Source organism: Pseudoalteromonas sp. Ps84H-4 (assembly GCF_024124645.1).
Classification (GTDB): domain Bacteria; phylum Pseudomonadota; class Gammaproteobacteria; order Enterobacterales; family Alteromonadaceae; genus Pseudoalteromonas; species Pseudoalteromonas lipolytica_C.
Map to the genome: position 1 here is coordinate 1 of NZ_JAMXSK010000013.1, position 115343 is coordinate 115343.

General features: G+C 40.7%; 82 protein-coding genes (1 of these 82 running past the window's edge). 41 read left to right on the forward strand and 41 right to left on the reverse strand.

Annotated elements, in window-relative coordinates:
* Positions 1-85: 85 nt before the first annotated feature.
* Positions 86-526 carry a hypothetical protein gene (locus tag NH454_RS12435; protein ID WP_253039216.1) on the reverse strand — a complete coding sequence of 147 codons (441 nt, stop codon included), beginning with the start codon at positions 524-526 and terminating at the stop codon, positions 86-88.
* Between the two features lie 357 nt (positions 527-883).
* Between NH454_RS12435 and NH454_RS12440 the strand changes: the two genes are divergently transcribed.
* Positions 884-2380 carry an arylsulfatase gene (locus tag NH454_RS12440; protein WP_135926884.1) on the forward strand — a complete coding sequence of 499 codons (1497 nt, stop codon included), beginning with the start codon at positions 884-886 and terminating at the stop codon, positions 2378-2380.
* Positions 2381-2433: 53 nt separating this feature from the next.
* Here NH454_RS12440 and NH454_RS12445 read toward each other — a convergent pair whose 3' ends face one another.
* The 4 genes from NH454_RS12445 to NH454_RS12460 all read right to left on the reverse strand — a co-directional run bounded on the left by NH454_RS12445 (position 2434) and on the right by NH454_RS12460 (position 8401).
* Positions 2434-4677, reverse strand: coding sequence for a tetratricopeptide repeat protein (locus NH454_RS12445; protein WP_249930222.1), 2244 nt, complete (start codon positions 4675-4677; stop codon positions 2434-2436).
* 123 nt (positions 4678-4800) lie between these two features.
* Complete coding sequence (locus NH454_RS12450; RefSeq protein WP_138557799.1) at positions 4801-6027, reverse strand: threonine/serine exporter family protein; 1227 nt, start codon at positions 6025-6027, stop codon at positions 4801-4803.
* Between the two features lie 149 nt (positions 6028-6176).
* A complete protein-coding gene (locus NH454_RS12455) occupies positions 6177-7397 on the reverse strand; it encodes a glycosyltransferase (protein ID WP_253039218.1) in 1221 nt (406 codons plus the stop codon).
* On the reverse strand, positions 7394-8401 hold the full coding sequence (locus NH454_RS12460; protein ID WP_138557797.1) for a LacI family DNA-binding transcriptional regulator: 1008 nt from the start codon (positions 8399-8401) through the stop codon (positions 7394-7396). The genes NH454_RS12455 and NH454_RS12460 overlap by 4 nt, the downstream gene beginning before the upstream one ends.
* 161 nt (positions 8402-8562) lie before the next feature.
* Here NH454_RS12460 and NH454_RS12465 point away from each other — a divergent pair, with 161 nt between their 5' ends.
* The 3 genes from NH454_RS12465 to NH454_RS12475 all read left to right on the forward strand — a co-directional run bounded on the left by NH454_RS12465 (position 8563) and on the right by NH454_RS12475 (position 12206).
* Positions 8563-11016 (forward strand): prolyl oligopeptidase family serine peptidase, encoded by a 2454-nt coding sequence (locus NH454_RS12465; protein ID WP_253039220.1) that lies wholly within the window; start codon positions 8563-8565, stop codon positions 11014-11016.
* A gap of 339 nt (positions 11017-11355) precedes the next feature.
* Positions 11356-11748: a DUF4345 domain-containing protein gene (locus NH454_RS12470; protein ID WP_253039222.1), complete on the forward strand. Its 393-nt coding sequence runs from the start codon at positions 11356-11358 to the stop codon at positions 11746-11748.
* Between the two features lie 161 nt (positions 11749-11909).
* Positions 11910-12206, forward strand: a complete 297-nt coding sequence (locus NH454_RS12475) for a hypothetical protein (RefSeq protein ID WP_253039224.1) — start codon at positions 11910-11912, stop codon at positions 12204-12206.
* Here NH454_RS12475 and NH454_RS12480 read toward each other — a convergent pair.
* Positions 12186-13088 (reverse strand): LysR family transcriptional regulator, encoded by a 903-nt coding sequence (locus NH454_RS12480; RefSeq protein ID WP_253039226.1) that lies wholly within the window; start codon positions 13086-13088, stop codon positions 12186-12188. The two genes, NH454_RS12475 and NH454_RS12480, sit on opposite strands and share 21 nt — an antisense overlap.
* Before the next feature lie 107 nt (positions 13089-13195).
* Here NH454_RS12480 and NH454_RS12485 point away from each other — a divergent pair, with 107 nt between their 5' ends.
* Together NH454_RS12485 and NH454_RS12490 are read left to right on the forward strand one after the other, a co-directional pair.
* Positions 13196-13957, forward strand: a complete 762-nt coding sequence (locus tag NH454_RS12485; RefSeq protein WP_205994335.1) for an SDR family oxidoreductase — start codon at positions 13196-13198, stop codon at positions 13955-13957.
* Positions 13958-14048: 91 nt separating this feature from the next.
* Positions 14049-14666 carry a LysE family translocator gene (locus NH454_RS12490; protein WP_054562642.1) on the forward strand — a complete coding sequence of 206 codons (618 nt, stop codon included), beginning with the start codon at positions 14049-14051 and terminating at the stop codon, positions 14664-14666.
* Between the two features lie 51 nt (positions 14667-14717).
* On the opposite strand, the gene NH454_RS12495 is transcribed toward NH454_RS12490, so the two are convergent.
* Positions 14718-15626, reverse strand: a complete 909-nt coding sequence (locus tag NH454_RS12495) for a LysR family transcriptional regulator (RefSeq protein ID WP_253039228.1) — start codon at positions 15624-15626, stop codon at positions 14718-14720.
* 118 nt (positions 15627-15744) lie between these two features.
* Here NH454_RS12495 and NH454_RS12500 point away from each other — a divergent pair, with 118 nt between their 5' ends.
* Both NH454_RS12500 and NH454_RS12505 read left to right on the forward strand, forming a co-directional pair.
* Entirely contained in the window at positions 15745-17721 is a 1977-nt protein-coding gene (locus NH454_RS12500; protein WP_253039230.1) for a ligand-gated channel protein, read from the forward strand.
* A gap of 221 nt (positions 17722-17942) precedes the next feature.
* Positions 17943-20123 (forward strand): PHB depolymerase family esterase, encoded by a 2181-nt coding sequence (locus NH454_RS12505; RefSeq protein ID WP_253039232.1) that lies wholly within the window; start codon positions 17943-17945, stop codon positions 20121-20123.
* Between the two features lie 46 nt (positions 20124-20169).
* Here the strand turns inward: NH454_RS12505 and NH454_RS12510 are convergent, their stop codons facing one another.
* The 4 genes from NH454_RS12510 to NH454_RS12525 form a co-directional block, all read right to left on the reverse strand.
* Positions 20170-22248: a TonB-dependent siderophore receptor gene (locus tag NH454_RS12510; protein WP_253039234.1), complete on the reverse strand. Its 2079-nt coding sequence runs from the start codon at positions 22246-22248 to the stop codon at positions 20170-20172.
* Between the two features lie 441 nt (positions 22249-22689).
* Positions 22690-24336, reverse strand: coding sequence for a hypothetical protein (locus NH454_RS12515; RefSeq protein WP_253039236.1), 1647 nt, complete (start codon positions 24334-24336; stop codon positions 22690-22692).
* A 167-nt stretch (positions 24337-24503) separates the two neighbouring features.
* Entirely contained in the window at positions 24504-25388 is an 885-nt protein-coding gene (locus NH454_RS12520; protein WP_253039237.1) for a DMT family transporter, read from the reverse strand.
* Positions 25389-25600: 212 nt separating this feature from the next.
* A complete protein-coding gene (locus NH454_RS12525; protein WP_253039238.1) occupies positions 25601-27172 on the reverse strand; it encodes a methyl-accepting chemotaxis protein in 1572 nt (523 codons plus the stop codon).
* A 289-nt stretch (positions 27173-27461) separates the two neighbouring features.
* Here NH454_RS12525 and NH454_RS12530 point away from each other — a divergent pair, with 289 nt between their 5' ends.
* Positions 27462-28817 carry a flagellin gene (locus tag NH454_RS12530; protein WP_171040421.1) on the forward strand — a complete coding sequence of 452 codons (1356 nt, stop codon included), beginning with the start codon at positions 27462-27464 and terminating at the stop codon, positions 28815-28817.
* 13 nt (positions 28818-28830) lie between these two features.
* Here NH454_RS12530 and NH454_RS12535 read toward each other — a convergent pair whose 3' ends face one another.
* The 7 genes from NH454_RS12535 to NH454_RS12565 form a co-directional block, all read right to left on the reverse strand.
* Positions 28831-29823, reverse strand: a complete 993-nt coding sequence (locus NH454_RS12535) for a Gfo/Idh/MocA family oxidoreductase (protein ID WP_253039239.1) — start codon at positions 29821-29823, stop codon at positions 28831-28833.
* Positions 29824-29825: 2 nt separating this feature from the next.
* Complete coding sequence (locus NH454_RS12540; RefSeq protein ID WP_253039240.1) at positions 29826-30626, reverse strand: class I SAM-dependent methyltransferase; 801 nt, start codon at positions 30624-30626, stop codon at positions 29826-29828.
* Positions 30627-30630: 4 nt separating this feature from the next.
* Positions 30631-31002 carry a hypothetical protein gene (locus NH454_RS12545; protein WP_253039241.1) on the reverse strand — a complete coding sequence of 124 codons (372 nt, stop codon included), beginning with the start codon at positions 31000-31002 and terminating at the stop codon, positions 30631-30633.
* A 54-nt stretch (positions 31003-31056) separates the two neighbouring features.
* Positions 31057-31476, reverse strand: coding sequence for a DUF3429 domain-containing protein (locus tag NH454_RS12550; RefSeq protein ID WP_253039242.1), 420 nt, complete (start codon positions 31474-31476; stop codon positions 31057-31059).
* Positions 31477-31557: 81 nt separating this feature from the next.
* A complete protein-coding gene (locus NH454_RS12555; protein ID WP_253039243.1) occupies positions 31558-33093 on the reverse strand; it encodes an AMP-binding protein in 1536 nt (511 codons plus the stop codon).
* A gap of 9 nt (positions 33094-33102) precedes the next feature.
* On the reverse strand, positions 33103-33783 hold the full coding sequence (locus NH454_RS12560; protein WP_253039245.1) for a hypothetical protein: 681 nt from the start codon (positions 33781-33783) through the stop codon (positions 33103-33105).
* Positions 33784-33886: 103 nt separating this feature from the next.
* The gene (locus NH454_RS12565; RefSeq protein WP_138557781.1) at positions 33887-34900 is read right to left on the reverse strand and encodes an AraC family transcriptional regulator; all 1014 of its coding nucleotides are present in this window, start codon (positions 34898-34900) and stop codon (positions 33887-33889) included.
* Positions 34901-35048: 148 nt separating this feature from the next.
* On the opposite strand from NH454_RS12565, the gene NH454_RS12570 reads away from it, so the two are divergent.
* The 4 genes from NH454_RS12570 (at position 35049) to ahpF (ending at position 39116) form a co-directional block, all read left to right on the forward strand.
* Complete coding sequence (locus tag NH454_RS12570; protein ID WP_253039247.1) at positions 35049-36050, forward strand: NAD(P)-dependent oxidoreductase; 1002 nt, start codon at positions 35049-35051, stop codon at positions 36048-36050.
* 47 nt (positions 36051-36097) lie between these two features.
* Positions 36098-36601, forward strand: a complete 504-nt coding sequence (locus NH454_RS12575; RefSeq protein ID WP_138557779.1) for a 2,4'-dihydroxyacetophenone dioxygenase family protein — start codon at positions 36098-36100, stop codon at positions 36599-36601.
* A gap of 209 nt (positions 36602-36810) precedes the next feature.
* Positions 36811-37380 carry an alkyl hydroperoxide reductase subunit C gene (gene ahpC, locus NH454_RS12580; RefSeq protein WP_253039249.1) on the forward strand — a complete coding sequence of 190 codons (570 nt, stop codon included), beginning with the start codon at positions 36811-36813 and terminating at the stop codon, positions 37378-37380.
* A gap of 155 nt (positions 37381-37535) precedes the next feature.
* On the forward strand, positions 37536-39116 hold the full coding sequence (ahpF, locus tag NH454_RS12585; protein WP_138557778.1) for an alkyl hydroperoxide reductase subunit F: 1581 nt from the start codon (positions 37536-37538) through the stop codon (positions 39114-39116).
* Positions 39117-39204: 88 nt separating this feature from the next.
* On the opposite strand, the gene NH454_RS12590 is transcribed toward ahpF, so the two are convergent.
* From NH454_RS12590 to NH454_RS12635, 10 genes are all read right to left on the reverse strand, one after another.
* Positions 39205-39675 (reverse strand): DM13 domain-containing protein, encoded by a 471-nt coding sequence (locus NH454_RS12590; protein WP_253039251.1) that lies wholly within the window; start codon positions 39673-39675, stop codon positions 39205-39207.
* A 2-nt stretch (positions 39676-39677) separates the two neighbouring features.
* Positions 39678-40484 carry a transporter substrate-binding domain-containing protein gene (locus NH454_RS12595; RefSeq protein ID WP_253039252.1) on the reverse strand — a complete coding sequence of 269 codons (807 nt, stop codon included), beginning with the start codon at positions 40482-40484 and terminating at the stop codon, positions 39678-39680.
* Positions 40485-40502: 18 nt separating this feature from the next.
* Positions 40503-42134 (reverse strand): methyl-accepting chemotaxis protein, encoded by a 1632-nt coding sequence (locus NH454_RS12600; RefSeq protein ID WP_348649180.1) that lies wholly within the window; start codon positions 42132-42134, stop codon positions 40503-40505.
* A 114-nt stretch (positions 42135-42248) separates the two neighbouring features.
* Positions 42249-43085: a patatin family protein gene (locus NH454_RS12605; protein WP_253039255.1), complete on the reverse strand. Its 837-nt coding sequence runs from the start codon at positions 43083-43085 to the stop codon at positions 42249-42251.
* 86 nt (positions 43086-43171) lie between these two features.
* Positions 43172-43624 carry an NfeD family protein gene (locus NH454_RS12610; RefSeq protein ID WP_135926915.1) on the reverse strand — a complete coding sequence of 151 codons (453 nt, stop codon included), beginning with the start codon at positions 43622-43624 and terminating at the stop codon, positions 43172-43174.
* Between the two features lie 8 nt (positions 43625-43632).
* Entirely contained in the window at positions 43633-44586 is a 954-nt protein-coding gene (locus tag NH454_RS12615; protein ID WP_253039256.1) for an SPFH domain-containing protein, read from the reverse strand.
* Positions 44587-44939: 353 nt separating this feature from the next.
* The gene (locus tag NH454_RS12620) at positions 44940-45857 is read right to left on the reverse strand and encodes a GGDEF domain-containing protein (RefSeq protein ID WP_135926917.1); all 918 of its coding nucleotides are present in this window, start codon (positions 45855-45857) and stop codon (positions 44940-44942) included.
* A 150-nt stretch (positions 45858-46007) separates the two neighbouring features.
* Positions 46008-46901 (reverse strand): bile acid:sodium symporter family protein, encoded by an 894-nt coding sequence (locus tag NH454_RS12625; protein WP_135926918.1) that lies wholly within the window; start codon positions 46899-46901, stop codon positions 46008-46010.
* A gap of 9 nt (positions 46902-46910) precedes the next feature.
* Positions 46911-47660, reverse strand: a complete 750-nt coding sequence (locus NH454_RS12630; RefSeq protein WP_253039257.1) for a class II aldolase/adducin family protein — start codon at positions 47658-47660, stop codon at positions 46911-46913.
* Positions 47661-47669: 9 nt separating this feature from the next.
* Positions 47670-47990 (reverse strand): Mpo1-like protein, encoded by a 321-nt coding sequence (locus tag NH454_RS12635; protein ID WP_135926920.1) that lies wholly within the window; start codon positions 47988-47990, stop codon positions 47670-47672.
* Positions 47991-48087: 97 nt separating this feature from the next.
* Between NH454_RS12635 and NH454_RS12640 the strand changes: the two genes are divergently transcribed.
* The 4 genes from NH454_RS12640 (at position 48088) to NH454_RS12655 (ending at position 55171) form a co-directional block, all read left to right on the forward strand.
* Positions 48088-49053, forward strand: a complete 966-nt coding sequence (locus tag NH454_RS12640; protein ID WP_138557771.1) for an AraC family transcriptional regulator — start codon at positions 48088-48090, stop codon at positions 49051-49053.
* A 232-nt stretch (positions 49054-49285) separates the two neighbouring features.
* Entirely contained in the window at positions 49286-51220 is a 1935-nt protein-coding gene (locus NH454_RS12645) for a methyl-accepting chemotaxis protein (RefSeq protein WP_253039258.1), read from the forward strand.
* 205 nt (positions 51221-51425) lie between these two features.
* Positions 51426-52319, forward strand: coding sequence for a cation diffusion facilitator family transporter (locus NH454_RS12650; RefSeq protein WP_135926923.1), 894 nt, complete (start codon positions 51426-51428; stop codon positions 52317-52319).
* Positions 52320-52381: 62 nt separating this feature from the next.
* Positions 52382-55171 carry an ATP-binding protein gene (locus NH454_RS12655; protein ID WP_253039259.1) on the forward strand — a complete coding sequence of 930 codons (2790 nt, stop codon included), beginning with the start codon at positions 52382-52384 and terminating at the stop codon, positions 55169-55171.
* Here NH454_RS12655 and NH454_RS12660 read toward each other — a convergent pair.
* On the reverse strand, positions 55143-59675 hold the full coding sequence (locus NH454_RS12660; RefSeq protein ID WP_253039261.1) for an EAL domain-containing protein: 4533 nt from the start codon (positions 59673-59675) through the stop codon (positions 55143-55145). The genes NH454_RS12655 and NH454_RS12660 overlap by 29 nt on opposite strands.
* Before the next feature lie 168 nt (positions 59676-59843).
* Here NH454_RS12660 and NH454_RS12665 point away from each other — a divergent pair, with 168 nt between their 5' ends.
* The 3 genes from NH454_RS12665 (at position 59844) to NH454_RS12675 (ending at position 62440) form a co-directional block, all read left to right on the forward strand.
* Positions 59844-60398, forward strand: a complete 555-nt coding sequence (locus tag NH454_RS12665) for an isochorismatase family protein (protein ID WP_235383700.1) — start codon at positions 59844-59846, stop codon at positions 60396-60398.
* 76 nt (positions 60399-60474) lie between these two features.
* Complete coding sequence (locus NH454_RS12670; protein ID WP_253039263.1) at positions 60475-61941, forward strand: methyl-accepting chemotaxis protein; 1467 nt, start codon at positions 60475-60477, stop codon at positions 61939-61941.
* A gap of 13 nt (positions 61942-61954) precedes the next feature.
* The gene (locus tag NH454_RS12675) at positions 61955-62440 is read left to right on the forward strand and encodes a DUF6436 domain-containing protein (protein ID WP_253039265.1); all 486 of its coding nucleotides are present in this window, start codon (positions 61955-61957) and stop codon (positions 62438-62440) included.
* A gap of 121 nt (positions 62441-62561) precedes the next feature.
* On the opposite strand, the gene NH454_RS12680 is transcribed toward NH454_RS12675, so the two are convergent.
* Entirely contained in the window at positions 62562-64835 is a 2274-nt protein-coding gene (locus tag NH454_RS12680) for a CHRD domain-containing protein (RefSeq protein ID WP_199527793.1), read from the reverse strand.
* Between the two features lie 301 nt (positions 64836-65136).
* Between NH454_RS12680 and NH454_RS12685 the strand changes: the two genes are divergently transcribed.
* The 6 genes from NH454_RS12685 to NH454_RS12710 all read left to right on the forward strand — a co-directional run bounded on the left by NH454_RS12685 (position 65137) and on the right by NH454_RS12710 (position 72399).
* Complete coding sequence (locus NH454_RS12685; protein ID WP_253039267.1) at positions 65137-65547, forward strand: hypothetical protein; 411 nt, start codon at positions 65137-65139, stop codon at positions 65545-65547.
* A gap of 397 nt (positions 65548-65944) precedes the next feature.
* Positions 65945-66139 carry a (2Fe-2S)-binding protein gene (locus NH454_RS12690; protein ID WP_135926929.1) on the forward strand — a complete coding sequence of 65 codons (195 nt, stop codon included), beginning with the start codon at positions 65945-65947 and terminating at the stop codon, positions 66137-66139.
* Between the two features lie 155 nt (positions 66140-66294).
* Positions 66295-67824 carry a phospholipase D family protein gene (locus NH454_RS12695; protein WP_199527791.1) on the forward strand — a complete coding sequence of 510 codons (1530 nt, stop codon included), beginning with the start codon at positions 66295-66297 and terminating at the stop codon, positions 67822-67824.
* Between the two features lie 253 nt (positions 67825-68077).
* Positions 68078-70333 (forward strand): acyl-CoA dehydrogenase, encoded by a 2256-nt coding sequence (locus tag NH454_RS12700; protein WP_135926931.1) that lies wholly within the window; start codon positions 68078-68080, stop codon positions 70331-70333.
* 144 nt (positions 70334-70477) lie between these two features.
* Positions 70478-71425, forward strand: coding sequence for a phosphotransferase (locus tag NH454_RS12705; RefSeq protein WP_253039269.1), 948 nt, complete (start codon positions 70478-70480; stop codon positions 71423-71425).
* Positions 71426-71427: 2 nt separating this feature from the next.
* The gene (locus NH454_RS12710; RefSeq protein ID WP_253039270.1) at positions 71428-72399 is read left to right on the forward strand and encodes a Gfo/Idh/MocA family oxidoreductase; all 972 of its coding nucleotides are present in this window, start codon (positions 71428-71430) and stop codon (positions 72397-72399) included.
* Here the strand turns inward: NH454_RS12710 and NH454_RS12715 are convergent.
* The gene (locus tag NH454_RS12715) at positions 72396-73214 is read right to left on the reverse strand and encodes a hypothetical protein (protein ID WP_253039271.1); all 819 of its coding nucleotides are present in this window, start codon (positions 73212-73214) and stop codon (positions 72396-72398) included. The two genes, NH454_RS12710 and NH454_RS12715, sit on opposite strands and share 4 nt — an antisense overlap.
* Positions 73215-73408: 194 nt before the next feature.
* On the opposite strand from NH454_RS12715, the gene upp reads away from it, so the two are divergent.
* From upp to NH454_RS12755, 8 genes are all read left to right on the forward strand, one after another.
* Positions 73409-74038: a uracil phosphoribosyltransferase gene (gene upp / locus NH454_RS12720; protein WP_135926935.1), complete on the forward strand. Its 630-nt coding sequence runs from the start codon at positions 73409-73411 to the stop codon at positions 74036-74038.
* Positions 74039-74047: 9 nt separating this feature from the next.
* A complete protein-coding gene (locus NH454_RS12725) occupies positions 74048-75286 on the forward strand; it encodes a uracil-xanthine permease family protein (protein ID WP_135926936.1) in 1239 nt (412 codons plus the stop codon).
* Positions 75287-75424: 138 nt separating this feature from the next.
* Positions 75425-77167 carry an HAD-IIB family hydrolase gene (locus NH454_RS12730; RefSeq protein ID WP_253039272.1) on the forward strand — a complete coding sequence of 581 codons (1743 nt, stop codon included), beginning with the start codon at positions 75425-75427 and terminating at the stop codon, positions 77165-77167.
* On the forward strand, positions 77160-78380 hold the full coding sequence (locus NH454_RS12735; protein WP_138557748.1) for a glycosyl transferase: 1221 nt from the start codon (positions 77160-77162) through the stop codon (positions 78378-78380). The genes NH454_RS12730 and NH454_RS12735 overlap by 8 nt, the downstream gene beginning before the upstream one ends.
* A 12-nt stretch (positions 78381-78392) precedes the next feature.
* Positions 78393-80162 carry a sugar phosphorylase gene (locus NH454_RS12740; RefSeq protein ID WP_135926323.1) on the forward strand — a complete coding sequence of 590 codons (1770 nt, stop codon included), beginning with the start codon at positions 78393-78395 and terminating at the stop codon, positions 80160-80162.
* Between the two features lie 269 nt (positions 80163-80431).
* Positions 80432-81835, forward strand: a complete 1404-nt coding sequence (locus NH454_RS12745; RefSeq protein WP_253039273.1) for a hypothetical protein — start codon at positions 80432-80434, stop codon at positions 81833-81835.
* Positions 81836-81847: 12 nt separating this feature from the next.
* Positions 81848-82999, forward strand: a complete 1152-nt coding sequence (locus tag NH454_RS12750; protein ID WP_253039274.1) for an imelysin family protein — start codon at positions 81848-81850, stop codon at positions 82997-82999.
* 43 nt (positions 83000-83042) lie between these two features.
* The gene (locus NH454_RS12755; RefSeq protein ID WP_253039275.1) at positions 83043-84668 is read left to right on the forward strand and encodes a di-heme oxidoredictase family protein; all 1626 of its coding nucleotides are present in this window, start codon (positions 83043-83045) and stop codon (positions 84666-84668) included.
* 36 nt (positions 84669-84704) lie between these two features.
* On the opposite strand, the gene NH454_RS12760 is transcribed toward NH454_RS12755, so the two are convergent.
* Together NH454_RS12760 and NH454_RS12765 are read right to left on the reverse strand one after the other, a co-directional pair.
* Positions 84705-85748: an ABC transporter substrate-binding protein gene (locus NH454_RS12760; RefSeq protein ID WP_253039276.1), complete on the reverse strand. Its 1044-nt coding sequence runs from the start codon at positions 85746-85748 to the stop codon at positions 84705-84707.
* A 150-nt stretch (positions 85749-85898) separates the two neighbouring features.
* Entirely contained in the window at positions 85899-88742 is a 2844-nt protein-coding gene (locus tag NH454_RS12765) for a TonB-dependent receptor (protein ID WP_253039277.1), read from the reverse strand.
* Positions 88743-89089: 347 nt separating this feature from the next.
* Between NH454_RS12765 and NH454_RS12770 the strand changes: the two genes are divergently transcribed.
* Complete coding sequence (locus NH454_RS12770; RefSeq protein WP_253039279.1) at positions 89090-89476, forward strand: cytochrome b562; 387 nt, start codon at positions 89090-89092, stop codon at positions 89474-89476.
* 51 nt (positions 89477-89527) lie between these two features.
* Here NH454_RS12770 and ykgO read toward each other — a convergent pair whose 3' ends face one another.
* On the reverse strand, positions 89528-89665 hold the full coding sequence (ykgO, locus tag NH454_RS12775; RefSeq protein ID WP_135926330.1) for a type B 50S ribosomal protein L36: 138 nt from the start codon (positions 89663-89665) through the stop codon (positions 89528-89530).
* A 19-nt stretch (positions 89666-89684) separates the two neighbouring features.
* Positions 89685-89936: a type B 50S ribosomal protein L31 gene (locus NH454_RS12780; protein ID WP_135926331.1), complete on the reverse strand. Its 252-nt coding sequence runs from the start codon at positions 89934-89936 to the stop codon at positions 89685-89687.
* Between the two features lie 203 nt (positions 89937-90139).
* Here NH454_RS12780 and NH454_RS12785 point away from each other — a divergent pair, with 203 nt between their 5' ends.
* Positions 90140-90412, forward strand: coding sequence for a hypothetical protein (locus tag NH454_RS12785; protein ID WP_135926332.1), 273 nt, complete (start codon positions 90140-90142; stop codon positions 90410-90412).
* A 98-nt stretch (positions 90413-90510) separates the two neighbouring features.
* Here the strand turns inward: NH454_RS12785 and NH454_RS12790 are convergent, their stop codons facing one another.
* Both NH454_RS12790 and NH454_RS12795 read right to left on the reverse strand, forming a co-directional pair.
* Positions 90511-94290, reverse strand: a complete 3780-nt coding sequence (locus tag NH454_RS12790; protein WP_253039281.1) for a S8 family serine peptidase — start codon at positions 94288-94290, stop codon at positions 90511-90513.
* Between the two features lie 240 nt (positions 94291-94530).
* Complete coding sequence (locus NH454_RS12795; protein WP_135926334.1) at positions 94531-95184, reverse strand: DUF6058 family natural product biosynthesis protein; 654 nt, start codon at positions 95182-95184, stop codon at positions 94531-94533.
* Positions 95185-95344: 160 nt separating this feature from the next.
* Here NH454_RS12795 and dapA point away from each other — a divergent pair, with 160 nt between their 5' ends.
* From dapA to NH454_RS12810, 3 genes are all read left to right on the forward strand, one after another.
* Positions 95345-96259: a 4-hydroxy-tetrahydrodipicolinate synthase gene (gene dapA, locus NH454_RS12800; RefSeq protein ID WP_253039294.1), complete on the forward strand. Its 915-nt coding sequence runs from the start codon at positions 95345-95347 to the stop codon at positions 96257-96259.
* A gap of 109 nt (positions 96260-96368) precedes the next feature.
* Entirely contained in the window at positions 96369-97670 is a 1302-nt protein-coding gene (locus NH454_RS12805; RefSeq protein ID WP_199527777.1) for a DEAD/DEAH box helicase, read from the forward strand.
* Positions 97671-97936: 266 nt separating this feature from the next.
* Positions 97937-100117: a DUF5916 domain-containing protein gene (locus tag NH454_RS12810; protein WP_235383841.1), complete on the forward strand. Its 2181-nt coding sequence runs from the start codon at positions 97937-97939 to the stop codon at positions 100115-100117.
* A 20-nt stretch (positions 100118-100137) separates the two neighbouring features.
* Here the strand turns inward: NH454_RS12810 and NH454_RS12815 are convergent, their stop codons facing one another.
* The 3 genes from NH454_RS12815 to NH454_RS12825 form a co-directional block, all read right to left on the reverse strand.
* A complete protein-coding gene (locus tag NH454_RS12815; protein ID WP_235383836.1) occupies positions 100138-100659 on the reverse strand; it encodes a protein tyrosine phosphatase family protein in 522 nt (173 codons plus the stop codon).
* 12 nt (positions 100660-100671) lie between these two features.
* Entirely contained in the window at positions 100672-102408 is a 1737-nt protein-coding gene (locus NH454_RS12820) for an amidohydrolase (RefSeq protein ID WP_253039282.1), read from the reverse strand.
* An 89-nt stretch (positions 102409-102497) separates the two neighbouring features.
* Positions 102498-103493, reverse strand: a complete 996-nt coding sequence (locus NH454_RS12825; RefSeq protein ID WP_253039283.1) for a Solitary outer membrane autotransporter beta-barrel domain — start codon at positions 103491-103493, stop codon at positions 102498-102500.
* A 254-nt stretch (positions 103494-103747) separates the two neighbouring features.
* Between NH454_RS12825 and NH454_RS12830 the strand changes: the two genes are divergently transcribed.
* Positions 103748-104422 (forward strand): outer membrane beta-barrel protein, encoded by a 675-nt coding sequence (locus NH454_RS12830; RefSeq protein WP_253039284.1) that lies wholly within the window; start codon positions 103748-103750, stop codon positions 104420-104422.
* A gap of 123 nt (positions 104423-104545) precedes the next feature.
* A complete protein-coding gene (locus NH454_RS12835) occupies positions 104546-113842 on the forward strand; it encodes an Ig-like domain-containing protein (RefSeq protein ID WP_253039285.1) in 9297 nt (3098 codons plus the stop codon).
* A 51-nt stretch (positions 113843-113893) separates the two neighbouring features.
* Here NH454_RS12835 and NH454_RS12840 read toward each other — a convergent pair whose 3' ends face one another.
* Positions 113894-115343: the 3' portion of an AbgT family transporter gene (locus NH454_RS12840; RefSeq protein ID WP_135926342.1), read on the reverse strand. The gene runs 146 nt beyond the window's last position; only the last 1450 of its 1596 coding nucleotides appear in the window; the start codon falls outside the window, past its right edge — the gene reads right to left on this strand; the stop codon is at positions 113894-113896.

Here is a 115343-nt window from a genome sequence, read left to right on the forward strand (position 1 = left end):
TACAATCGCCAACTGGTTGAAGCGATGATCAAAGTGAAGGCGCTAAATAAGATCAACACCCTTGGTCTGCCTAAATATCAGTAAGTTAAGTGAGTTTATTAGAGAGCTGCATTTGATCAACAAGGCCGTAGCTATACGAAATATCCATGCTTTCATCTGCAACCAAATTCGCATTTAGGTTGTAGGAAGCATCAAGTTGTTTAGCGCTCATCGAAGTTAAATCAACCGAAAAGTTACGAAAGCGAAAAGAATCAATGGAATCAGTGGTTTTGTTATCACTCTCCCAGCCTAGCGCATCACCGTAAATCCCTTTCACTTCGATAACATTCATGCCAGCAGTTGTTGTTATACCGGTGTCATAGGCTTGTCCTACTTTAAGGTTAATCCCCTTGTTAGTTGAGCCTGCGCCTATTTGGGTATATACCGCAAGTGGGTCCGACATATCTTGTACTTCTTTTTCATTAGCTGACAAATTTGATAGTTGAAACGCAAGTGAAAATAAGAACGAAATTCGTAGAAAAGGCATGTGTTTTCCTTACACAAGTAATAAAAAGTTGCTTACTAATTCTTTAGGTACTTATAGTCTATTTATTTATTGAATTCAATCATCAAGCCGCTAAATAATTTGGAGTAGTTTAAATGAATATAGCGGTTTAGAATCTACCCGCTGCAATATAATAAAGTGGGTTTGGGTTTAATTATGATAATGGCTAACCTAGTAAAAACAGTAGAGAGTATACTTTAATAAAAAAGTTTTGATTTTATGAATAATTGATTTAAATCGTTTTTTACTAGATTAGAAACTAGACGTATTTTGTTTTCATCTTATACTAAACTGAGCTCTTTAGGAGTAAATAGTACTATTAATAAAAAGGGATAATTTATGAAAAAACTAATAGCGGCGGCTATTTGCAGCTTGGTTTCAACAGTAAGCCTAGCGTCAGATAAGCCAAACGTATTGGCCATAATGGTTGATGACGTTGCGCCAATTTCACTCAGTGCCTACTCACATGGTATGACCTACCCAACCCCTAATATTGATCGCATTGCTAACGAAGGTGCGTTGTTTACAGATCACTATGCTCAGCCTAGTTGTACAGCGGGTCGTGCCGCATTTTTAATGGGGCAATTACCTATTCGAACTGGCTTAACAACGGTAGGCCAACCGGGAAATCCTCTTGGTATTAAAGAAGCCGATCCCACCTTAGCTGAATTTTTAAAAGATCGCGGTTATATGACGGCGCAATACGGTAAAAACCACTTAGGTGATTTAGATGAACACTTACCAACAAAGCATGGCTTTGATGAATTTTACGGTAATTTGTATCACTTAAATGTATCTGAAGAGCCAGAGCAAGCGGATTACCCAAAAGATCCTAAGTTTGTGAAAAAATTTGGCCCACGTGGTGTTATCGAATCTTACGCCAATGGCAAAATCATTGATACGGGTCCACTTACTCGCAAACGTATGGAAACCTTTGACGAAGAAGTGTTAGAGCGTTCACTTAACTTTATGGAGCGTGCAGTTAAAGCGAAAAAGCCATTCTTTATTTGGCACGCTACAAGCCGAATGCATGTATACACTCACTTAAAACCTGAAAGTCGTAATTTAGCGACGGGCATTAGCTCTGAAGAAGATATTTTTGGTAGTGGTTTGATGGAACACGATGGTCATGTTGGTAAGCTACTGGATAAACTGGATGAGCTAAAAATTGCCGATAACACCATTGTTATTTACACCAGCGATAATGGCCCTGAACAATCAAGTTGGCCAGATGCTGGAACAACATCGTTCCGCGGCGAAAAAATGACAACATGGGAAGGGGGCGTGCGTGTGCCTTTCTTAGTTCGTTGGCCAAACAAAATACCAAAAGGCTTAAAGCTAAATGGTATTTCATCGCATGAAGATGTTTTCCCAACGATTGCCGCAGCACTTGGCGAGAACAACTTACGTGAAAAGCTTAAAAAGTCAGATAAAGTTTATATTGATGGTGAAAATAACTTAGCGTACTGGACTGGTAAGGCGGATAAATCAGCGCGGAACTTCTTCTTTTACTACTATGAATCACAGCTAACAGCTGTTCGTTTTGGCCCGTGGAAAATGCATTTTGCAACCAAACCAACAGGGTTATATTACGATGATATGGTAACGCACAGTATGCCTAAGCTATTTAACTTACGTAAAGATCCATTAGAGCACTACGACGGTATCACTGGCTTTCACCAAATTATGCGTAAGAGTTGGTTGCTACAGCCGATCATTGCTAAGTTAAATGAACATGTACAAACTTTTGTTGAGTTTCCACCGCGTCAGGAAGCGGCGTCACTTAACGTGAATGAAGCAATCGAAAAAGCAAAATCACTGAACTATGGACATTAATAGTTCTCCTTAAAGTTCAATAGAAAAGGGCCTACTTGGCCCTTTTCTAATGCTTATTTATTAATACTCTTCATCATTTCGAGCTGTTTCACAAACTGCTGAACTTGCTGGTTACCGGGCACTAACCTCGCTAAGTTTCTGGCATAAAACAACGCTTGATTGTAGTTTTCTTGTGCCACATACCACTGTGCCAGACTGTAGCTAATATCCGGGTTATTCGGAGTCAGATTAAAGGCGCGTTCAAGGGCAGATATAGCTGCTGGCATATTACCTAAATCTTGTAACAGTAATGCGTAGGTAAACTGATAGTTTGCATTTTCTTGTGCATACAGTGCAGCTTTTTGTAAATGATTAAGCGCGGTGTTCTTTTGTTTAGAGCGAATAAGGCTCATTGCCAGGGCATAATGAATATCGCCGCTTTCTGCGTTCACTGCTAAGCCTTGTTTTAAGATAGCTTGCGCAGCTTTTTCATCGCCTTGATTGCGATATAAATCAGCTAAATTCACATAAGCGGGAGCAAAAATAGGTTCAATACTGATGGCTTGTAAATAATATGCTTTGGCTTGTTCTGGCTTTTGTAATGTGAGCGCCAGATTCCCTAAATTAGTATGTGAGTAGCCGCGCTCTGCTTGGTATTGTTGAATATCTTTGTACTCATCGAGCGCTGAATTTAAGCGCTTAGTGTCTTGCTCATTGAGGCCAGCTGGGAACGGCTGAGTTAACATGGCCGCCAGAGCTCTTGCAGCTTCGGCTCTGATTGGTAAATGCTCATCATCTAAAAGCGGGTTTAATAAACGCCAGCGTTGGTTGATATCAAAAGGCATTGCCGCTTCAATGGCTGCTTGGCGTTTTAATGGCTCGTTGTCTTTTATTGAGCGAGCAATCGCAACGATAGCATTGTTATCGGGGCTTGCGGCTAAGCGGCTGAGCGCTGATGCGCGAATAATCTCAGGAAAGCCCTTATCTTGCACAATTTTAGTCAGCATGGTCGATGCATTAGGTAGGCGGTTATCGGCGGCATAAAACGCCTCAGAAAAATGCGCAGTACCAAGATATTTTGAATTTGGGTGCCAGTCTTTTATTTTGGCGACCGCCCATTGCGGCGTTTTATCTTCATGGCAGCTATTACAGGCATTGGGAGCATTGGTTTTTAACGTTAAATCAGGGCGAGGTACTCGAAAGCTGTGGTCGCGCCTTGCATCTACTTGCATATAGGTAGTGGTGGGCATATGACAATCGACACATTGGCTACCTGTACTTGCCACTTTATGGCCGTGATGCTTAGGTGTATCGAACACCTCTTGGCTATGACATTGCGTACAAGTTTGATTCCCAGGCAGTTTTAATTTACCCGAATGAGGGTTATGGCAGTTAGTACAGGTAACCCCTGCATTGAACATTTTACTTTGTAAAAACGAGCCCCATACATAGTCTTCATCCCATACTTGACCATCAACGTGATAAAGCTCAGGAGTGAGTAACGAGCCTTGAAAGTTTTGTAAAAAGCTATGTGGGTCTTTGCGGTCATCAAGCTGTGAACGGCGAGCATGACAGGTTGCACACACTTGCACTTGCTCGCTTTTTACCAGTGGCTGTACGCTTTGCATACTGCCATCAGCTTGTTGAGTAAACAGTGGGGTTTGCTTTTTAATGTTATGGGTAAAGCCCTTATCGGCAATACTGCTATCGCCATCAGCCCATTTTAAATGAGCTTGGCTATCGCCATGACACGCTTTACAGCTCACGTTAATGCTTGAATAACTTGAGTTAAAGCTATTCGTTTTAAGGTCAAATTGCTTTTTGAAATCAGTTGAGTGGCAATCAGCACACATATGATTCCAGTTTTGGCCTTTTTGCGCCCAATGAAATAGGTCGTGCTGTTTCTGCTCAGGATGCAATACAAACCAGCGCTGACCGCCTTGCGCTTTGCTGCGTGAGTCCCACGCAAACGGAAATAGCTGTATGTGGCCTTGGCCCATATCAAACATGTATTGCTGCAGTGGCTCATAGCCAAATGTGTATAAAACAGGGTAGTCAGTCAGCTTGCCATCAAGGTTTGGCATGCTTATAAAAAGTTGTTGGCCTTGTTGATAGAAGCGCGCTGGTTGGCCTTGGTAGTCTAGAGTTTGATCATTGAAATTACCAAGCACCGAAGCGGGAGTGGCTTTTTCCATAGCATGAAAATGATGGGATGTTTGCCAGTCTTCAACTTGGCTCTGATGACAGTTAACACACTGGGATTCTGCAAACACACTAAATGCGAACAAGCTGCATAGCAGCCAAGCCAATCTTATCACTAAATAAATCCTTTTTATTTTTACCACATGCACTTATGAGTTATATCAGTTTGTTACTGATAAGCAAAGTCGGCTTATTAAAACGAGGGTGTAAAAAAGCCCGATAAACTCGGGCTCAGTAGATTATAGACTTTTCTTTGGTGGAAGCGCGACGTTAGCAAAAATAAGCCCCGCCACTAATGACATAAATATCAAGAAGGTTTGTTGGCCAATATGCTCTGCATAGACGAAATCTTGACCTTCAATTAATGAGTTCAAACCAATATAGGTTTTACTCCCCGGTACTAATACGATTAAACCTTGCATAGCAACAATGGAGGCAGGTGCATTAGCAACACGGTTAAACAAGTTACTAAAAACCCCTACAGATAAAGCGCCAACAAATGTGCCAAGTGTGTAGTCTAGATACATGGCAGATCCAATGCTTGTGCCATAGGCGATAAAGCCAGACGCAATAGACCAACCCGCATGCTTTAGTTTGGTTCTAAAAATCACGATTAGGCTGCTACATAGCATGAATATAGCAAGCCATGCTGTCCATTTTGGTAAAGGCTCTGGTTGCACGTAGTCTGCTTGACCAAACATAGCGAAACCAATGCCAATACCAATAAAAGCACCAAAATACAGCTTAAACAGCAGCATGAATGAGTCCATCACCCGTGCTGTACCAGACACCAAGTGCCGTGCTGCAAGCTCAGCTAACCCTAAAGCTAATGCTAAGCCGGGTATAAACACAATGATGGCTGATAGCACCACCAATCGTATGTTTATTTCGGCGTCTAGGTAAACACTGACCGCACACGCGATAATTGCAGAAACAATGGCCACTAAAGGCTCAAGCATATGCGCGACGCGTTTTGAGCGTGTTGACCAAAGCACAAATAAGTACACCACTAAGGTGATCAGTGCTGACCAAAACACATCATTCCAACCGGTACCCATTAACATGGCAAATGCACCGCCAGAGGTTGCAAAAGCAACGCCGGTCATAAATTTATTATACGGGTTTGGCAGGTTGTAAATGATGTCGAGTTGTTTATCGACCTCTTGTAGCGTTAGCTCACCGTTAAGCATTTTGTTTACTAAATCATCGGTATCTGCCAGCGAGCCTAAGTCGTGATCGCCCGGATCAACACGCGCAACATGGGTGTACTCTTCTTCGTGACCATCTGTCCAAATAACAAAGGTCACTGATGTTGGCGACATAACAAAAGATGATTTTAAGCCGAGGTAAGTCGCAACTTCCATTAAGTGCGCTTCTAGTCGGTAAGCAGGTGTACCGTATTTATGAAGCATTTTGCCAAGCTTCACGATAAATTTTCGTTTTTCAGTAAACGTTGCGGTTTTCAAAGGCGTTTTGAACCAAAGGTTAAATTGTTCAGTTAAGGATAGACCAAAATTCAATAAGATATAGTCTAGTCGTAAGACAATATCGCTTAAATTGACCAGCGCGATTTTAGCGACAAAAGCCGCTATGTCTAGTGTTATTTACAGCAAAATTACTTATTTTTAGCTTCAATCCATTGCGCCATATATTGGGTAGATCGCATGGTGTGATGTTTGAGCATTTGGCCGGTAAAGTTTTGCTGTCTATGCTGTGCTAATGACTCACTAATGGCGGTGATTTTAGCGATTAACTGCGACTGAAGTTTTGATTTATCATAATATTTTTGCAATAACAGCTGGCCATTTTGCTGTGCCTGAATAAATAACGCTTCATCTTGATAAAGTGCCACTGCTGCATCAGCAAATTGCTGTGCATCTTCACATATTGCACCTGACCACGGCTCGTTTTGATGCATGCCTTCACTGCCAATCGGAGTTGTTACGCTTGGTGTTTGCATGATCATTGCTTCGAGTAACTTGCCTTTAATACCTGCACCAAAACGCAGTGGAGACAAACACACGCGTGCATCTTCCATGACTTTGTAGGCATCATCAGCCCAGCCTTTTATTAAGAAACCGGTTTTTGGATTGTTCAGCGCTGTCGCCTTTGGTGGCGGGTAAGAGCCGTAAATGTGTAGTTCGGCATCGGGCAATTGTTTGCGGATCAGCGGCCAAATTTGTTGTAAGTACAAAACAGCATCCCAGTTTGGCGCATGACGAAAATTACCTATGGTCATAAAGTGTTTACGCTCTGCAAATGCTTTGGTGCTGGTAGGAATATGCTGCAAATCAACCAAAAATGGTAAGTGGTGAAGTAGGGCGCTATCAACTTTGAAAACGTCATTGAGTAGCTGCATCTCGTAGTGCGAGATAATTAAGCTGATGTCTGAGCGTAAAATAGCGGCGATTTCTCGCTTTGCAATATCACTGTGTAAATCGCTATGGCTGAATTCTCGGCCTGCTTTGTGAGCTTCGTGGCGTGCATTTCTGAGGCACTGTAAATCTTCGGTATCAAGAATTTTAAGTGCGTTAGGGCAGTATTTATCGACTCGCCAGCCAAACTGCTCTTCCATCATAAAGCGATCAAACATCACAATATCAGGATTATACCTTTGCACGTACTCATCAAAGCTTGAGCAGTTTAATGCAATTACCTGCGTGGTGATGCCATCTTCGCTGAGATCTACCATATGTTCGGTTTTTTGCGCTGGGCTTGCAAATTCAACTTGCCAATTTTCTGCACGAAAGGCGCGCAGGAGTGACATCATGTGGGTGCCGGCTGCAGACGAATTAGGCTCAGGCCAAACATAGCCGATCACTAACACTTTTTTCATTGACTTGAGTCTCGTATTTTTAAGTTAACATCCACCAAGGTGCGAACTGGGGGTGTTGATTTATCTAATAGTTCTTTTAACACCTGACAGGTGCGTTTACCGATCTCGTCGGCATTAATAGCGATGGTCGAAAGAGAAGGCAGCATTAAGCGCGAATCTTCTAAGTCATCAAAGCCAATAACTTTGATATCTTTACCCGGCTCGAGACCGTGTTGACGCATTGCTTCAATCGCGCCGTAGGCAATAACATCATTAAAACAGACAATGGCTTTGGTATTTGGCGCTTGCTTTATAAGGGTATTAAAGGCTTCTCGACCACCTTGGCGATTGGTCGGCGCTTGAATAACAGGTTTTTCGTCAGTGATATTAAATTGCTCCAGCGCAGATAAAAAACCACTTAAACGTTCATGGTAATCAGATATTTCTGCGGTGCCACCTAAAAAGGCTATATCTTCAATACCTTGCGATAAAATATGGCTGGTTGAAATGTGTGTGCCTTTCTTGTTATCAGGCAAAATACACGGCGCTGCTGAAAATGGAATTTCGCGCATGATATTAATAACCGGAAAGCCGCTATTTATTAAATCATCTTGCCACTGCTGCTGTGTGCCCGGAGCCGGACACATAATAAATGCTGCTACATTGTATTCTTTTAAGGTTTTCACCACTTGGGTTTGTCTTTCTACGCACTCTGCAATATTTACCAGCATCGGCAACATACCAAGCTCAAAAATGTGTTTTTCGAGGCCAACAGCAAGTTGAGCTGAGTAGGGGTTGGTTAAATCATTTATAACCAACGCGACTAGGTTTGATCGTTTACTGCGAAGCGCTGCTGCATCACGGTTATACACATAGCCTAGCTTATCAATGGCTGCCAGCACTTTTTCTTTACTCTTTTTACTGACCTTATCACTGTTGGTAAGGACCAAAGACACGGTTGATTTTGAAACCTGTGCCTGTTCAGCAACATCCCAGATAGTGACTTTGCCTGTCGATTTTTTCATTTTTATTAGCAAAAGTGGTGAATAGCGTGTGTCTATTTTAGCTTAAAGTAGGTGTTTAAGTCACTGATTGGCTGCTAAAAGAGCCGAAACTCTTTATGAAATGCTGCAAACATGTTCTACTTGTTTACATAATCGAAAATAAAAACGAAAAAGGAACGAACATGAAAGCATTTAAATTGCTTTTTGCGCTAGTCATTGGCGCAGCTGTTTGCATACCAAGTTTTGCTAATCAAGGTTATCAAACTCCATCGCCAGCGCTAGCTGCTGTGGTTGACGCTAAGCTTGCGCCTAGTAGTTATTTATCAAATGATGGTCAGTGGCTGGCGTTATTTGATAGAAAACGCATTGATACACTACAAGACTTGGCTAAAGAAGAGTTAAAACTTGCGGGTATTAAGCTTAACCCTGCTAATTTTTCGCGCTCACGAGTGCGTAATAAGTTTACATCTTTAGTGCTTAAGCATGTTGAAACCGGCTCTGAAATTGTTGTATCGGGTTTGCCAAATGGCATTTTACGCTCACCAAGTTGGTCAAGTGACAGTCAGTACTTAGCGTTTGTGGTTGAGCAAGCATCCAGTGCTAATTTATGGGTTTATAATGTTAGTACTAAACAAGCCCGTCAGTTAAGTGACACCTCGCTTAATTCGGTTTTAACCAGCACACCTTATACTTGGCTACCAGATAGCAGCGCCATTGTTGCTAATGCAGCGGTTAATATTGGTAAAGCTCGCTTAACAAACGATAGCACGCAAGTGATGCCTGTTATTCAACAAAGTAGTGGTGAGAAAGCACCAGCGAGAACTTATCAAAACTTATTAACCAGCCCATTTGATGAAGCCCTATTTAAGTTTTACGCACAAAGCCAATTAACTTATATTCCGCTCAGTGGTCAGGGCCAACCGATTGGTCAACCTGGGTTAATTAAAGCGTTTTCGGTGTCGCCTGATTCAACCAACATTTTGGTTAGTATGATTGATGAGCCTTTTTCATATCAAGTACCTTTCAGTCGTTTTGCTGCTACATGGCAAATTTGGGGGATGCGTGGTTATACTTTAGCTGAGCTCGCAAAACAGCCTTTAGCTGATAACATTCCACAAGGCTATGACAGTGTTAGAACCGGTCGCCGTGATTTTCAATGGCGAGCAGATCAAGGGGCTGAGGTTATTTGGGCTGAGGCCCAAGACGGCGGCGATATGAAAAACGACGTGCCTTATCACGATCACCTTTATAGCCTAAAAGCCCCCTTTAAACGCGATGCTAAGTTATTTGCCAAAGTTGAACGCCGTTTTGACTCAATTGCTTGGGGCAATGGCAATGTAGCCTTATTATCTGAGTGGCGCTTTAGCGACCGACAAAAACGAGTTTTTGTTATTCAACCGCGTAATGCAGATAAAAACCGCGTGCTATTTTCTGAGCGTAGCTATAACGATGCCTACAAAGATCCCGGCTATCCAATTTATGAAAAGAATGACTTAGGTGCTGATGTATTAAAAGTTGTTGGCGGTCGTTACCTTTTCTTACGCGGTAACGGTGCATCTGAACAAGGCAATATTCCGTTTTTAGACCGTTATGATGTAAAAACGAATACCACAACACGCGTTTGGCAGTCAGAAGCGCCATACTATGAGCGTGTGCGTGCAATGCTTGATGACGAAGGCGAACGTTTAATTACCATTCGTGAATCTAAAACTGAGCAGCCTAACTTCTTTATTCGCGACTTAGACGATAAAACCCTCACTCAACTTACGACCTTTGAGCACCCTTACCCAGAATTTAAAGGAGTGACTAAAGAGTTAATTCGATACAAACGTGACGATGGCGTTGAGCTAAGTGGTACGCTTTATTTGCCGCCGGGTTATGATTCAACACAAGGCCCGTTACCAGTTCTAATGTGGGCTTATCCACTTGAATATAAAGATAAAGCTGTTGCGTCACAAATGCGCGAATCGCCGTATGAATTTACCTATATCGGTTATTGGGGACCAATGCCTTATCTTGCAAAAGGTATTGCCGTATTTGACGACCCGAAAATGCCAATTGTGGGTGTTGACGGTAAAGAGCCAAACGACTTATTCCGTAAGCAGCTGGTGGCAAGTGCTAAGGCAGCGGTAGATGTACTTGTAGAAAAAGGTGTGGCAGATAAAGACAAAATTGCCATTGCCGGTCACTCTTATGGTGCCTTTATGGTGGCGAATTTACTAGCACACAGCGACTTATTTAAAACGGGTATTGCCCGCAGTGGTGCTTACAACCGCACCCTAACGCCATTTGGTTTTCAAGGTGAAGAACGTGATTTTTGGCAAGCACAAGATGTGTACGCGGCGATGTCACCGTTTTTCCACGCTGAGAAAATCAATGAGCCTATGCTGATGATCCACGGTCAAGAAGATCCAAATTCGGGTACCTTCCCAATGCAAAGCGAGCGTATGTATGCTGCATTAAAAGGCCTAGGAAAAGAGGCTCGTTTAGTTATGTTACCTTATGAGGCGCATGGCTATCGCGCTCGAAAGAGCCTGCTGCATGTACTTTGGGAGCAAGAGCAGTGGTTAGATAAATACTTATTAAGTGACGAAAAACCCGAAGAGCCAGTTGCCGTTGAAGGTGACACTCAGTAATTATTTAGTTACTTATATTAAAAATCCCCGCTTAATAGCGGGGATTTTTGTATTGGCTACTTGCATATTCTTTTATCGATTTATATTTAAAAACTGGCAAATGATCATAAGCATGAGAATGTAAGATTTTTCTGATTTAACCAATATTAATTAAAATATTCTTACTAAGTCCGTCAAGTGGTAGTAGATTTAGACTGAATGGTGAAACAAGCAGTTTACCAACTCTAGGATAAATGATGTTCTAGTTATCAGTCATGTATATGGTTTTTGATGCTGGTTGTGGGGTGAGTATCGGCCGGAACTAAATTTTTATACTAAGAGATTTGACCAATGGTAAAGATGAAAATAGATAAAAGTTGTGCCTTACTTCTTATTGCGTCTTTTGGCTTAATTCCTATAGCTCTTTCTTATGGAGTAAATCCTGAGCTAAGTCTAAATTACCTGTTTGAGCTAGATATAAACAATGTTAATGGCAATCATATTTTTAGAGCTGTCATGTTTTTGTATATATTTAATTTGTCTTTCTGGCTTTTAGGGGTTGTAAGAGCATCGTATCGTCGCATTGCATTAATCGCGTTATCTATATTTATGCTTGGTTTAGCAATGGGTAGGTTATTAAGCTTCATGTTAGACGGGTTGCCCCACTGGCTATTAATTTTATATTTTATACTGGAATTTTCTATAGGTTTCAGTGCTTTGTTTCTTATAACACAAAAGCAGAATGAAGAGTGAAAAACACTCATTGGATTGGTTGAATTGAGTCAATAATAAACCGCCATTTTTACACGAACGTGGTTTTAGCTTCTAATTTTATTTTTTAATTTTCAGCGTTTATTTAAAATTGCTACAGCAATTTGAAAGTGAGTTCACTAATACATTAAAGGAATAATGAAATGTTTATAATTCAACTAACGTTTTCTGATAATAAATCTCAAGCTAAAGATTTCATGGAAGGCCATAAAAAGTGGCTTCAGACAGGCTTTGATAAAGGTATTTTTGTATTATCAGGAAGCTTGCAGCCTAACGCAGGCGGCGGCATTATTGCAGTCGATGTTTCAAAACAGGAGATCGAAGAAATTATCGCTGAAGATCCTTTTGTAATCGAAAATGTAGTTAAATCTGAAATCATTGAGTTAACGCCATCTGAAGCTGATGAACGCTTATCATTTTTACTTGATAATCGGTTTTAATTGCTCGCTTAACCAATCAATAAACACTCGGGTACGTCTTGGTAAGTGACGTCGATTTGGGTAGACGATGTTCATAGGCATGGGCGGCAAATTATAGTCAGGTAAAACTTGGATAAGTTCACCACGGCTGAGCTCGTCGAGAACCCCATGACGAGGCACTTGAATAAGGCCAAGCCCTGCTAAACACGCTGCTTTATAAGCATCAGTATTGTTGACTGTGAGCTGCGATTTCATGGTGAGGGTTTGCCAATCGCCTTGTGTATCTTGGTATTCGAAGCCGGGGTCAAGTTGACCGAGTGTTTGGCTATAGCGAACAATGTAGTGCTCGGCTAAATCGCTAAGTTTTGTGATGTTGCCATAGTTTTTAATATAACCTGGGCTTACACAGTTAATCATCGGGCAGTGGCCAATTCTTTTCGCAATCAGCGATGAGTCTTCTAATTGACCGACTCGCACTACGCAATCAAAGCCTTCTTCAATTAGGTTAACTCGTCTGTCTGAACTACTCAGTTCAATCTCTAATTGCGGGTGTGCAGATAAAAAGCTGTCTAGATTCGGCAGCACTAAACGCCGGCTAATTGGCTGTGGCATATCTACTCTAAGACGCCCTGATAACGCTTCGTCTTTTTTATGAAATAGGGTTTGTAGTTCGTCTATATCAGCAAGCATATCTTTGCAGCGCTGATAAAAAACCGTGCCTTCGTTGGTCAGCGTAACTCGCCTTGTTGTGCGGTTTAGAAGCCGAGCACCTAACGTATCTTCGAGTTGTTTGACCAACTGCGAGACGGATGATTTAGGCATGCTCAACGCAAGTGCTGCAGCCGAAAAGCTTTTTAGCTCTGCAACCTGAACAAAGGTTTTCATGGCATTCAGTTCATTCATGATTGTTTGTTATTTACGAACAGTTAATTCAATTTTACATGGTTTATCTGGTTTTGCAGTGTAAATATACTGGTTGCTCACAATTACTTCAAAGCAAAAGGGTAAGCATGATGAGCAACAAAATTGCAGTGATCACAGGTGGTAATCGCGGTTTAGGTAAAAATACAGTTTTAAGTTTGGCACGTAAGAACATTGATTGTGTATTTACTTACAGAAGCCATAAAGATGAAGCGCAGCAAGTTGTAGAGGAAGTAGCTGCACTGGGGGCAAAAGCCGTCGCCATTCAACTTGATGTGAGCGATATTTTAGGTTTTGCTGAATTCAAACAAACACTTGAAAGTACCTTAGCAACACAATGGCAAACATCTCGATTTGATTATTTAATCAATAATGCAGGTCATGGCAGTGACAGTGCATTTGCTGATACCAGCGAAGCTATGTTTGATAATTTGATGAATGTTCATGTAAAAGGTGTGTTTTTCTTAACGCAAACATTGCATGAGATGATCAATGATGGCGGGCGTATTATTAACTTATCTTCAGGGCTGACACGTTTTGCATTACCGGGAAAAGCGGCCTACGCCACCATGAAAGGAGCCGTTGAGGTATTAACTAAATACCTGGCAAAGGAACTTGCTGGTCGCAATATTGCCGTGAATGTCGTCGCACCAGGCGCAATTGCCACTGATTTTGGTGGCGGTGCTGTCCGTGATAATGAGCATGTTGCTCAATTAGTCAGTTCATTTACAGCTATGGGACGCGTTGGCCAAGCTGATGATATTGGTCCTATGATTGCGCAATTACTCGGTGATGAAAACCGTTGGGTGACCGGGCAACGCATTGAAGCATCGGGCGGTATGTTTTTATGACCCTGTTAGCAATCGCGTGTTTGTTTGCTTATTTAAGTGAATGTGTTTTAATCGCTTTCTCTTTTTAAGTAATAATCATGTGATTGCATATATGCTCGATTTAGCAGTACTCGCGGTTTTTATTCCGACCTTTTTCTTTGTTTCTATTACACCCGGTATGTGTATGACGCTCGCTATGACGTTGGGGATGAGTGTGGGCGTTAGACGTACGCTTTGGATGATGGTAGGCGAGGTGTTAGGCGTTGCCACGGTAGCCATTGCTGCGGTGATAGGGGTTGCCAGTATTATGCTTAATTACCCTGAGTTATTTGCCTTTTTAAAATACCTAGGTGGCGCGTACTTAATATACTTAGGTGTTAATATGTGGCGCGCTAAAACCAGCTTTAAACCTAACGATGATACACAGCAACAAATTGGTCGTGGGCAATTATTTTCGCAGGGTTATATCACTGCCATTGCAAACCCAAAAGGGTGGGCATTTATGATTTCTTTACTCCCTCCGTTTATTAATGTTGATTTAGCGGTTGCCCCTCAGCTTGCGGTATTAGTGAGCATTATTATGCTGAGCGAATTTATCTGTATGTTGATTTACGCAACAGGCGGAAAGAGCTTAAGGCTGTTTTTAGATAAAGGCGATAATGTGAAGTGGTTAAACCGTATTGCTGGCGCGCTAATGATGTGTGTGGGCGTTTGGCTGGCGCTGGGTTAACGCTAATTTGGATAATACCCATCCGCATATGGGTATTATCCTTATTGAGTCTTAATCAACTAATTCAACTTGCTTTGATACATGGTTAAAGCACAGTTTTAAAGTATCAATGGCGGTTTTTGTTTTTGCCGCTAAGCTGTCTCTCGCTGGAGTCACTGCGTAAACAGTGTAATTAGGCATTGCCCACTCGGGTGCAATTTCAACCAGCTCTTTCGATTTTAGTAAATGTCTTACTTCTGGCTCTGGTAGCACGCCATAGCCAACACCATCACACACTAATTTAATTAAGCTTTGCATATTATTTACGGTGATCTTTGCTTTTGGTAATGGCTTGCTTGCCAGCGTTAATGGGTTAAACGCGTTGCTGTCGGCATTGCTGTGTGCAATACGGGCAAAGTTACCAAGGTCATCCCAACTTGCTTTATCGAGTTTGCTAATTGCATGGTCTTTATGAGCACATAACTTTAACGGCCAAGTTGCTAATTTACGAGCAACGAGGTTAGAGTCAGTTAATGGGCCAATCGCAATCGCTAGGTCAGCGCCGCATTTGATCATATCAATTGGCTCATCAGTCAAAATTAACTGAATACGTAAATCATCAAACTCGTTAATTAAGCGATCTAGTGGTTCGCTTAGCAATCCACCACCAAAACCTACAGGCGCAACTAATTTGAGCTCACCACTTGGCTTATTTTGTAGATTTTGTAACTGCGTACTGGCTTGATCTGCCAGTGCTAGCATTTTTAAACAGCTTTGATAATACAGGTGGCCAGCTTCGGTCAAAGTGAGTTCGCGAGGGCTGCGGTTAAATAGGCTCAATCCGATTTCTTGCTCTAATTGCTTAATGTGTTGACTGACAGCCGATGTGGTCATCGATAACTCTGTCGCTGCACTGCTCATATTGCCCGTTTCAACAGTACGAGAAAATACACGCAATGTTTTGATCAGCTTGGAATTCATGGTTCAGGCCTTCTTAATTCAGTTTTAAGAAATCGTAAATTGTGAAAATCGGGACTTCTCATTAGTATGCAAACGCTAATTATTATCATTTATAAACAAAAAGTCACGGAGTATTATTATGACGAGGGTTGTTTCTTCTGTTTTACCACTCACCGCTGCTGTGTTAGCAGGTCTTTCCCATTTTGCATACGCTGATGACAAAAAACAAGACATGGAGGTCATCGTTGTATCGGCTTCCGGTTACGAGCAAATGCTAAAAGAGGCGCCAGCCAGTATCAGTGTTATTGATCGTGAGCAGCTTGAAAAGCGTTTTTATCGTGATCTAACCGATGCGATGACTGACGTACCCGGTGTGGTTGTTACAGGTGGTGGCGACAGAAAAGATATCAGCCTTCGCGGTATGGCAAGTCAATATACTTTGATTTTAATTGATGGTCAGCGTCAAACCTCACGTGAAACACGACCAAATAGTGATGGCCCAGGTGTTGAAGGGGCATGGACTCCGCCTATTTCAGCGATTGATCGAATTGAAGTTATTCGCGGTCCTATGTCGTCGTTATATGGCTCAGATGCCATTGGTGGGGTTATCAATATTATAACTCGTAAAACACCTGAAAAATGGTACGGTGAATTACGCTTAGACAGCACGATTCAAGAATCAAGTGAATCGGGTAATATCAACCAAGGCAGTTTCTTTACTGCGGGTAGCTTAATTCCTGAGTTATTAGGTATGCAGTTATCTGGTCAATTTTCAAAGCGTGATGAAGACGATTTTGAAGCCGGTTTTCGTGGTAAAGAGCAAAGTAATATCAAAGCGAAGTTTATATTAACGCCATCTGATAACCACGAAATCATGCTTGAAGTGGGCTCTGCAAAACAAAAACTCGACGAAACATTAGGCAAAACGGTTGCACCTTTAGCTGAAGGCGAAAGTTGTGGTCGAAATGGTTGCCCTGAGTCATCAACCACAGAATATGACCAAGAAAGCTACTCACTAAGCCATAATGGCTTTTATGATTTTGGCTCATCACGCAGCTACTTAAAGTACGATAAATTCGATAATACCTCTCGTGAAATGTACGTCGAAAATACCGATGCACAAACAAGCTGGACTTTACCATTTACCAATCATAATGCTGCATTTGGTGCGTCATATTTAAAAGAAGAGCTAGACGATTACACCAGTAACCGCATTAGTGACTTAACGCATGTTGAGAACGAGCAATGGTCAGTATTTGCCGAAGATGAATGGGCTGCAACCAAGCAGTTTAAACTCACTACCGGTCTTCGTTATGATCATGATGGTAATTTTTCAGGCCATTTCAGCCCGCGTTTATATGGTGTGTATACAGCAACTAAGTCGTTGACGGTGAAAGGCGGTATCTCAACAGGCTTTAGAGCGCCGAATATTCGTCAATCTACCGCAGCTTGGGGGCAAGTGAGCCGAGGTGGTAATATTTACGGTAACCCAGATTTAAGCCCTGAAAAATCAATAAACTACGAAATGGGTATCTACTATGATGCCAGCCGTGATTTATCGCTTTCAAGCACGGTATTTTACAACGAGTTTGAAGATAAAATTACCCGTATTTCGTGCCCAGTTACACAGTGTACTGATGGACCAAACCAGTTTGGTTCAATGCCAACGACCTATGTCAATGTGGATGAAGCCGTTACGCAAGGCTTTGAGTTATCAGTATCTTACGACATAACCAGTGAGCTTGATGTCAGTGCCAACTACACCTACACCGATTCTGAGCAAAAAACCGGTGAATACAAAGGCAGCCCACTTAACCAATTACCTAAGCATATTTTACAAACTTCAGTTAATTGGCGCCCAGTTGATAAGCTAGGTACCTGGCTACGTGTTCATTACCGTGGTGAAGAAAGCCAGCCGACAACAGGCCCGTCGCAAGACAGCTTAATTGCGCCAGATTACACCTTGGCTGATATTGGTGGTAACTACGATTTAAGCCGCAGCATTAAGTTAGGATTTGGTGTTTATAACTTGTTTGATAAAGAAATCACCGAAGCTGAATACGGATATATTGAAGATGGTCGTCGTTATTGGCTATCAGTAGGGTTTAATTTTTAAGCCCATACCTTAGTAAAAGCAAAGCCAACGAGTTACGTTGGCTTTGTTAATATAATTGGTTTTAATTTCAAAAATAACAACAAAGCAAGCCGTGCTGCTTTTGGGTTGTTTCTTAATAGTCGTATAGCACTATAGTTATAGTTCTCTTTTTTAATAGTTCTACTACATTGGGTTAGTCATCAACTGACAGACAACAATGATAACAACTATAAAGGCGATATATGCAAAAAGTAACACAATTATGTAAACGAAAATCAGCGTCGTTTACTCCGCTCGCAGTGCTCTGTGCTGCTATTTTCTCACAGCCAAGTTTTGCAGGGAGTTGGCAGCAAAATGTCAGCATTGGTGGTTTTAATAATGTTCATATTTACACTCCTGATACGCAATCAAGCATAGGCAATGGCCATTCTTTGATGCTGGTATTACATGGCTGCGTACAACCCATTAATAACTACTTAACTGCGAATCTTGAAGATGCAGCCGAAGCCCATGGCATGGTAATAGCCGTTCCTGATGCTATGAATAAAGCAGGCTATAGCTGCTGGTCATATTGGCAAGGAGCAATCAATCGTAGCTCTGGCGATTATAAAAATCTGATTAATTTAGCCAATACATTAAGTGGTGATGCGGCGCGAAATATTGACCCTAAACAAGTGTACATTGCAGGTTTATCATCTGGGGCGGCAATGGCTGCACAAACGGCTTGTGTAGCGCCTGATGTATTTGCCGGGGTTGCACCAAGCGCCGGGCCGACCATCGGCACAAGTTCAAGTGGGGCAATTTCGACTTGTGAAACAGTGTCTGAAAACACCTTTGTATCCCGCTGTGAAAGCTATGCTGGCAGTTATAAAGATCATTTTGCCACCCAAATAGCGGCAATAGGTCACGGCACTGCCGATACCACAGTCAATACCTGTTATAACCAGCAAAACGCAGATGGCTTTGCTGCGCTTTATGGGGTTAATCAACTTTCAGGCACGACGACAATAAGTGATGATGCAACGCGTACCGCTGAGCTGTCACTTTGGCAAGACAATCGGGTTGCTATGCTGTGGTTTAATAATTTGGATCATTCGTGGTCGGGCGGGCAAGGTGCGTCTGGGGATTATGTGGCGGCAAACAGCATTAATTTTGCAACCTATCTCGGTGAGTACTTTGCGGCTAATAATAAACGAGTTGATCGTAATGCAGGCCCTGAAATTAGTAATTTAACTGCCACAGACAGTAATAACCAGCTCACCATTACTGGCAGTGCAATCGACCCAGAAGGCAGTGTAACGAATGTTGATATTAACGTGTATAACCTAGCCGGTGGCGCGGCAAGCTTAATTGAGTCACTGAACGTGCAAGTCGATGCGAATAATACATTTAGCGGGGTGACAAGTGCACTCAACGATGGTCTTTATGAAGTGCGTGTAAGTGCCACAGATAACGAAGCGAAACAAGGTGATGAAGCTAATCTTACGGTACGTGTAGGGCCAGAACCAGCAGCTACAGCACCGGTACTGAGTGATACTGCGGCAAGTGTAAACGGGCAGTGCGCTACAGTAACGGGCACGGTGATTGATGATAATCAAAACTTAAGTAGCGTTGTGGTAAGTTTTAGCAATGGTGATGTGACGGCTACAGTAAATGGGCTTGAGTACTTTGCTGAGCAATGCAATTTGGCTGGTGGCAATAATACCGCAGTGATCACCGCGAGCGATGATACTTTGCTGACATCAACAGATAGCATTAGTTTTGTCATCGATGCTGGCGTGACAGGCGATTACAATCTTCATATCAACGAAGGCCATATTAGCTGGGGCGAAGGTTATTCTGCCTGTTATTTAGCGTTTGGAACCGCTGCATTTACTATGCGCGAGTATTCAGCGGGTACCAATCAATGTCAGTGGATTGCTGATGATGACTCAAGTTGTGCAGGGCCATTACAAGCATGCAAAACCACCACAGAACCGACTAATGACGCAGACAACGATGGTGTGCTCGACGGCGCAGATAATTGCCCGAATGTAGCAAATGCTGATCAAGCTGATAACGATAATGACGGGATTGGTAATGTGTGTGACAGCACTCCAGATGGTGAAACGAGTGACTCTGACAGCGATGGTGTCAGTGATAGCCTAGATAACTGTCCGCTGGTGGCCAATAGTGATCAGATAGATAGTGATGCAGATGGTGTGGGTGATGCGTGTGACTCAACACCGAATGGTGATTACCAATGCAGCGAAACCACTTCAAGCAACTATGCACATGTGCAAGCAAACCGCGCAACCACCAATGGTTCTTACGCCTATGCGGTGGGCTCAGGTGATAATTTAGGTCTTTATAATACCTTTTATACCAGTACTTTAGCGCAAACTAGTGCTGGGTATTATGAATTAGGCAATTGCCCTAATTAATAGATGTGTGTCGCCCAGCCGGGCGACACTTCTTTCTAAACAGCGTTTAAAGCTTATACGTAAGAGTGAGGCTACCGTTTGTTGGCGCGCCATAATAACCCACGGTTTGTAAGCTATTAATGTACTGCTCATCAGTAATATTATTAACGTTTGCCTGTACTGCAACTTGGTCATTAATATTCCAACGCGCGAAGGCGTTTAGCAGGGCGTAACTATCTTGCTTAACATTGTAATCAGTGCTTTCGATTTTAGATTGCCAACGACCATTTAAACCAACAACCACTGCATCTGTTAACGTATAATCTACTGTTACACCGACAACATCGCGAGGTGCCCATTTATTAGTGTCATCACCATTTTCATCAGTTACATCAATATGTGTATAAGATGCGACGATATTCATAGCGTCGGTGATTTTACCTGTGACTTCAAATTCATAGCCTTCTGACTCAATAGACACGCCTTCATAGTAATAAATACCATCTTCAGTGAGGCCCGCATATTGCGCAAAGTTATCTTGCTCTGCAGTAAAATAAGCAAATGTTGTCATTAAGGCATCATCAAACCAAGAAGCCTTAACACCGGTTTCAAAGTTAGTGCCTTTGGTAGGTGCTAAATATTGGCCGTTGTAATCAGCTTGTTCTTGTGGCTGATAAATATCTGAGTAACTGGCATATAAGTTTAAATCGTCGTTTAACTTATAGGTAAAACCGATATATGGGCTTGTCTCGCTCTCATCATTATCGATAGATGCACTGGCATTCATGCCTGAACGTTCAAACTCAATAGCGTTAAAACCAACCACGGTAAATAATTTATCAGTAATATTTAACTGAGCCGAGCCAAAGTAACGGGTTAGCTTTTGTTCAATATCTGAATACAGAACCGGTGTTAACCAATCAGGTTCTGGGATCGCATCTAAATCGTATGGGAACGCAGGCGTTGGTCCGTAAGCCGGTGTATTTGCAAAATCAAACGGGTGTTGATACATCACATCATCACTTTTTGCATGGCTTACTCCAAAGCTTGCTTGGTGCTCTTTACCAAACAATTCAAAGGCACCAAATGCTTTGATTTCAAATAAGTCAGCATCCACTTCGCTATCATAACGACCCGGCCAACCACTTAGGCCAAGATTGGTGTCTTTATCAATGCTGCCACTGGCATAAAATAGTTTGTCTTGCTCTTCAAAACCACGGAAGTTGTAGCTCGCTTGAAGCTGCCATGCGTTTGCAAAAACATAGTTGTATTCAACAAACGCTGAGGTGTTAATGGTGTCCCACATTGTCCACTCTTGGGTGGTTGTGTCGCTGACATCCCATTTAGCTTGCGTACCATCTGTGTAGTTATAAACAAGGCCGCCCCAAGTATTGCCATCGGTATCAGCGTCTTGATATGAGTAACCCATAGTAACCGTTGAGTTATCAGTAAGCTGACCATCTACCACCGCAGAGAAAAACTCGCGATTGTTCTCAAGGCCATCTAGGTATGATTCTTTATCTTCTGCGGCAGCCACAAAACGAGCAGCCCAACTACCTGATTCGGTTAATAATAATGAGTAGTCAGCTTGTAAACGTTTAAAATCCCATGAGCCAACAGAGACACCGATTTCGCCGCCGTTTTCGTTTTTAGGGCGTTTGCGTACATAGTTAAGCGTACCCGATGCATTACCTACACCAGTGAGTAAGCCATTGGCACCACGAATAACTTCAATTTTTTCGTAGCCATATGCTTCCATTGCGCCGGTAACGATCCCCCAGTCATTCGGTAAGCCAACTCCATCGATTTGTGTATTCTTAATTTCAAAACCACGCGATGTATAGTTGGTACGGTTCGTTTCCCATTCTTCAACATTGATACCCGGGGCTAAGCGTAAAGCATCATTAATGTTAAAAGCGGAATAATTTTTTAGCTGCTCAGCAGAGATCACACTGATTGATTGCGGCGTTTCATCAATTTCTAATGCTAAACCTGTTGCGCCTTCACTAATACGGTTTTGACGTATGCCAACAATTTCGATTTTTTCGAGATTAGCTTCTACGTCAGCTGTTTGCTCCGCAAAACTGATTTGAGGGTAAAGTGCACAAAGAATAGCGGTTGCAACAGGCAACTGAGTGAATTTCATTTTTATCTCCGCGTGTTATTTAGCTGGTTTTTAGGGTTTTTGTGTTTGATAAGGAAACAATTTGCGGGTAAGTTATCACAAATGATAATAACTATCATCATCATTTATCGCAAATGGTGATATGTTAATATAAATAAGTTTAAAAAATTAGTTTTTGAAATGCTCTTGAGGTGCTTATATTAATTCGGCTAATTAAGAGAAGTGTTTTTAGGTAATAAAACCTGAGTGATATTAGGCAAAAATTTGTTGCTAAGTTGTTCTCAGAAATTGAACCTCGATTGCTTTAGCTGGTGCGCCTATAAAGCTATAAATAAGCTAATTTTAAAGCTAGTAGTGAAAGGTGTTATTTTTAAAAATAATTAAGCTTTATTGCCATTTAATGAAATTCAAATGAAGTAAACACAAAAAAGGCGCCAGTTGGCGCCTTAAATTCGGGGTATTTTATTTTCTTCGCAGAGAATACGTATCATGACCTATTAGCGTTACAGTTTGGGCAAGACTTACCTCTTCAATATCCATTACAACCACACGCTCTCTAGAGTGAAGGACTTCTGAATCAAGAGATTGCTCTTCTTGAAGCATATAGAAGTGATTACCAATCTGGCCACCACTATGATCGATATTAGCTTCGTGAAGACTGTATTCTTTGTAGCCAGCAACAGTCTCTAGCGTTCCAGATGTACCAGAGCCAGGTAAAATAGCAAGGTACGAAACACGCTCAGCAAAGTGTCCTTCATTCAAGCTTTCTTGCTCGTAAAATGCTGCATCAAATCCAGTGCTCGTTAGGTTAGCAGCGCGCGTATAGACGGTGTGGCTTCCATTGAAAGTCTGTACTTGTAAAAACAAATATGGCTGTTTTTCAAATGAGTCTTTGAACTCAACAGCTTTATATTCTCTCGTGCCACTTAACATAAAGCTGCCAACCTCAACAATAGTGCCATCATTCATAGTGTAACGGCCTTCATCCATTGCTAGAAAGTCAAACGACTCAACATCTTTATGAGCATCTTTGATGTATTGCCATTTTTGAAATGAGACAGCATAGCTATTGTCGCTTACATTGGTTAATCTTAGCGCTCCACCATTAGGATCATTATTAGTAGGCGCCGATGTGAAGATAGCCGGTGCTGTAAAATATTGGTCAGCAAAGTCGAATGACTTCCATTTGGCACCCAGTTGGTCCATCACTTTTTCTGAATAATAAGCGATACCTTCGTTCTCGATTAAACAAGGCGCTTGCGTGTAACATTCCGTCGTATTTTGCGTATTAGTCGTTAAATCATTGATACGTACAGGCAAGCTTGCAACAAAACATGATTTACCCGTGTATGGGCTTAATTTATAAAGTTTTGATTCGTTTTTGTCACCATGGTCATTGATAACTGAGCGACTGATGATAATGTCACCTTTTTGACTCAGTGTTGCACCACCAACATTTACTAAGTTGTGTTCAGCAAGCTTTGTGTATTGATAATTGCTTTGATCAACACTGTAAACCGATGTCGCAGTGATCAGGAAAAGTTCGCCATTTTTGATAACTAAATCAGCTCGGCTTAAGCCTTCAACATCACTAAAGTCTGCAAGCTCAGTTGTACTACCTGTATTTTTATCAATTTTTAGTAGCTTAGAATAACTAACTGCAATTAATGAGTCAGTTTGAGGATCATAGGTTAAACCAATAACAGAACTCGTTCTGCCAACAGAAACATGCTCACCTGTAGCATGGTCTAAATACGCTAAACGACTATATTTAAACTTTTCGCCTTGGATTGGCAACTGTGATGATTGCTCTTCACTAATATTAAGGTGAGAGGTATCAACTTTGTACTCTAGTGGAATAGGTGATGAAACATAATAAGTTCGGTTTGTTGTTTCATCATAAGCAATAGCCGATGAGCTAAATTTAGCGATTGAATCGGCTTTAGCTGTTTTATTTTGTTCGTCTAGGCTAAACATAATGCCAAGTTCGCCTCGGCCTGAATTCATCGCAAACAACTCGCCCTGACAGCTATTTGCAGTTGCATTGCTTGCTGTCATAACACCAGCAACAGCAAGGGTCGATAATAACAAGTTATTTTTCTTAGACATACGTATATTCCACTAGTTAGTACATTAGGATACAAAGCAAAAAGGTGAGCCTTGTATTAATAATGAGCATTATAGTGAGAACAGTAACTTTACGAATGCCGAGAAAAGCTGTTTTTAAGTCTTTAAATTAATCCTTTACTATTAAAAATTGACTCTTTTAGAGTCAATCAATCACATTTCTGACTTTTCTGATCCTCCTCCGATGAGTGAGACATTGTGCTGCCAACAGAAGCCGTGATAACCAATAAAATCGCTAACCACTGCCATACACTAAGCAACTCAGCTAAAATAATAAATCCAGCAAGTGCAGCAATGGCAGGTTCTAGGCTCATCATGATGCTAAAGCCTTGTGCTGGCATATTACGCAGCGCAACCATCTCTAAAGTGTATGGCAGCGCACTTGACATGATGGCGACTAAAATACCAAGCGGCAGAACTTCCCAGCTCAAGAGTGCTGCGCCTTGTGAAGCTGCGCCATAAGGTACAAGTACAATCGCGGCAACGCTCATCCCCATAGCAACCGTCATCCCGCCAGAGCCTTGGTTACCTGTTTTTTTGCCGAACAAAATATAAAACGCCCAACAGGCACCAGCCGCAAGGGCTAGAATCACACCGACGGGGTCGAGGCTGTCTTCGCCTTTCATATCAGGTAATAATAAAATAATGCCTGCAATAGCACAGGCTACCCAGAATAAATCGCGCTTTTTACGTGACGAAAGTAAAGCAACTGCAAGGGGACCGGTAAACTCCAGCGCAACACCTATTCCTAAAGGGATACGCTCAATTGCGTAATAAAATAGAATGTTCATACCACCTAAGCTCAGACCATAGATGATAATCGGCATGCGTTGACCCATTGGCGGAAGCGCGCGCCAAGGTTTAAACACAAGGCACAAAATGGCAGCTGAAAAACCCAAGCGTAGGGCAGTGGTTCCCTCAGGGCCTATTATAGGAAATAATTGCTTTGCAACAGAGGCTCCCGATTGAATGGTAACCATTGCAAGAAGTACGCAAATAACAGCAACAAAAAACGGTGGGATGGTGCGTTGCATCACTGTCCTTATGAATTATTAAGAGCTTAAGTTTGCGGCGATTTTACTGATGTTTTAGTTTATAAGAAACGTTTTTCGTTAAATGGACATGGATTATCGATAAAGCTGTTGTGTGCGCAACGGAACACGTCAAGTTGCGGAAAATGTAGTCTAAATTAGATTGGATTATGCTGCCTTTAAGTTAATTAAAGCCAGCATAATTTATCTTTTAATTAGCTCAATTTAAAACGATTTATCTGCTTGTTTAAATTATTTGCCAAGCTAGCCAGTTTACTCGATGAATCCGATATGCTTTGCGTTTGTTGCTGTGATTTTCGGCTGGTGTCTTGTACTTCGTTTAAGCGTTGGGCTATTTCTTCGGTCACTTGAGATTGCTGCTCAGATGCAGAAGCAATGGTCATATTAGCATCCGAAATAGCTTTTGCTTGCACGCTAATTTCATCAAGCATATGGCCCACTTTTTCTGAATTTACCACCGCCTCTTTTATTTGCGTATCACTTGCGCGGATCCTTTGCGTCACAGCATTGGTTGCCGTTTGTAACGAGTTAATTTTATCTTGGATCTCAAGAGTAGAGCTTTGCGTACGACTAGCCAAAGTTCTTACTTCATCAGCAACAACTGCAAACCCTCGCCCTTGTTCACCGGCTCTTGCAGCTTCGATTGCGGCATTAAGTGCCAGTAAATTAGTTTGTTCAGCAATGTTACTTATAACACTTAAAATAGCAGTTACTTCATTCACTGAGACTTCCAGTTGGTTAAGGTCTGTTAGTGATTTGGTTAAGGTATTGGCCACTGACTCAACAGAGCTCACTCCTTGTTGTACAACTTGCAAACCTTCTTTGGTTTTTTGATTGGCAGAGGTCGCACTGTTTGCTGCTTCTGCACAGTTTTGTGAAACTTCTTTAACGGCCGTTGAGTTTTCATAGACAGAGCTTGAAATCACTTCAATTGCTTGGCTTTGAATATCATTCAACGTTTTGGCCTGTCGTGAAATTTCATCGAGGCTTTTTGCTGCTACTTGGGCCTGCTCTGAATGATCATGAATTTCTTTAAGAAGCTGGGAAAGCTTATCAACCATAACGTTAAAGGTGCTCGCAAGCTGACCTATTTCGTCATCAGCTTTATGGTCAATATAACAAGATAAATCACCTTCAGATATACGCTTAGCTTCATCAATTAAGGCATGGGTTGCTTTAATCACTTTTTTCTCTAATTGCCAGTAACACACTATCAAGGTAGCTATAATGGTCAGCACTAAAACGGTGCTAGTTAAACTTAAGGTGACCACACGGTCATGATTACTTTTTACTTCTGCGGCACTTTTTTTCTCAATTGAACTTAAAAATGCTTTCACGGGTTGCTGAATTTTCTCAACTTCTGCCATGTAAGCCGCGTTGGTTAAAAGCTCGATAGCTTGCACCCATCTTTTATGTTCGCTTACGGTTAAGTTATTTGTATCACGACCAAGCAAATCACTGACTAGGCTAAAGGCTTTTTCTTCTGTTTCGACTAGTTTGAGTGATAAGTCGTTGGATTTTTGCAAGAGAGCTAAATCATCAGCAGCCACATTAAAAGCTCTTAAGCGCTGTACATAACTTTTCTTTTCGCCATTAAGCCAAGCAGCTTTTCCTTGAATTTGATCAACAAGATTTTGGTATTCCACTTTATAGCGAGGGTCTAAGGTTACAACATGTTGACGAGCAAGTTCTGTAAGGTGAATCGAATTTGAAGATGAAAACTTAGCAAGGTGGCTTAGTTCATAACGCTGTTGCGCCGACTCCATACTTTCTTCTTGTCCTGATTGTAGAAATAAAATTATGAGGAGTAGGCCGGTTGCAAGGGTAATGGTAGCCGCAAAAACCGCTCTTAATAAAAATCGTATAGACAAGGCTAATTCTCACAAATTAAATAATGCATGATTTAAACATAGTGCAATAACCTGCAACCGCAAAAAATATTGTTACAAATGATTATTTATTAAAAAGGTTAATTTAAGGAAAGTTAAAAGTCTTAATTATTAATAAAATGGTATGAGTTTTGCTGTGTCTAGCCTTTTTGCCAAGGAAGACAAAATGTTGACGATCAATTCGCCACGACTACGAACGCCAAATTTACTGCAAAATACGCAATCTATCACCTCAACCTATGAGAAGTTAGCTTCTGGAAAGCGTATAAACTCTGCTAAAGATGACGCTGCAGGCCTACAAATAAGCCATCGATTAACAACGCAAATAGCAGTAAAGCAGCAAACGCTTAGAAATTTACAAGATGGGATCAGCTATGGGCAAGTGGCAGATGCTGGGTTATCCGAGCTAACAGACTCGCTTCAACGCATGCGAACTTTAGCCCTTCAAGCCGCAAATGGCTCAAATACAGATATCGATAGAGAAGCGTTAAATGAAGAGTTTTCACAGTTACGAGATCATATAAACAGCGTTGTAGCCAATACAGAAATTTTTGGTAAAAAACCATTAATGTCTAAGCCTGAGCAAGAGACGAATTTAGATAATGTACCTGTATTGAATGAGGTGTTTTCTAATAATGTTCAGCAAGGAATGAGATCAGGGGATGTTTCTTTAGGCCTAATACCTGCAGGTTCAACGAACGTTAGAATTCAAATAAATGATAATGGTGCGAATGATGATTTAAATCTATTTACCCAAACTGGCGAGCATTTAGTGGGGCAAGATTTATCGTCTGTGCAATCTAGAATTGAAGCAAATCTATTTACTCCAGCAAATGGTTACCAAGGAACAGAAACATATAGCAATGGCAATTTATTTACGGGGGGAGGTTTTAATTTCCCAGCTGTAAATAGTCAAACAATTAACGGAATGAACTTTACCTACTCGGGGAATGGTAACCCAAGCTCAGGAAGTTCAAATGAAGAAATATTCATTGATAATGTAACCGAGCCGCTGCTTCTTACTGTGATTGGCTCGGGGATGTTTCGAATTACTGCCAGTTGGGATTCTTTGGGGAGTTTAAATTCATCATCTGCTGAATCAAGTGATGGTCCAATGATGGTAACATCAACAGACCAAGCGGTCGGTGAAGATGGTTATATTATATTTGAAGATATCGATGCCAGTGCTGGCTCTTTAACGATTGACGGCATTACTATAAGCAGCGAAGACTTGGCTCAAAATGCAATTGCCAGAATCGACACTGCATTGTCGCGTATCGGTGGGTTTAGAGCTGAAATCGGTGCAAAAATGAACGCTATTGAGTCAACTATGCGCAATCAATCTAATCAATCGTCGATGCTAAGCTCAGCAAATCAGCGAATTGAAGATACTGATTTTGCAAAAGTAATGGCAGAAAAAGTATCTCTAGATATTGTTCAGCAAGCGAGTGTTAGTGTTGCTATGCAAGCAAGGGATATTACTAAGAATGGAATTTTGAGTTTGTTAGGGCAACTAGAATAGTTGCCCTTAAAAGCTAATAGCGTTTATCTGCAGGATAGACAACACCAAGCTGACTTCGCGCTTCATCAAGCACTGCCATGACTTGCTTTGAAAGTGCATGGGTATTAACTGATGACTCAATTTGTCCTGCATTGGCCGCTTGAATAAAGTGGCTTACTTCATGGCGCATAAAGTGTTCATCAAATGGCTCAGAGAGTTCTTCGACCGTGCCATCGTTACCAATATATTGCATACGCTTTAATAAAGAGACAGCTTCGATACGAATACGGCCTTTTTCACCTTGAATTTCAGTAAAATTATCGCCTTGTGAGATTTTAGAGTAGCTTATTACTGCTTGTTTATCGGCATAATTTAATAATACATCGCCGGCGCCATCAACACCGGTTTCAAGTAACACACCACTGGCTTTCACACTCTGAGGCGCGCCCCATAAAGCGAGTAAAATATACAGCGGATAAATACCTAAATCGACTAATGCGCCGTTAGCAAACTCCGGTAAAAAGGTATTTGGGCGCTCACCATTTTTATACTTATCGTAACGTGATGAGTACTGACTATATTGACCAATATATTTGCGAGGTACGCCAATTTTAGTGAGGGCACTTTTTAAGCGAGCAAAGTTTGGTAAATGCGTGGTCATCATCGCTTCCATGTATAAGCGTTGATTTTCTTTAGCTGCTTCGATAATCAGCTCAAGCTCTACGCTGTTTGCTGCCGAAGGCTTTTCACCTAAAACGTGTTTACCCGCTTTTAAACACATAACAGCATAGTCTTTGTGTAAGCTATTTGGTGCCGCAATGTAGACGGCATCGACCAGAGTGTCTTGGCATACTTGTTCAATATTGGTAAACACTTTAGTGTCTGTCATGTCGTGCTTTGCAAGGAAAGACTCACCTGTTTGCTGCTCTCGAGAGCAAACGCCATACAAGGAGAATTGTTCAATTTGTTTGGCTGCGCTCAAAAGCGTGTCGCTTATAAAATTGGTACCTACAATCACAAAGTTCATGGTTACTCCTCGTTGTTTTGTGCAAGCCATGCTTGCCAATCCTGTTCAAATTTTTCCATCTGTTTGTGCTTTTTGCTTAACAAATGTTTGTCTTCGTCTTCTTGAGCCATATAAGGGCCAACGCGACATAATGCACAGTGTTTATCACCTAAATAAGCGGGTAAAGTCAGCTTAGCTGTAATGTTGTTGTCAGTTTTTTCGCTAAATACATAGGTAATGCCACTGGTGTCTTTTACATGTTTATCACGGTCAACATTGCGAATTTTATAGCCTGGGAATAAATTAATATCGAATGGCATTTGGCCTAAATAATGGCACTTTAGCCCCTGATTTAAGCTGCCTTCAATATTCCATTCGCGATACGGTTTTACATCTTTAGAGGTGATGTAACACAGCATTGGGCCGTTTTTATCTAATGCAAACTGACTTGCGTAGTCTAGATAGCGATGCAACAAGGCACGGTTTAAAACATTCATACCACCTTGTTGGGTATTTGCTTTAAATGCTGCCTCACCTTTAAATGCGGGTATAAGTGGAAATTGAAAAATAACTACATCGAAACGTGCATCGACTAAGCGCAGCCACGAGTCTGGCTTTGTTACATCAAATTCAGTGAGTGTAGTTACATTTAGTTGTTGCAATGCGGTTAGTGCATTGTCGGCATATTTTTGCTCAATAGTGTTTGCATCATCATAAGTCGAAGCAACAAGCTTGGTTGGTTTTATATGACGAGCTATGGCGTGCGAAAATGACAAATCACCATCGCCTACCGTCAAAATGCGCCAACTTGGGTCTAAAAACATGTCGTTATTTGCCTTGTTCTGGCGCTGTTTCAACTGTATTTTTTGGGCAAAGCGCTAAACGAGTTTTTAGCCCTTCAATGGCAATTTGTTTAAAGATCAAGTTAAAGCTAATCAAAACGGCAATAACGATATGAATAGGACCGTGCGTAAACCCTGCGTCGGTGTCAAAGAGCATTAAACCGAAAAGCAAAAACATGGTGGCTAAAAATATTTCAATCAACTGATTAGAATATATCTTTAAAGTACCTTGGTTTTTGTGATCTTTTTTAATGTGGATAGCACAAAAAAAGGGAATCACTTTAATTTTAAAGTGAGCGCCTTTTTCAACGTAATTTTCGCCGAGTAGGTCTAGTTTGGCGCGCAATTGATCTATCATAGCAAGTCCTTAAGAAACTGAGCCGCGGATGTTACCGCAAACCGGGCTAAAGGGCTACTCAGGATAGATGCTGATGCCAATTACAAAGATGTGACAAACAAAAACGACTGAGGTTAAAACAAATCGCATTTTCTGGTAATCAACATGGTAATTTTGCCACTGCGGTGAAGTTTTCTCGAATAATAATACAAGCCAAAAACTTGCTGCTAACCAACCTAAAGCCCATGGTGTTGGCAGAAAACTTAAAAACCCAATAGGTAAAATAGGAATAATCGCTTTGATTGCATCTGCATGGCTTTGCTGGCCTGCATGCCATAAGTTACCAGCCATAAAGGCAAAAATAGCAATACTGTAAAAGGTGAAAAATTCTAAATTAACTGCGCTACTGCCTGCGATAAGTGGCCAACCAACGCAGCCTAAAAACGGTAGTAAACCCAAGTAACCAAGTTGAATGTGATTAATAAACTTTTCCATAATGACCTTTAAACTGCCGAACTGGTATAAAATAACTCGTAGTTATTTTATACCAGTTATGCGGCTAAAACGATCGCTTTATTATTGGCGTAATTCACGACGTAAAATTTTGCCTACCGTTGATTTTGGTAATTGCTCCATAAAAACGATTGACTTAGGTACTTTATAAGCACTTAGGTTTTCGCGGCAATAATCAGTCACTTGTTGCTCATCAACCTGCTCTTTTAAGGTTATGTAGGCACAGACGCGCTCGCCGGTTTTTTCATCTTTTGCGCCTATTACAGCGGCTTCGCAGATAGCCGGGTGCTGGCAAAGTACATTTTCAACTTCGTTAGGGTAAACATTAAAGCCAGAGACAATAATCATGTCTTTTAAACGATCTACAATTTTGTAGTTACCGCTTGGCAGTTTTAGGCCTACATCTCCGGTTTTGAAAAAGCCGCGTTTCATGCACTTATCGGTTTCATCTTGGCGTTGCCAGTAACCCATCATCACCTGTGGGCCTTTAACAACTATCTCGCCAGACTCACCGTCAGCAACAGGTTCATCATTTTCATCCCAAATCTCAACTGTGGTGTTTGATAATGGGCGGCCAATACTGCCAATCTCTTCTTTTTTAAAGTCGTTTAACGTCGCAACTGGCGAGGTTTCTGATAAGCCATAGCCTTCTGTGATTGTGCAACCTGTGGTGCTCATCCATGCATCAGCAGCTGCGTGTGTTAGAGCTGCGCCCCCTGAGACTGTCATTTTTAGGTTTGAAAAATTCAGGGCTTTAAAACCAGGATGCATACACAAGCCAATAAATAAGGTGTTAATGCCAGAAAAGTAATTAATTTCAAATGGTTCAATTTGCTTTACTAAGGCATCTAAATCACGAGGATTTGGTATAAGTACATTAAATTGCCCCATTGCGAATAGGCCAACCATATTCACCGTAAAGGCGTAAATATGATAAAGCGGAAGTGGACAAATACCCGTTTCTTGGCCAGGGGTTAAAATTTCGTCAAAGCGTTCATTCATTTGCTCGGCATTAGCTAAGATATTGCCATGACTAAGCATTGCAGCTTTAGCAACTCCTGTTGTTCCCCCCGTATATTGCAAAACGGCAATATCATCACGGCTTGCTTGGTGTGGTTTAAGTGGAGCGAGTTTTTCCCCTTGGTGAATGAGTTCAGGTAATGACAATTGGCCCGGTTGCAGTGAAGGTTCACCCACCGCTGAAGTAACAATCACTTTTTCTATGGAGGTTTGACTAATGATGGTGGCTAGTTTATCGGTGAGTGCGTCCAGTATTACGATGGCATTTACGCCTGCGTCATTGAACTGATGAAGCATTTCACGAGCAGTGTAAAGCGGATTGGTATTAACAACGATTAATCCGGCACGAAATGCAGCATAAGTAACAACAGGGTAGTCAACTATATTAGGCAATTGGATCGCGATTCGGTCGCCAACCTTAAGGTTACTTTGCTGTTGAAACCACTGAGCTAAGTAACGAGATTGCTGTTCGATTTGTGAATAAGTAAGTGTTTTACCCGCACTATTATAGGCTGGGAGTTCTGCATAGGTTTGACATGTTTGGTCTATCAATTGCGTGAGGTTATCATGTGTGTTCATGGTTGTTCCTTAGCGTGTTGTTCTTATTAGTTGTTGTTTTATGAGGCGATCCATTACAGAGTCCATAACCCAATTGGGTAAATAACGGCTCATGACATAAGTTAGTTTAGATTGTAAGCCGAGGATCACCATTCGTTTTTGTTTATCTAAGCTTTTTACTATTTGCTTAGCTGTGTCAGCAGCATTTTCTGAGGCGTTATGTGCTTTGTTGAAACACATCAAGCTGAGTTTAATTTTGTTTGGCTTAAATGTTTGGCGTAGTTCCTTTGCAAGTATCAATACACTTGGTTCTGGTGAAACTTGAGCTTTATTTGTAACAGGAACCATTAATGCAAGGTGGCTATTCATCGCCAGCTCTGGGCTTATAGCTGTGGCAATGTTTCGTAGTGCAAGAGCGTGTTCACTGTTGGTTATTTCATCCGAATGGTCACAATAAATTGCCAATTCAGGTTTACCAATAGCGGCAATTGCATTATTTACTTGGATTTGTAACCCTTCAATATCGCAGATATGGGTGGCAAAAAATTCTATATATTGATTGCTGTGTGTAAGGCTACACAAGGTTTGCTTTGTTATATCGCTAAATTGCTTGTCGAATAACGCAACATCATCACCACGACGAATATATTGCTTTGCTAATTCGAACCCAATACCACTATTACTACCGGTAATAAACACTCTTCTTAACATTACACGACCACTGATTAGCGAAACTAGCTAGTCAATATATATAAATTGTTAACCAATTAATTAACTTTATACGACCTGTTTTTAGCTTTTTGCGCCATTATAATCAATGTGACTTACGATAGTCTTTTGGTGGCATGCCATACCAGCGTTTGAATGCTCGGGTAAATTCGCTGTAATTAGAAAAGCTTAAGATATCTGAAATGTTTGATAAGCTTAGGCTTGATTCAGTTAAATATTGGTGAGCTAAATTGCAACGAACTTCATCAACGAGTTCGCGAAATGTTGTGTCATACTGGGCTAAATGTCGCTGTAGACTTCGCGCACTCATTGACAACTTTTCAGCGATTAAATTAACACCAAATTGTTCATGAAGTAGATATTGTTTTATAAGCACTTCAACATGTTCACAAATATTTTCGCGCTTAGACTCGTTCGGGTGTCCAAGTTGTTGGCTAAGAATAGAAAACAACTGCTTATCTGAGTTCTTAATGGCTAACTTTAGGTATTTTTTCTCAAACACTAATGCGGTATGAGCACAGTTAAATACTGGTATTTGACCAAGGGCTTGGCGGTATACACTGGTGTTTGCATCACAGCTGTGAGGCAGTTCTAAGCGGTAAAGTTTTATTTGGTCATCGGTTAATTGTTTTAAAAGATTAACCCCAACACTCAGAGCTAGGTCTGCTCCGTGATATACACCGACTTTTAAACTACTGCGCACTAAAAAAGACAGTTTTACAAAGTCTTGGCCACTTTCGAGCAACAGATCAGCACTATTTTGATGAATATGATAGTACTTGGTTAGGTTTTTTAACGCCATTTCAAGAGTCTCGCAGTTACCCATCAAATAACCAACCGAACCTAAGATGTTGAGACTTTGCCAACGACCTAGCTCTAGGCCGAAATAGGGCAGGTTTAATTCTTTCGCTGTGATTTCTAGTAACTCAATGAGCTGCTGATATTGCACAAAATTATTGGGCTCAATGAGCTGTTTTCTATCTAAGCCTACGCGCTCTAATAGTGCATCTGGGTTTACTAATTTACTTTCAATCAGTTCGACATAGCCATGTAAAGCAGATGCTCTAATTAGGTCAGGTGTGTGTGTTTTGCGAGGCATAGTTTGCTCTTTTTTAGTGCGTTGGCGTAAAAAGTAAAAAATTTTGCGTAAAAAGTAAAGTAATACAGGTCATTAAAGTTTAACAATGTATTAACCAAATGGCCTGCTAAATGCAATTGAGGCTGTAACGTGCTTAGAGGAACACACAATGAACTACTCAAAAGTTTTTATAAGTGGTGGTAATGGCTTTATTGGCCGCACGCTGGCGCGCTACTTTAAAGCGAATGGAGTCGATGTATGCGGCGTTGATTTAACGCCCTGTAAAGAATTCAATATTGTTGCAGGTAACTTGAATGAGCCTGCTGGCTGGCGTTCATTATTGAATGACTGTGATTTGGTTATTCATACTGCGGCAATTGTCTCAAATGCGTTTAGTTACAAGCAAACATGGCAGGCGAATGTAGGCTGGACGAAAAACTTACTTGATGCAGCGGTCGCAGCAAACACAGTAAGGCGCTTTATTCATATTTCGTCGACTGCCATTTATGGCAGTGATTGGCAAACAGATATTAAAGAAGATGCGCCTTTGTTACCTGATGGGCGAGCCTATAACGACTCAAAAATGATGAGTGAACATTTAGCGCTAAGCTATCACGCCAGTAAAAAACTCAATGTAACAATAATTCGCCCTGGCGATGTTTATGGCCCAGGTTCAAAGCCTTGGATAGCTTACCCATTGCAAGAAATCGCCAAAGGCACGTTTATGGTGCCACAGGGCATGTTCGGCCCTGTTTATATTGATGATTTAGTGAGAGGCATTTATCAAAGTGCCATGAGCGAGGGGGCAAATGGTGAGATTTTTAATCTATCGGGCCCAGAGCAAGTAACTAATCAAACTTATTTTAATTATTTAGCGCAAGCACAAGGGAAAAAGCACGTAACAGTTGTGAACTTGTCCTTAGTGCTAAAACTAACGGGCTTTATAGAGTGGTGTTATCACCTTTTTGGTAAAACCACCGATATCAATCCATCAACTATGCGCATGCTAAGCCGAAAAAGTGCGGCATATAGTAGTGAAAAAGCGCACCGTGTTTTTGGCTATCAACCTGAATTTACCTTACAGCAAGGTATGCAACATGCGTTGCAGTGGGCGTATGAGCAAGGGCTTTGTAAAGAAGAGCCACGCACTAATACCGTAGAAGCAAATTAAAGACAACTAGTTAACTTATTGAAAGAAAATGAAAAGAGGGCACACACATGGCATTACCAGATATTATTAACCATCAAGATTTCTTACTGACAATTCATACCAATGATGAAAAGCTAATCAAAAACGCCTTACCGGGCGTGCATATCTACCCACTGATGCTGGATTCTGAAAATGGAGTATGGGTTTTGCGTGTTTTATTTGAACCAGGTACGGTTTTACCAAAACATTTTCATACTGGTGTTGTGCACTTATATACGTTAGCGGGAAGTTGGCACTACACTGAATATCCAGATGATTTACAAGTAGCGGGCAGCTATTTATTTGAGCCAGGCGGTTCGATTCATCAATTTCAAGTACCTGAAGACAACACTGAAGTGACAGATACCTTTATGGTGGTTATGGGATCTAACATCAATTTTGATCCTGATGGCAACTATATGAACATTATGGATGCAGGTTGGATTGAGCAAGTGATGTTAGCAGCTGCAAAAGAGCAAGGAATTGAGCCTAACTACATTAAACCTAAGAGCTTATACGGCTTTAGCAAATAATTTTATTCCCTGAAGCAAAGCCCTTAATTGCAGTAAGCTATTGAGGGCTTTATATTTATTACGGGTTATTTGTAGTTCAATCTAAAAAATAAATCAATTTAATCTAAACAATCAATTTTATTTTAATCGCTCACACCTCTATTGTATTAATCAAGCAGACGCAAGGCTGCGTTAATTAAACTTTTTTAAATACATCAATGAGGAATACTATGAGCACTTCATTAATTAACACAAAACTACAACCATTCAATTCAACAGCTTACCACAATGGTGACTTTGTAGAACTAACAGAAAAAGACGTGCTAGGTAAGTGGTCAATCTTCTTCTTCTACCCAGCAGATTTTACTTTTGTATGTCCGACTGAGCTTGGTGATGTTGCAGACTACTACGAGCAACTACAAGAAATGGGTGTTGAAGTTTACTCAGTATCAACCGACACGCACTTCACTCACAAAGCATGGCACGATACGTCTGAGACAATTGGTAAAATCAAATTCCCAATGATTGGTGACCCAACAGGTCGTATTACACGTAACTTCGGTGTGATGATTGAAGATGAAGGTCTTGCACTTCGCGGTACATTCGTAATGAACCCTGAAGGCGAAATCAAAGTAATCGAAACTCACGACCTAGGTATCGGCCGTAGCGCGAAAGAGTTAGTACGTAAAGTACAAGCTGCACAGTACATTGCTAACCACGACGGTGAAGTATGTCCTGCATCATGGCAGCCAGGTGAAGAGACACTTGCTCCTTCATTAGACCTAGTTGGCAAAATCTAATTTGCCACGGCATTAAACGATAGCAAAGCTTTGCTTTGCTATCCCAATGCAACCTTAATTGCCCATCACAACTCACATTAAGCACATTAGCGGGTGGTGGGCAGTTATACCCAAAATTTTTCTAGATTATTTATTCTGAACTCAAGGGCTAAGCCATGTTAGATACGAATATCAAAAACCAATTAACAAGCCACTTTGCTTCTATTACCAGCCCTGTTGAGCTGCTTATCGCCTTGGATGACAGCAATAAATCAACAGAACTTAAAAATTTAGCAAACGATTTAGCATCGTTAAGCGACAAATTCTCGGTGCGAGATAACCATAACCAAGACGTACGACGTCCGTCTATGGTGGTATCTTCACCTATTAACAACACGCAAATCACATTTGCGGGTGTGCCTATGGGCCACGAATTCACCAGCTTGATCCTTGCACTTCTTCACACAGGTGGTCATCCAAGTAAGGCATCACAGAGTGAAATTGAACAAATTAAATCATTACCTGGGCCGCTTAACTTTGAAGTGTATATTTCATTAAGTTGTCAAACCTGCCCGCAAGTAGTGCAAGCACTTAACTTAATGGCAGCACACAATAAAAACATTACGGCCACTATGATTGATGGTGCTTTGTTCCAAGACGAAGTGAATGAGCGCAATATCCTAGCGGTGCCAGCGGTGTATTTAAATGGCGAGCTGTTTAGTCAAGGTGCAGTTAATCTGACTGATATCTTGAATAAAGTAGATACCAAAGCGGCTGCACGCCAAGCCGAAGCACTAAACGACAAAGAGTTATTTGACGTACTTGTTGTTGGTGGTGGTCCGGCAGGGGCTTCTGCGGCAATTTATTCAGCACGTAAAGGCTTAAATACAGGCGTGGTTGCAGAGCGTTTTGGTGGTCAGGTTTCAGACACGTTAGCAATTGAAAACTTTATATCAGTTAAAGCGACCGAAGGTCCTAAATTAGTTGCTCAACTTGAAGAGCATGTAAAAGAATACGACGTTGATGTGATGCAAAACCAACGTGCGGCATCACTTACTAAGCAAGGTAATTACCAAATCACGCTAGAAAATGGTGCGGTTTTAAATGCGAAGTCAGTGGTATTAGCAACCGGTGCCCGCTGGCGCGAAATGAACGTACCGGGTGAGAAAGAGTATCGCGGTCATGGCGTTGCTTACTGTCCTCACTGTGATGGTCCGTTATTTAAAGGCAAAGCGGTAGCGGTTATCGGCGGCGGTAACTCAGGTATTGAAGCTGCAATCGACCTTGCTAACATTGTTGAGCATGTTACCGTGCTTGAGTTTGCTGATACCTTACGCGCTGATGAAGTCCTTATTCGTAAAGCAAATAGCTTAAACAACATTACGATTATCAAAAACGCGCAAACGACAGAAGTTGTTGGTGATGGTAAGCGAGTAACAGGCTTAAACTATATTGATCGTATCTCTGGCGATGAAAAATCACTTGAGCTTGCAGGTATCTTTGTGCAAATCGGCTTGGTGCCAAACACTGAATGGCTAAAAGATTCTGGGTTATCACTAACTCGCTTTGGTGAAATCGAAATTGATAGCAAAGGTGCAACATCATTACCGGGTGTTTACGCTGCAGGTGATGCAACAACAACGCCGTTCAAGCAAATCATTATTGCAATGGGCAGTGGTGCAACGGCCAGTTTAGGTGCATTTGATTACTTAATTCGCCACAGCGAAGAGGTACAAAGCACTGAAGATGCAGCTTAATTAGCGACTCTTGATTAGGCAGCTCACACCCATAGCTGCCGCTTTAAAGCCGCCCTCTCCAAAGGCGGCTTTGTTTTTATTAATCCAGCTATTGATACTGTGCTGCAGTAATAAATTCCTCAAAACTTTCACACCAAATAACCACTGTATTGTAATCGCTGACATCAATACCTTGTGGAACAACTAATTTAAAGCCATTGAATGAACGTACTCCTGCAACACGTTGCATGGTGCCTTTTTGTGCTAAAAAATCAGCTTCGTTATCAACAAAATTGCGCGATAAGTAAAGTTGATAGTCAGGTCCTGGTGATAAAGTACCTTGCATAGAAATAGCATCATTTGTTAGATAGACCATCCCATCACCATAATGAAGGCGATCTGATCCTTTAAGATCTGGCTTAAACGCAGCACTAAACTGAGCTCTATCTTGATGCTGCTTCAAAATAGCAACATCGGGCGCTGGTTGCTCCGTTAAAATAGGCAAACTGTAAACCCCAGCCATAAAACCCATGGCAAAAATAGCCAATGCCATGATGACAATTAGCACTGCTTTTAGCATGCTTACTCCTTGTTCTTTAACGTTATGGTGTGGCGTTGATTTAAAGAGTATTGTTTTTCAACATCACCAAAATATTGCAAATAGAGCCGCTCAAGTTCACCTGATTGTTTTAGCTTTTGCATACCTTGTTCTAGCAAATCCCTAATGTGTTGATTCTCTTTGCTTAAGTAAAAGTAATAGTCGCTGGGATATTGCAGCATAATGTTTGGTGCAACGATAAAATTGAACTGTTTGAGTCTATTGAGTTCATTGCCAATAGCCAGTACTGAGCGTGGAAAGTAATCGGCAAAGCCTGTCTCTAGAGCTTTGATCATGCCAGGATAATCAAGCTCGCCATTAACAGTTAAGTCATTGTCTCTTAGCACCGTATAATCAGACCAACTTTGCTGCTGTAATGCAATTAATGGTTTTAATTGATCAAGGCTTTTTATTGCACTGAACTTTGCTTGGTCATCAGCACGAATAATAAGCAAACGCTTACCGTGCAAACCCTTGTATAAAGGAATTGTGGTGTTAACTAATGAAGTGGGTTGCTTATAAGGGAAAGACAGCCAAGCTAAGGTAATTGTTTTATTATGACTAAGTTGTTCAATAATGCGTTTATCATTCATTGGCTTGGCGTTGTACATTAATACAGCGTCTACGCCCATTGCGGCGAAGCTTTTAATGAGAATATCGTGGATGTATTGATTTTTTACCGCGTCGGTATAGCTCGGTTTTGCAAGTTGAATAACAATTTGCTCTTGACCAAAGCTCTGTTTAATGAATAGCGCGAATACCATCAATAAAATAAATATTGTTCTATTCATTTATTTGAGTCTCTGCATTTATACTTTGAAAACATGCACCTGCTGTTGTAAACGCGAAGCCAAAGAAGCCAATTCTTGGCTGGCTTGTGCATTTTGTTGTGAACTTTCGCTAACCAGTGAAATGCTGCTACTAAACTCATTAATATTACAACTTAGCTCGTTTGCAACAGTCGTTTGCTCATCTGTTGCGGTGGATACTTGGTTGTTCATATCGGCAATAAGTGCCATTTCTTGAGTGATTTCAGTGAGTAATTGTGATGAGCGCTCAGCGTATTCAACACTTTGTTTGGCACTGTCATCTGCATTACCCATGGCGGTGACTGCTTGCTGTGCCATTGCTTGTAGTTTAGTAATCATTTCATTGATATTAGCGGTCGCTTTTTGGGTGTTATGTGCAAGCTGTCTGACTTCATCAGCCACAACTGCAAAACCACGACCTGATTCTCCCGCACGAGCTGCTTCAATCGCCGCGTTAAGAGCTAATAAATTAGTTTGTTCAGCGACTCCTTGGATCATCATCACGACTTGGTTTATATCAGTTGTTTGTGTATTTAACTCGTTGATAAGTTGTGTATTTGCATTAACTATTTGCGATAAGCGGTTTATTGCATCAATGTTTTCTTGCACCGATTGCTGGCCAAGTTTAGCTGTTTTATCTGTGTGGGTGGCTTTTTCTGAGGTTGAAAGCGCATTTGCGGCCACTTGCTCAATTGCACTACTCATTTGCGTAATTGCGGTGGCAATCATTGCTGATTGGTGCTCTTGCTCAGTGGCAGTGCTTGCTACTTGATCACTAATTGAGTTCATTTGCTCTGCTGCTGAGGATAAGGTCAATGTTGCATTAGTTACATCATTTACTAGGTCGTGTATTCGCTTCATCATCGCGTTGAAATGAGTGGCTGCTTGAGCTATTTCATCGTTGCCATAAGTTTCTGCTCTGAGCCGTAGGTCAGCACTTTTAGAGATGGAACCAATGGTTTTACTTAATGATAACAGAGGGTTATGAATAGAGCGGTAAATGACAAATGCAATAAATAACAAGATGATTATTAAAATACTGATGGATGCGCTCATGGCTATAGTGACTTGTTTAAAATCTTTTTCAGATGCAAGTTTAAACTTATTAGCTTCATTGATTTGAAGGTTTATCAACCCTTGATAGCTTTCGCTGAGTGGGTCGAACACATCGTAAAGACTTTTTACAAACACCTCATTAGGAATTGCTTTTAATTCATTGTTTTTAACTTGATTTAAAAGTTTGCTGAGTTCGCTTTCTACCACAGTGAGATTCTTTTCAACGATATTTACTAAGCGTTGCTCTTCATTGGTGAGCTTGGTTCCTAAATAGCTTTTCCATTTGTTGTCGGCAACACCCTTTGCGTTTTCAACCGCAGCAAGAAAATCATTTTTTGAAATTTGCTCAGCACGGTATTTATGAAATAAATCGACAATGCTAACGGCATAATTGTCCGATACTGTTTTTATTTGCTCAAGCGGGATGACTCTATCGTCGTAAAGACTGTCGATGCCTTTTACCATGCTCGACATAATGGACATCGTAAATATTGACGTAATCACAAAAACGCAGACCGGTAACAAAGCCAAAATGGCTAATCGCGTACGAACGGTATAGTTGTTTAACATGAGCATTAGAATGTTTGTAAGGACTTAGTATTAAAACTAATAGAGAATATTATTTAAGCAAGTTTTTGCAATAATTTGGGGTGTGTATTGCAAAAATTCGTTTCTATACGCGACTGGCTATCAAGCTAAATTGCTTAAAAACTGTTTTCCTGCCGCAATACCCATTTCATATCCTGCTGATAACTTAGCGTAAGACTTTGTTGTTCGACCTACAGCAAAATCAGGAGGAGGAGCGATGATGTTAACTTTACAGTCACTCGGTGGATTCATAACAAAGTCAATGCTTTGATTATAGTTTTCTGCTCGTAAGATGGATGCCTTAGCAAGCGCGGGTGTTTCTTTGTAAAGTCGTTTAACAAGCCAAGGTGCTTTCGATGGTTTTTTTCGATAGCCAATCGGCTGAGACAAAATAACTGTAATTTCCTTATTACCCATTTCGTAAGCTTTACGAATAGGAATAGAATCGGCTACACCACCATCTGTTAATTGCATACTGTTGATCTTTGGGTATTGGCGGTATGCAATTGGTAGTGCACATGAGGCTTTCAATTGCTCTTCAATAAGTTCAGCAGTTGCTTTTAAATACTCAGCGTTACCTGTTTTAATATTGGTTGCAACGATATAAAACTCACTCGCTTGTTTTTCGAAGGTGTCTAAATCAAGGCGAATATCTCGAATGGTTTCTTGCCATAGCCAGTCTAAATCAAACAGGTGACCGCCTTTTAAAAAGCGAACATAATTAATGAACTCAGGTCGACACGAGTAATCTGTGATCACCGCATGGTTACGTTTATATTGAGCACATAAATAAGCTGCGATGTTGGTGGCTCCTGCTGAAACACCAAAGCATTGCTTGAAAGGTTGGTAGCTTTCTTTAATAAACGTATCAAGCACACCTGTGGCGAAAATACCGCGCATAGCGCCGCCTTCTACAACGAGTGCCTTGTTATTATCCATTACTGCTACCTTGCTTATAACCGTGATTGCTACTAACCATAACAAACACGGTTACAAAATTAAATAGAGTTTTGACTCTAAGCGAGTTAAATAGCTTCAACCCAAAGTACACCGACTTGTTTTTCGGTGACTTTTACAGTGCTCCCAGCCGCAATGGGGGAGTGGCTTTTTAGTTGCCACTGAATGCCCGAATATTGGTGTGTGGTTAAACCTTGGTCATCAACATCTGCATTTACAACAAAGGTCAGTTCAGCAAAGTCACTGTGAACAGGCTGAGTCTCTGTTTTATCTTGCATGCGTTTTAGGGGGCGCCACAGCACGACTGCAAAACCAAGAGTAAACACAATATTACTCCAAAGTGCCGTGGTGTAAGTACTTGCAAGTAGCTCTATATTCATAAGTAAGCCACTGGCAAATAAAGATAAGCCTAAAAACAATAATACGTAGGTGCTCATACCCAGTACGGCAACCTCAACGATTAGCGCGATAACACCTAAAATCATTAATGCTTCGGCTAAATGGGTATCTAAAAACGCCATCGCTTCACCTAATTTTGTTGTTTCTTATTTAAAGAATTAATAATAGACATACCTTGAGCAACCAGCGAGCTTGCATCAGTGCCACTCTCAGGTAATAAAACTACTGATGATTCACGAGCTATCGCTTCTTTAGCGGCAATGGCTTTAGTCGCAAGGTCGAGTTGAATTGCTTTTTGACCTTGTTCAGTGTCAGCGGCTTCACCGACTTTACGAAGTGCATCGGCTTGTGCTTCTGCAACGGCGATAATTGCTTTTGCTTCACCTTCAGCGCGTAAGATTTGCTCTGCTTTTTCAGCCTCTGCAGCAAGGACTTGTGCTTGCTTTTTACCCTCTGCCACATTGATAGCTGACTGACGGTCGCCTTCAGACTCTAAAATTTGTGCACGCTTTACTCGCTCTGCTTTCATTTGTGCTTCCATGGCCTCCATTACAGAATTAGGCGGCACAATGTCTTTAATCTCGTAACGTAAAACTTGAATACCCCAAGGCTCAGAAGCCTGATTAATAGCACTAACTATGTTGGTGTTTAACATGTCACGTTCTTCAAAGGTTTTATCTAGCTCCATTTTACCAAGCTCTGAACGCATGGTTGTTTGCGATAGCTGAGTAACGGCAAATACATAATCATCATTACCATAGGTTGCTTTATAAGGATCAAGTACTCGGAAATACAGTACGCCATCGACGATAAGTGAGATATTATCTTTAGTGATAGCTGACTGAGAAGGCACATCTTGTGCTTGCTCTTTTAAACTTCGGTCTGCTGCAATACGGTCGATAAATGGCACAATAAAGTTTAAGCCCGCTTCTTTGGTTGAATGATATTTACCAAATCGCTCTATAAGCCAAGCGCGGTTTTGTGGCACGAATTTAACGCTGCTTTTTAGTAGCACTAATACAAAAATAAGAATAAAGGTTTCGACATTCAAAAGTAAGTCGAGAATTTGTGATACTGGATCCATGTACTTTCCTTAGATACGGTTAATGTTTTTACCAAATATTGAGATTATCACTACAGGATAAGTGCTGCCATCATTTTGCAATATAAAAAATACAGTTAATAGATCCCATTTTTTAAAAAGAAGTATGTAAAGCTTTGGTAAATGAACGTTTTTTCATTACATCAAAATGCTGCTGTTGGCCTGGTGTCACAAACGGGTAAAAGCAAAACATGGCACTATGAAAAACTCTGTCATCTGGGCCTATAACTAGATAAAAATTAGCGAGTAACACCACCTTATTGCATTAATGAGGTGGTGTTTATGGTTTATGCTATTCATTACACATCTCTAGCTAAGCTCTTTTTGCTAATAGGCTAGCAATCAATCCGTTTGTTAAGAGAGTGTTTTATTAGATACATGCTTTGATCAGCTTGAGCAACGACTTCTTCAGCACTTTTGGTATTACCATAAAACATGGTAACCCCAACACTAGCCGAACCATAATACGTAACATGAGGGTGTCTAAATTCGACCTCTATTGCTGATTGGATCTTATGGGCAACTCTACGCGCATTATCTTTTGCATGTTGCTCTTCACGGCCAAGTCCTTCTAAAAGAATAACAAATTCATCTCCTCCTAGACGCGCTATACAGTCGTTATCACGCATAGTGGTTTTCATTCGCTTTGAAATTTCTATTAAGTAGTCGTCGCCAACATTATGGCCATACATATCATTTAGCTTTTTAAACTTATTGAGGTCGATAAAGATAACAGCGCCGTAAGTTTGCTTGCTTTTACTCAATTGTAGCGCGAGAGCAAGGCGAAGGAAGAAATAACGTCGGTTTAATAAATCGGTTAATGGGTCTGTGGAGGCATCGTATAGGAGTTGTTGTTCAAGTTCTTTTCGTTCGGTTATATCGGTTGAAATTCCCAGTATGCCAATGACTTTATTAGGATCCGAATCGGAAAAGATGGGGGATTTTACCTCCCAGAAAATACTTTTCTCTCCTTTTGATAAAGTAAGTTCAATTTCTTCACGAGTGCGCTCTCCACTAAGAACACGCGCATCGATGTTTAATAGTTTTTCTGCAGTACTTTGCGGAAATAGATCCATATCGGTTTTAAAAAGCAGCTCTGATTCATTACATGCTAATAGGTTTAACGTTAATTTGTTTGCATAAACATATCGTGAGTAATCATCTTTGATGTACACATACGCAGGTAAGTTGTCGAGCGCTAGCTTTAACTCGGCGGTATGAATTGGTAATTGAGTATCGTTATATTTGGCCACACTATGTCCCTATAAAAACAGCCATACAGAGATATTGACCCAAAAAAAGCCGATGTACAAGAACGATTACAAATGTAAAAAGCGCCAAGTAAGTCCTTGGCATGCTTTAGTTTTAAGGTTGTTTTTTTTGGTCAGAAATAGGTGTGATTGTTATGGCTTGTCTTTAATAAGTTGTAGCGCTTGTCTGTTATTTTGTAACTTGAATAGAGCACAAAAAGCATACCCCGTTACGAACATAAATAAGCTGTAAGTTGCCCCTGGAATAGCAATTGTAGGGTTATTCATTAAAGTGCTGGCAATTAAAATCGCCAGTGTGCCATTTTGCAAGCCAACCTCTACGGCAATACTCATTTGTTGTTTGTTTGATAACCCCGACATTTTAGCAATTAAGAGTCCAAGTAATAAGGTACTCACGTTTAGTGTGAATGTTGCGATACCGCTACTGGCGAAGAAGCCAATCATTTGCTCTGAATTTTTATGAATTATTGCAATGACAATAACGATTAAAAAAATACTAGAAAAACTGCGAGTAAGAGGCTCAAGTTTTTTACTTATGTGTGAGCGATAATGATTAAACAGCATTCCCAAACTCACTGGTAGTAGGGTGATGACTAACATTTGCACAATTGTTTTTACGATAGGTAACTGGAATTCGTGTCCTGGAACGCTAAACATTTCCATTGCAAAATGCATAATTATTGGCAGTGTAAATGGGGATATAAAGGTTGCTATTGTTGTTAAACTAATTGAAAGGGCAACATCACCCTTAAATAAGTATGTGTATAAATTAGAGGTCACTCCTCCTGGACAACAGGCTACTAAAATCAAGCCTATCGCCAGCTCTGCTGGTAAGTTAAAACTTACAGCTAGTAGAAACGCCACACAAGGCAGTAATAACAGTTGGCAGCTTAGACCGATACTGAGCGCTTTGGGGCTGATAAATAAAGCCCCAAAGTCTTTCTTTTTAAGCCCTAAGCCCATGCCAAACATGATGATAAATAGTGCTAAAGGCAGCACTACTTTAGTCATGATATCTACTTGCATAGGAAATCCTTATTGATCATATCCGGGGCTCTTATTGTCCAATAAACGCAATAACGCAGGCCATGCGATTGTACCACCTAGCCCTTTAGTTGCTATTTCTGTTTGTCCTTTAATCCCATCAATGATAGCGCTTGGCACTTGCACGAGTTGCTCGGTGTTTTGTGACGTACGGGTTTGCACAGCACACGCAGCTTCAAATACGTACATAAATAAAAATGCATCAGCAACAGTTTTACCTACTGTCAATAGGCCATGATTGCGCAGCATTAAAAAGTTGTTACTACCTAAATCATTAACTAATCGGTCTTGCTCAGCGGGATTTAGCGCAATGCCTTCATAGTCGTGATAGCTTAACCCTGAATGCACCACGACAGCCTGTTGTGAAATTGGTAGTAAACCATCTTTATTAGCCGACACAGCTGTGCCATTCAGTGAATGAGTATGAATAACGCAATGGGCATCATTGCGCGCCATATGAATGCAACTGTGAATATTAAATCCCGCAGGATTGACCGGGTATTCACTGTCGTGCAGCTTATTACATTGTTGGTCTACTTTGATAAGACTAGAAGCAGTGATTTCGTGAAACATCATGCCGTAAGGATTGATCAAAAATTCGTTTTCAGTGTTTGGTACACGCATAGAAATATGGGTAAAAATCAAATCATCCCAGCCATACAATGCAACCAATCGATATGCGGCAGCAAGCTCAACACGGGCTTGCCATTCTTGCTCTGATACTGTGTTTTTTATGGTCATGATAGCTTCCTAAAAGGGCACTTTACGAATAATAATGTCTTTAAACATCACCCAATCACCAATGAAGCTATAAAATGGGTGCGTAAAGGTGGCTGGGCGATTTTTCTCAAAAAAGAAATGCCCCACCCAAGCAAAGCCATAACCCACAAGTGGGCATAAAATTAGCCAGCTATATTGCTGTTGATAAATAGCGGCAAACAAAATTGCCAAAACTAACCAACTGCCAAAGAAATGTAAGCGACGACAGACTTTATTTTTGTGTTCTTGTAAGTAGTAGGGGTAAAACTCTTTAAAGCTCGCGAACTCGCGTTTACTTGCTACAGTGCCCATATTGTTGTCTCCTTTGTTAATTACAGGTAAACAATAGGCTTTTATTTATTATTTTACTTGATAATATGGGTCATTAAATTGTTTTTGTAGGACATGTATGCGCACCCTATCAAGCTGGTGGCTTAGGGCTATGGCTGAGTCATTTAAGTGGCAAGGTTTGCCGATTAATGAGTTATTTGCACAAGCTAATATTCCGTTAGCCGATTTGAGCAGTCAAACAGCACGGTATCCACAGGCTAATGTCAGTACACTGTGGAAACAAGCACAAGCTTTATTGCCCGATACGCACTTGGGGTTGTATGTAGGCAGTAATATGAATGTACGTGCTATTCCTGTCGTTGGTATGGCCATCATTCAAGCAACACATTTGCTGAGTGCATTTCGACTGATTTTACGCTATCAAAAACTGATGGGAGATACCCATAATGTGTCGTTAATTGATCATGGTAACGAGTATGAGTTGCGATTTAACTTTAACGATGGTGAACGCGATATGTCCTTACTTAGCTATGAAGCGCCAATGGCATTTTGTTTAAAAATAGCGCGAACAGTAAAGGGAAAGGACTGGTGTCCAAGTCGAGTTTATTTACAACGTAAAGAGCCTAATGCCGAAATTAATGAACATTTTAACTGCCCAATTGAATATGGCGCTAAAACCCATAGCTTATTTTTTAGTGAATTAGTAGAAAGCCAGTCAGTCGTGTCAGGTCAAATTAAAATCACAACACAAACTAATGTCACAGATATTTTGCGCATTTTACTGGAAGAGCATTTAACCCAAGGACAAGTTAGTTGCAGTGTAATGGCGCACGCACTAAATGTGAGCGAGAAAACGCTGCAAAGGCGCCTTGCAAAAGAAGGCACGACTTTTAGTCAAGAATTAACCAAACTTCGACAACAAAAAAGTACTTCGCTTATAAGCGAAACAGACTTATCACTAACAGAAATTGCTTTTTTGTGTGGCTATTCAGAGGTTAGTGCATTTCATCATGCATTTAATCGCTGGTACGGCATGTCACCTAAAGCATATAAACAAAAAATAACAATAATCACCGAACCTTAGAGTCAAAGTATTTACGACAATCAGCGTTAATTTAGTGAGTCTTTTAGAGTGGGAGAGAAGCAGCGTGGAATCTGTTAATGGTGTGCTTGAGTTTGATAGTCATTTAACTTAAAACAATAATAAAAGCTTAAATTGCAATTGCTTAACATTGACTTGTTATCTAAAATTGCAAATAAGACGCAAGGATGGCCTCTAACCTAAAAATCCACTATTAAAGTATGAGGTTTGCCACATGCGAAATCTATCGCTGCGGACTATTTTTATTAGTTTTGTATTAATTGCACTATTTGTTGTCACTGTGGTTAGTGCTTTAATCAACACCAGCCAATTTTCAGGGCTTTATTATCAACAAACTGAACAACAGCTTCTGCCAGATGCTGTGGGTAAAGTTGCTGCTGAAATTGATGCTCAAATGCGTTACCCCATCTCTGTTTCACAGTCGTTAGCTGAAAACCAAATTCTGCATACGTGGATGAACGAAGGTGAGAAAAGCTCGCCAATTCATCAACGCGTAATGGCTTACTTTGCTGATTTACAAAAAAAGAGTGGGGCATCATCGGTGTTTTGGGTGAGTAAAAACTCGATGAGTTATTACACACAAGATGGCTTTTTTAAATCAATCTCACAAAGTGAGCCAAGAGACAGTTGGTTTTTTGATTTCATCCGCTCAGATAAACGCCAAGCGCTCGCATTAGATGTCAGTGAACAAGGTGGACACCTGACTCTATATGTAAATACTTTGGTTGAAATAGCAGGGCAACGTCTTGGTGTTGCTGGGCTTGGATATGATATTTCAGATATTTCTAGTATTGTCACGTCGCGCAAAATAGGCGAGCAAGGTTACTTATTTTTAATTGACGATAGTAAGCGCATTATTGCCCATGCAAATGATGCCTACATTGGCAAACCAGTTTCAGATGTAAGTTCATTGAGCACATTGCAGCAGCTAATGAAAAACCAACATGATGGTTTTATATTATCGCAAGTAGAACTGAGTGGTGAAGATGTTTACGCTGGGGTTATGCCAATTGAGGGGACAGGTTTGACCTTAGTTGCGATACAGCCAAAGCAAGAGATTTCCAGTGCAATTAATAAGGTTGTTTGGATATCTATTGTTGTTAGCGTTGTGCTTGCTGTTATCTTTTTGGTACTGACTCTGTATTTTGCGAATTGGTTAAGTAAGAAAATACGCGGTGTGGGAGACGAACTGCTCGGTATGGCCGGCCACGGTGGTGACTTAACAAAGAGTTTGGACGATAGCGTTGATAACGAATTGGGTCATCTTGCTAAGGGATTTAACGCAATTATAGGCAAAGTCGCTGAGCTCGTTGATGAAATCAGTGTTACAGAGCAAGCCATGCGTGAAGGCATTGATGAGCTAGCAAGTTTTGCAAACAAGACATTTACCGCAACTGATGACCAACGAGCACAGACCGATCAAGTTGCGACAGCTATCACAGAAATGGGACAAACGATCAATGAAGTGTCTGATATCGCCCATCGTACTGCTAACGACACCGAAGAGGCCGTAAAAGAAACCGTTGCAACGAATCAAAGCATGGCTGCGACCGCTCAAACTATGAATGAACTTAACGACATTCTGCTCACGGTTGATAAGAGTATCGGCGAGTTTGCCAACCAGGCTGCAGAAATTAACTCAGTTGTTGAAGTGATCAATGCTATTTCGGAACAAACTAATCTGTTGGCGCTCAATGCTGCCATAGAAGCCGCCAGAGCAGGTGAACAAGGGCGTGGTTTTGCTGTTGTTGCAGATGAAGTGCGTTCACTTGCACAACGTACGCAAAAGTCGACATCAGAAATAAGAGAGCAGGTATCACGTTTACAAAGTTCTTCATTGCAATCACAAGAAGCGATAGCTGAAGGTACTCAAAGTAGTCAAAAGGTGACTGAGCTGACACATATTGCAGTGTCTGCGTTGCAATCTATTCAGCAAAAGTTTGAAGTTATTAGTCAAGGTAATCATCAAGTTGCTGCTGCGACTGAGGAGCAGGGCACAGTCGTTGAACATATCAATCAGTCGGCACATGATATTTCAGACAGTGCAACACAAATTCATGATAACGCAGAGCAACAACAACGTGGTACGCAAAGCTTATTATCGCGTGCACAGCACCTTAAAGATTTAGTGAGCCAATTTAAGGTGTGATTTGTCATTGTCATAAGTGTTAACCATTTCGTTGTTAACGCTTTACTCTCTTCTGTAGGTTGAACTCTTTTTAACTTATGAATTGCGCAAATAACTTTCAAAAAGGGCTAAGTACCTAAGTTTTTAGTGCGTTTAAGTGCTTCTCGTATTACAATTGCTACTTTATATCATTTCTTTATACAGCGAATAGGTTTTTCACTTCTTCATGACAGATATTACTACGCACCAAGCATCTAGACGCCGCTTGTTAATTGCCTTAGCAATAACATGCTCGTTTATGGTTATTCAAATCATCGGTGCCTACTTTTCAAATTCGCTTGCTGTACTTGCCGATGCTGGGCATTTATTTGTTCATAACAGCTCTTTATTTATTGCTTTGATCGCTTCAAGCATGGCGATTCATTTTGCAAAAAATTATAACGATGGTTACCAGCGTGCTGAACTGACAGGGGGCCTAATCAATGGCATTTTGTATCTGAGCATTAGTGTGATCATCTTATTTGAAGGGGGAGAGCGGTTTTTACACCATTCTGATGGACATGATTTACAGATTAATAGCTATTTAATGTCTGTGATTTCAGCGATTGGCTTCTTATTTCATGGTGCTGCTGCGTGGGTTCTGTACAAAGGACGTAAAGCCAGTATTAATGTGTATGCGGTATTTTTGCACTCATTTTTTGACTTAATCTCTACAGTTTCTACTTTCTTTGCAGGTATTTTAATTCATTTAACTGGCTGGCCTGAAATCGATATCATCTCAAGTATGTTGATCGCTTCCTTTGTTTTGTTCACGGGAGTAAAAGTAATTACCCGCTGTATCAAAGGACTTATGGAAAACAAAAGTAAACTTCCAGATGTATCAGAGATAGAGCAAAGTATTGCCTCAGTTGAGCATGTACAAAATGTTCACAATGTTACAGTGGTACGCCATGACAAAGACATCGTGGTTGGTGCGCACGTGGTCTTAAAGCGCCATTGTACTGTTGAAAAGCATGATGAGGCGTGTCGCTTAAAAATTGAGACGCTACTACGTGTGCGCTTTAATATCGAAAAAAGTGTTTTGCAGGTAGAAAGTCATGAATGTCACCATGTTAATTAAATTGGTAAAATGTTAATTTTTCTTTTAAGTTAAAGGTAGAACATATTAGTGGAATAGCGCCTTTGCTTAAAAATAAACCAGTATATTTTAACTTTATGACTGCGGTGCTTTTAGGATGCATCGCAGGTGTTGTTAATTTACTGCCTATTTGGTTTCTAGATAGCTCTGAATTTTTACTCGGTCAGCTTTTCGTTATCTTAAGCCTATTGCTTTTAGGCTGGCGATTTGCAGTTATCACCTTTATTTTGAGCACTGGTTTTATCTTTTATCGATGGGGTCATGCATGGCCGTCCATTGTTTTTGCATTCGAATTAATTTATCTGCAGATAGTTTGTTTATCTAAAGCAAAGCCGGTTTTTCTCAGAGGGATGATGTTTTGGTTTGCTTTAGGGTTACCTGCATTGTGGGCCTTTGGGCACTTCTTCTTAGCTCTTCCTATTCTAACTATCGCAATTGCGTTGGCTAAATATTGCTTAAATGCCGCGATTTATCTTTCGGTTATCGACTTATTAAGTTTCTTTTTCAGCCGTTACTCTTGGCATAAACATTACTCGTCTCTTTATAAAATTTTAAATTACGTTGTTACCCTACTCGTTGTGTTAGTTGTTATTTTGACCTCAATAGTATTAACCAACAATCACTATGCACGGATTGAGTATGAGATAAATGCCCAATTAAAAGAAAAAGCTAAGGAGATCACACGTAATATTGATGCGCATCTTGATCATCACAAGAAGGGGGTTGTTCTAACTGCAAAAAGTATTGCCAGTGGTGTTCCTAAGCAAATTGCCCTCGAAAACATGGCGCATTTATATCCTGGTTTTAGAACACAAATCATCGTTGATGCGCTTGCTGATGTTACACATTTTTATCCTAAGTCATTAGCTGTCAGCCTACAGCAATCTAATATTCGCGCCAATGTTGCAGATAGAGACTACTTTATTAACGCCCCTAACAATCACAACGGCTACATATCAACAATCTTTAAAGGCAGGGGATTTGGCTCTTTACCTATAGTGGCTGTATCTGCGCCAATATACACCGATGGGATGTTTTCTGGTGTTGTAGAAGGTTCACTGATGTTTGATTATTTTGCTGGCTTGCGACCAAGTTTGTTTACGCACGAAGGTGAGTTATTAATACTTGATGCATCAAACAAGGTTGTTTATAGCACTTTAGATGATTTTACTGAGCTACAGCAACTGACAACTGATGAACTAACAACCTTTTCCGATGATACACGCTTTAAAATGTTTAATATTGAAAATGAGCAACAATTTTATGCTCGTGAGGCGCGTTCAAGTGAGCATAATTGGTTGGTTGTAACCATGCTTAATCGTCGTTATGCAAATGACGTTGCGGTCAGTGCATGGGGGCAATCTATTGTGATGATTATTTTTATTATCTTACTGACCAGTATTTTCATCACTCAACTTAGCCGCTGGCTTACTACGCCAATATTAAAGTTGGCAGAGCAAATAGATAAGTTTGATCCTGAAAATGCAATTACCAAAGCTCACTTACCCGAAACATGGTTAGAAGTAAGTCGATTGCAGGCTCAGTTTTCGAGTTTGGCAAATAAGCTTGCCTTGAGCTTTAGTCGCTTACATCACGCTAATCACGAAAATGAACAGCTTAATAATAAATTACAAGACTTTAACGCCAAACTCGAGCAGCAAGTAAATGATAAAACGAATGAGCTCGTTGAAGCGGTAAGGCTTGCCAATCAGGCTAATAGAACTAAGTCACAGTTTTTAGCAAATATGAGTCATGAAATACGTACCCCACTCAACGGCATTTTAGGGATGACGCAACTGTTGTTAGATAACCAAACCTTACCTGAGACTGAGCGTGAAGAGTTGGCGATGATACATCAAAGTGCCAATAATTTACTGCTGATTTTAAATGACATTTTAGACTTTTCAAAAATTGAAGCGGGGGCGCTTAAATTAGAGTATCGGGCCGTTGAAATCAAAGCTTTGCTTAGTCAACTCGCCAAGGTGTTTAGCAATACAAGTGTTAAGCCGACAGTAAAGTTCAGCTTGTCTATTGCAGACGACATTCCAAATTATATTAGTTTAGATCCATTAAGGTTTAGCCAAGTCGTTAATAATATTTTGAGTAATGCGGGTAAGTTTACAGAAACTGGTGAAATTTCATTAAACTGTACTATTGAAGAGCCGTATTTAGTTATTCGAGTGCGTGATACCGGTATTGGTATTTCAGCTGAGCAGCAAGCTAAACTATTTAATGAATTTACCCAAGCAGATATTTCAACTACCCGTAAATACGGTGGAACGGGTTTAGGCTTAACAATCAGCCAGCGTATTGTGGAGTTGATGAACGGTACATTATCACTGGAAAGTCAACAAGGCCAAGGTAGTGAATTTACAATTAAAGTGCCTATTGTGCAAAGTGATGCAAAAGTAATGCAAAGCCAAAATGTACAAAAACCTGATTTAAAAGGGATCCAAGTTTTAATTGTTGAAGATAATCCTATAAATCAAATTGTCCTTAAAAAAATGATGTTAGATACCTCGTGTTCATTGCATCAAGCTAATGATGGTATTGAAGCGCTTGCGCACTTAGAAAAGTCTGATGTAGATATCATTCTAATGGATTGTCAGATGCCAAATATGGATGGTTACCAATGTACTCAAAAAATAAAACAAAACCCTGAACGTTATGGTGATGCAGTCATTATTGCTATCACTGCAAATGCGTTTGAAGAAGATCAAAAGCGTTGCTTGGTCGCAGGAATGGATGACTTTATATCTAAACCAATAAACAAAGATGAGCTTTATCAGTGTTTAAATAAGTGGCTTACAACTCGTTTAAACGATCTACAATAGCTTGAATGGTACTTTCTTTGATTAGATCTTCAGCTTCCATTGGCTTTGCAAAATAATAGCCTTGTAAATCATCACAACCCATATTGCGTAAAAAGTTAATCTGCTCAAGTGTTTCTACACCTTCGGCGATACAATACAAGCCTAGGTTAACGGATAAGGCGTGAATGGTCTTAATGATTGATTCATTACTGTTATCAGAACCAATGTTACGTACGAAACTTTGGTCAATTTTTATCACATCTATCGGGAATTGGTTTAAATAGGTTAGTGACGAGTAACCAGTTCCAAAGTCATCAAGTAACAACTTAAAGCCTGCATTTTTGAGTTTTTGCAGTTGTTTTGATGCTTTATCTTTGTCTTCGAGTAACGTGTTTTCGGTGATTTCAAGACGTAGCTGAATAGGTTTAACTAGATGATTGTTGAGGATCATTAGCAAACGTTCAGTTAAGTTTGACTTTAGAATATGGGTGGGCGACAAGTTCAAAGACAAGTAAAATTTTGGGTTGGCACGCAGTATAGGTTTTAACTCTGTCAGTGCTCGGTCAAGTGCTTGCTCGGTCATTAAATCAATCAAACCAATTTCTTCGGCAATAGGAATGAACTCTGCAGGAGACACATAACCTTGTACGGTCTTCCAGCGCATTAGAAGTTCTGCACCATTAATGGTTTTCGTGTTTGCATTGACAATAGGTTGATAATTGTTGAATAAAACATCGTCTTTGAATGCGTCTTTTAACGCATTTTCTAGCAATAACTTTTTAGTTAACTGGTTATTCATTTGCTCAGTAAAGTATTTAAAGTTATTTCTGCCAGATTGTTTGGCATGCATCATAGCAATATCTGAATTTCGAATGAGATCATCTGCTGTTTTTGCATCGAATGGGTAAAGTGCTACGCCGATACTTGCTGATATATTGATAGAAAAATCATCAATGATTACTTTATTGGCAAGCTCTTTGGTGAGCTTTTTAACTAGCTCACTCAATGCTTGAGGAGATTGTAAATCTTTAACAAGCACTAAAAATTCGTCACCACTTTGACGGCCAACGAGTGCACTTTGTGGCAGTATCTGTTTAACTCGTTGTGTTACATTACATAACAGTTGGTCGCCGACAGCATGACCAAATGAGTCATTTACAGGTTTAAATTTATCTAAATCAATGAATAACAAAGCGGCTAACTTATTGTGCTTTTTAGCGCGATTAATGCTGCTATTGATTTTTGCATACATTAAGGTACGGTTTGGTAGCCCAGTCAAAGAGTCGTAATTTGCTAAATATCTTAACTCATCCTCAGCGCGTTTTTGTTCCGTTAAGTCAGAAATCACGATGACGTAATAGTTAATCGTTTGACTGTCTTTAGCAACCGCTGTGACACTAATATGCACTGGATGCGAAGCATTTTTTAAGGTGCGAATAAAGGCTTCTGTTTTCCAGTTTTGCTTGGGTTTGAGTGTTTTTAAAATACTTACATATTCAAAGTATTTAGTTCGACCTATCGCGTTGATAAAGTCTCTCGTTGTTAAGTCAGCAATATTTGCTGGTGTTGCGAATGTTTCGCTAAAACTGGCGTTTGCAGAAAAAGGCATGAGTGTATTATCTAAAATAAGCAGCCAATCATTAATTTGACTAAAGGCTTCCCCAAGTACACTTGCTTGCTGGGCATTAGCTCTTTGTTCGGTGATATTAGTGTAAAAGCCCGCAACCTTTAAGGGGCCGCCTGTTTCATTCGTTTCTACTACCCGGCCAACATCTTCATACCAAAGCCAATCGCCATTATTATGTTTTAAACGATAGGTAATATTCCACTGTTGTTTGTTGGCTTCTTTTAAGAACAACTGCCATTTATTGATAACATAATTGCGATCGTGTGGGTGAATTAAGGCAATAAAGTCTTTAATCGCTATGCGGTCTTTGAACTCATTATAGCCAAGTTCAGCCGAAAAACGGTTGGTGTAGAGTATGTCATTGTCTAGATTGATCTCCCATACGCCACTTTTGTTACTGCTTAAGGCAAGCTCTGTTTGTTGTTGTGATTTTAAAACCTCAACATGAGCACGACTGATCGCTTGTTGGCGAGCTCGATATTGCCAAAAGATGATCAGTAATATTGTGAAAATAATTACGCCATATGAGGTCTTTGCTATGGGGGATGTCCAAGGGGCGTGAGCGACATTAAAGCGCAGTTGCCTTGTTGCTGAAATAGCCTCACTCATTTCTGATGAAGACGAAATCGATAAAACGTAATCACCGGGAGGTAATTTTGTGAAGAAAACTTCATTGGTCTTTAATTTATCGTATTGCAACGATGTTGGGCCATCCAGCGTAACCTTATACAGTGTCTTATCTTTATTAATGGTATCAAAATTAGAAAAACTCACACCTAAGCCCATATCTTCTGAGGTGATCTGCAATGGTGAGTTTACATACTTGTAAGGATGATAATTGAGCTCTCGCGATAGTAATGATACATCCGTTATTTCGGTCGTGATGTTACCTATTTCTACAGCAGATGATAAGAAGTCTTCGGGAGCTGCGATAAGTACACCACGGGTAGAGCCAAAAGCAATCTCACCGTTATCGAAAGTCGTATCTGCGTCGAAATTAAACTCATTAACAGCCAGACCATCTCTTATAAAATAGCTATCGAGCGCAAGTGAGCTCAAATCTAAACGATATAGACCATTTTGTGTACTCATCCATAAAAAGCCGAAACGATCAATTTGAAGACCGAATACTGATTTAGCTTTTAAACCTGATTGACGATTAATGCGGTGTTTTATTTCGTATGTATCTGCATCAATACCTATTAACCCTTCATCAGAAGAGGCGAGCCAAAGTATATTGTTATAATCAATCACCCAATCATGGATAGTCGCAAAAGCTAATGGGTTAAAGTTTGTAGCCTCGTAGACAAGCGTGAGCTTTTGCGTGCTTTCATTATACCTAAACAGCTTACTAGACATACTGATTAGGTACTCGTCAGGGTGAGTTGATAGAGGTTTTAAAAAAGTGTAAGTGTTCGCGGCCTCTAGCTGTTCTTTTAATCCTTTTATAGGGCTAAGTTCACCTGACTTACCATTGTATTTGTAAAAATTTTCTTCATCTACAAATGCAAACTGGTCTGGTCCCATGGTATGAAAACCCCAATTAGGCGTTTTGGTAAGCGCCTCGATTGTTTCTGGGTCACCGTTTAGTTGCACAAGCTTGCCTGTTTGTTTATCAAATAGGCCAAGCCCTATGTACTTCATTAACCATAAAAAGCGGTTATTGCCATTAAGTTCGGCTTTAGCTATTCCATAAATCCCATGTTCACCATGGAAAGCTTTTTCATCATTGCTTACTAAATAGGGCGTTAGCTCTTTGTTGTTTTGGTTATACTTTATAAGGCCATTATCAGTGCCTATCCACAACACATCATCTTCTTGTAATACGGTCCATACATTATTGTTATAGCTATATTGAGGTGTTTTTAACTCAATATGCTTAAACCGCCTTGCTAGTGTTGACCATGTAAACACCCCTTGCGAGCGCGAAGCAAGCCAAAGCAAGCCAGTTTTATCAACCATAACATCAGGTATGGTGTTATCAGTCATCAAAAACTTACTTTGGTCGAAGCTTAGGATAAAGTCGATAGCTAAAGATTCACGGTTGAACTCATACAATCCTTTTTCGGTGACAATATATTCACCAAATGAACTTGCAGAATAGTCCCAGATATTTAACTGAGGAATTAAGAGATTGACCTTTTCAAATGCAAGTAAACGATTAGCGTTAAAGGGAATATCATACATTCCTTCAACTGTACCAACGAGTAAGCCTAGTTGAGGGTCAACATGAAGAAGTTTGACGTTTCTATTATCTTCGGTGATATTTTTTTTCTCGGTGAGCGGGATATGAGATACATGGTCATCCGCTAAATTTTTAGAAAAGAGCCCCGTCGATGTCCCTATGTATAAAAAGCTATCGTAAATTGTTAGCGCACGAACAATATGTTCTTCTTTATTGATTGAAAACTCATGTAAAAACTTTTTCGACTGCTTATTGTAAGAGTAAACGTGCTGAGAGATTGCAAAATAATAAAAATTATCATCTTCTGTGATAGCTAAAATCGGTGAAAAGTAGGGATCTTCTGGATTGAGTTTGCCTGAATATATTTTTTCGACTTTTAGAGTCTTTGGATCAATAAAAAACGCCCCAGAAAACTCCGTACTCACAAATATTTTACCGTTTTGTGTTTTGGCTAGAAATGTAATTTGGCGTTGATCGAGAATATACTCACCAGCAAAAGAGCTTACTTTATAGCCATCATAACGGTTTAAACCTTGATAAGTACCAATCCATATAAAGCCCAGATCATCTTGAACAATTTTAGTTACGCTACCTTGTGTTAGGCCTTCATCGGTAGAAATGCGTTGGATTTGCAGTGCATAGTTTTGTGCCAACGCAGTGGGAATGAGCGCGGAAAAGAAAAATAAGAAAACAAAAAGAAAACGTTTAGGCACTGACTGATTAACCCTAAATTAGTGTTTGCGCATAATTTTTAACAAAATATAGCACAATTATGAACGTAATTTATGGTTCTGAAAAGATAATTTAGTAACAATGTCTGCTTAGTTCATATTTAGAAAGCTATGCTATAACTTTAGTAATTATCATAGTTTGAGGAAGTAATGCGCCATTCATATATATGCCAACAAAGCCAAGCAATGCTGCTGATCATTGATGAGCAAGCTGGATTAGCCCCTGTTATTGACGATTTTACTAATGTTGTACAACACACAGCTACCTTGTTAAATAGTGCTAAGTTACTGGCGATCCCCTATTTATTTACAGAACAAAATCCTTCGAAATTAGGCCATACCAGTGAAGAACTCGTGCCGTTTATTACAGCAGAAAATTGTTACCATAAAATTCATTTTAGCGCCTGTTTAGAAAATGATTTTAACCACAAGTTAGCTGACTATAAACGAGCTCAGGTAGTAGTCACAGGAACTGAAGCACATGTGTGTGTGTTGCAAACATGTTTAGACTTGCTGGCTGCAGGCTTTCAAGTATTCGTTGTTGAAGATGCCATTGCTTCTCGAAATCAAAACCATAAAAAGCTAGCTATTAAGCAGCTATCTGCAGCGGGTGCTATTATTACTTGTACAGAGAGTGTGATATTTCAATGGCTAGAAAAAGCAGGGACAGATCAATTTAGAGCATTATTGCAATTAATAAAGTGAACCGTGATGCGTATCAAGCCGTATTGGCTCGATTAATTGTGTTTTTGTAAATTATTTAATAATTAAGGCTTTAACTATGACGAGTGTGCGCCGCCTTTTTACTTATTTGTTCCTGTTGTTGTTTATTGAATCTTTGGTTTTAGGTTTTGTTTATTCGACGCTAATAACGGGTGTAGTAACAGGCCTATTACTGCTGTCTTTACCACTTTGGATGCTCTATCAATATCCAACGAGCAAATTAACAGCTCATGTAGTCGCTGCCGGTTGCATGATGTTTTCGTTTTTACACATCCAACAAAGCTACGGCCTCATTGAAGTTCACTTTGAAATATTTATTTTAATGGCAGTGTTGATCATGTTTGTTGAATGGCGCGTGTTTATTACAGCGCTTGTCTTTGTTGCCGTTCACCATTTGAGCTTTTACTTTTTACAGATAAACGAGTCTGGTTTTTATGTTTTCGATCCAGACAGGCTGTATTTTAGCACTGTACTTATTCATGCTGTATATGCCATCGTTGAAGCATTTGTGGCAGGTTATATTGCCAAAACTTTGCATCTGGAGAGAAGCTCAGGTCTTTCTTTAAGCGATACAACAGAACAAATTATGGCTGATGAAAACCGTATAAATATTAGCCTAAGAGCAGATGAGCGCCATAGTAAAGCTGTGGCGGGTTTTAATCGTTTACTTGGCTTTTTATCTCGGGTTGTGGGGGATGTGAAAAGTCAAACTAATGTTCTTAAAAATCAATCTAAACAATTGCTTGAGGTTCATGATGAGCTGCATGAGCAAGCCGTGTTACGTGAGCAGTTGTCTATAGATATTGCACAATCAGGCGAGCGTGTTGCTGAAGGCTTTGCCCATGTTGAACACGAAAGTAATGAATTACAAATGCAATTTGAGCAGTTGCATGTTAGTGCCGCAGACGCATTAAAAGAAGTTGCAAATACCGATACCAAAGCAGCAGAGTTGGCAAGCAACTTACAAGAAGCTGATCAGAATATTTCTCAGTTAGTGAATGCTTGTAGTCATATTTCTGAACTCCTTAATGAGATTTCATCAATTGCTGAGCAAACTAACTTACTTGCGCTAAATGCAGCTATTGAAGCTGCGCGTGCTGGTGAACAAGGCCGCGGCTTTGCGGTAGTGGCTGATGAAGTCAGAAACCTGGCAACGCGCAGTAAACATACCACCGATAAAATAACCAATACGCTCGAAAGCTTGATGCAAAACAGTGCTTCATCAACTAAATCAATGCAAGGCAGTGTGGCACTCATTGAGCAACTGTCAGCGATAAGCTCACAGATGAAACTACAAATTACTGAAATGACAGAGCAAGTTAACCTTGCTGCAAACAGCTCTCAATCGGTTGCGCATGTAGTACAGAGCCAAGCGGGAAATACACGTGCCATTGCCGAGAATTCACAAGCATTAATTGCTAACCAAGCCAAAGACAACCTGATGATTGAAAAGCTTACCGAGCGCGTGCAACTCATTGATGAAAGTATTGATGTGATGGAGCAGGGTATTGCCAAATTCAAGTAGCAAGAGAGTGATTGTGGCAATCCTAGTTTGGATTGCCTTGGTTGTAGCTGCTTTATCGATTGCCTACTCTCAACAAATCACACTTTTTGACCCAGATAGAAAACTAGCAAAGCCAAATTGGCTGTCATTATTTCAAACCTCCATGAGGCTTAGCGCAAAGAACAGCAATACCTTATATATTATTGATGATAATAGCTGTGTCTGTTCAGCTCGCTCCCAAGCCCATATTGCTAGCCTTACAGATTATGCTACTGAACAAGATGTTAAAGTTATAAAGCTTAAACCAACCTCAGCAGTGGCGGCACTATTACCCGCTTACCCGGCTGCTGTACTAATTTCAGAAAATCAACAGCTTGTATACGCAGGTCCATTGTCAAAAGGACTAGCGTGTTCAAGCTTAGATGGCTTTGTCGAGTTAGTAATTGCAAACTTACGTGCTGGGTTTAACAGTCGGTTTATTAATTCAGATGCCGAGGGGTGTTATTGTGAGATTAGGTAGTAAGAAAATTACACATTCGCTATTTACAATAAAGTTGAAAGTATAATTTTAATTGTAGGGTCTTATTTTCGCTTAATTAGATAAAGAGGCCAATTAACTATTGGCCTCTGTAACACGGGAATTATTGAATTTGGCCTCTTATCTCTCCATTTGGATTAGCAGGAGTATGTACATTTATATAATGACCTCCTGAAGCGAGAACAGAGAAAATTTCAGCATTAATCATTAAGCCTGTAGTGCTCATCCAGCGATTCATATCATCACTGTCTTGCTCAAGAGGAGCTAGCACTGGGCCATTTTCACCTGCAAAACCGGTATGAATGTGCGCAGCGCTCGCATCGCTTACTCCTGATGTAAGTACTTGCAATTCAACGCTGTAATCATTGGTGTTTACTAATGCATAGCCATCGCCAGAGGCATCTGTTGTTACCGCAGAAACTTGTTGTTCACCACTTAGTGGGAAGGTCACGAATACATAGTTATCGGTAAGGATTTGGCCACGCAGTTCACCACTTGGGTTAGCAGGCGTATGCACATTAACGTAATGGCCACCTGATGCGAGTATTGCGAAAATGTCGGCATTGATCATGGTGTTTTCAGGTGTTTGCCACAGATTTGCATTCTCGCTTGACTGCTCTAGCGCAGCAAGTACATCACCATTCATACCGATACGGCCAGTGTGAATGTGTGCAGCAGTAGCATCACTAACACCTTCAGTTAATGCTCTTAATTCTAGATGGTAATTATCCATGTTCACTAATGCATAACCACTGCCTGATGCCATAGTGTCGACAGCAGGAACTTCTTGCATTCCACTGAGTGGGAAAGTAACAAGCTGATAGTTGTCTGTTAGGATCTGACCTCTAATTTCGCCACCTGGGTTAGCTGGCGTATGAACATTAATATAATGGCCACCTGAAGCAAGTACTGCGAAAATATCAGCATTAATTTGCGTGTTTTCCGGTGTCATCCACATTCCTGTATCAGTACTTGATTGCTCAAGCGCAACTAATACATCGCCATTTGTGCCAATCCGGCCTGTATGAATGTGAGCGCCTGTTGCATCATCAACGCCCATGGTGCTAACACGTAGTTCTAAGCCGTAATTATCCATGTTAATTAATGCATAAGCTTCGCCGCTAGCGTTACTCATAACGGCAGGTACCTCTTGCTTACCGCTAAGTTTAAAGGTTGTGAAGATATAATTGCTGGTAAGAATTTGTCCGCGAAGCTCGCCACCAGGGTTACCCGGGGTATGGACATTTACGTAATGGCCTCCAGAAGCTAGTACTGCAAAAATATCAGCATTGATTTGAGTATTACTTGGCGTCATCCACACGTTGCTGTCGTCCATTGATTGTTCAAGAGCGACTAATACATCGCCATTTGTACCAATACGACCTGTATGAATGTGCGCAGCGCTGGCATCGTCTAAGCCTGAGGTTACAACAGTAAGCTCGACACTGTAGTCGGTAGTATCAACTAATGCATAGCCATCACCACTTGCCATTGTGTTCACCATTGGTACTTCTTGATTGCCACTTAAAGCGAATGTAGCAACAGCGTAGTTATCCGTTAGGATCTGGCCGCGGATTTCACCACCGGCATACTCAGGCGTATGAACGTTGACATAATGACCACCATCTAAAAGGATTGCTAAAGTGTCACTATCGATTGTTGTACCTTCTGGGACTACCCAATCTGTCATTACTTCATCATCTTGCTCTAGAGCAACAAAAACATCACCATTTGAACCTAATTTTCCAGTGTGGATATGAGCCGCCGTTGCGTCATCAACACCCATAGTCACTGCACGAAGGCGCAATTCTGTTGTGGCACTGTCGTAAGACGCATAGCCATAACCCATTGCGTCGCTGTCGTTCATAGGTACTTGTTGATCGCCATTTAAAACAAAGGTGATGATACTGGTTGTATCAGGCACAATTTGCGCACGTAATTCACCATTAGCATACTGCTCAGTGTGTAGATTTATATACCAATCGCCATCCATTAAATCAGCGATTAAGCTTTCATCAAGGTCGGTAATTGCGACTTCATACATTCCATCAGTGGTGGCTTCAAATGTGAATGCAACATCGCCATTAGCACCTAAGTCGCCATCATGTATATGTGCTGCGCTAAAGCCCTCGACTGAGCTTGCGTCAAGTGTTGCGCGAAATTGCATTAAACTTTCGTCAAGCTCTACTGTTGCAGTTGCTGTTTGCATTGAGTTATTCATCGGCACTTCTTGCTTGCCGCTCAATGTAACGGAGTAGGTCATACTTGGGCTGAATTCTTGAACTGGGGGTGGAGTAACCACTTCGGTTTTATCGTCGTCATCATCGCTGCATGCTGTGATAAATAGCAAGCTTGTTGCCAAGAGTAAGTATTTCATCGTTCTTCCTTATATATTTGTATGTTCGGACGTTACGACGTGTCCATCACAACAAAGTGAACGAGGGAGATTTGAAAAGCGATCACAAAAGGTTATTAAAAAGTTATCAAATAGTAATTTATAACTAGTTTTTGCGATTAACTAAATTATGCTTTAGGGAAACAAGTACAAGGTAAGTGCTTGAGTGTGCCTTAAGACTTTAAATAGAAAGATTTGGATGCTTAATAGGTACGTTTTGTGCATTAATTTCTTTTTAAACAGCACAGCTTAAAAGTGTCAAAAAAATAACCTTAGGAATATCATGCAAGTTACTTCATTTTCATCTTCTGTATTGTCAGACCCTGTGGGTCAGAAAAATAAAAATGATCTAAATCTAAACACCAATAATGCAACAAACAGTTACGCTAAAAATAATCAGCAAAATAACAATGTAGATTCTGACACAGAGACAAAACCAGATACCCCACTCACTCAGCAAGAGTTAGTTGCTAAGATTAAAGAACTGCAAAATAAAATTAATATTGTAGAGACAAATGAAGAGTTAACGCCTGAGCAGCGTGAAGTGCAACTAAAAGAATTAAACGAGCAGTTAGACGATGAGGTTAATGCTGTTCAGCGAGCAGTGAAAAGCAATGTTTCTTCGATGATCAATTCACTATTTTCAATGCCTAGCAATAATCACTCCGGTATGCTTTTCAATAACAAAGCATAAAGTGTAATTAGAGGGACTCTTTTGCGATTCAAAGTTTGGGTAAGTAGTGCAAAATTGCCGCAGGCTTTAATAGCTAAATTATTAAGCCTGTTAATTTGGGGTTACTGAAAAATCATTAACTTTAGTTATGCTTTTGGTGCGGTCGTCTTAAGTAGCTACTTGCCCACATTACTGACAAACAACAACTAGCAAATTAGATCTTACAAAAAAATTTAAAAATTTTTCTTTCCCTGCTTTTGACTAACCGTCCATAACATAAGGGGAAATTTTTATGCGTCTGCCATTTAGACAGTTCTGGTTCAAAAGTTATGCAAATATTGTCTATAACACTATTGCGAACTATTACCGTTTAGATTAATATGCATTCCATCAACAGAAATGAGAGTGGTTTGCATTCATGTATATTTGCCTTTGCCATGGTGTAACTGACAAAAAAATTGAACAAACAATTGATGATGGCGCGATGACTATGCGTGAATTATCAAAAGAGCTGCAGGTGGGTACCCAGTGCGGCAAGTGTTGTGGTTGTTGTAAAAAAATTCTCAATCGTAAACTAATTGAAATTGCTGATATTACTGAGCAAGTAGCTTAATCTATTTGCTCTTAAAGCCGTTAAAACCTTTTTATTACTACTTTTTACTTCTTTATCCCTCCATATTAGTTTTTATTTGCTTTTAATCCGTTCATTTATTAGGGTAATAGTATAACGATCACGTGTATCTCACGTTAAATCAATGGTAGGAAGCCATGATACTAGACTCTTCAAAACTCCTTTTTTGTGTATTATTTTTGTATATTTCTGGTTGCGCACAATTACCTTCAAGAGAGTCTATTCAACCAAGTTATGCCATTGCAGCAGATACACCCAGTACTATAGGAGATGCGGTGGGTAATAATCATCCTGGATTATCTGGTTTTTATCCTCTAGCAGATGGGGTCGATGCCTTTGTAGCTAGATTGGCACTTATTGATTCTGCAGAGCACACCATTGATGTGCAGTACTATTTATACCACAGACAGCAAACCACTATATTATTTACGGCTTTTTTATTAAAAGCTGCGGAGCGTGGGGTAAGAGTACGTTTACTACTCGATGATTTATCGCAAGCAGATAGTGAATTAGACCTCGCTGCACTGGCTGTTCATCCTAATATTGAAGTTCGTTTATTTAATCCCTTTCCTAACCGTCGTTTTAAAGCGCTTGGCTTTCTAAGTAATTACAGTCAACTGTCAAGACGAATGCATAATAAGAGTTTTATTGTTGATAATCGGATTTTTATCACTGGTGGCCGAAATATTGGCAATGCTTATTTTTCGGCAGAAGATCATTCTGAATTTATTGATTTAGATGTCATGAGTGCTGGAGAGATTGTTCCAGAGGCATCAAAAGCCTTTGATTTGTATTGGAATCACCAACTTTCTTACCCTGTTGAAGAGTTACATGGTTCACGAGATGAGCAATCTTTGGTTGATATTACAAACACACTTTCAAGTTATGTTGAGCAAAATCAGCAAAGTAATTATGTAGAACAATTACGTGAAAGTGAGTTTGTAAAACGGCTTCAAAATGATGATATTAAGTTTGATTGGCAAAAATCTGTGCTGTTTTACGACCATCCCGATAAAGTGATGAATGATGTCAATGAGCGCTCTGCAAACATGTCACCACTATTATTCAAAGAAATGGGTGAGCCCAAGCATAGAGCAATTATAATTTCACCCTATTTTATTCCTCGCGATTCAGGTGTGAAACTGTTAACAAACTGGGCTCAAAAAGGTATTGATGTCACTATTTTAACGAATTCTTTAGCTGCTACGGATGTATCCGCGGTGCATGCTGGTTATAAAAAATACCGAGAAGATCTCATTAAGGCTGGGGTAAAGCTTTGGGAATTAAAACCCAGTGATCTAATGGCTATTAAGCGCAAAGCAGGGCGTAAAGTTACAGGGTCATCGCAAGCAAGCTTACACGCAAAAACCATGACCTTTGATGATGAAAGGATTTTTGTGGGTACCATGAATCTAGACCCTCGCTCACTTGATTTAAATACCGAGATGGGAGTGTTAATCGAAAGCGAAAAGCTTAGTCGCTTTTTAGCCCATTGGGTTGATACGCAAATGCCCGAATATGCCTGGAAAGTTGCACTTAAAGATGATGACTTAGTTTGGCTCGACACAGTAAGTAATGAGCAGTTTGATGAAGAACCACAAACGTCATCTTGGCGGCGTTTTCAGGTTTGGTTTATTTCGCTATTCCCCATAGAAGATGAACTCTAAATTATTCACTCAGTATTTGTATCTAAGCCCAACTTTTTAGTTGGGCTTTTTGTTCTCAGTCTTTAGTTGTTAACTATTTCGGGATAAAAAATTGCAATTGAGCGTACACGTGTAAACCCATTGTATTCAAGTGCTTAGCATACAAAGAAAAAATAAATATAAAAAAATGTTAAAAAAACTGGTTGGACCAATTGATCTATTGCTCATTTTGTGACGTAATGTAGGTATTACTATCTGGTCGGATGAGTTTATTATGAGCTTACGTACAAAATTAAAAAAAGTATTACCTAGTATTTCAATTACAGAACAAGAAGCGTTAGATGCGGGTGATGTTTGGTTAGAAGGTTCAATCTACCAAGGTAAACCTGACTTCGATGCACTTCGTGACGTGCCAGCAGCTAAGCTGAGCGCTGAAGAACAAGCATTCTTAGATGGCCCAGTTAAAGAATTATTATCAATGATTGATGATTCTGAAATTCAAAATGGTGTACATCTTCCTGACTACATTCTTGATTTCTTGAAAAAAGAGCGCTTTTTCTCGCTTATCATCCCTAAATCATTCGGCGGTTTAGAGTTCAGCCCTTATGCAAACTCTACAATTGTTGCGACTATTGCGACTAAGAGTTCTGCGGTTGCGGTAACCGTGATGGTTCCTAACTCTCTAGGCCCAGGTGAGCTATTACTACACTTCGGTACTAAAGAGCAGCAAGATCACTACTTACCACGCCTTGCAAATGGTCGTGATATTCCATGTTTCGCGCTGACTAGCCCAGAAGCGGGTTCAGATGCTGGTGGTATTCCAGATATCGGTGTTGTTAAACGTGGTCAATTCAATGGCGAAGAAGTTTTAGGTTTAGAAATTACTTGGGACAAACGCTACATCACTCTAGCACCTATTGCGACAGTATTAGGTTTAGCATTTAAAGTGGTTGACCCTGATGGTTTACTAGGTGGTAAAGAAAACCTAGGTATTACCTGTGCGCTTATTCCTAAAGATCACCCAGGTGTTCAGCTTGGTAATCGTCATGACCCTATGGGTATCCGTTTTTACAACGGTACGACTCGCGGTGAAAAAGTATTTGTACCAATGGACTTCATCATTGGTGGTCAAAAGAACATCGGTCGTGGCTGGCAAATGCTGGTTAGCTGTTTAGGTGCTGGCCGTGGTATCTCGTTACCGGCACTAGGTGTTAGTTCATCACAAGTGGCATTTAAAGGTGCTTCTGAGTACGCAGCAGTGCGTGAGCAGTTTGGTCTGGCGATTGGTCAATTCGAAGGTATTCAAGAGAAGCTTGCTGATATCGCAGGTAAAACTTACCTTCAAGAAGCAATGCGAGTATTAACAACAGAAGGTTTAGGCATGGGCTTAAAACCATCTGTAGTCACTGCGATTGCTAAATACCACATGACAGAAATTGGCCGTAACGTGCTTGATTCAGCAATGGATATTCAAGCAGGTAAAGCGATTCAAAATGGGCCGCAAAATACATTAGCAAGTGGTTATGTTGCTCAACCTATCGCAATCACGGTTGAAGGTGCAAACATCCTTACTCGTAACCTAATGATTTTTGGTCAAGGTGTAATGCGTTGTCACCCTTACCTGCAATCTATGGTTGAGTCTATCCATAGCGAAGACAAAAATGCAGACAAAGAATTCAACAGTATCTTACGTAAAACAGTGGGCTACAGCGTAGCTAACAGCTTACGTGCTTTCCGTTTAGGTGTATTACCGTTTACTGCGGGTGCTAAATCGTCACTACCAGAAGTACGTGAATACGAAAAAGCAGCACACAAACTATCTGCAAAACTTGCAGTTTACGCTGACTTCTCGTTATTGGTACTGGGCGGCAAACTTAAGCAAGCAGAAATGTTATCTGCACGTTTAGGTGACGTAATGAGCTTCTTGTATGCGGCGATGGCATCGATTAAATACTACGAGCAAAAAGTAGCAAGCAGTGAACGTGAGCAAGCTGCGCCTTACTTCCACTATGCGACTCGCTTTGCACTACAAAGCGCTGAAGAAGCATTGCATAAGTTCCTAGATAACTTCCCTGCAAGTGGTACTCGTAAGTTTATGCGTTTCATTACTATGAACTACTCAAAGAAAATGCCTAAGATCAGCGATGATTTAATCCGTGAACTTGCGACTCAAGCGCAAATGGATACGGCATTTAAAGCGCAAATCACTCACTTGGTTAATCCAATTGAAGGTGATGGTCATTACATCAATGAGCAAGCGTACAAAGCGAAAATGGCGTGTCTTGATTTACTTGCAAAAGTTAAAAAAGCACTGCGTGCTAAAACTATCAAGCCGGGCGTTCGTTTTGCAGAAACTCTTGATAATGCACTTGTTGCAAGTGTTATCAACGAAGAAGAGTATGCAAAACTGATTGACTACAACAAGAAACGTGAGAAAGCGATTCGTGTTGATGAGTTCGATTTTGATATGAACTTACTGGATGACAATGCAAAGCCAGTTAACCCACTTAAAAGTGTGGTAAACGAGTAATTCAACAATGCAAGTCCTTAGCAGTATTAGGACTTTATCTACGAAAACCCGTGCTTAGCACGGGTTTTTTATTGCTTACGGGCCGTTGTGTCAATAGCTAATTTCACCTACCATTGCCATACGTTTTTTAAATCATAGAGCGTTATGGATCTTAGGCAATTTGTTACTTCTCACTTTTCAAACATTACAAATTTACAGCAAGCCGCGTCAGTTTGGAGCGGGTGCGGTGAGATTATTCGTTGCCAAGTGAACGGTGCAGCGACTGTAATTAAAGCGATTGAAGTGCCTAGCCAGATTAATCATAGCCGTATAACGCAAAGTGATTTTGCTCTTGCCAGAAAGCGCCAATCCTACTTAGTCGAATTTAACTGGTATCGGCATTATTCTAATCAATTACCCCATGAAGCTGCAACAATCCACTGTATTGATGCAATACAAGAGGGCACTAAGCAAGCGTTATTATTTAGTGATTTCGTAGCACATGGTTACCAGCAAGCACATGCTACACACAGCCACATTCAAGCAATTATAAACTGGCTTGCACATTTTCATGCTTTTCATTTAGCAAGCTCATCCGAGGGGCTTTGGCCTCGAGGTAGTTATTGGCATTTAGCAACACGGCCAGATGAGTTACAGCGTATGAGCGATTTAAGCTTAAAAGCGCAGGCGCAACCTATTGATACTGCGCTGAGTGAGTCACCTTACCAAACGATAATTCATGGTGATGCTAAGCTTGCCAACTTTGCTATTGCGCCACAAAACCAACATGTTCTTGGCTATGATTTTCAATATGTTGGCAAGGGTGTTGGGGTGATTGATGTAATGTATTTTTTAGGCAGTTGTTTAGATGATACAGCATTAAAATCAGTTGCAGATGATTATTTAAATGGTTATTTTGACACTCTTACCCTAGCACTAAAACGCTTTCAACCGAGTATAAATCCTGTGCATGTTGTTAGTAGTTGGCGAGCGCTATGGTGTTACGCATGGAGTGATTTTTATCGCTTTTTAGCAGGTTGGAGCCCTGATCATGCAAAAATAAATGGCTACATGCAGCAGCAATTTGTAACGTACTTAAAAATAAAGGATTAGCAATGAATAAGCCAATGCGATTTGCCATTATCGGCTGTGGTGCTGTAACCGAAGTGAAAAGCGGCCCTGCTTATCAGCAAGCAGAAGGTATTGCGCTTATTGGGGTGACACGCCGCGACCTAGAAAAAGCCCATGATTATGCTAAACGCCATAATGTTGCAAAGGTGTTCGCATCGCCAAGCGAACTAATTAACGATAACAGTGTTGATGCAGTGTATATTGCCACGCCGCCTGATAGCCATAAAGCGTATGCTCTTGAGGTTGCTGCGGCAGGTAAACCTTGTTGTATTGAAAAGCCACTGGCGCCAAGTTATCAAGACAGCCTTGACATTGTTGCAGCGTTTAAAGAAGCTAATCAGCCGCTGTTTGTTGCCTATTATCGCCGTTCATTACCACGCTTTAATCACGTTAAACAGTTACTTGAGCAAGGTGCGATTGGTAAGCCTCGTCATGTTAGTTGGCATTTAAGTAAGTCGCCGAATCCCCTTGATTTATCGGGAGAGTATAATTGGCGTACCGATCAAACAGTAGCACGAGGCGGTTACTTCGACGATTTAGCCAGCCATGGCCTTGATTTACTTGCTTACCTTTTAGGTGATTTTAAAAAGGTGCATGGTTTATGTGCTAATCAACAAGGCTTATATTCTGCATTCGATGCCATAACCGCACACTGGCAGCATCAATCTGGTGTTACTGGCACCGGAAGCTGGAACTTTGCTTCAGCAAATCGTTTTGATGATGTAATGATTTATGGCAGTGAAGGCGAGCTTAGCTTTAGTGTATTTGATGAAAAGCCGATTGTGCTGAACAACGCAAAGGGAACACAACAGCTCGTAATTGATAACCCTGCGCATATTCAACAATATCATGTTGAAAACATGGCGAATTATTTTCATGCCCAGCAACCACACCCATCAACCGGTGAAACCGCACTACATACAAGCTGGGTTATGGAGCAAATTTTATCGGCTTAGTGTTCAAACGCTGCATTGAAAGCATTTACAATTTGCGTGTTTTCACCTTCATGAAATAGCGCCATTAGGCGCTCACTAATTAAAGTGCGTACTTTTTCTGATTTAAGCGCTTTGTCGAACAGCGCGATTGCTTGTTTGCCGACCTCTGTTGGTGAACAAGCAATATAACCAAACACCGCGGCTTTTTCTGGTTTAAGGCTGATATAACGAATACTACTTAGTCCCGGAGCTCGTTTATAACGGTTGCTAAATACAGTTTGGTATTCTAAAACGGCATCAATTTTATTTTGAAATAACATTTGCCCTAGCCTTGGTGCATTTGTTGCCCCTTCTAACATAAAAAAGTGCTCATCATCTAAGCGTATAAAGTTATCAATTTCTTCTGAATATGAGCGGTCCTTGATGATGCCTATTGTTAAATTGAAGTCATTAATAGCTTGTAGCAGGGTAATGGAATCAGGGATCTTTGGCTTGTTGAATACCACCAATTTGTTAGCAGGAAAAGCCATCAGAGGGTATTGACTAAATACGGCTTGGGCCTCACGGTCAGGGGTTTTTAATTTATTGTATAAGCAAACATTATTCATTTTGCTTAACTGCTGCCATTCTCTTAGCCGACTTGCCGGTATAAAGTGCAGGCTGATTTCATCACCTAACTCAGCGGCAGCAGCAAGTAAAAACGTAGTGGCTTCATTTTCTGGATTGCCGCCATCTTGGGGGATAAAGTCAGCCATCATTTGAATATTGAGTGTTTCACTGTGGGTTGGTAAGGAAATGCAACAAAATAGTATTAAGGTAAATGTGAGTGTTTTCATTACAGCTTAACCCAAAAAATAATTAAATCTTAAATATTGACCGTACGTGTTGTTGCAAAAAAATTAAAATTTGCACACAGCTGTTTAATTTTAGACCAGTTGTTCGAATTAATGCAGTAAGTATGCAATTTTTGCAGTCGAGTAGACTATTTTGCGCTAAAATAGGCGTAATTTATTTCATTTAGGTTCTACTTATGTCTATCCATGTTATTACTCATCCGTTAGTTCAACACAAACTTGGCCTTATGCGCGCACAAGGTATTAGCACAAAAAGTTTCCGTGAGCTGGCGTCTGAAGTAGGTACTTTGCTTACATACGAAGCAACAAAAAACCTACCATTAGAAAGCGTGCAGATCACTGGATGGGATGGTTCAAACCTCAATGTAGAGCACATTAAAGGTAAAAAAATTACTGTTGTGCCGATTCTACGTGCCGGCCTTGGTATGATGGATGGCGTTATGCAATTATTACCTGCTGCAAAAGTTAGTGTTGTAGGTTTGCAGCGTAACGAAGAAACATTGGAGCCTGTGCCATACTTTGAAAAACTAGTTGGTAAAATTGATGAGCGTTTAAGCCTTGTTATTGACCCAATGCTGGCAACGGGTGGTTCAATGATCGCCACAATCGATATGCTGAAAAAAGCAGGTTGTAAAGATATTAAAGTGATTGTACTAGTGGCAGCACCTGAAGGTGTAGAAAAAACCCTTGAGGCGCACCCAGATGTTGAAATCTTCACGGCATCACTAGATAGTCACTTAAACGAAAAAGGCTATATCATCCCAGGCTTAGGAGATGCCGGTGACAAGATCTTTGGTACAGTGTAAGGCGTGCACGTGGAAAATCATCAAACATTTTCGTTAAAAACAATTCTAACCGGCGCGCAAATGCTGTTTGTTGCATTTGGCGCACTGGTACTTGTGCCGTTACTGACAGGCCTTGATCCCAATGTGGCTTTATTTACCGCAGGCCTAGGAACCTTGCTGTTTCATGTGGTTACCAAAGGCCAAGTTCCTATCTTTTTAGCATCGTCTTTTGCTTTTATTGCACCTATTATCGCCTCAGTACAAATGTGGGGTATTCCTGCAACTATGGGTGGTTTAATGGTGGCAGGCTTTTGCTATTTTGCACTTAGCTTGATTGTAAAATTTAAAGGCGTGAATGCACTGCATAAAGTGTTACCGCCTGTGGTTGTTGGCCCAGTTATTATGGTGATTGGTTTAGCCTTAGCGCCCGTTGCTGTGAATATGGCAATGGGTAAAGCAGGGGATGGCAGCGCGCAACTAGTTCCTTATGAACAAGCTATTTGGGTGTCTGGTTTATCATTATTGGTTACGCTGATTTTTGCGGTATGGGGTAAAGGTGTATTTAAACTTATTCCTATTCTTGCTGGTGTTATCGCAGGTTATCTTGCTTCGTTATTTATAGGTATTGTGGAATTTAATGCGGTTACTGAAGCTCGCTGGTTTGCTGTACCTGCATTTACTTACCCTGAGTTTAAGTGGCAAGCTATTTTATTTATGGTGCCTGTGGCCATTGCGCCAGCTATAGAACATATTGGCGACATGATGGCAATTAGCCAAGTCACGGGTAAAGACTATTTAAAGAAACCGGGCTTACATCGCACTTTATTGGGTGATGGTTTAGCAACCTCTGCGGCATCGGTTTTTGGTGGTCCACCTAATACAACCTACTCTGAAGTAACGGGGGCGGTCATGCTTACGCGTAACTTCAACCCTCGAGTGATGCTTTGGACTGCTATCATCGCGATTGTGCTCGCATTTGTGGCAAAAATGGGTGCGGGTTTACAAACTATTCCGGTTCCTGTGATGGGCGGTATCATGATTTTACTATTTGGCTCAATTGCCGTTGTAGGTTTAAATACTTTAGTAAAATCAGGTGAAGACCTTACCGCGCCTCGAAACTTGACTATCATCGCACTGATTTTAGTGTTTGGTATTGGTGGCATGCACCTCGGCGGTGACGAGTTTAGTTTGCAAGGTGTGAGCTTATGCGCAATTTTAGGGATTATCTTAAATGCTGTCCTCCCCAAAGCAGTGCAACAAGTTGATTAGAACTTAAAAACTGCTTAAATATTGCACCAAAAAAGCGCGTTAAATACGCGCTTTTTTTGTAACTATATAAAAAATAACGAGTTATAAAACTGGTCTACTAACTGCATTTATCTCTATGTCATACTGGTAGGAGCGATTATGCAAGAGGCAAATGTTGTGGATATTACCCCGTTTTTAGCGAAACATCAGTTACCACTCAAGTATCAATACTTAAGTGAGCAATTTTTTATACCCCTCGCGCAAGATATCTTGAGCGCAAAAATGACCGGCCAATCTATGCTGGTGGCTATCAACGGCTGCCAAGGCTCAGGAAAAACAACCCTCGCTGATTTTTTAGTGACTTGGGTTAATAGCAATACTGAATTTAACAGTGTGTCATTATCAATCGATGACTTTTATTTAAGTCGTGATGCACGCACTGAGCTTGCTAAAGATGTTCATCCCTTGTTTGCCAGTCGTGGTGTACCAGGTACGCATGATACGCAATTAATGGAGCAAACCTTATCGGCCTTGTTGGCAGGTAAAGTGGATGTGCCATTACCTCAATTTGATAAGCTAACCGATGATCCAGTGCCACAAGCCCAGTGGCCGAGCAACCAAAAGCCCGTAGATATCGTGTTTTTTGAGGGTTGGTGTGTAGCCAGTACACCTCAGCAACCTTATCAACTGCAAACTCCAGTTAATGAATTAGAACAACTAGAAGATGCCGACGGCATTTGGCGTCGCTGCGTAAATAGCTGTTTAGCAAATGAATATCAAAATGTATTCGCAATGGCCGATTACACCATTATGTTAAAAGCGCCATCATTTGAAGATGTGTATGCTTGGCGCTTAGAGCAAGAGCAAAAGTTAATTGCCAAAAAAGGCCAAGGGCAGGGCACGTTTGACGAAGTGAGTTTAAAGCGTTTTATCTCTCATTTTGAACGTATTACGCGTGAAAACTTAGCCACTCTTGCGCACAGTGTTGATGCTTTATTGTTGCTTGATACTGAGCGTGATATTACCAAAATGGAACTACTCGCTGACCAAATTGCTCAACCACTTATTTTTACTGATTTAGACGGCACATTGCTTGATCACGATAGTTACGAATGTGAGGTGATCAAACCATTTTTGGCTAAGTTGAATGATACCGGTGTCAATGTCATTTTTAATACCAGCAAAACATTTGCAGAAGTCACTGATATTCAAAAAGCTTTAAATCATCACCAACCCTTTATTGTGGAAAATGGCGCGGCCGTTTATATCCCGAAAGATTATTTTAAAGTAAAGCCGATTGGCTGTGATGAATATCAAGGTTATTGGCGTTTTGCGATGACACAAAGCACCGATAAATTGCATGAAGATCTTAAACAATATGCCAGTCAATTTAGCCATTGTGTGCGCTTATTTAGTCAATTTAGTGCACAAGAAATAGCTGAACTAACAGGGCTACCCGTTGATAAAAGCGAACTGGCTTTAAAGCGCCAATATTCAGACCCAATTTGCTTTTCTGGCAGTGATGAAGAGAAACAAGGTTTGATAGAGGCAATGAGTCAAGCAGGATACGAAGTGCTTGTTGGTGGTCGCTTCATTCACCTAACTAAAGGTAACAACAAAGGCCTTGCACAAAAATGGTTGTTAAATCAGTTCAAAAAAGCTTATCGCAATCCATTCACTGTAATAGCGCTCGGCGACAGTCAAAACGATGTCGCCATGCTAAAAGCGGCCGACACCGCCATTTTAATCAATAACCCTGGCAGCCAAGTACAATCGCAAATATTACAAAAAGCTTGGCAGCTAAGCGAAAAACCAGCCCCAGCAGGTTGGGTTCAAGAAGTTTCTGCGTTAACTATCATCAAAGCGCGTTTTGCAGCAAAACAGGAGCAATCTCATGGCTGATTTCTATCAAAATGGCATTATCACGACCTTACACAATATTGCTGACCGTCCAGTCGAAGAACTAGAAAAAGAGTTATTGGATTTTTCAAAACAGCGTCCTATGGGTTTGATTTTACCCTCACTTTACAGTGAGTTAGAAGGACCCGCTTTGCAAAATATTATAGCTGAGCTCAAACATGTGCCTTACTTATCACAAATTACCATTGGCCTAGATCGCGCCGACGAAAGCCAATATCGCCATGCGTTACAGTTTTTTGCTGAGCTTGACCAGCATCATAAGGTACTTTGGAATGATGGCCCGCGTTTACAAGCGCTTGATAAAGAACTACAAAAACTTGGCGTTGCGCCACGAGAGCTAGGTAAAGGTCGCAATGTTTGGTATTGCATGGGTTATAAGTTAGCAACCTCAAAAGTAGAGTCAATTGCACTACATGACTGCGATATTTTGACTTACGACAGAGCACTTTTAGCACGCTTAATTTATCCTGTTGCTCACCCTCGTTTTAACTATGAATTTTGTAAAGGCTTTTACCCGCGCACCGCTGAGGGCAAAATTAATGGCCGCGTGTCACGTTTGCTGGTAACGCCGCTATTACGCTCATTTAAAACAATTTTAGGTAGCAACGATTATTTAGAATACATGGACTCGTTTCGTTATCCGCTAGCGGGTGAGTTCTCATTCCGTCGCGATGTACTTAATGATATTCGTATTCCAAGTGACTGGGGTCTCGAAATTGGCGTGTTATCAGAGATGTATCGCAATTACTCGCATAACCGGTTATGTCAGGTTGATATTGCTGATAACTATGATCATAAACACCAAGACCTATCGCTTGAAAACCAAGCAGCGGGCTTGTCGAAAATGTCGATTGATATTACTAAAGCTTTATTCAGAAAGCTGGCTACCCAAGGGGTGACCTTTACCAGCGAAACAATTCGTTCATTAAAAGCAACTTACTACCGTATCGCACTCGATTTTATCGAAACTTATCACAACGATGCGCTGATGAATGGTTTAACACTTGATATTCACCATGAAGAGAAAGCCGTTGAAATGTTTGCGCAAAACATTATGAATGCGGGTCAGCACTTCTTAGAAAACCCAATGGAGGCACCATTTGTGCCGAGTTGGAACCGAGTCGCTTCGGCAATGCCAGATGTATTTGCTCGCTTAGAAGAAGCCGTAGAGCTTGATAACAAAGAATTTATTTAACGGAGAAGACACGTGACTTTAGAGCTACTCCAACAACGGGTTATACAGCATTTAACCTGTATCTACGCCGAGGTTGAGCTATCAACCTCGCTTGAACAACTTGCAGACAGGCTTATCAATACCATGTTAGGTGATGATCCTGTACGTGACCCAACGCCGCATAAAAACCGTTGGGATGAGCAAGACATGATTTTAATTGCTTATGGTGATTCAATCATTCGCCATGCGAATACGGATGAAGCCGTGGCAAAGCCTGAAGAGCCACCTTTGCATACTCTACATCGGTTTGTAAAAAGCCAATGCTTGCCTGAGCTTAATGCACTTCACATTTTGCCATTTTACCCATATAGCTCAGATGAAGGCTTTGCGGTAATGAATTATGTGCAAGTGAATGAAGCGTTAGGCAGTTGGCAGCATATTCGTGATATTTCAGCAGATGTTAGATTGATGGCTGATTTGGTGATCAACCATTGTTCAAGCCGCAGCGTTTGGTTTGAAAACTTTATTCAAGGCAAAGAGCCGGGTAAAGGGTATTTTAAAACGGCAAGCCCGAGTGACGACCTAGTGCAGGTTGTTCGTCCGCGTACATCGCCTCTTTTACAAGCGGTCGAAACAAAAGATGGTTTGCAACATGTGTGGTGTACGTTTAGTCATGACCAAGTCGACTTTGATTTTGCCAACCCAGATGTACTTAACGAGTTTGTGGGTATTATTCGTCATTATTTAGATAATGGTGTGCGTATTTTCCGCCTTGATGCGGTGGCTTTTTTATGGAAAAAGCTCAATACCCGTTGCATTAATTTACCTGAAACTCACGAAGTGATCAGGCTACTTCGTACCCTTATTGAGCACTTTGAGCCTAATGTGATTATTATCACTGAAACCAATATTCCAAATCGCGAAAACCTATCGTACTTTGGTAATGCCAACGAAGCGCATTGTATTTACAACTTCTCATTGCCACCGTTGTTGTTACACACTTTACTCAGTGGCGACAGCACTGCATTAAAGCATTGGATGATGAGTATGCCACCTCCTCAAGAAGGGACCGCATACTTTAACTTTATAGCTTCACATGATGGTATTGGTTTAAGGCCTGTCGAAGGGTTATTGGAGCAAAGTGAAATTGCCGAAATGGTCAGTACGACTGCAAAGTATGGCGGTAAAGTCTCACTGCGTACCGCACCTGATGGAACTAACACCCCTTATGAATTAAACATTGCTTTATTTGATGCATTGCAAGGTACTCATAAAGGCCCTGATAAGTGGGGAGTTGCTCGCTTTTTATGTGCACATGCCATTATGTTTGCGCTTGAAGGCATTCCTGGTTTGTATATTCATAGCTTACTCGGTACTACCAACGATTATGAGCGCTTTGAAAATAGCCAACATAATCGGGCTATTAACCGTCACCGTTGGCAAGAATCAGATTTACTAGCAAAACTGAGTAATGAAAATGCCCATCACCGTACTGTGTTTAAAGCGATGAAAAACTTGATGGCTATTCGTAAGGCGCAAAGCGCATTTCACCCTAATGCGACGCAATATACGTTACATTTAAGTGAGGGGTTATTTGGTTTTTGGCGACAAAGTATTAACCGTTCACAAAGCATGTTTTGTGTTTATAACATTAGTGATGAGACGCAAACTCTTACTCTTGCAGACTTAAATTTGATTGGTACCGAGCAGTGGCGAGATTTAATAAGCGGGGAGCAAATTACTGAGCAAACACAAACATTGTCGCTGACTCCATATCAAGCAGTTTGGCTCAGCAATAAATAGTCCTATCATCAAGATAATACAAGTCTTATCGTTAACAAGTAAGCCCATCAGGTGGGTTTGCTTGTTAACAAGTAACTTACAGTTATCGTAAATTGCTTCCTTATTGCACACCAAATTATCATTCCAGCTTAATTTTCAATGAAATAGTATTAGAAATTAAATCTTATTTAATCTAATTTACCGTTTTTAGTAAAAAAGTAAAGTTAACAATATTTACAATATAAAAGATAACTATTATCATTTGGTTTTATTTTTAGGTGCACTTTACGATGAACAAAGCAGTACTCTCTCTCGCGGTGTCATTGGCTTTGACTCCACTATACAGTGTTGCAAATGATGACATGCAAGCTCAACTCGAAAAACTTCAACAACAACTCCTTGAACAACAAAAAGCGATTGATTACTTAAAAAGTCAATTAGATGCGAAAAACACCCAGCAAGTTGCAGTGCAGCAAAAAGCCCCAGTTGTTACTGAGCAAGCAACCCCAATTGCTTCAGTCGCAAGCAAAAAAGACTCAAAACTTACTTTTAAAAGCTATGGTACTTTGCTTTACAAAAGTGACGAAGTGTTTGCCAACGTTCAAGATACTTCACCAGAGCGCCGCGCCACTACAGACTTAGAGCGAGTTGTCACTGAGTTTGAATATGAAATTGATGATAAGTGGAAAGTCGAATTTGAACTTGAGTATGAGCATGGCGGTACAGGTACCACGCTTGAATACGATGGCTTTGAAGAATTTGGCGAATTTGAATCAGAAGTTGAAGCGGGTGGTGAAGTTATTGTCGAAAAGCTGCAACTAGAATATGAATATAACCCTAACTTTACTGTCAAGTTTGGTCATATATATGTTCCGGTAGGCTTAGGCACAGACTTAAACAAGCCTGATCAATACTTTACCACGACTCGCCACTGGGGTGAGGCAACCATGATCCCGCAAGTTTGGCACGAAACTGGAGTTAACTTAATTTCTCGTTGGTCTGACTTTACACTGCAAACATTGGTGACGACAGGTCTTAACTCTGAATACTTCCGTTCGACTAATTGGGTCGCGGGTGGTGCACAGCAACGCTTTGAAGAAAATACTGCAGATGATTTAGCGCTCACATTACGCCTTGATTATGGCAATGTTAAAGCAGGTAAAGGTTTTGGTGTTAGTTACTATACGGCAAACACATCAGATAACCGTCGCAATCAGGGCAAACTCGATGAGGATGGAAACGTATCTATCCTCGGGTTACATGGTGCATGGACGTTAGATGATCTTGTGTTCCGTGGTCAGTACTTATATGGCGAGTTAGAAGACTCAGTTGCTATCACTGCTGCGAATAAAACAACACCGGGTCTGCGTCCGGGAAGCTTTGCACAGCTTGGTAGCAAAGCAGAATCTGCATTTGTAGAAGCCGCTTATAATATGCAGGGGCTGTTTGATTTATCTTCGCCGCTGTATGTATTTACCTCGTTTGATTATGCCAACCCAATGCTTGAAGTGGCCAGTGGTGCGGCTATCCATCGTTACGACATTCGTGAGCTTAACTTTGGTTTAAATTACCTTCCAAACAAAAACTTAATTCTAAAACTTCAGGGCGGTCAACGTTATTACGCACAAGACGATATCGATGACACGACTCACTTTAGCGCCTCTCTTGGCTATAAATTTTCTACAGAACTATAAAGGAATCTTGGGATGAAAACTGTATTAAACAGCATTACAGCTGTCATTTTAGCGTCAACACTTGTTGCATGTGGTTCGTCTTCTTCGGACGATTCTTCAGATACAAGCACACCTGTTACTGAAGTAACAGGCTTTAGCTATGACGCAACAGATTTAATTGAAAACGTAACTGAGCAAGTGATTGTAGATGGTTATGAAATGCTAAACAGCAAGGCGGCTGTTTTACATAATGCGACACTGACATTATTAGAAAACAAAAACGAAGCCGCGCTGCTTGCTGCTCAACAAGCATGGAAAGATGCACGTGTGTTCTGGGAGCAAGGTGAGTCGCATATCTTTGGTCCTGTTGATAGCTTATCAATTGATCCACACCTTGATACTTGGCCACTGAATACCGCTGATTTAGAAGCACTACTTGCAAGTAACACAACGTTCTCGGCTGATAATGTAAAGAACTTTGACGATGGTGTACAAGGTTTCCACACCATGGAGTTCTTATTATTCGGTAATGGCGTTGAAGATAACGATAAGTCAATTGACGAAATGACTGTGCGTGAAATGGAATACCTAATTGCATGTGCTGAAGTATTCAATATTCATACACAAAGCCTTGTTGATGCATGGGGTATATCAGCAAATGCGGATGATGAACCTGCTTATAAAGATTATTTATTAACGCCGGGTAATGATAAATACTCATCTGAGTTAGGTGTTATTGAAGAGTTAGTCAATGGTGTTATCGGTATTGTTGATGAGGTAGGTAACGGTAAAATTGCAGAACCATTTGGTACTAGCAAAGACACAGCTGACACATCATTGGTTGAATCACAATATAGCTGGAACTCATTAACCGACTTTAGCAACAACATTGTTGGTGTACAAAATGTGTTTTTAGGCACATTCAGCGATGAAAACGACAGCCCAGGCCTAAAAGCATTCATTACTGCCGGTGACGCTGAGCTAGCAGCGAAAGTTGAAACTCAAATTACAGCAGCTATTGCAGCGATTGATGCCATTGCAGGTGCAGATGATATGCCATTTAGACAAGCGATTAAGGATGATGCTGGTCGCGTTCGAATTCAAACAGCGATTGATGCGCTAGGTGAATTACAAGCGACCCTTGAAGAAGAAGTTGTGCCACTTATCAAAGAGTGGAATTTATAATCGCTGGGGAAGCATTTGCTTCCCCTCTTTGCAAGATACCGTCATGAATGTAAAAGCAATTAAACCAATTCTATTTGCTTTCACAGCCTTATCTTTAGTGGCATGTGGAAGTAAAACCAGCGATAAAAGCGCGACCGAAACGACAACGCCACCACCGACAAGTAGCGAAACGGATCCAATTTATATTGATGTCGTTGCGTTGGCAGGTGATGCGACAGCCCTCGATACCAATAATTCAGGCCATGGTTTCTCTACACCTATGCCTAATTTAAGTGATTCAGAACGCGATATTCACTTAACTGGCGATGCTAATTTTGAAACATCCTTTACGACAGCCCCGAATGATGCACACCCGGAACTCGATGGTTTAGGGCCTGTTTTTAATAACAATAACTGTAATGCTTGTCACCAACGAGATGGTCGCCCAAGTACTATTGTTCCAACCGCTGAACAGCAAACTGTGAAGTTAGCGAATGATGCTGGGATCTTTTTACGCGTTAGCTTAGCCGATGGCGTGTGTGAAATGCCAAGTAGTATCAATGATTTTTGTCAGGTTTCAGGCGTTGAAGGGTTTGGGGATCAACTCTTTCACAGGGGGATTTTACAAGCCCGTGAAGACTGGCAATCACATAATTTTGGTGGCCAAGCTGATGTATATCTAAGCTATGATTATACGGAGTTTAGCTACCCAGATGGCAGTACTGTCACGTTGAAAAAGCCGATATTTACTATCGATAATGCATGGGACTCACCTGAAAACTTCAGTTTAAGTGCCCTTGCCAATGAAGATGTACGTTTTAGTGCCCGTAATGGTATGCCTGTCTTTGGTCTTGGATTGCTTGAAGCGATTGAAGAGCAAGATATTCTAGCGCTTGAAGATGTCGATGATGCCGACAACGATGGAATTTCTGGTAAAGCAAACTGGGTATTTGATGCTGTTAAGGCTCAAGCGGGTGATGAAAACCCTGTATCACTTGGACGATTTGGTTGGAAAGCCAGTACACCATCAGTCATACAGCAATCTCTGGGTGCACTGCGTGGTGACATGGGGGTAACGAATTCATTGTTCCCTGAAGAAAGCATTGCCAATACATTAATGCACGAAAGTTATTTATCTCGTACTAACTATCAAGATACTGGTTCTGATGAGCAAGGATTGCCAGAAGCCAGTGATGAGTTTGCTGATACGGTCGTGTTTTACGCAGAAACACTTGCTGTGCCAGCACGTCGTAATGTAGCAGACGAAGGTGTTAAAGCCGGTGCTCGTTTATTCGATGATTTAAACTGTACTGGTTGCCATACGCCTCGTTTTGTAACCGCAAATGGTGCCGCTTTATTACTGGGCGGTGTTGCAGCGCCTGCGGCAGTAAAAGGGCAAGAAATTTGGCCATTTACCGACATGTTGTTGCATGACATGGGTGAAGAGCTCGCAGACAACCGTCGTGATTTTATGGCAACAGGCCGTGAGTGGAAAACGCGTCCGCTTTGGGGGATTGGTTTAACGAAAACAGTTAACCCTGCCGCTGGTTTCTTACATGATGGGCGTGCAGCAACACTTGAAGAAGCGATTTTATGGCATGGTGGTGAAGCTGAAAAAAGTAAGCGTGAATTTACAGAGCTTAGCAGTGAAAAAAGAGCACATTTAATCAGCTTTTTACAATCACTATAGCTTTAAACCCTTTTAAAAGCGCACTGTCAACGCCCTTTACAGTGCGCTTTTTGTTGCCTCTAAGAGAAGTGATTCAACACAAAAGGGAAGGGGATTTTCATGTGCCTTGCTGAAAACGCGAAAGTTAATTGCTAAGTTATCACTGTGAATTTGTTCAACTAGCTTGAGCGTTTGTTCGTTATGTTGGCTGAAAATGGCCACTTCTTGATGCATTGCTCCAGTTGTGTAATTATTGAGTAGATCATGAACATTTACTATAGCTAAAGCTCCGAGCGTAACATGACCACCGATTGTGACATCTATTTTTTCGGCCACCGCCCTAAGCGGCCAATTAATTGCTCCAACCACTACGTTTTTGCGTTTGTTTAACTCATCAAGCGCAGCAATTGCCCCTAACGCCATCGCATCATTTGCCGCCCAAACAATATTAATAGTTGGTTGATGCCTAAAAAAACCAAGGCTTTGACGGTAGGCTTGTTTGGTTGACCAATTGGCAACTGTATTAGCAGTAATGTTTGCACTAGTATTAGATGCCACACTTCGCTTTAAACCTTGCTCCCGATCAAGGGCTGCATGGGTGGTGTAGTCTCCATTAATTGCGAAAATGTTGGCAGCTTGCTGGCTCTTTTCAATTAGTTTGTTGGCTAATAATTGGCCTGCTTGCTTGTTATCGGGTACTACGCTACCAGCGACATTAATACCATGATCACTCATAAGTTTTAGCTCTTGCTTAGATGGGCTGTTGAGTAAAAAATAGATGGGTGTAGGTACAGGAGACAAGCTTAAAAGCTGTTGCGTAAGCACACTTTTCTCATCAACTAAAATGAGCATATCTGGCTTAGCTTTGATTGCTTTAGTCACTAAAGATTTCATTTCAATATGATTTCGATTGGCATAATGAATAGTTAAATCGAGATCAAAGTCTTTTGCAGCGTTTTGCATCAACTGTGACACTTCAAACCAAAACGGGCCTGTTACATTGGTATCTGCATGACCTGGATTAATAAAAATAATACTTTGCTTGGCAAAAACACCAGGCAGGTAAAATAGACAGATAGTGATAAATACTGTTTTAAGCATGGCTTTATTAGGTTAAAAGACCGGTAGGGTAGAGTATAGCGCGAATTGGTAGATTTTAAGTAAATGATTGGAATAGGGTATTTTTTTAATATCTGATAGAAAAAGGGCTGCACAAATGTGCAGCCCTAAGAGAATCAAAGTTTTTAACGATTAGAAATCGTAAGATAGTCTTAAGTAGCCGAAACGACCGATGTTATCGTAACTTGCACTACCAGAACCTGTACCTCGAGTACCGAATGGAAGCTCTCGGTTAAAGATGTTATCAACACCTACTTTAACGCCAAAGCCGCTTTCGAAGTTATAACCAACTGTTGCGTCAGAAATAACATAGCTACCAAACTTCATTAAGCTATTTGGATTAGGGTTATCTTCTAACTCTTGGTCTGTGTAAAGGCTTACTTCATCTAGGTAACGTGTATCAAACGTTGCAAAGAAACCATCACGCTTATAAGAGATAGTTAAGTTAGCTTGCCATTTCGCTTCACCAGTTGTACCAGAATACTCGATGTAATCTTCAGGTTGATCTTGGAACGGGAAGTCTTTACGTTCAATTAGGTATGTACCAATTAAACGTGTAGAGAAGTTGCCTTCTAGTGTGTCAAAATCATAACCTAACTCAAAGTCAACACCCGATGCTTCTTGACCAGAAACGTTTAATACTGAGTTTTGAATCAGTGTAATTTCATGTGATGTGCTATCACGTGTAATTAGATTACAATATTGGTTATTGATACCGCCTTCAGCGTCAACACAGCGGTCAAGAATTTCTTGAGAGGCAATTGTTGAGATTGCGTCTTCTAATTCAATTTTCCAATAGTCGATTGTAATAACAGAGTTTTCTAGGAATGACGGTTGGTAAACTAAACCAATAGTTGTACTAGTTGACTCTTCACCTTTAACGTCTCTGTTACCACTTACTAAACCTTCAAGGGTTTGTGAGTCGTAATCTGATTCAAAGCCTGCAGGAACACCTAAAGCAGCACAGTTTGCACGACGAACCTCTGAATTTTGTAAATCATCTAGGTTATCAGCTAAACAAGGGTCATCAACGTTGTAGAATGTTTGGCTCGGTGCACCGAAGATCTCACCAATGTTAGGTGCGCGAAGTGCTTCAGATTGTGTTGCACGAACACGTAGTTGATCGTTTACTGTCCAATCTAAACCAACTTTCCAGCTTGTTGCATCGCCAATTGTGCTGTAGTCAGCGTAACGTACTGCTGTATCAAGTACTAGGTCTTGAACAAGTGGTAAGTCAGCTAGTAATGGGATAGATGCTTCGAAGTAAATCTCGTTTACATCAAAATCACCTTTATCTTCACCCAGTGCGTTGAAGAATGTACCTACAGCATTATCTGGCTCTTTAGTTTCACTTTCTTCTTTACGGTATTCTACACCAGCAGCAAAGCCAACATAACCCGCTGGTAATTCATAGATTGCTGAGTTTGCAAGTGATGCAGTTACTACTGTTTGAGTAATCTCAGAAGTACCTGTTGATACCGTATTAATGTAATTAATTGCTTCTTGGCTTGGTGCGCCAAAGCCCATGATGTTTACCGGTACACAGCCTTCAGCGCGTGCTTCTTCACTACGACAAACAATATTACCTTCGCCATCATCAATAGCGTCAAGAGCATTGTAGTAGTTTGCCATAATCATGTTAGCGCCATTAATACGCTCTAAGTCTGTTTGGCCATGAACAACTGATGCATCTAATTCCCAATCAGTGAATACTGTGCCTCTCAAACCAGCAACAAAACGGGTTGTTTCACGAGTATTGTTTTCGATACGACGACCTAAATCTGTCATCATACGGTTAACCATGATTGAGCTAACACCTTCTTGTTCCATTAGATCTTTAACACTCGAGTCAAGATATGGGTTGTCAATCTTGATGCTGTTATTTGGGTTAAAGAAGAAAAATGCTGGCTGGCCAATGCTTTCGCCTTCGCTGTTTACATATTTTGCTTCGAAATAAGCATTCATGTCTTCAGCAACGTCATAGTTAACTTTAAAGTTTACGTTGTAGCGTTCAAATTCAGGCTGAATTTCATTGAATTGTGCAAGGTTGAATGAATCACAGTCAGCACATGCAAGACCATCTACTCGGTCACCTATATAAATGTCACGAAGGCTGCCATCTGGGTTGAATGAGTTAACATAGCCATTGCTTGATGCAAAAACACCTGCATTATTAATCGCATAATAGCCAGCGTTTGGTGTGTAAATTCTATCAGGGAAATTTGGATCGTCTTTGTTTTCTTCGTTTTGAGCTGGGTTACGCAAGCTAAAGAAAGAGCCATCAGTCCATGGGTGATCAAGCGCATTTAATGTATTTTGGCCTGAATATTCAACAGCAAAGGCTACGTTACCACGGTCATTATCGAAATTCGTGCCGTATGAAAACGTTGCTTTTTCGTTTTTGTAGTCACTTAGTTCAGAGGCGCCTTTAGTAACACTAACACTTAAGCCTTCGATGTTCTTTTTAAGAATAAAGTTAACTACACCTGTTACAGCGTCGGCACCGTATACAGCTGATGCACCACCTGTGATGATCTCAACACGCTCTACCCATGTGCTTGGAATTGTATTGGTATCAACAGATTGAGAACCTGCAGAGCTAGAAACATGGCGTTTACCATTAACAAGTACAAGCGTGCGGTCTGTACCCATATTGCGTAAATCAAGAATGTTTAGACCAGCAGTACCGATAAAACGACCTGAGTTTGCTAGTGAATAAGTGTTACCAAGGGCTGGTAATTTATTTAGTGCTTCACCAATATTTACAGCACCTGTGTTAACTAAGTCTTCACCACTGATAACAGTTACTGGAGCAGGGGCAATAGCACCTTCACGTAAAATACGTGAACCAGTTACTTCTATACGGTCGATTGATTTTACTTCTTCTTCAGCAGCTATAGATTGGCTAGAAATGGCAAGCGCCGATGAGCATAGAGCAAGCTTGATGCTAGCACCTAAAAGATTATTTTTTATCATTATTTCACCTGTTACTTTATTGTTCTATCCCTGGGTGGGGTGTTAACTATGTTTTCCAAATGTTAACGAGATCACTCTAGCATTGTCCCTATTGTTCCCAAATCAAAAGTTCGTAGCAAAATGTAGCCACTTAAAACTTTTTTATAACAATGGTTTATTGTTGAGTTGGTTTTTTAGATTGATAATGTGGCTATTTATAGTTGGCTTTTATGCAATGAAAATGATTATCAATAGATGTGATTTTTGGTATCGTAATAATGCTTTATAAACTGATGCTAACTTTTTGAATTAGGCTGATGATGTGTTTCGACATATAATGCGGCCAAGTTTTTCCACATGAGTACTTTATGAAATTTTTTCTAGTTACCTTATTGGTATTTTTCTCGGCAGTCTGTGTAGCAGAAGAGCTCGATCTTGAAGCAAATATGAAGAACATGGGGCTGGCTTATAAAAACTCGGTTCGTGCAACGAGTATTGAAGTGTTTAATACATCAATTGATGAGTTTATTCACTTGTTAGAAAAAGCACGGACAGCCGACTTTAAACAGCATAAAACAGCATCTCTTGAAGGACTTGATAAAGTAATCAAACAGGCAAATCTGGCTAAAGAACTAGCCAGCAAGCAGGGACTTGATGCAGCGAAAGTACCTCTTAAATCAATAGATGATTTACGAAAAAAATACCATGAACTCCATGAACCGCCAGGTTTTTGGCAGCTGTTATTTGGAAAATAACATTATTTAATTTTCGAAATTAGACTTAAAAAAGGTGCTGAAGCACCTTTTTTAACGCTTATTCTTTTTACCTTGAACTGCTTTAAAGCGCGGATTGTCTTTATTAATTACATAAACACGGCCTTTGCGCTTGACAATTTGGCAACCCGGACGGGATTTTGCACTTTTAAGAGAGCTTAATACTTTCATTTTAACTCCTAAACGCGATTTACTTGCTCGCTAAGTTTTTAAAACGACGATTAAATGCAGCTACACGACCATCGCTTGCTACTGCTTTTTGCTTGCCGGTATAAAATGGGTGTGAATCACTCGATACATCAATTGGTACGTAAGGGTATGTTTTACCATCAAGCTCTATAGTACGCGATGTTTTAATCGTCGAACCGATAATAAAGTAGCTGTCGGCAGCAGTATCGTGAAACGCTACTTGATGGTATTCAGGGTGTATATTAGGCTTCATTATTTACCTTTTATGTTATGTGATAATATATCAAATATAAAGCAAGAAGAGACAGGCTTCAAGGTAAAAATAATTCTTATTTGTAGGTTGGTTGGCTTAAAATTAGTCATTATGAACAATCAGTGAGCAGTTGAATTTAAAAAACTGGCTATTGTTAATAAGGCTGTTATAACTAGGTATGCGTGCTTATTTAAGAGAGGGATATGGAAGTGAATGATATAGCTGGCCGCGAAGAACTAGATCAAAATGTAATGAACACGCTTCGCGATAAAGATCACTCTACATTAGCAAACCAAGTTGATACTTTGCTGTGTTCACATAACGACATAATAGAGCTTTTGGCTCAGTATCTAGCACTTAGTGAGCAGGACGATGATGAGCGTTTTGATCATTGGTTTGATAATCTAAGTAAAGAACAACATACCGTGGTTAAAACCTTTGAAGTCTATCGTGGACACTATGAGCATTTAGATTAGCTGATAGCTGAATTACCAAAACAAATTAACTGTTTTGTTGTTTTTTTTGAACTAAAAAAGCCACCCAAAGGCGGCTTTTAGTTTATAGCATTAACTTATTAGTCAAGCATGTATGCTCGCATAGTAATTTGTTCGGCAGAACTTGAACCATAGTCAGAAACGATAGTACGAATATGTACAAAGTCTCCTTTAACGCCGGTATTTGGAATAGTAGCAACCCATTCACCGTCTATTTGTTCTACTTTAGCATCAAGCCAATTTTCGGTTGAAAACTGAGTCGATACTGGACAATAAATATAAGCAGGGACTGTTTCGATACCGCATTCTTGACCGTAAGCGTATTGGAACTCGACGTTTGCAAGAGGTACTTCACCAACTCCATCGAGTAAACCTGTTAGTTTAATATGCGCCGCTTCACCCACTTGCATGCTGTTATTAATATCAACAGGTAAGTCGATCATAGGCACCAAGATAGGTTGTGCACCCTGCTGTTGTTCGTTAGCAGTAAAGGTGTAGAAGCCTTGATAGAGTGACCCTAAATGATCTTTAACAGGTGAACGCTCACCAACACCACGAGCATAAGAGCGCATTTCAAGGGTTACTTGGTGGTCGCCTGGCTCGAGTGTTAAGGTTCCTTGATATGGAAATACTGGCTCGCCATCTAAACGTAAGCCAAATGCAGAGCTGCCCATATAACCAAAAATACCGTCATGGTTTGACGCATCGCCAAACGAGGCAAGATTAAAGTAAAGTACATTAGTATCTCGACGAATAATCGGTGAACCACCGCTGCCCAAGCTACCTGCTCGAGGGCCTTTAAACCATGTTGTTGTTTCTTCAGCCCCTTCGGTCATAGCACGAGGACCGTCAAAATAAGCGCCCGCACTTTGAATTTGGTAATTAGGCATAACAACGTTAGTCCAGGCATTTTTAGCTGTCGCGGTGTAATACTCGTCTCGTACCTGAGGCAACATGATAAGTTGTGAGCTACCCGTCGAATAAAATTCACCGGTACTATTGGTCATTGCCATTACATCAGTCCAAGCTGGACGTTCATCATTTTGTGAATGGTACAAGGCAGTGATCTTATGCATTCTATGGTCAGCGATATTGATTTGCCCTGACTCAATCCTGCCATCAGTAATGTGATTAATTGAATAAGCGTATGGCGAGCGTTCAGCCGCTATACCTGACCAACTAACAAGATTGTTGCCGGCTTCAATCTCGGCCATTAATCTTTCACCTTGTTCAGTGCTGATACCGATAACTGGTACCTTTGGTGTGCCTGTAATTGCACCTTTATAGCGACCACCACGGTCTGGACGATAGAAAATCACGCCTATGGCGCCATGTTTCATAGCATTACCTACCATGTAAGAGGTGAGATAATTTGGATTTGCAATAAGTGCAATTTTACCATCCAGATCAAACTGGCTCCAATCCGTGCTATAACCAGCATCACCGACAGGGAGAACTTCAGCAGACCCTTCACCATGGAATGACAATGCTAAACCTTGCTTGATGTAATCAAGCTTTTCGCCATTTTGCATCATGACCGTTGTCTCAGGCGCAACGGCACGAGTGGTAATGAATGAGCGAAAACGATCATCATGGCCCTGTGACCAAGCATACATCTCATTGACGTAATCTGGTGCCATCTCAATCGCTGCGAGTTTAGCTACTTTTTCATCGTCAATTGCATAGGTAAAACCAAAAGAATAGCCTTGTGGATCGAGTGGCTGATCGGCTTTAAAGGTAACTTTTTGAGCGCTGCGGGCATCAAAATCGATATGCGTTTGGCCATCAATTTTACGGTTTAAAACAGCCATCTGTGCTGCTGATTCAACTAAACCTGAGCTTGTTTGCGGGTTGTCGAATGTCATGATGTTTGCAATCAGTGTGTAGTAACCTGCAGGAACATCAATACTCGCTTTGCCGCCAGATAATCTGACCAAGCTACCCCAATCATCTTCTTCGTTGATTAGATAAAGCTTTGATGGTGAAGTGGCTGGATTGCCCCAGCGGTCGGTTAAGTTAACAGATAATTGCACGGTAGGTTGAGCAACCCAAAAAGAGACAGGAACTGTAACTTGATGATCGCTTGTTCCAACAGTCGTGCCTGTAACTCGACCTGTGATAGCACCATATGCACCGTTATTAAGTGCAACGCGTGGGTCAATCCACATAGGCACATTTGCTTCACCTTGAGCTGGTATGGTGATTGTTTTGGTATCTAAACCTGCCAGCGTAGCAGGTAATTGCGTTTTGCCATCCTCACCAATTAAATCTAGCTTCAGTTTAAGGGTAATATCTGAATCAGACGTATTAGTCAGTGTGATGTGAGTTTGTGTAAATTCATCACTATTACTGTTTTCAAAAAAGCCTAGTTCACGGTTGGCAGGGGCAACTATAGCTTGGTTAATGGCACGGTCGATATTCATCGCGCCAGCTCCTTGCTCAAGAACGTGAGAATCACCGCTAAATACTGACGAAGTTAGAACGTCTTTAATTTCTTGTGGACTAAGCTCTGCACGAGCCTGCATAACAAGCGCAGCACCACCAGCAACATGAGGCGCAGCCATTGAGGTACCCGAATAGACGCGGTATGCAGTATCGCCTAGACCACCTGAAGCAGCAGCTACAACAGACACACCTTGTGAGGCAATATCAGGCTTTGCTGAATGACCATCTGGCGATGGGCCTCGTGATGAAAATGAAGCTGTATTACCTTCTCTATCAATTGCACCAACAGTCAGTGCGCTTGGCGCGCAGCCTGGTAGACCAATTGTCTCGCGGGTAAAGCTATTACCTGCAGAAATAACAAACAGGGCTTTGTCGCTCAGCGCTTCCACCATCTCTACAAGTGGGCCACCACAGCTAGTGCCCGAGCCACCTAATGACATATTTACGATATCAGCTTGCTCGGAAAGCACAGCCCATTGCATACCATTTAATATACCGAAGGTTGAACCAGAGCCAGTATTACTCAGTACTTTACCAATGATGAGATCAGCTGCTGGGGCAACACCTACCCATTTCCCATCTGACTCATGACCATTACCTGCAACAGTTGAAGCTGTGTGCGTACCGTGCCCGTTTAAGTCATCTACACCATTGCTTGAATAGGTAAAGTCACGAGATGCAATAACACGACCTTGTAAGTCTGGGTGTTCAGTATCATAACCTGTATCAAGTACGGCTACTTTAATGCCTGCACCATTGAAGTTAATTGCAGATTCACCATAGGCACCTGTTAATGGCACAGTAGGTGTTAGGGCTGCTGATTGAGTTACTTTGTGCGCATGCACAACAGCATCCAGCCAAATACCTTCTACATCAGCTTGTGAAGCCAAAGTTTGCCAGGTTTGTGCCGCTTTTTCTTTGCTAATAGCAAACGCTGCACTATCGATTAGCTCGATTTCGCCAGTCAGAGACATGCCTGCTAAGGCTGATGGAACGGCCGCACCAGCTAGAGTTCCGTCTTTGTACTCAACAATCACAGGTAAAGCATCTGTTGACGCATCATCATAGCCAGATTCATACAGCTTATTAATGTTAAATAGTTCTAAATCGATTGCTTGAGAGTCAACAAGCGCTTGTGCATGATTAGGTACAACGTATGTGCTCTTACCGCGTTTAAAAATACTGGTAATTGCATCGGAGCCATCAGCATTGAGCAAACGAATGCCGCCTAGTTCGCCATCTTTGTTTACGACAGCAGAGACTTTATCACCGGTGATCAGGGTAAATGTAAGCGCATCTGCTTTAGTTTGATTAGTTACTACATTAGTTTGCGCTAAAGTTGGCTGAGCAAAGGTTAAACCGAGCATAGCCAAGTAGGTCGCTTTGACGCGACCAAGCCTTGGGAAAGGTTTCATCTATTCATCCTTCGTTTTAATATAATTTATTGGGAAGAAAGGAGTTATCGAGAGGCTGTCATGTTTTTAATGACCCAAAGATAACTCTTCGAGATGAATTTAACGGCTATCTAGCTGAAAACCTACAAAACAAAAGTAGCAAAATGTACTAACCAAAAGTTAACAAGTTATACATTGTTGTAACTTTGCGCATGGGTTCATGGTATGTTCACTTTCAAGAAAAAACGGATTTTATAGCCGTTATTTTACTGATAAATCATATTTTGCCACCACATCATCAATGTAACGATGGCGAAGGGTATTTTTACCTTCGTGCCCGGTACCGTGACTCAATGCGCGATTCATGAGTTTGAGTGCTTTATGCAGGGTTTGGCGCTCTTCCACGCTCAAACCAGTCTTTGTCCGAAGCTCAGTAATATCATCAATAAGCAGTTTAGCAACATCAAGTTGCACAGCTTCTTCAACGAGACCATTTTGTGTTAGCACGCCATACTTGCTGCATAGAAATTGCTGCCATACTTGTTGTAAATGCTCATCTATGTCGCTACCAAACAATTCTTCGTCAATGGCAAACCCTTGTTCAGCAAGTTTAGCAAGTTGTGTTGAGTAATGTTGAGCAAAATAATTAAAGGCTTGGCATGATGAGCTTATGTCATGTTTTATGATTAATTGCCCCCAACTTGCTGCACCACGCGGGTAATAGTCTTGATACTCTTCACACTGATAAATACCTGAATATGAACTGCACTCTAATTGACTCTGCAAACAATAACTAGGTTTGGGAAATAAGCTACTTTGTTGCCAGTTTGCAAGCGTATCCTCATCAATTGAGAGGGTTTGACATAGCTCTTCAGTAGTATAAAAGTAGGTTGCCAAAAATTTGGAAAGTTGCATTATCAATTACTCACAATAAACACTGTTAATTTATACAGTGTTTGATTTTGGCTTAAGTTTGATTTTTTCTCAAGTTTTTTTATTTATTGCATCAGACTACTCGGAAAATGGCTGGGTTTATGATACAACTAGCGCAAATTTTCCAAACATTAAAAAAGTTATGCGCAGCCTAGAAACAATTAAACAAGCAAGCTTGATCACAGCTATTAAAACACCTTATTTAACCAATGGTGAAATTGATCTTGCTTGTTATGACGGCCTTGTTGAACAGCAAATTGCAGCTGGAGTTGATGGCATTATTGTCGGTGGGACGACCGGTGAAGGTCAACTAATGAATTGGGAAGAGCACTTAATGCTAATCGCACACAGTGTGAGCAAATTCTCTGACCGCTTATTAATTGTTGGTAACACAGGAAGTAACAATACGCGTGAAGCTATAAAAGCAACTGAATATGGTTTTGCAACAGGTATGGATGCGGCGCTGCAAATTAATCCATACTATGGCCGTACGTCAATGGCTGGTGTAAAAGAGCACTTTAATCGTTTACTCGATATTGGCCCGGCGTTTATCTACAATGTTGCGGGTCGCACAGGTCAAGACTTAACACCTGATATCATTGAACCTTTGGCAAAACACAAGCATTTTATCGGTGTAAAAGAGTGCGGTGGTAATGAGCGTATCGCACATTATGAACAGCAAGGCATAGCTTGTTGGTCAGGTAATGACGATGAAGCGCATGATGCAAGGCATATTCATAATGCCCATGGCGTGATCTCAGTTACATCTAACTTAATTCCCGGCCTTTTCCGTCAATTGATGGATGAAAAAAATGAGGCACTAAATACAAAACTACAGCCACTTATGAACTGGTTATTCTGCGAGCCTAATCCGATTGCAATCAATACGGCGCTGATGATGACTGGTGCGGTGAACCCTGTGTTCCGTTTACCTTATGTGCCACTAACAAATGCGCAGCAAGAAATTGGCTTAGGTTATATTAACGAACTTAATGTTGCTGATATTGTGGGTAGTGAGGCAAATATTTTAGCTGAGCAAGACGTTATTTTGCTTTAAGTGCAGATTAAGTCATTTAGCGCATATTTAGTTAAGTTATAACTAACTAAAATCATTTTTTTTCTGTATAATTTGCGACCCTTGATATAATGGCCGCAGGTTATACAGCATGAATTTTAAATCATTTAGTTTTTCTTCTGAGCTTTTACAGGCATTAGATGAGCTTAATTTCGAAACGCTTACTCCCGTTCAACGTAGTGCAATTCCTGCGGTAAGAAAAGGCAAAGACGTACTTGTTAGTGCGCAAACTGGTACGGGTAAAACCGCGGCATTTGCATTACCAATAATCCAAAAGTTATCAGAATCAGCAGTTAGTGATAATAATGCCCCGAGTGCATTAGTGCTTGCGCCGACTCGTGAACTTGCTGAACAAATTGCTAATAATTTCAAATCGTTTGCTAAGTATACCGAACTTAAAACAGTGTGCTTATTTGGTGGTATAAATTTAGCTGGCCAAGCAAATGATCTTAAAGCGGGTGTCGATATTGTTGTAGCAACACCTGGGCGCTTACTTGATCATATTCGTTTAGGTAATATCAGCTTAGCAAGTGTAAAACATTTAGTGCTTGATGAAGCTGACCGCATGCTAGATATGGGCTTTATCAATGATATGCAAACAGTCATCAACGGCTGTAATGAAGCGCGTCAGATTTTATTATTCTCTGCCACTTTTCCTGCGGCAATTAAACAGTTTGCAAGTAAAGTTCTAAAACAACCAGAAATCATTCATGTAGACCAAACAAACAGTACCGCAGAAACAGTGCAACACGTTGTTTATCCAGTTGAAGAGCGCCGTAAACAAGAGCTTTTATCTGAATTAATTGGTAAGAAAAACTGGCAGCAAGTACTGGTTTTTGTGAACATGAAAGAAACAGCTGATGAGCTTGTTAAAGAGCTTAATCTTGATGGTATCCCTGCTGTTGTTTGTCATGGTGATAAGACGCAAGGTAACCGTCGCCGCGCATTACGTGAATTTAAAGAAGGCAAAGTTCGCGTACTAGTAGCAACCGAAGTGGCTGCGCGTGGTATTGATATTGAAGGCTTGCCGCGTGTTATTAATATCGATTTACCATGGCTTGCAGAAGACTATGTTCACCGTATTGGCCGCACTGGTCGTGCAGGTAAACCAGGTGAGGCTATCTCATTTGTTAGTCGTGAAGAAGAAAATACTTTATTCGATATTGAAAAGCTGATTGGCCAACGCATTAAACGAATCGTATTGCCTGGTTACGAAGTAAGTAACCGTGATGTATTAATTGAGAAAATAGTTAAAAAGCCATCGCATTTACGCCGTAGTCGTACAAACAAGCCATCAGGCCAAGCGACAGGTGAAGCCCGCGCAAAGAACCGTTCGCGTATTGCAAATGTGCGTAAATCATTAAAAGGCAATAAGTTAAGTCTTAAAAAATAATTTAGTTGTAAAAAAAGCCCCATCACTTTGAAAGGTGATGGGGCTTTTTTTTACTCTGAAATTAATACAAAAGGCGTGTTTTGTTAATTTTTAGCTGTCGAAATGTAGAATTAGGTTAACAAATGTACCTCACTGAATTACAATCGCTTTGAAATCAGTTAAATAGCGTTTTTAACGCATCAGTCTCTAAATGGATGTTTATGCAGTACTTAAAAAGAATAATAAATCAAATCATCGCCCCTACCTGTTTATTTAGCGTTATCAGCATGCCTTTTTACACACATGCATTTGATAAAGCAGAGTTCTCCCTTGCCCATATTAAAGAGTCTATTAGTGTTGATGGTGTGATGGATGAGCCTCACTGGAAATATGCGACAAAAGTGCCTTTGAAATATCAAAATGAACCGACCGAAAAAGGCACACCACTTGTTCAAACTGATGCGTTTATATACGAAGATGGTAAATACTTATATGTTGGGTTTATTGCAAAAGACAATGACCCTTCACAAATTCGCGCCGCTCTTCGTGATCGCGATACTCTTTGGCAAGACGATAATGTTGCCTTGATGATAGATACTTTCAATGATGAACGTACCGGCTATGAGTTTTACGTAAACCCCCTTGGTGCGCAAGGCGATATGCGCATGACTGATATTGATGACTGGGTGGAAGACCCATCATGGGATGCTATTTGGGATAGTGCAGGGCAAATAACTGACGATGGGTATGTGGTTGAAATGCGTATTCCATTCACAGCACTTCGGTTTCCAAAAGACCAAACGGAGTTAACGTGGAGCTTTGCAGTTTGGCGAAACTACCCGCGTGATGTGTATTATCAGATGTCGAATGTTGGCTTTGACCGAGATGTAAAATGTAGTTTTTGTCAGTTTGATAAACTTACTGGTTTTGCCAACATGACGGAAAGCCAAAACATTCAGCTTACACCAACTTTAACGGCGCTTCGTCATGATACCAAAGACACCGTGCCAGGTGATTGGCAAAATGGTGATATTGATACTGAAGCGGGGTTAGATTTACGTTGGGGGGTGACTCAAGATGCGGTAATTAACGCCACTATTAACCCTGATTTTTCTCAAGTAGAAGCAGACTCTTTAGAGCTTGATGTAAATACAACTTACTCGATTTATTATGCTGAAAAGCGTCCATTCTTTTTAGATGGTGCCTCTTATTTTAATACAAGCCAACTAGAGCTTTTATATACGCGAATGATTGCTGAACCTGATGTCGGTTTGAAGTTAACAGGCAAAACCGGCGCACACAGTTATGGCTTTATGTACGCTGACGATCAGAATACCAGTGTATTGTTACCGACTAATCAAGGTTCAGGTTTTGCGAATTTGGCGGATAAAACGCAAGCTGTGGCAGGGCGTTATCAATTTGATATAGGCCAAAAAGGGACGATTGGCGTAATGAGCACCCACCGCGAAAATGATGATTACCATAATACGGTATTATCGATAGATGGGAGTTATTGGTTTAACCAGTCAGATAGTTTGCAGTATCAAGTAGCAACGACAGACACTACGAATGCAGACTTTTTAGTAGACTATTACGGGGTTGATAAAAATCAATCGGATCAAGCTTATGCCATTGAGTTTACAAGAACTAAACGTGATTATGAGCTGTATGCGAGCTACGAAAATATCGGCGAGGAGTATCGTTCAGATCTCGGTTATCAGGCGAAAGTCGATTATGAAAAAATTGAACTAGGCGGTGGGCAAACTTGGTATCGCAATGCTGATGATGCTATTACTGAGTATAGCTATAACGCCGAGTGGGATAAAACGTGGGCACAAAATGGTGACCTACTTGAAGAAGAGTATGATGGCTATTTTACTTTTAAAGGTAAGATGCAGTCGCAAACCGAAATTGGTTTTATTCATCGTAATGAGTTTTATGCCGGTGAGTTCTTTAATCAGAACATAGGTTATATCTACGGCGGTTTTAGGCCCATTCGGGATGTTCGTTTCTTATTGTATGCTCAATATGGCAGCAAAATTGACTACAGTAATGCAGCTCTAGGTACTATGGTGCGAATTGAACCTGAAATGACATGGGATATTAACGATCATTGGCAAGTGCAACTTGAGCATAGTTATAGCTACCTAGATAACGAACAAAATGAACGTGTTTATACGGCGAACTTAACCGATTTACGCGTTTATTATAAATTTAATATGCGCTCAATGTTAAAGCTTGTTTTGCAGTTTGAAGATGTTGATCGAAATAATGAAGCTTATCGGTTTGATGTAAGCCAAACTAACCGTGATTATGGCAGTCAGTTAGTGTATTCATACAAAATTAACTCACAGACGCTGTTTTACTTAGGTTATTCAGACAAAGGTTATCAAGACGATTCGTTGCAAGGTGTTGAGCGCGATCAACGTACATTTTTTACCAAGCTAAGCTATGCATGGCAGCTTTGATAAATTTAAAATTGGTCAGCTTAGTGCTGACCAATTTCTTCTTTTATTTTGTTTCTTACCACAGGCTCTAAACTCTTTAGTCCCCATTGTTTTCCAATTTCAACAGCATCATCTATTGGCTTTTTCAAAGTGACACCATGATAGAGCGCAACTAGCGCGCCTACACGATTACTACTGGCGCAATGAACTAAGGTAGTATGCTGAGATTGTTGATCCAACAAGTTGTGTAATTTGGTCGCATTTTCTAGGGTGATGTCGGCTTTTGATTGCACTGGAATAGGGTAGTAGTTTAACCCTAATCCTTTAACTACCTCTTGCTCTGACCAACTCGTTTCATTTTCGCCGCGTAAATTGATAATGGTATCAACCCCCAGCGCTTTTAATTTTGCAAAGTCTGATTGGCTCGGTTGACCTGATGTATAAACATGTTCAGATTGGGCATGTAAATTTAAAATATCGAGTTGTATGCTGGTTGCTTGCTCAGCTAGTGCTGTAAATGATAATAAGACTATGAACATTGTTTTTATGAGTTTATTGATCATCTTTCTATTCCATTATTGTTTTGTGTAAACGGTTTTACCGCGACTGATAGTGTATAAAATTTGCAGTTTATGTAGGTTTTCTGGCTCAATTTTAAGTGGGTTTTTATCCAAAATGATTAAATCAGCTTGCATCCCCTGTTTTAATTGCCCTTTTGATGCTTCTTCAAAATGTTGATACGCAGGCCAAGTGGTCATTGCTTGCAGTGCAGTATACACAGAGACGCGTTGATCTGGGCCAAGTACTTGGTTAGTACGTGTTGTGCGATTAACTGTCGCATCGAGAACGCGCATCGCATTTGGTAATGCTACCGGTGCATCGTGATGGGTACTAAACATCACCCCTTGCTCTTTGACCGCATTGGTTGGTGAAATAAAATCAGCACGCGGATGGCCAAGTACCGAATCTACATGCCAATCGCCCCAATAAAAGGTATGCATTGGGAAGAGCGACGGAAAAATACCTAATTCTTTAAGGCGATTTACCTGCTCTTGACGAATTGTTTGACCATGAATCAGTACCGGGCGGCGGTCTTTTTTTCCTAATTTATTGTTGGCATTTTCAACAGCATTTAAAAATTGTTCAATTGCGGCATCTCCATTGGCATGGGTCATAACCTGCCAGCCATTAGCAAAGGCAGTCTCAACATATTCAAATGCTTGTTCATCATTAAAGGTAGGATAACCTAAATAGCCAGCTTCTTGACCTTCAGGTGCTTTAAGGTAGGGTGCTGATAACCAGGCTGTTTTACCCTGTGGAGAGCCATCAAAATTAAGTTTTACACCACCAATCCGAAACTGATTCGTGTAGCTTTTACTATTATAGGCTGAGTCCATAAAGCTGCTGCTGGTGGCCATATCGGCATATGCAACCACATCAATCACAAATTTATTCGCTTTTGAAGCTCTTACCATTGAATCATAGGCTTCTTGAGTTGCTCGGCCCTCTTGTGCTGTGGTGTAGCCGTATTTTGTATAGAGTTTTTGTCCTTCTTGTAGCATTAAATCTTGTAACTCAGGATCAAAAGACTGCATGAGTTTAAACAGTAAACCAAAGTGCGCATTTTCTTCGAGCACCCCATTGGGTTCTTGTGAGTTCGCCATACGACGAATTAGCCCGCCGTTAGGGTTTTCTGAGTTTTCGTCGATGCCCGCCATGGCTAAGGCTTTACTGTTTGCGACACTTAAGTGACCCGAGGTATGAATGATAATGACCGGCTTTTCGGTGCTAACGCGGTCTAAGTCCATTTTAGTCGGGTATCTATCAAGCTCAGCATCATCGTAACCAAATCCTAATATAGCACCGGTTTTTTCGATAAATGTTGTGTAATCAGGGTTAAGCTGTGCGGCTGTAAGAATATTAACGATTTGCTCAACACTGTTGGCATCACCATCAGGGCTCGGTAATAAATTGGCTACCATAGCCTGTAACCCAACACCATAGACATGGCTATGACCATCGACAAAGCCCGGCATTAAGGTTTTACCTTGTAGATCAACTAGCTTTGTTTTGCCAAACTTATGCTCAAGTGCTTTACTTTTATCACCAACAAAGATGATTTTGTCACCTTGCGTTGCAATTGCTTGTGCGTACTTTGGTTCATCACTTGTCATGGTGAGAATATCGCCACCGTAATAAATAGCATCTGCTACGCTAACTTGGAGTGGTAATGTTTTAGCTGTTTGTTCTGGGGCTTTATCACAGGCCGTTAAAGCGAGTAATGAACAGGCAAGTGCGAGGTGATGTTTCATATATCTTCCATGTATATTAGCTAATAATTATGTCGTTGAGTAATATAAGAATATAGTCTGTTTAAAAATTTTTTCTTTTAAAAATGGACTTAAATTTCATTAAAGTATAAGACAATTGCAGCACCATCTAGGCTGCTACCGTTATGGATGTTGATGCCAATACCAAAATTGTTGAACCAAGACGTCCAGCGCTGTGCATCCCATAAAAAGCCTATACCATACTCATAAAAATGATCAGTTCCGAATGCAACTCGACTATCACCACCTAAGTCGATACGTTGTCCTTTGATATAAAATGCTTGCTCAAATGGTCCAATCTTAAACATGTTAAACGTTGCTTTAATACCATTTAGTGTTCGCCAAGTTTCAGGGGCTGCATTATGTATACCGTCAGGGTGAGATAGTGCCCAGCCATAGTAATAATTAAAGTTAAGCTTATATTCGTAATAGCCCCAATATCTAGGCAGGCGATAAATCATGGTTGCATTAGGGTTTAACACCAGTGCATTGCTATTAAGATTGGTGTAAAGGTTATCAGTTAAAGGCTTTAAATTACGCCTAGACTCGGGAGAGTTGTAGTCGTAATCATTGTTGTAATGTAAGTAGTGAGTATTCAAACCAAATTGATATGACCACTTAGAGCCAAGAGCTTTTTCTGCGTTAAAGCCGAGCATTCCGTTATACACAGTTTCAGAAATATAGTCGTTAGCTACATTATCAAACAGCGAAATGAAATCTGATTGATTTAGGTAGCTGATCCGACTTACTACATTAATGTTGTGTTGGTAGATAGGGTTATTTACCTGCCATTTAAGCGGAATGCTGTAGAGTTTTAACTTCTTTCTCAGTGCTATGCTGTCTTCTTCATTGACTGTATTTTGTGGGTTAAATATGGTTTGAGGATCAAAATCACCAAATCCTAAAGTAATGCTGTCACCATCAGTTAAAACCAATGAGGTGGCAAATGCTGATTCAAGTTGTTTCGTTGGATTTGCATCGCTGTATGAGCAGTAGATCAAAGCCCACACTGTGCACAGAGTAAAAACCTTTTTAATTCGGTTATTCATCAAAACTTTAAATCTCATATAAAAGCATTGTAAATTCAGTAGCATGAATCTTGTTGTGTTGGTACCTAATTGGTATCCATATCATACAAAACCCCCTCCTCAGAACTAGTAACAAAGGGTGTCGGAATTTTCATAAACTCACCTCGAATCAGAATTTTCTCATTCGAACTCGTAATATTTTAATCTAATGTAAATGGTATGTACAAAGTGGATGTTCGTAATTAACAGTGGATACGTTGCAATTAGATTCAATCTGTTCAAGAGGTCCCACTTTGAATGCTTCATATTTTAATGCTAGTTCAAATGGCTTTGTTTTTAAGCTTGCTACATTCATCCTATTTGCTGGTTCTTTATTTTGCAGTCAACAGGGCAAAGCTGAGCAAACAGGCTGGTTTTTATCAGGACAAATAGGTTCAGCTTCAACAGACCTCAGCAAAAAAAAACTAACGTCATCATTAATTGAACAAGGAGCCTTAATTAACTCTGTGTCGATTAAGGACTCAGATACAGGTTATCAAGCTGCAATTGGTTATAAATTCAATTCGTTCTACTCACTGCAAGTTGGTTATGTAGATTTTGGCGAAAGACATTTCAGCTTTACTGGTGAAGTCACCGACATAGACAGCTTACACAGTACCATGGAACAAATTTACCCAGAATCAGCAAAGGGGCCGCAAATATCACTTTTAGCATCGTGGCCTGTTACCAAAGAGATATCACTGACTGGTAAGTTGGGGTATTTAGATTGGCAACAAGATTACCAATACCAAATAGACTCTTCACAGCTATTTAATGCAAAACGAAGTGGCAACAGTGTCACCTTTGGCATTGAAGCAAGTATTGCTGTTTTTAAAAGTACTCAAGTTTTTATTAGTTACGACCATGCAGCGCTGGATGCAACTGATGCTTCGATGCTCTCTATTGGCGCAAGATATTACTTCGACTAACTCATTATCGATGTGCGCAAGGGGCGTACATTTTAAATTATCTCAAGGAATAGCTGAGAACATGAGTAAATCACTCTTGATGATATTACTCGCAGCTTGAAGTTTCTACAGGAACACTACGTCATGCTATCAACAATTATTAAATACCTATACCTTATAGCGCTTATTGCGCCTATGTCTATATTGGCTATGCCAATAACAATCATTGCACCGAACGAAACTTTTACACTCGATGTTGAGCCAAGTGACAGCATTGATACGGTAAAAGGCCTTGTTGAGCAGCAGACGAGTATCGAGCAAGCTCGGCAAATTATCACCTTTAATGGTCAAACATTAGAAAATGGTCGGTCATTGTCTGATTATAATGTGCAAAAAAATTCAACACTAAATGTAACTAAATCGAATGCAGCACCTAGCTTTAGTGCTAATAGTCCTTGGCAGCAAGTAGGTTCAATTCCTTCGTCAGTGGGTGACTCGAAAAATTTAAATATTACTGTAGATAACAACAATATCCCTTACATTATTTTCAGAAATGGTCATCATCAGGCGGTTGTTTATAAGTTTAGCGATACAAACACGTGGGAATTAGTAGGAGGAAGTGCGCTTTCAACAGACTCAGCCTCTAACACCGATATAGCGTTTGATACGAATAACCATTTATACGCTGCATTCATTTCGGGCACGAGTGTTTCGAAGAAAGTTGTGGTTAAAGAGCTGGTAAATGGTAGTTGGAATGAACTTGGTTCTGATCAAATAACAGGCTCAAACCTAAATCATATTGACTTGAAAACAGATAAGAATGGCGTGCTATATCTTGCTTATGGTAATTCTTACTCTTATGTAAAAAAATGGGATGGCACGAACTGGGTTAGTGTAGGCTCTCAGGCTAGTGGTGGGCGTTCAGAAAGCCCTGAAATAGCATTTAACTCAAAGAATGAGTTACATATAGTATCTCGAATAACAGAGCGTATTCCTGCCTTTGTAGAAGTTAGAAAATTTGATGGTACCTATTGGAAAAGTCTAAGCTCAACAGGTTTAAGTGGTCTATCAGGTGGTTATCCTCAAATTGCATTTGATAGTCAAGACACCGCTTACGTCTCACTTATTAATTCAACGTCATATCAGGGCCCAGTTAAGGTACTTAAACTTGTCAATGATAGCTGGTCTGAAGTGGGGGATACCTCAACCTTTTCGGCAATTAGAATTTTGAATCTGTTAATAGATTCGAACGATAAACTTTTAATTGCGTTTAGTGAACAAGCGACTAACGGGAGAGGGCAATTATATATTTATGAAAGCAATAAATGGAGTTCGTTAGGTCAAGTTGCACCTGCAGACAAAGCGTTTTATTACGGTATTAAAATGAGAGCTGCACTCGATAGTGCTAATACGTTTTATGCAATTGATGCAATGACTGAGGTTGATTCTCCGTTCGTTGTTAAAAAAACATATTCTGCTTTTGAAAACTACAATAAAAATATTTCAGAAGGCGCTACAGGCGAAACCTTACTTAATAATGTGAGTATTGCAGATCCTGATAATGATGAGGTCACATTAACTGTAACACTCTCAGATACACAGTTTGGCTCGTTGTCTGGCACAGCAAGCGGTTCAGCATCAATTAGTTATGATGAAGCTACGGGTATCTTAACACTCTCTGGAAATCTAACTGATGTTAATGCGTCAATTGCAAGTATTGTATTTAATGGTTCTACAAATGAAGCTGGGAATTTTACAATTAGCTTTTCTGTAACCGATGGTACGGCCTCAAGTTCAATTATCGTTGGCAACTACTCTGTTAAAGAAATTAATGACCCACCTTCAGTTAGTATAAATACAGGACTTTCAATTAATGAAGGCGATTCAAAAGTTATTACTAATAGTCTGTTAGCGGCAAACGATAGTGATGACTCTGGTACAGGACTTACTTATACACTTAAATCAGTACCTACTAATGGCAGCTTGTTTGTCGATGCCAATGATAATGGTAGTTTAGACTCAGGTGAAAAGCTTGCTGTGAATGGCACGTTTACCCAGCAAACACTTGATGATTCAAAGCTTTATTATAAGCACAATGGCACTGAAACAAACTCTGATAGCTTTACATTTGATCTTGCAGATGGCGGTGAAGATGGTGTTGAAGCTGTTACAAATCAAAATTTTACTATTACTGTTTCATTAACGAATGATGCGCCAGTGATGGTCACTAAACCAAAATGGGGTTTTGCGGGTAATACAGGTTTTTCTATAGCGGCTTCCTTTTATGTTAGCCTTGAGTTAGATAGTCATGACATTCCCTATGTGGTTTTTTCAGACAAGTTCAATAACAGAAACGTATTATCAGGAATTAAATTAGAGGGTGATTCTTGGCAATATGTAGGGCCTGAACGTTTCCATACTGGAATTACTAGTGGATTAAAAATGGCGATAGACAGTCACAATGTCCCGCATATTATCTTTAGTGATATATCACTTGGTGGTAAAGCCGTCGTCCAAAAGTTTATCAACGGAAGTTGGCAAACCATAGGTGGGGCACCAGTCAATTTAGGCGAAGTGGCTTATACATCAATCGCAATTGATAGTGCAGACAACTTATATGTTGCTTATCAAGATAGTAGTTATTTTAACAAAGCAATTGTTAAAAAGTGGGATGGTACAAATTGGCTGACTGTCGGTGGAACGAATGTTACGCCTAGCGATGCAAGGTTTATCTCACTTGCATTTGATGACAGTGACACACTTTTCCTTGCATATGTTGATAAAAGAAACGACAAGTGGTTCGGCAATGTTAAAAAATTTGTGAATGATAGTTGGGTGCCTGTTGGTCCTGTCGATTCCCTTGAAAATGTCTATAGCTCTAACTTTGCTTTAAATAATAATACGCCTTACTTTGTAAATGCTAATTCGTCTGAAATTTTTGTAAGAAAATTCGATGGCACAGATTGGGTTTTAGTAGGAGAACAAGGTTTTTCTGCAGAAAATAAATATACACCCGATATTGAGTTTGATAGTAACAATAGGCCTCATGTCGCTTATACGAATAGAACTTATACGAATGGAACTGAGGGCTTTGAGGTGAGGGTGACGAGTTTTGATGGCACAAGCTGGCATACAGTATCTCCCCTAGGTGTAAGATCAGGTAAAGCTTATCAGTATGGATTCGCGATTGCGAGTGACGACAGCTTGTACATTTCTTTTAATGATTCTGCTGATGATTATAAGGCTTCGGTTTTGAAATCCAGCCGAGCAGTATTTGATAGTTATGCGCTTTCTGTTGCAGAAGACAGTGACGCAAGCTTACTATTTGATAATTATCAAATCACCGATGAAGAAGGTGATGATGTTACCCTGACAATTACACTTGCAAATAACACATCTGGCTTGCTAGCAGGCACAGCAAGTGGCAGTGCTGTCGTTAAGTACGATAATGAAAGTGCTACATTAACACTTAGTGGATCGTTAACAGATGTCACCGCTTCGCTAGCAAGTTTATCATTTAAACCAGCGGCTAATTTCTCGGGCTCACTGGGTATTACATTTAACTTAACGGATGGCAGCAGTAGTATACCGCCAGTGAATGGCACTATTACAGTTACTAGCGTAAATGATGTGCCCCGTATCACATCTTCAGCTCCGGTTTGGGCAACTGAAGACACTGAATATTTATACTCAGTTAAGGCAAGTGATGCGGATATAGGTGATACCCTCACATTTAGTGCCATTGGTTTACCTAGCTGGCTAACAATTGATTCAAAAACTGGCGTTTTATCAGGCACACCAACAAATGATGATGTTGGCACGCGTTATATTGCCGTTGTTGTAACAGATGCTTTAAATGCATCGGACAGACAGGATTTTGTTATTAATGTTGCTAATGTAAATGATAAACCCGTTATTACGTCATCCCCTGTTACAGTAGCACTTGAAGATGCACAATACAGTTATACTGTGACAGCGTCAGATGTTGATGCTGGTGATAGTCTTTCTTACACTGTGTCTTCTGCTCAGGGCCTGCCTAGCTGGTTAAGCTATGATCCTGTTACACGCACCCTAACCGGCATTCCTACTAATGATGATGTAGGGACATATAACATTACCGTTGTTGTTACTGATACTAGCTCTGAAGAAGCCAGACAATTATTTACACTGACTGTTACAAACGTAAATGACGCGCCAGTTATTTCGTCAACACCTATTACAACTGCGACTGAGGACAGCGTTTATAACTATACTGTTAGTGCAACGGATGTAGACAAAGGCGATACACTGACATATTCAGCTAAGACTCTTCCTAGTTGGTTAAGCTTAAATGCTGCGACAGGTTTAGTGTCTGGTACGCCGAGCAATGATGATGTTGGCACGCATACGGTTAGTTTAACGGTTACTGATAGTGCAAAAGAAACAGATTCTCAAATGTTTTCTATCACCGTTGAAAATGTAAATGACGCCCCTGTATTTTCATCTACGCCTATTACAACTGCGACTGAAGATGAGTTATACAGTTATATCGTTTCTGCAACTGATGTGGATGCTGATGATAGTCTTTCTTATACTGCCCTTGGTATACCTAGCTGGTTAACCTTTGACGATACTACGCTTACCTTAAGCGGCACACCTACTAATGATGATGTCGGCACGTATAACATTACGCTTGTTGTCACTGATGCAAGTAAAGAGGAAGCGAGACAGATATTTACGCTAACTGTTACTAATGTGAATGATGTACCAGATGTTCATGATGACACAGCAAGCGTTGATGAAGATAACAGTGTTGCTATTAATATTTTAGAAAACGATTCAGATGTTGATAATGATTTAAATCCAGCCAGTGTTAGAGTGATAACAGCGCCGGCGCTTGGTAAAACGAGCTTAAATACTGCGAATGGGGTTATTACCTATACGCCGAATGAAAATGTTAATGGCTCTGATTCTTTCACTTATACCGTCGATGACTTAGAAAATGGGCGCTCAGCTATTGCAACAGTGTCAATTACCATCAATCCGGTTAATGATGCACCAATTGCTAAGATTGATACGGCCATAACTGAAGAAGACATGGCAATTGAAATCGATGTCGCTCTAAACGATTCTGATATTGATGAAGGAGATTCACTTGATTTATCTCGTTTAGAGGTCGTCACTGCGCCAGAAAACGGTAAAGCGAGTGTACAAAACGAGCGTATTCTCTATACCCCAAACGCGGATTTTAATGGCAGTGATACATTTACATACCGTGTGGCTGATAAAGTTGGAGCTATGTCTAATCAAGCGAGCGTGATAGTCACAGTCGGTGAAGTAAATGATGCTCCAATAGCAGCGAACGATGTAGGCGAGCTTGATGAAGATACCTCAATTGAGTTATCAATTTTAGACAATGACCTTGATGTTGATAGCGATTTAACAATTGATAATGTGACTATTACCCAAGCACCAGCAAACGGCATAGTTAGCGTTAATAGCGCATTAGGAACCATTAGTTATAAACCAAACGCTGATTTCTTTGGCAGCGATAGCTTTAGTTATAGCGTCAAAGATGATCAGTCATTAATTTCAAATATCGCCGTTGTGAAATTAACTATAAATAGTGTGAATGATGCACCAGAGGCGAACAATGATGTTGCTCAATTACTCGAAGATACAGCCCATAGCATTAATGTACTAGGTAACGACTTAGATGTAGATGGTTCGCTTGATAAAACAAGCCTTGAGGTTGTTACTGAGCCAGAGTTCGGTAGTACGCAAATTGTAAACGGTATGATCAGCTACACACCTAATGCCAATAGCAATGGCGAGGATACGTTTACCTATCGGGTAAAAGATGATCTAGGTGAATGGTCAAACGCAGCGCGCGTGTCATTAACGGTCACACCTGTAAATGATGCACCGTTAGCTAACAATGATACTGTGCAAATAAATGAAGATGAATCAATAGTGATAAATGTGATTATCAATGATGATGACGTAGATGGCAGCATTGATGTTTCTTCACTGCAAATCGTGAATTCTCCTTCTTTCGGGCAGGTTGTGAACAATGCAGATGGTACGTTTGCTTATACACCTACTAGTAACTATGTAGGAATCGATTCATTCAGTTATACCCTTTTTGATAACGAAGGTGCTAAATCCAATATTGCTTCAGTGACTATTACCATCTTGTCTGTAAATGATGCGCCTGTTATTGAATCGGCAGCATTAACTTCTGCGACACAAGATGAGTTTTATAGTTATACATTAGTTATCAATGATGTAGACAGTGCTGATAGCTATAAATTGAGCGCCCCAGAACTGCCAGGTTGGCTTAATTTTAATCTTGCAACAGGTGAGCTAAGTGGTACACCCACTAATGATGATGTGGGCACTCATGCTGTTACTTTATTAGTAACTGATGCCGAAGGGTTAACTGATACACAAACCTTTGTTATCACAGTTGCCGATGTTAACGATGAAGCAACCGGTGGTATTAGTATCAGTGGCGAGGCTAAACAAGGCCAAACCCTGCGTGTTGAGTCAACCATTGAAGACCCTGATGGCGTGGGTGAATTTACTTATCAATGGATGCGCAATGGGGTATTAATTTCAGGTGCAACACTATCGGAGTACATGCTAACCGATGCTGATATCGGCGCGACGATAACGGTTGTAGTAACCTATGTTGATGGCAACGGTAATACTGAGACCTTTACATCGGGTGCAACCAGCCCTGTTATTATTGCAAACACTGCGCCTGTGGCTAACGGTGAACAACTTAGCACAAATGAAGACGAGAGCATCACCTTTACACTCAGTTATTTTGATCAAAATGGCGATGATCTGACATTCAACCTAGTGACACCGGTTAGTAATGGTACGTTAACGATGGATGCTAATAGTTTCACTTACCAGCCTAATGCTGACTTTTACGGTACTGACAGTTTTAGTTATCAAGTATCAGATGGAAAAGTGAGTTCAGAGCTTGCCACCGTTACTATCATAGTGAATCCAGTAAGTGATGCACCTATCTCTGTGCCGGATAGCTTTACGATTAATACTGACTTAAATGAGTTTGTGATTTTAGACGTGCTGGCAAATGATCGTGATGCAGATGGCGATGAGTTAACTATTCTCAATGCTATAGCCAGTGCAGGTGTTGTCCGGATTGTTGATAATAAGCTTGAGTATCTCGCACCTGTTGGAATGACTGGTGAAGTTGTAATCACTTATCAAATTAGAGATAGCAGTGGTGAAATAACCGAAGTGACTTTAGTTGTTTCGTTAGTCTCAACATCACAGAACATTACAATTACAGCGCCAGATGACAGAACAATTGCATCTGAGGGGTTATTCACAAAAGTAAACATGGGAACGGCGATTGCACTTGATTCTTTAGGTAACCCAGTGCGAGTAACAGCTAGCTCTAAAGGATTTTTTGCATCAGGTACCCATACCGTTGTGTGGACTGCTGGTGAAGGCAGTGACCAAGTCTCGGCAACACAGCTGATCCATGTTGTACCCCAAGTCAACTTTAGTAAAGACCAAACAGCTACAGAAGGGACAACAGTGACGATTAAAGCCATTCTCAATGGTGATGCAGTAAGTTACCCTGTTATTGTTCCATACTCAGTGTCAGGCGATGCAACACAAGGGCTTGATCATGATTTAGTCGATGGAGAGTTTGTCTTTAACGAAGGACAGCGAGAGGCGCAACTTATTGTAAATTTAGCACAAGATGAGTTTGAAGAAGGCAGCGAAACAGTCGTAGTTAGCCTGTCTGATCCACAAAGTGCTGTAATTGGTCCTTTAGGTACACATACATTGACTATTGCAGAGGGTAATGTCGCACCAAGCGTACAATTATTTGCAAGTCAAAACGGCCTTACTACACGAATAATAGATAAGCATGCTGGTGAAGTGACGATTAGTGCATTAGTGATCGATGCAAACTTAGCTGATACCCATACTTATGATTGGAGTGTGTCGAGCGACAGTATTATAGATATCGATCAGATTGACGATCAATTTAGCTTTGACCCTAGCAATGTGGAAAATGGTACTTATCAATTTACAATTGTTGCCAGTGATGGTGATAAAACAGGCTCAATGAAATTAGAATTAACAATTTTAGAGTCTGCACCTTTACTCACTTCAGAAGATACCGATTTTGACGGTATTAGTGATCTACAAGAAGGTTATGGTGACAGTGATAATGACGGTATTCCTGATTATATCGATTCAGTCTCTTTGGCGAAAAATGTGTTGCAAGAGAAGTTCAATGAAAGTGAGTTTTTCTTAATGGAAACAGAGCCAGGCTTGCAGCTTAGCCTAGGACATGTTGCCTTTGTTGCACATGGTACGCAAACGGGAATTACTGGAGAAGAAGTTGAGCAATTCGCAAGTAACAGTCAAAACAACGTTGTTGATGCAAGCTTTAACTATGAAAATGGTGTATTTGACTTCAATGTGACTGATATACCAGTGCCAGGGCAATCTGTGAGTATTGTTATGGCGCAATTTTCTCCGGTTCCGAGCAATGCGGTTTATCGCAAGTTGATGCCTACAGGTTGGACTGAGTTTGTCGTAGATAGTAAGAATAGTATCGCTTCAGCACCGGGTGTTGAGGGGTTCTGCCCACCACCTCGTGATGCACAATATGAAGAAGGCTTAAAAGAAGGCTACTGGTGTGTGCAATTGACTATCGAAGATGGTGGTCCTAATGATGCGGATGGACTAGTCAATCGTGCAATCGAAGACCCAAGTGGTTTAGCAACGTTAGCCGGCACAAATACTAAACCTGATGCGCAAAACGATACTGTTGTGGTTAAACGTAATACAGCTGCTTATCTTGATGTGTTATCAAATGATAGTGATGCTGATGGCGACTCATTGACCTTAACATCTGCCTCAGTTGATATTGGCCAAGTTAGTATTGCTAATAATCAATTGTATTTCACTCCACAAGCAGAGCATCTAGGAACGGCAAGCATTACCTATGCAATCTCTGATGGTCAAGGTGGTTCAAGCTACGCTAAGGTAAATGTTGATGTTGTTGAAAATAAAGCACCAAGTATTTCTCTCATCGTGGATGTGAGCACTGAGGATCAAAACCCAGTAACTGTAGACGTTTTAGCAAATGTGTCAGATGAAGATAATAATTCATTCATTATTATTTTCGCATCGGCAAATAATGGTACGGTCATTATCAATGCTGATAACACCTTAACCTATACACCAAACGTTGGTTTTGAAGGGATCGATACGGTGACATTTACAGTATCAGACGGTGATGGTGGTACTGTTGAGGGGCAATTTAATGTTTTAGTGAACTCTAAAAAACGGGTAACTGTTGAGAGTAAAACACGTGGAGGTTCATTGCCTCTAGGTTTAATTGTTTATCTCTTCTTCTATACGCTTTATAGACGTTACTCGCAAAAAGTACGCCGTTAAAAAATAAAAAAGCCAAGCATTAGCTTGGCTTTTTTCATCTCTTTGATGAGATTAAGGTTGATAGTAAATCGGTGATTCAGGGCCAACAGGGAAGCCCAGTACAAATACCCATAAGTAGAATAACGCCACCCAACCAACAAAGAAGATCATACTGTATGGAAGCATGGTCGCAACCAATGTACCAATACCCATGTCTTTCTTATACTTAGTTGCAACAGCCAGTATCAAGCCAAAATAGCTCATCATTGGTGTAATAAGGTTAGTAACCGAGTCACCAATTCGATACGCCGCTTGAATAGTTTCTGGCGCGTAGCCAATTAGCATTAACATTGGCACGAAGATAGGTGCAGTTACAGCCCACTGCGCTGAAGAAGATCCCAAACTTAAGTTTACCAATGCACACATTAAAATGAATAGCACGAATACTTCTGGACCTGTTAGGTTTAGAGCTTGTAACAGAGCAGCGCCGTTAATCGCTAAAATTGTGCCTAGGTTAGTCCATTTAAAAAAGGCAACGAACTGCGCGGCAAAGAAAACCAGCACAATGTACATCCCCATCGAGCTCATGCTTTTACTCATGGCATCAATGACATCTTTATCGTTTTTCATAGTGCCAACAACACGGCCGTAAACAAAACCCGGAATACCGAAAGTAACAAAGATGAATACCACAATGCCTTTTAAAAATGGTGAGTGTGCAACAAGGCCTGTTTCTGGATTACGCAAAATGCCGTCTTCAGGAACAATTGTCCAAGCAAGTAATAATGATACCACTAACAGTGACACACCCGCCCACTTAAGGCCTGACTTTTCTTTATCGGTTAAACCTGCAATGTCATTTTTAGGTAAATCATTGCTTGCTTCATCTGGGTTGTATTTGCCAAGGCGTGGCTCAACGATTTTCTCGGTAACGAACGTGCCTAAAATGGCAATTAAAAATACTGAGATCATCATGAAATACCAGTTTGCTTCAGCGCCAACTTGGTAATTTGGATCAATCATTTGTGCTGCAGGTGTAGTAATACCAGCAAGAAGAGGGTCAATGGTGCCTAGCAATAGGTTGGCACTGTAACCACCTGAAACACCTGCAAATGCTGCAGCAAGGCCCGCAAGTGGGTGGCGACCAAGGCTGTGGAATATCATGGCTGCTAGTGGAATCAGTACGACATAACCAAGCTCTGATGCTGTATTTGATAAAATCGCAGCAAATACCACCATGAAAGTAACTAGGCGTTTAGATGCGCCCATTACCATGCCTCGCATAGCTGCAGAAAGTAAACCTGAGTGCTCTGCAACACTCACACCTAATAAAGCAACCAGTACTGTACCGAGTGGTGCAAAGCTCGTGAAGTTTGTAACAAGGCCAGTGACGATACGCTGCAGGCCTTCGGCACTGAGCAGGCTGACAACTTCAATAACACCATCGGGGTCGCGTCCAGCAGCGCCTTCTGGGCGTGGGTCGATGGCACTTAAACCATACCAATCGGCAATGCCACTAAAT

Bases quoted from the DNA above. Each gene is read 5' to 3' on its own strand.
- NH454_RS12435 (WP_253039216.1), bottom strand. From the start codon at position 526: ATGCCTTTTCTACGAATTTCGTTCTTATTTTCACTTGCGTTTCAACTA.
- NH454_RS12440 (WP_135926884.1), top strand. From the start codon at position 884: ATGAAAAAACTAATAGCGGCGGCTATTTGCAGCTTGGTTTCAACAGTA.
- NH454_RS12455 (WP_253039218.1), bottom strand. From the start codon at position 7,397: ATGAAAAAAGTGTTAGTGATCGGCTATGTTTGGCCTGAGCCTAATTCG.
- NH454_RS12460 (WP_138557797.1), bottom strand. From the start codon at position 8,401: ATGAAAAAATCGACAGGCAAAGTCACTATCTGGGATGTTGCTGAACAG.
- NH454_RS12465 (WP_253039220.1), top strand. From the start codon at position 8,563: ATGAAAGCATTTAAATTGCTTTTTGCGCTAGTCATTGGCGCAGCTGTT.
- NH454_RS12470 (WP_253039222.1), top strand. From the start codon at position 11,356: ATGAAAATAGATAAAAGTTGTGCCTTACTTCTTATTGCGTCTTTTGGC.
- NH454_RS12475 (WP_253039224.1), top strand. From the start codon at position 11,910: ATGTTTATAATTCAACTAACGTTTTCTGATAATAAATCTCAAGCTAAA.
- NH454_RS12480 (WP_253039226.1), bottom strand. From the start codon at position 13,088: ATGAATGAACTGAATGCCATGAAAACCTTTGTTCAGGTTGCAGAGCTA.
- NH454_RS12485 (WP_205994335.1), top strand. From the start codon at position 13,196: ATGATGAGCAACAAAATTGCAGTGATCACAGGTGGTAATCGCGGTTTA.
- NH454_RS12490 (WP_054562642.1), top strand. From the start codon at position 14,049: ATGCTCGATTTAGCAGTACTCGCGGTTTTTATTCCGACCTTTTTCTTT.
- NH454_RS12495 (WP_253039228.1), bottom strand. From the start codon at position 15,626: ATGAATTCCAAGCTGATCAAAACATTGCGTGTATTTTCTCGTACTGTT.
- NH454_RS12500 (WP_253039230.1), top strand. From the start codon at position 15,745: ATGACGAGGGTTGTTTCTTCTGTTTTACCACTCACCGCTGCTGTGTTA.
- NH454_RS12505 (WP_253039232.1), top strand. From the start codon at position 17,943: ATGCAAAAAGTAACACAATTATGTAAACGAAAATCAGCGTCGTTTACT.
- NH454_RS12510 (WP_253039234.1), bottom strand. From the start codon at position 22,248: ATGAAATTCACTCAGTTGCCTGTTGCAACCGCTATTCTTTGTGCACTT.
- NH454_RS12515 (WP_253039236.1), bottom strand. From the start codon at position 24,336: ATGTCTAAGAAAAATAACTTGTTATTATCGACCCTTGCTGTTGCTGGT.
- NH454_RS12520 (WP_253039237.1), bottom strand. From the start codon at position 25,388: ATGCAACGCACCATCCCACCGTTTTTTGTTGCTGTTATTTGCGTACTT.
- NH454_RS12525 (WP_253039238.1), bottom strand. From the start codon at position 27,172: ATGGAGTCGGCGCAACAGCGTTATGAACTAAGCCACCTTGCTAAGTTT.
- NH454_RS12530 (WP_171040421.1), top strand. From the start codon at position 27,462: ATGTTGACGATCAATTCGCCACGACTACGAACGCCAAATTTACTGCAA.
- NH454_RS12535 (WP_253039239.1), bottom strand. From the start codon at position 29,823: ATGAACTTTGTGATTGTAGGTACCAATTTTATAAGCGACACGCTTTTG.
- NH454_RS12540 (WP_253039240.1), bottom strand. From the start codon at position 30,626: ATGTTTTTAGACCCAAGTTGGCGCATTTTGACGGTAGGCGATGGTGAT.
- NH454_RS12545 (WP_253039241.1), bottom strand. From the start codon at position 31,002: ATGATAGATCAATTGCGCGCCAAACTAGACCTACTCGGCGAAAATTAC.
- NH454_RS12550 (WP_253039242.1), bottom strand. From the start codon at position 31,476: ATGGAAAAGTTTATTAATCACATTCAACTTGGTTACTTGGGTTTACTA.
- NH454_RS12555 (WP_253039243.1), bottom strand. From the start codon at position 33,093: ATGAACACACATGATAACCTCACGCAATTGATAGACCAAACATGTCAA.
- NH454_RS12560 (WP_253039245.1), bottom strand. From the start codon at position 33,783: ATGTTAAGAAGAGTGTTTATTACCGGTAGTAATAGTGGTATTGGGTTC.
- NH454_RS12565 (WP_138557781.1), bottom strand. From the start codon at position 34,900: ATGCCTCGCAAAACACACACACCTGACCTAATTAGAGCATCTGCTTTA.
- NH454_RS12570 (WP_253039247.1), top strand. From the start codon at position 35,049: ATGAACTACTCAAAAGTTTTTATAAGTGGTGGTAATGGCTTTATTGGC.
- NH454_RS12575 (WP_138557779.1), top strand. From the start codon at position 36,098: ATGGCATTACCAGATATTATTAACCATCAAGATTTCTTACTGACAATT.
- ahpC (WP_253039249.1), top strand. From the start codon at position 36,811: ATGAGCACTTCATTAATTAACACAAAACTACAACCATTCAATTCAACA.
- ahpF (WP_138557778.1), top strand. From the start codon at position 37,536: ATGTTAGATACGAATATCAAAAACCAATTAACAAGCCACTTTGCTTCT.
- NH454_RS12590 (WP_253039251.1), bottom strand. From the start codon at position 39,675: ATGCTAAAAGCAGTGCTAATTGTCATCATGGCATTGGCTATTTTTGCC.
- NH454_RS12595 (WP_253039252.1), bottom strand. From the start codon at position 40,484: ATGAATAGAACAATATTTATTTTATTGATGGTATTCGCGCTATTCATT.
- NH454_RS12600 (WP_348649180.1), bottom strand. From the start codon at position 42,134: ATGCTCATGTTAAACAACTATACCGTTCGTACGCGATTAGCCATTTTG.
- NH454_RS12605 (WP_253039255.1), bottom strand. From the start codon at position 43,085: ATGGATAATAACAAGGCACTCGTTGTAGAAGGCGGCGCTATGCGCGGT.
- NH454_RS12610 (WP_135926915.1), bottom strand. From the start codon at position 43,624: ATGGCGTTTTTAGATACCCATTTAGCCGAAGCATTAATGATTTTAGGT.
- NH454_RS12615 (WP_253039256.1), bottom strand. From the start codon at position 44,586: ATGGATCCAGTATCACAAATTCTCGACTTACTTTTGAATGTCGAAACC.
- NH454_RS12625 (WP_135926918.1), bottom strand. From the start codon at position 46,901: ATGCAAGTAGATATCATGACTAAAGTAGTGCTGCCTTTAGCACTATTT.
- NH454_RS12630 (WP_253039257.1), bottom strand. From the start codon at position 47,660: ATGACCATAAAAAACACAGTATCAGAGCAAGAATGGCAAGCCCGTGTT.
- NH454_RS12635 (WP_135926920.1), bottom strand. From the start codon at position 47,990: ATGGGCACTGTAGCAAGTAAACGCGAGTTCGCGAGCTTTAAAGAGTTT.
- NH454_RS12640 (WP_138557771.1), top strand. From the start codon at position 48,088: ATGCGCACCCTATCAAGCTGGTGGCTTAGGGCTATGGCTGAGTCATTT.
- NH454_RS12645 (WP_253039258.1), top strand. From the start codon at position 49,286: ATGCGAAATCTATCGCTGCGGACTATTTTTATTAGTTTTGTATTAATT.
- NH454_RS12650 (WP_135926923.1), top strand. From the start codon at position 51,426: ATGACAGATATTACTACGCACCAAGCATCTAGACGCCGCTTGTTAATT.
- NH454_RS12665 (WP_235383700.1), top strand. From the start codon at position 59,844: ATGCGCCATTCATATATATGCCAACAAAGCCAAGCAATGCTGCTGATC.
- NH454_RS12670 (WP_253039263.1), top strand. From the start codon at position 60,475: ATGACGAGTGTGCGCCGCCTTTTTACTTATTTGTTCCTGTTGTTGTTT.
- NH454_RS12680 (WP_199527793.1), bottom strand. From the start codon at position 64,835: ATGAAATACTTACTCTTGGCAACAAGCTTGCTATTTATCACAGCATGC.
- NH454_RS12685 (WP_253039267.1), top strand. From the start codon at position 65,137: ATGCAAGTTACTTCATTTTCATCTTCTGTATTGTCAGACCCTGTGGGT.
- NH454_RS12690 (WP_135926929.1), top strand. From the start codon at position 65,945: ATGTATATTTGCCTTTGCCATGGTGTAACTGACAAAAAAATTGAACAA.
- NH454_RS12695 (WP_199527791.1), top strand. From the start codon at position 66,295: ATGATACTAGACTCTTCAAAACTCCTTTTTTGTGTATTATTTTTGTAT.
- NH454_RS12700 (WP_135926931.1), top strand. From the start codon at position 68,078: ATGAGCTTACGTACAAAATTAAAAAAAGTATTACCTAGTATTTCAATT.
- NH454_RS12705 (WP_253039269.1), top strand. From the start codon at position 70,478: ATGGATCTTAGGCAATTTGTTACTTCTCACTTTTCAAACATTACAAAT.
- NH454_RS12710 (WP_253039270.1), top strand. From the start codon at position 71,428: ATGAATAAGCCAATGCGATTTGCCATTATCGGCTGTGGTGCTGTAACC.
- NH454_RS12715 (WP_253039271.1), bottom strand. From the start codon at position 73,214: ATGAAAACACTCACATTTACCTTAATACTATTTTGTTGCATTTCCTTA.
- upp (WP_135926935.1), top strand. From the start codon at position 73,409: ATGTCTATCCATGTTATTACTCATCCGTTAGTTCAACACAAACTTGGC.
- NH454_RS12730 (WP_253039272.1), top strand. From the start codon at position 75,425: ATGCAAGAGGCAAATGTTGTGGATATTACCCCGTTTTTAGCGAAACAT.
- NH454_RS12735 (WP_138557748.1), top strand. From the start codon at position 77,160: ATGGCTGATTTCTATCAAAATGGCATTATCACGACCTTACACAATATT.
- NH454_RS12745 (WP_253039273.1), top strand. From the start codon at position 80,432: ATGAACAAAGCAGTACTCTCTCTCGCGGTGTCATTGGCTTTGACTCCA.
- NH454_RS12750 (WP_253039274.1), top strand. From the start codon at position 81,848: ATGAAAACTGTATTAAACAGCATTACAGCTGTCATTTTAGCGTCAACA.
- NH454_RS12755 (WP_253039275.1), top strand. From the start codon at position 83,043: ATGAATGTAAAAGCAATTAAACCAATTCTATTTGCTTTCACAGCCTTA.
- NH454_RS12760 (WP_253039276.1), bottom strand. From the start codon at position 85,748: ATGCTTAAAACAGTATTTATCACTATCTGTCTATTTTACCTGCCTGGT.
- NH454_RS12765 (WP_253039277.1), bottom strand. From the start codon at position 88,742: ATGATAAAAAATAATCTTTTAGGTGCTAGCATCAAGCTTGCTCTATGC.
- NH454_RS12770 (WP_253039279.1), top strand. From the start codon at position 89,090: ATGAAATTTTTTCTAGTTACCTTATTGGTATTTTTCTCGGCAGTCTGT.
- ykgO (WP_135926330.1), bottom strand. From the start codon at position 89,665: ATGAAAGTATTAAGCTCTCTTAAAAGTGCAAAATCCCGTCCGGGTTGC.
- NH454_RS12780 (WP_135926331.1), bottom strand. From the start codon at position 89,936: ATGAAGCCTAATATACACCCTGAATACCATCAAGTAGCGTTTCACGAT.
- NH454_RS12785 (WP_135926332.1), top strand. From the start codon at position 90,140: ATGGAAGTGAATGATATAGCTGGCCGCGAAGAACTAGATCAAAATGTA.
- NH454_RS12790 (WP_253039281.1), bottom strand. From the start codon at position 94,290: ATGAAACCTTTCCCAAGGCTTGGTCGCGTCAAAGCGACCTACTTGGCT.
- NH454_RS12795 (WP_135926334.1), bottom strand. From the start codon at position 95,184: ATGCAACTTTCCAAATTTTTGGCAACCTACTTTTATACTACTGAAGAG.
- dapA (WP_253039294.1), top strand. From the start codon at position 95,345: ATGCGCAGCCTAGAAACAATTAAACAAGCAAGCTTGATCACAGCTATT.
- NH454_RS12805 (WP_199527777.1), top strand. From the start codon at position 96,369: ATGAATTTTAAATCATTTAGTTTTTCTTCTGAGCTTTTACAGGCATTA.
- NH454_RS12810 (WP_235383841.1), top strand. From the start codon at position 97,937: ATGCCTTTTTACACACATGCATTTGATAAAGCAGAGTTCTCCCTTGCC.
- NH454_RS12815 (WP_235383836.1), bottom strand. From the start codon at position 100,659: ATGATCAATAAACTCATAAAAACAATGTTCATAGTCTTATTATCATTT.
- NH454_RS12820 (WP_253039282.1), bottom strand. From the start codon at position 102,408: ATGAAACATCACCTCGCACTTGCCTGTTCATTACTCGCTTTAACGGCC.
- NH454_RS12825 (WP_253039283.1), bottom strand. From the start codon at position 103,493: ATGAGATTTAAAGTTTTGATGAATAACCGAATTAAAAAGGTTTTTACT.
- NH454_RS12835 (WP_253039285.1), top strand. From the start codon at position 104,546: ATGCTATCAACAATTATTAAATACCTATACCTTATAGCGCTTATTGCG.